General features: G+C 67.3%; 110 protein-coding genes (1 of these 110 only partly in view). 49 read left to right on the top strand and 61 right to left on the bottom strand.

Annotated elements, in window-relative coordinates; genetic code table 11:
• The 5 genes in view from A3ES_RS48585 to A3ES_RS0126695 are tightly spaced (at most 22 nt apart) and all read right to left on the bottom strand, a layout consistent with a single transcriptional unit that may run on beyond the window.
• On the bottom strand, positions 1–397 hold the beginning of the coding sequence (locus A3ES_RS48585) for an ABC transporter ATP-binding protein (RefSeq protein ID WP_020389912.1). It extends 551 nt beyond the left edge of the window; only the first 397 of its 948 coding nucleotides appear in the window; the start codon lies at positions 395–397; the stop codon falls past the left edge of the window.
• Positions 391–1,350, bottom strand: coding sequence for an ABC transporter ATP-binding protein (locus tag A3ES_RS0126710; RefSeq protein WP_020389911.1), 960 nt, complete (start codon positions 1,348–1,350; stop codon positions 391–393). Before A3ES_RS0126710 ends, A3ES_RS48585 begins: the two co-directional genes overlap by 7 nt.
• Positions 1,350–2,228 (bottom strand): ABC transporter permease, encoded by an 879-nt coding sequence (locus A3ES_RS0126705; protein WP_020389910.1) that lies wholly within the window; start codon positions 2,226–2,228, stop codon positions 1,350–1,352. Before A3ES_RS0126705 ends, A3ES_RS0126710 begins: the two co-directional genes overlap by 1 nt.
• Entirely contained in the window at positions 2,225–3,259 is a 1,035-nt protein-coding gene (locus tag A3ES_RS0126700; RefSeq protein WP_020389909.1) for an ABC transporter permease, read from the bottom strand. Before A3ES_RS0126700 ends, A3ES_RS0126705 begins: the two co-directional genes overlap by 4 nt.
• A 22-nt stretch (positions 3,260–3,281) precedes the next feature.
• Positions 3,282–5,087: an ABC transporter substrate-binding protein gene (locus A3ES_RS0126695; RefSeq protein WP_020389908.1), complete on the bottom strand. Its 1,806-nt coding sequence runs from the start codon at positions 5,085–5,087 to the stop codon at positions 3,282–3,284.
• Positions 5,088–5,308: 221 nt separating this feature from the next.
• Between A3ES_RS0126695 and A3ES_RS55125 the strand changes: the two genes are divergently transcribed.
• Complete coding sequence (locus tag A3ES_RS55125) at positions 5,309–5,443, top strand: fibronectin type III domain-containing protein (protein WP_020389907.1); 135 nt, start codon at positions 5,309–5,311, stop codon at positions 5,441–5,443.
• On the opposite strand, the gene A3ES_RS0126685 is transcribed toward A3ES_RS55125, so the two are convergent.
• From A3ES_RS0126685 to A3ES_RS0126670, 4 genes are all read right to left on the bottom strand, one after another.
• Positions 5,440–6,444: a helix-turn-helix transcriptional regulator gene (locus A3ES_RS0126685; protein WP_020389906.1), complete on the bottom strand. Its 1,005-nt coding sequence runs from the start codon at positions 6,442–6,444 to the stop codon at positions 5,440–5,442. The two genes, A3ES_RS55125 and A3ES_RS0126685, sit on opposite strands and share 4 nt — an antisense overlap.
• Before the next feature lie 14 nt (positions 6,445–6,458).
• The gene (locus A3ES_RS48580) at positions 6,459–7,244 is read right to left on the bottom strand and encodes a GNAT family N-acetyltransferase (RefSeq protein ID WP_157630767.1); all 786 of its coding nucleotides are present in this window, start codon (positions 7,242–7,244) and stop codon (positions 6,459–6,461) included.
• A gap of 204 nt (positions 7,245–7,448) precedes the next feature.
• Positions 7,449–8,207, bottom strand: coding sequence for a DUF1206 domain-containing protein (locus A3ES_RS0126675; protein WP_020389904.1), 759 nt, complete (start codon positions 8,205–8,207; stop codon positions 7,449–7,451).
• Positions 8,208–8,239: 32 nt separating this feature from the next.
• A complete protein-coding gene (locus tag A3ES_RS0126670; protein WP_020389903.1) occupies positions 8,240–9,238 on the bottom strand; it encodes a stage II sporulation protein M in 999 nt (332 codons plus the stop codon).
• Between the two features lie 82 nt (positions 9,239–9,320).
• Between A3ES_RS0126670 and A3ES_RS0126665 the strand changes: the two genes are divergently transcribed.
• Both A3ES_RS0126665 and A3ES_RS0126660 read left to right on the top strand, forming a co-directional pair.
• Complete coding sequence (locus A3ES_RS0126665) at positions 9,321–10,361, top strand: RDD family protein (RefSeq protein ID WP_026163223.1); 1,041 nt, start codon at positions 9,321–9,323, stop codon at positions 10,359–10,361.
• 32 nt (positions 10,362–10,393) lie between these two features.
• Entirely contained in the window at positions 10,394–11,164 is a 771-nt protein-coding gene (locus tag A3ES_RS0126660) for a helix-turn-helix domain-containing protein (RefSeq protein WP_020389901.1), read from the top strand.
• A 73-nt stretch (positions 11,165–11,237) separates the two neighbouring features.
• On the opposite strand, the gene A3ES_RS0126655 is transcribed toward A3ES_RS0126660, so the two are convergent.
• Positions 11,238–11,660, bottom strand: coding sequence for a hypothetical protein (locus A3ES_RS0126655; protein WP_020389900.1), 423 nt, complete (start codon positions 11,658–11,660; stop codon positions 11,238–11,240).
• Positions 11,661–11,761: 101 nt separating this feature from the next.
• Here A3ES_RS0126655 and A3ES_RS0126650 point away from each other — a divergent pair, with 101 nt between their 5' ends.
• Positions 11,762–12,517, top strand: a complete 756-nt coding sequence (locus A3ES_RS0126650; RefSeq protein WP_020389899.1) for a class I SAM-dependent methyltransferase — start codon at positions 11,762–11,764, stop codon at positions 12,515–12,517.
• 70 nt (positions 12,518–12,587) lie between these two features.
• Here A3ES_RS0126650 and ahcY read toward each other — a convergent pair whose 3' ends face one another.
• Positions 12,588–14,021: an adenosylhomocysteinase gene (gene ahcY, locus A3ES_RS0126645; RefSeq protein WP_020389898.1), complete on the bottom strand. Its 1,434-nt coding sequence runs from the start codon at positions 14,019–14,021 to the stop codon at positions 12,588–12,590.
• Positions 14,022–14,139: 118 nt separating this feature from the next.
• Here ahcY and A3ES_RS48575 point away from each other — a divergent pair, with 118 nt between their 5' ends.
• From A3ES_RS48575 to A3ES_RS0126625, 4 genes are all read left to right on the top strand, one after another.
• On the top strand, positions 14,140–14,508 hold the full coding sequence (locus A3ES_RS48575) for a MerR family transcriptional regulator (RefSeq protein ID WP_020389897.1): 369 nt from the start codon (positions 14,140–14,142) through the stop codon (positions 14,506–14,508).
• 236 nt (positions 14,509–14,744) lie between these two features.
• Positions 14,745–15,074 carry a lactococcin 972 family bacteriocin gene (locus A3ES_RS48570; RefSeq protein ID WP_020389896.1) on the top strand — a complete coding sequence of 110 codons (330 nt, stop codon included), beginning with the start codon at positions 14,745–14,747 and terminating at the stop codon, positions 15,072–15,074.
• Positions 15,075–15,197: 123 nt separating this feature from the next.
• The gene (locus A3ES_RS0126630; RefSeq protein ID WP_026163220.1) at positions 15,198–17,156 is read left to right on the top strand and encodes a hypothetical protein; all 1,959 of its coding nucleotides are present in this window, start codon (positions 15,198–15,200) and stop codon (positions 17,154–17,156) included.
• Between the two features lie 17 nt (positions 17,157–17,173).
• Positions 17,174–17,863, top strand: coding sequence for an ABC transporter ATP-binding protein (locus tag A3ES_RS0126625; RefSeq protein WP_020389894.1), 690 nt, complete (start codon positions 17,174–17,176; stop codon positions 17,861–17,863).
• Between the two features lie 31 nt (positions 17,864–17,894).
• Here A3ES_RS0126625 and A3ES_RS0126620 read toward each other — a convergent pair whose 3' ends face one another.
• Both A3ES_RS0126620 and A3ES_RS48565 read right to left on the bottom strand, forming a co-directional pair.
• Positions 17,895–18,266, bottom strand: a complete 372-nt coding sequence (locus tag A3ES_RS0126620; protein WP_202806595.1) for a hypothetical protein — start codon at positions 18,264–18,266, stop codon at positions 17,895–17,897.
• A gap of 165 nt (positions 18,267–18,431) precedes the next feature.
• On the bottom strand, positions 18,432–19,091 hold the full coding sequence (locus A3ES_RS48565; protein WP_157630766.1) for an ImmA/IrrE family metallo-endopeptidase: 660 nt from the start codon (positions 19,089–19,091) through the stop codon (positions 18,432–18,434).
• Between the two features lie 503 nt (positions 19,092–19,594).
• Between A3ES_RS48565 and A3ES_RS55570 the strand changes: the two genes are divergently transcribed.
• On the top strand, positions 19,595–19,801 hold the full coding sequence (locus A3ES_RS55570; RefSeq protein ID WP_202806594.1) for a DEAD/DEAH box helicase family protein: 207 nt from the start codon (positions 19,595–19,597) through the stop codon (positions 19,799–19,801).
• Here the strand turns inward: A3ES_RS55570 and A3ES_RS0126605 are convergent.
• The 10 genes from A3ES_RS0126605 to A3ES_RS0126560 all read right to left on the bottom strand — a co-directional run bounded on the left by A3ES_RS0126605 (position 19,792) and on the right by A3ES_RS0126560 (position 30,648).
• Positions 19,792–21,846 (bottom strand): hypothetical protein, encoded by a 2,055-nt coding sequence (locus A3ES_RS0126605; protein ID WP_020389890.1) that lies wholly within the window; start codon positions 21,844–21,846, stop codon positions 19,792–19,794. The two genes, A3ES_RS55570 and A3ES_RS0126605, sit on opposite strands and share 10 nt — an antisense overlap.
• Before the next feature lie 42 nt (positions 21,847–21,888).
• Positions 21,889–22,848 carry a cation diffusion facilitator family transporter gene (locus A3ES_RS0126600; protein ID WP_020389889.1) on the bottom strand — a complete coding sequence of 320 codons (960 nt, stop codon included), beginning with the start codon at positions 22,846–22,848 and terminating at the stop codon, positions 21,889–21,891.
• Between the two features lie 55 nt (positions 22,849–22,903).
• Complete coding sequence (manA, locus tag A3ES_RS0126595) at positions 22,904–24,070, bottom strand: mannose-6-phosphate isomerase, class I (protein ID WP_020389888.1); 1,167 nt, start codon at positions 24,068–24,070, stop codon at positions 22,904–22,906.
• On the bottom strand, positions 24,064–25,143 hold the full coding sequence (locus tag A3ES_RS48560) for an SIS domain-containing protein (RefSeq protein WP_020389887.1): 1,080 nt from the start codon (positions 25,141–25,143) through the stop codon (positions 24,064–24,066). The genes manA and A3ES_RS48560 overlap by 7 nt, the downstream gene beginning before the upstream one ends.
• The gene (locus A3ES_RS0126585) at positions 25,143–25,355 is read right to left on the bottom strand and encodes a Trm112 family protein (protein ID WP_026163218.1); all 213 of its coding nucleotides are present in this window, start codon (positions 25,353–25,355) and stop codon (positions 25,143–25,145) included. The genes A3ES_RS48560 and A3ES_RS0126585 overlap by 1 nt, the downstream gene beginning before the upstream one ends.
• Entirely contained in the window at positions 25,352–26,746 is a 1,395-nt protein-coding gene (locus tag A3ES_RS0126580; protein WP_020389885.1) for a phosphomannomutase/phosphoglucomutase, read from the bottom strand. Before A3ES_RS0126580 ends, A3ES_RS0126585 begins: the two co-directional genes overlap by 4 nt.
• Before the next feature lie 37 nt (positions 26,747–26,783).
• Entirely contained in the window at positions 26,784–27,524 is a 741-nt protein-coding gene (locus A3ES_RS0126575) for a ThuA domain-containing protein (protein WP_020389884.1), read from the bottom strand.
• Entirely contained in the window at positions 27,517–28,605 is a 1,089-nt protein-coding gene (locus A3ES_RS0126570; RefSeq protein WP_026163217.1) for a Gfo/Idh/MocA family protein, read from the bottom strand. The genes A3ES_RS0126575 and A3ES_RS0126570 overlap by 8 nt, the downstream gene beginning before the upstream one ends.
• A 117-nt stretch (positions 28,606–28,722) precedes the next feature.
• Positions 28,723–29,349: a hypothetical protein gene (locus A3ES_RS0126565; RefSeq protein ID WP_020389882.1), complete on the bottom strand. Its 627-nt coding sequence runs from the start codon at positions 29,347–29,349 to the stop codon at positions 28,723–28,725.
• Between the two features lie 906 nt (positions 29,350–30,255).
• Positions 30,256–30,648, bottom strand: coding sequence for a DUF3499 domain-containing protein (locus tag A3ES_RS0126560; protein ID WP_026163216.1), 393 nt, complete (start codon positions 30,646–30,648; stop codon positions 30,256–30,258).
• Between the two features lie 31 nt (positions 30,649–30,679).
• Between A3ES_RS0126560 and A3ES_RS0126555 the strand changes: the two genes are divergently transcribed.
• Positions 30,680–31,126: a metallopeptidase family protein gene (locus tag A3ES_RS0126555; protein WP_026163215.1), complete on the top strand. Its 447-nt coding sequence runs from the start codon at positions 30,680–30,682 to the stop codon at positions 31,124–31,126.
• 113 nt (positions 31,127–31,239) lie between these two features.
• On the opposite strand, the gene A3ES_RS0126550 is transcribed toward A3ES_RS0126555, so the two are convergent.
• The 4 genes from A3ES_RS0126550 to A3ES_RS0126530 all read right to left on the bottom strand — a co-directional run bounded on the left by A3ES_RS0126550 (position 31,240) and on the right by A3ES_RS0126530 (position 37,761).
• The gene (locus tag A3ES_RS0126550) at positions 31,240–32,718 is read right to left on the bottom strand and encodes a DUF5719 family protein (RefSeq protein ID WP_020389879.1); all 1,479 of its coding nucleotides are present in this window, start codon (positions 32,716–32,718) and stop codon (positions 31,240–31,242) included.
• Positions 32,715–35,627, bottom strand: coding sequence for a glycosyltransferase family 2 protein (locus A3ES_RS0126545; RefSeq protein WP_020389878.1), 2,913 nt, complete (start codon positions 35,625–35,627; stop codon positions 32,715–32,717). The genes A3ES_RS0126550 and A3ES_RS0126545 overlap by 4 nt, the downstream gene beginning before the upstream one ends.
• Positions 35,628–35,901: 274 nt before the next feature.
• Complete coding sequence (locus tag A3ES_RS0126540) at positions 35,902–36,153, bottom strand: WhiB family transcriptional regulator (RefSeq protein WP_020389877.1); 252 nt, start codon at positions 36,151–36,153, stop codon at positions 35,902–35,904.
• Between the two features lie 318 nt (positions 36,154–36,471).
• Positions 36,472–37,761 (bottom strand): cation:proton antiporter, encoded by a 1,290-nt coding sequence (locus A3ES_RS0126530; RefSeq protein ID WP_020389876.1) that lies wholly within the window; start codon positions 37,759–37,761, stop codon positions 36,472–36,474.
• Between the two features lie 113 nt (positions 37,762–37,874).
• Here A3ES_RS0126530 and cofD point away from each other — a divergent pair, with 113 nt between their 5' ends.
• From cofD to A3ES_RS0126515, 3 genes are all read left to right on the top strand, one after another.
• Entirely contained in the window at positions 37,875–38,852 is a 978-nt protein-coding gene (gene cofD / locus A3ES_RS0126525; protein WP_020389875.1) for a 2-phospho-L-lactate transferase, read from the top strand.
• Entirely contained in the window at positions 38,849–39,895 is a 1,047-nt protein-coding gene (locus A3ES_RS0126520) for a coenzyme F420-0:L-glutamate ligase (protein WP_020389874.1), read from the top strand. The genes cofD and A3ES_RS0126520 overlap by 4 nt, the downstream gene beginning before the upstream one ends.
• Positions 39,896–39,982: 87 nt before the next feature.
• Entirely contained in the window at positions 39,983–40,699 is a 717-nt protein-coding gene (locus A3ES_RS0126515; protein WP_020389873.1) for a DUF3105 domain-containing protein, read from the top strand.
• A 59-nt stretch (positions 40,700–40,758) separates the two neighbouring features.
• Here the strand turns inward: A3ES_RS0126515 and A3ES_RS48555 are convergent, their stop codons facing one another.
• From A3ES_RS48555 to A3ES_RS48545, 6 genes are all read right to left on the bottom strand, one after another.
• Positions 40,759–41,358: an NUDIX hydrolase gene (locus A3ES_RS48555; RefSeq protein WP_020389872.1), complete on the bottom strand. Its 600-nt coding sequence runs from the start codon at positions 41,356–41,358 to the stop codon at positions 40,759–40,761.
• Positions 41,345–42,193 carry a hypothetical protein gene (locus tag A3ES_RS0126505; protein ID WP_157630765.1) on the bottom strand — a complete coding sequence of 283 codons (849 nt, stop codon included), beginning with the start codon at positions 42,191–42,193 and terminating at the stop codon, positions 41,345–41,347. Before A3ES_RS0126505 ends, A3ES_RS48555 begins: the two co-directional genes overlap by 14 nt.
• Before the next feature lie 39 nt (positions 42,194–42,232).
• Complete coding sequence (locus A3ES_RS48550) at positions 42,233–43,321, bottom strand: 3-dehydroquinate synthase (protein WP_020389870.1); 1,089 nt, start codon at positions 43,319–43,321, stop codon at positions 42,233–42,235.
• Positions 43,306–44,349 carry a GHMP family kinase ATP-binding protein gene (locus tag A3ES_RS0126495; protein WP_157630764.1) on the bottom strand — a complete coding sequence of 348 codons (1,044 nt, stop codon included), beginning with the start codon at positions 44,347–44,349 and terminating at the stop codon, positions 43,306–43,308. Before A3ES_RS0126495 ends, A3ES_RS48550 begins: the two co-directional genes overlap by 16 nt.
• Positions 44,350–44,466: 117 nt before the next feature.
• On the bottom strand, positions 44,467–45,591 hold the full coding sequence (locus A3ES_RS0126490) for a mannose-1-phosphate guanylyltransferase (RefSeq protein ID WP_020389868.1): 1,125 nt from the start codon (positions 45,589–45,591) through the stop codon (positions 44,467–44,469).
• A gap of 85 nt (positions 45,592–45,676) precedes the next feature.
• Positions 45,677–46,792: an NAD(+)/NADH kinase gene (locus A3ES_RS48545; protein WP_020389867.1), complete on the bottom strand. Its 1,116-nt coding sequence runs from the start codon at positions 46,790–46,792 to the stop codon at positions 45,677–45,679.
• 126 nt (positions 46,793–46,918) lie between these two features.
• Between A3ES_RS48545 and A3ES_RS52865 the strand changes: the two genes are divergently transcribed.
• Both A3ES_RS52865 and A3ES_RS51580 read left to right on the top strand, forming a co-directional pair.
• Positions 46,919–48,865 (top strand): response regulator, encoded by a 1,947-nt coding sequence (locus A3ES_RS52865; protein WP_020389866.1) that lies wholly within the window; start codon positions 46,919–46,921, stop codon positions 48,863–48,865.
• Complete coding sequence (locus A3ES_RS51580; protein WP_020389865.1) at positions 48,835–49,323, top strand: sensor histidine kinase; 489 nt, start codon at positions 48,835–48,837, stop codon at positions 49,321–49,323. Before A3ES_RS52865 ends, A3ES_RS51580 begins: the two co-directional genes overlap by 31 nt.
• Here the strand turns inward: A3ES_RS51580 and A3ES_RS0126450 are convergent.
• The 3 genes from A3ES_RS0126450 to A3ES_RS0126440 are packed head-to-tail and all read right to left on the bottom strand — an operon-like array spanning position 49,287 to position 53,502.
• Complete coding sequence (locus tag A3ES_RS0126450; protein ID WP_020389864.1) at positions 49,287–49,583, bottom strand: DUF2470 domain-containing protein; 297 nt, start codon at positions 49,581–49,583, stop codon at positions 49,287–49,289. The genes A3ES_RS51580 and A3ES_RS0126450 overlap by 37 nt on opposite strands.
• Positions 49,580–52,792, bottom strand: a complete 3,213-nt coding sequence (locus A3ES_RS51575) for an HtaA domain-containing protein (protein WP_083933714.1) — start codon at positions 52,790–52,792, stop codon at positions 49,580–49,582. Before A3ES_RS51575 ends, A3ES_RS0126450 begins: the two co-directional genes overlap by 4 nt.
• A complete protein-coding gene (locus A3ES_RS0126440) occupies positions 52,789–53,502 on the bottom strand; it encodes a hypothetical protein (protein ID WP_157630763.1) in 714 nt (237 codons plus the stop codon). Before A3ES_RS0126440 ends, A3ES_RS51575 begins: the two co-directional genes overlap by 4 nt.
• A gap of 78 nt (positions 53,503–53,580) precedes the next feature.
• Here A3ES_RS0126440 and A3ES_RS48520 point away from each other — a divergent pair, with 78 nt between their 5' ends.
• From A3ES_RS48520 to A3ES_RS0126420, 4 genes are read left to right on the top strand one after another with little or no spacing between them, the layout of a single operon-like run.
• On the top strand, positions 53,581–54,258 hold the full coding sequence (locus tag A3ES_RS48520) for a biliverdin-producing heme oxygenase (RefSeq protein WP_040455652.1): 678 nt from the start codon (positions 53,581–53,583) through the stop codon (positions 54,256–54,258).
• Positions 54,255–55,361: a heme/hemin ABC transporter substrate-binding protein gene (locus tag A3ES_RS0126430; protein WP_020389860.1), complete on the top strand. Its 1,107-nt coding sequence runs from the start codon at positions 54,255–54,257 to the stop codon at positions 55,359–55,361. Before A3ES_RS48520 ends, A3ES_RS0126430 begins: the two co-directional genes overlap by 4 nt.
• Positions 55,358–56,428: a FecCD family ABC transporter permease gene (locus A3ES_RS0126425; RefSeq protein WP_040455649.1), complete on the top strand. Its 1,071-nt coding sequence runs from the start codon at positions 55,358–55,360 to the stop codon at positions 56,426–56,428. Before A3ES_RS0126430 ends, A3ES_RS0126425 begins: the two co-directional genes overlap by 4 nt.
• Complete coding sequence (locus A3ES_RS0126420) at positions 56,425–57,249, top strand: heme ABC transporter ATP-binding protein (protein ID WP_020389858.1); 825 nt, start codon at positions 56,425–56,427, stop codon at positions 57,247–57,249. The genes A3ES_RS0126425 and A3ES_RS0126420 overlap by 4 nt, the downstream gene beginning before the upstream one ends.
• Here A3ES_RS0126420 and A3ES_RS0126415 read toward each other — a convergent pair.
• Both A3ES_RS0126415 and A3ES_RS0126410 read right to left on the bottom strand, forming a co-directional pair.
• The gene (locus A3ES_RS0126415) at positions 57,209–58,288 is read right to left on the bottom strand and encodes a hemolysin family protein (protein WP_020389857.1); all 1,080 of its coding nucleotides are present in this window, start codon (positions 58,286–58,288) and stop codon (positions 57,209–57,211) included. The genes A3ES_RS0126420 and A3ES_RS0126415 overlap by 41 nt on opposite strands.
• Positions 58,285–59,622 (bottom strand): hemolysin family protein, encoded by a 1,338-nt coding sequence (locus A3ES_RS0126410; protein WP_020389856.1) that lies wholly within the window; start codon positions 59,620–59,622, stop codon positions 58,285–58,287. The genes A3ES_RS0126415 and A3ES_RS0126410 overlap by 4 nt, the downstream gene beginning before the upstream one ends.
• A 100-nt stretch (positions 59,623–59,722) precedes the next feature.
• On the opposite strand from A3ES_RS0126410, the gene A3ES_RS0126405 reads away from it, so the two are divergent.
• From A3ES_RS0126405 to A3ES_RS0126395, 3 genes are read left to right on the top strand one after another with little or no spacing between them, the layout of a single operon-like run.
• Positions 59,723–60,400, top strand: coding sequence for a TIGR03089 family protein (locus A3ES_RS0126405; RefSeq protein WP_020389855.1), 678 nt, complete (start codon positions 59,723–59,725; stop codon positions 60,398–60,400).
• Positions 60,401–61,189: an SDR family NAD(P)-dependent oxidoreductase gene (locus A3ES_RS0126400; RefSeq protein WP_020389854.1), complete on the top strand. Its 789-nt coding sequence runs from the start codon at positions 60,401–60,403 to the stop codon at positions 61,187–61,189.
• Entirely contained in the window at positions 61,186–61,938 is a 753-nt protein-coding gene (locus A3ES_RS0126395) for a class I SAM-dependent methyltransferase (RefSeq protein WP_020389853.1), read from the top strand. Before A3ES_RS0126400 ends, A3ES_RS0126395 begins: the two co-directional genes overlap by 4 nt.
• Before the next feature lie 13 nt (positions 61,939–61,951).
• On the opposite strand, the gene galE is transcribed toward A3ES_RS0126395, so the two are convergent.
• A complete protein-coding gene (gene galE / locus A3ES_RS0126390) occupies positions 61,952–62,905 on the bottom strand; it encodes a UDP-glucose 4-epimerase GalE (protein WP_020389852.1) in 954 nt (317 codons plus the stop codon).
• A 158-nt stretch (positions 62,906–63,063) separates the two neighbouring features.
• Between galE and A3ES_RS0126385 the strand changes: the two genes are divergently transcribed.
• From A3ES_RS0126385 to A3ES_RS0126365, 5 genes are all read left to right on the top strand, one after another.
• Positions 63,064–63,801 (top strand): phosphocholine cytidylyltransferase family protein, encoded by a 738-nt coding sequence (locus A3ES_RS0126385; protein ID WP_020389851.1) that lies wholly within the window; start codon positions 63,064–63,066, stop codon positions 63,799–63,801.
• A gap of 78 nt (positions 63,802–63,879) precedes the next feature.
• Positions 63,880–64,992, top strand: coding sequence for an iron-containing alcohol dehydrogenase family protein (locus A3ES_RS0126380; RefSeq protein ID WP_026163210.1), 1,113 nt, complete (start codon positions 63,880–63,882; stop codon positions 64,990–64,992).
• A 14-nt stretch (positions 64,993–65,006) separates the two neighbouring features.
• Positions 65,007–65,717, top strand: coding sequence for a tyrosine-protein phosphatase (locus tag A3ES_RS0126375; RefSeq protein WP_020389849.1), 711 nt, complete (start codon positions 65,007–65,009; stop codon positions 65,715–65,717).
• A 232-nt stretch (positions 65,718–65,949) separates the two neighbouring features.
• Positions 65,950–66,219 carry a BrnT family toxin gene (locus A3ES_RS0126370; RefSeq protein WP_020389848.1) on the top strand — a complete coding sequence of 90 codons (270 nt, stop codon included), beginning with the start codon at positions 65,950–65,952 and terminating at the stop codon, positions 66,217–66,219.
• 1 nt (position 66,220) lies between these two features.
• Positions 66,221–66,544: a hypothetical protein gene (locus A3ES_RS0126365; protein ID WP_020389847.1), complete on the top strand. Its 324-nt coding sequence runs from the start codon at positions 66,221–66,223 to the stop codon at positions 66,542–66,544.
• 406 nt (positions 66,545–66,950) lie between these two features.
• Here A3ES_RS0126365 and smpB read toward each other — a convergent pair whose 3' ends face one another.
• Entirely contained in the window at positions 66,951–67,430 is a 480-nt protein-coding gene (smpB, locus tag A3ES_RS0126360) for an SsrA-binding protein SmpB (RefSeq protein ID WP_020389846.1), read from the bottom strand.
• Between the two features lie 221 nt (positions 67,431–67,651).
• Positions 67,652–67,954, bottom strand: a complete 303-nt coding sequence (locus tag A3ES_RS0126355) for a hypothetical protein (protein WP_020389845.1) — start codon at positions 67,952–67,954, stop codon at positions 67,652–67,654.
• Between the two features lie 258 nt (positions 67,955–68,212).
• On the opposite strand from A3ES_RS0126355, the gene A3ES_RS0126350 reads away from it, so the two are divergent.
• Positions 68,213–71,002 carry a helix-turn-helix transcriptional regulator gene (locus tag A3ES_RS0126350; RefSeq protein ID WP_020389844.1) on the top strand — a complete coding sequence of 930 codons (2,790 nt, stop codon included), beginning with the start codon at positions 68,213–68,215 and terminating at the stop codon, positions 71,000–71,002.
• Between the two features lie 471 nt (positions 71,003–71,473).
• Here the strand turns inward: A3ES_RS0126350 and A3ES_RS48515 are convergent, their stop codons facing one another.
• Entirely contained in the window at positions 71,474–73,183 is a 1,710-nt protein-coding gene (locus A3ES_RS48515) for a metallophosphoesterase family protein (protein ID WP_040455646.1), read from the bottom strand.
• Positions 73,184–73,304: 121 nt separating this feature from the next.
• Here A3ES_RS48515 and A3ES_RS0126340 point away from each other — a divergent pair, with 121 nt between their 5' ends.
• Entirely contained in the window at positions 73,305–74,195 is an 891-nt protein-coding gene (locus A3ES_RS0126340; RefSeq protein ID WP_020389842.1) for an ABC transporter permease, read from the top strand.
• A complete protein-coding gene (locus A3ES_RS0126335) occupies positions 74,188–74,949 on the top strand; it encodes an ABC transporter ATP-binding protein (RefSeq protein ID WP_020389841.1) in 762 nt (253 codons plus the stop codon). Before A3ES_RS0126340 ends, A3ES_RS0126335 begins: the two co-directional genes overlap by 8 nt.
• A 393-nt stretch (positions 74,950–75,342) precedes the next feature.
• Here A3ES_RS0126335 and A3ES_RS0126330 read toward each other — a convergent pair whose 3' ends face one another.
• The 3 genes from A3ES_RS0126330 to A3ES_RS48505 form a co-directional block, all read right to left on the bottom strand.
• On the bottom strand, positions 75,343–76,008 hold the full coding sequence (locus A3ES_RS0126330) for a hypothetical protein (RefSeq protein WP_020389840.1): 666 nt from the start codon (positions 76,006–76,008) through the stop codon (positions 75,343–75,345).
• Between the two features lie 220 nt (positions 76,009–76,228).
• Positions 76,229–77,263 carry a glycosyltransferase family 2 protein gene (locus A3ES_RS48510; RefSeq protein WP_040455643.1) on the bottom strand — a complete coding sequence of 345 codons (1,035 nt, stop codon included), beginning with the start codon at positions 77,261–77,263 and terminating at the stop codon, positions 76,229–76,231.
• A gap of 7 nt (positions 77,264–77,270) precedes the next feature.
• Positions 77,271–78,749 (bottom strand): LCP family protein, encoded by a 1,479-nt coding sequence (locus A3ES_RS48505; RefSeq protein ID WP_020389838.1) that lies wholly within the window; start codon positions 78,747–78,749, stop codon positions 77,271–77,273.
• Positions 78,750–79,110: 361 nt separating this feature from the next.
• Between A3ES_RS48505 and A3ES_RS0126315 the strand changes: the two genes are divergently transcribed.
• Together A3ES_RS0126315 and A3ES_RS0126310 are read left to right on the top strand one after the other, a co-directional pair.
• Positions 79,111–79,983, top strand: coding sequence for a S1 family peptidase (locus tag A3ES_RS0126315; RefSeq protein ID WP_020389837.1), 873 nt, complete (start codon positions 79,111–79,113; stop codon positions 79,981–79,983).
• A gap of 195 nt (positions 79,984–80,178) precedes the next feature.
• Positions 80,179–82,191, top strand: coding sequence for a spermine/spermidine synthase domain-containing protein (locus A3ES_RS0126310; protein ID WP_237745057.1), 2,013 nt, complete (start codon positions 80,179–80,181; stop codon positions 82,189–82,191).
• Positions 82,192–82,675: 484 nt separating this feature from the next.
• Here A3ES_RS0126310 and A3ES_RS0126300 read toward each other — a convergent pair whose 3' ends face one another.
• The 4 genes from A3ES_RS0126300 to A3ES_RS0126285 all read right to left on the bottom strand — a co-directional run bounded on the left by A3ES_RS0126300 (position 82,676) and on the right by A3ES_RS0126285 (position 85,636).
• A complete protein-coding gene (locus tag A3ES_RS0126300) occupies positions 82,676–83,872 on the bottom strand; it encodes a serine hydrolase domain-containing protein (RefSeq protein ID WP_026163207.1) in 1,197 nt (398 codons plus the stop codon).
• 114 nt (positions 83,873–83,986) lie between these two features.
• Positions 83,987–84,601, bottom strand: a complete 615-nt coding sequence (locus A3ES_RS0126295; protein WP_157630761.1) for a hypothetical protein — start codon at positions 84,599–84,601, stop codon at positions 83,987–83,989.
• 25 nt (positions 84,602–84,626) lie between these two features.
• The gene (locus A3ES_RS0126290) at positions 84,627–84,947 is read right to left on the bottom strand and encodes an AzlD domain-containing protein (protein WP_020389833.1); all 321 of its coding nucleotides are present in this window, start codon (positions 84,945–84,947) and stop codon (positions 84,627–84,629) included.
• Positions 84,944–85,636 carry an AzlC family ABC transporter permease gene (locus A3ES_RS0126285; protein ID WP_026163206.1) on the bottom strand — a complete coding sequence of 231 codons (693 nt, stop codon included), beginning with the start codon at positions 85,634–85,636 and terminating at the stop codon, positions 84,944–84,946. Before A3ES_RS0126285 ends, A3ES_RS0126290 begins: the two co-directional genes overlap by 4 nt.
• Before the next feature lie 69 nt (positions 85,637–85,705).
• Here A3ES_RS0126285 and A3ES_RS0126280 point away from each other — a divergent pair, with 69 nt between their 5' ends.
• A complete protein-coding gene (locus A3ES_RS0126280; RefSeq protein ID WP_020389831.1) occupies positions 85,706–86,260 on the top strand; it encodes a helix-turn-helix domain-containing protein in 555 nt (184 codons plus the stop codon).
• On the opposite strand, the gene A3ES_RS0126275 is transcribed toward A3ES_RS0126280, so the two are convergent.
• The gene (locus A3ES_RS0126275) at positions 86,257–87,087 is read right to left on the bottom strand and encodes an SAM-dependent methyltransferase (RefSeq protein ID WP_020389830.1); all 831 of its coding nucleotides are present in this window, start codon (positions 87,085–87,087) and stop codon (positions 86,257–86,259) included. The two genes, A3ES_RS0126280 and A3ES_RS0126275, sit on opposite strands and share 4 nt — an antisense overlap.
• Before the next feature lie 158 nt (positions 87,088–87,245).
• On the opposite strand from A3ES_RS0126275, the gene A3ES_RS0126270 reads away from it, so the two are divergent.
• Both A3ES_RS0126270 and A3ES_RS0126265 read left to right on the top strand, forming a co-directional pair.
• On the top strand, positions 87,246–88,121 hold the full coding sequence (locus A3ES_RS0126270) for a helix-turn-helix domain-containing protein (protein WP_020389829.1): 876 nt from the start codon (positions 87,246–87,248) through the stop codon (positions 88,119–88,121).
• A 266-nt stretch (positions 88,122–88,387) separates the two neighbouring features.
• Positions 88,388–89,830 (top strand): LCP family protein, encoded by a 1,443-nt coding sequence (locus A3ES_RS0126265; RefSeq protein WP_237745056.1) that lies wholly within the window; start codon positions 88,388–88,390, stop codon positions 89,828–89,830.
• 60 nt (positions 89,831–89,890) lie between these two features.
• Here the strand turns inward: A3ES_RS0126265 and A3ES_RS0126260 are convergent, their stop codons facing one another.
• Together A3ES_RS0126260 and A3ES_RS0126255 are read right to left on the bottom strand one after the other, a co-directional pair.
• Positions 89,891–91,180, bottom strand: a complete 1,290-nt coding sequence (locus A3ES_RS0126260) for an ArsB/NhaD family transporter (RefSeq protein WP_020389827.1) — start codon at positions 91,178–91,180, stop codon at positions 89,891–89,893.
• Between the two features lie 34 nt (positions 91,181–91,214).
• Positions 91,215–91,646, bottom strand: coding sequence for a CBS domain-containing protein (locus tag A3ES_RS0126255; RefSeq protein ID WP_020389826.1), 432 nt, complete (start codon positions 91,644–91,646; stop codon positions 91,215–91,217).
• Between the two features lie 302 nt (positions 91,647–91,948).
• Between A3ES_RS0126255 and A3ES_RS0126250 the strand changes: the two genes are divergently transcribed.
• Both A3ES_RS0126250 and A3ES_RS0126245 read left to right on the top strand, forming a co-directional pair.
• Positions 91,949–93,283: a TrkH family potassium uptake protein gene (locus A3ES_RS0126250; protein WP_020389825.1), complete on the top strand. Its 1,335-nt coding sequence runs from the start codon at positions 91,949–91,951 to the stop codon at positions 93,281–93,283.
• On the top strand, positions 93,276–93,950 hold the full coding sequence (locus A3ES_RS0126245; protein ID WP_020389824.1) for a potassium channel family protein: 675 nt from the start codon (positions 93,276–93,278) through the stop codon (positions 93,948–93,950). Before A3ES_RS0126250 ends, A3ES_RS0126245 begins: the two co-directional genes overlap by 8 nt.
• Before the next feature lie 42 nt (positions 93,951–93,992).
• Here the strand turns inward: A3ES_RS0126245 and A3ES_RS0126240 are convergent, their stop codons facing one another.
• The 3 genes from A3ES_RS0126240 to A3ES_RS0126230 all read right to left on the bottom strand — a co-directional run bounded on the left by A3ES_RS0126240 (position 93,993) and on the right by A3ES_RS0126230 (position 97,244).
• Complete coding sequence (locus tag A3ES_RS0126240; protein ID WP_020389823.1) at positions 93,993–95,597, bottom strand: ABC transporter permease; 1,605 nt, start codon at positions 95,595–95,597, stop codon at positions 93,993–93,995.
• Positions 95,594–96,502 carry an ABC transporter ATP-binding protein gene (locus tag A3ES_RS0126235; RefSeq protein WP_020389822.1) on the bottom strand — a complete coding sequence of 303 codons (909 nt, stop codon included), beginning with the start codon at positions 96,500–96,502 and terminating at the stop codon, positions 95,594–95,596. Before A3ES_RS0126235 ends, A3ES_RS0126240 begins: the two co-directional genes overlap by 4 nt.
• Before the next feature lie 88 nt (positions 96,503–96,590).
• Positions 96,591–97,244 carry a TetR/AcrR family transcriptional regulator gene (locus tag A3ES_RS0126230; RefSeq protein ID WP_020389821.1) on the bottom strand — a complete coding sequence of 218 codons (654 nt, stop codon included), beginning with the start codon at positions 97,242–97,244 and terminating at the stop codon, positions 96,591–96,593.
• A gap of 133 nt (positions 97,245–97,377) precedes the next feature.
• Between A3ES_RS0126230 and A3ES_RS0126225 the strand changes: the two genes are divergently transcribed.
• From A3ES_RS0126225 to A3ES_RS0126215, 3 genes are read left to right on the top strand one after another with little or no spacing between them, the layout of a single operon-like run.
• On the top strand, positions 97,378–97,890 hold the full coding sequence (locus A3ES_RS0126225; RefSeq protein ID WP_237745055.1) for a TetR/AcrR family transcriptional regulator: 513 nt from the start codon (positions 97,378–97,380) through the stop codon (positions 97,888–97,890).
• A complete protein-coding gene (locus A3ES_RS0126220; RefSeq protein WP_020389819.1) occupies positions 97,883–98,599 on the top strand; it encodes an ABC transporter ATP-binding protein in 717 nt (238 codons plus the stop codon). Before A3ES_RS0126225 ends, A3ES_RS0126220 begins: the two co-directional genes overlap by 8 nt.
• On the top strand, positions 98,596–99,342 hold the full coding sequence (locus A3ES_RS0126215) for an ABC transporter permease (protein ID WP_020389818.1): 747 nt from the start codon (positions 98,596–98,598) through the stop codon (positions 99,340–99,342). The genes A3ES_RS0126220 and A3ES_RS0126215 overlap by 4 nt, the downstream gene beginning before the upstream one ends.
• A gap of 285 nt (positions 99,343–99,627) precedes the next feature.
• On the opposite strand, the gene A3ES_RS48500 is transcribed toward A3ES_RS0126215, so the two are convergent.
• Positions 99,628–100,566, bottom strand: a complete 939-nt coding sequence (locus tag A3ES_RS48500; RefSeq protein ID WP_020389817.1) for a DMT family transporter — start codon at positions 100,564–100,566, stop codon at positions 99,628–99,630.
• A 76-nt stretch (positions 100,567–100,642) separates the two neighbouring features.
• Between A3ES_RS48500 and A3ES_RS0126205 the strand changes: the two genes are divergently transcribed.
• Complete coding sequence (locus A3ES_RS0126205; protein ID WP_020389816.1) at positions 100,643–101,563, top strand: LysR family transcriptional regulator; 921 nt, start codon at positions 100,643–100,645, stop codon at positions 101,561–101,563.
• Positions 101,564–101,755: 192 nt separating this feature from the next.
• On the top strand, positions 101,756–102,235 hold the full coding sequence (locus tag A3ES_RS0126200; RefSeq protein ID WP_157630760.1) for an SRPBCC family protein: 480 nt from the start codon (positions 101,756–101,758) through the stop codon (positions 102,233–102,235).
• A gap of 7 nt (positions 102,236–102,242) precedes the next feature.
• Here A3ES_RS0126200 and A3ES_RS0126195 read toward each other — a convergent pair whose 3' ends face one another.
• The 4 genes from A3ES_RS0126195 to A3ES_RS0126180 form a co-directional block, all read right to left on the bottom strand.
• A complete protein-coding gene (locus A3ES_RS0126195; protein ID WP_020389814.1) occupies positions 102,243–102,983 on the bottom strand; it encodes a methyltransferase domain-containing protein in 741 nt (246 codons plus the stop codon).
• Positions 102,984–103,054: 71 nt separating this feature from the next.
• Complete coding sequence (locus tag A3ES_RS0126190) at positions 103,055–104,005, bottom strand: ABC transporter permease (protein WP_020389813.1); 951 nt, start codon at positions 104,003–104,005, stop codon at positions 103,055–103,057.
• A gap of 10 nt (positions 104,006–104,015) precedes the next feature.
• The gene (locus tag A3ES_RS0126185) at positions 104,016–104,888 is read right to left on the bottom strand and encodes an ABC transporter ATP-binding protein (RefSeq protein WP_026163203.1); all 873 of its coding nucleotides are present in this window, start codon (positions 104,886–104,888) and stop codon (positions 104,016–104,018) included.
• The gene (locus A3ES_RS0126180) at positions 104,885–105,286 is read right to left on the bottom strand and encodes a GntR family transcriptional regulator (RefSeq protein WP_020389811.1); all 402 of its coding nucleotides are present in this window, start codon (positions 105,284–105,286) and stop codon (positions 104,885–104,887) included. Before A3ES_RS0126180 ends, A3ES_RS0126185 begins: the two co-directional genes overlap by 4 nt.
• Before the next feature lie 207 nt (positions 105,287–105,493).
• On the opposite strand from A3ES_RS0126180, the gene A3ES_RS0126175 reads away from it, so the two are divergent.
• From A3ES_RS0126175 to A3ES_RS54315, 7 genes are all read left to right on the top strand, one after another.
• Positions 105,494–106,498 (top strand): FecCD family ABC transporter permease, encoded by a 1,005-nt coding sequence (locus A3ES_RS0126175; RefSeq protein ID WP_237745054.1) that lies wholly within the window; start codon positions 105,494–105,496, stop codon positions 106,496–106,498.
• The gene (locus A3ES_RS0126170) at positions 106,495–107,286 is read left to right on the top strand and encodes an ABC transporter ATP-binding protein (protein ID WP_020389809.1); all 792 of its coding nucleotides are present in this window, start codon (positions 106,495–106,497) and stop codon (positions 107,284–107,286) included. Before A3ES_RS0126175 ends, A3ES_RS0126170 begins: the two co-directional genes overlap by 4 nt.
• The gene (locus A3ES_RS0126165; protein WP_020389808.1) at positions 107,283–108,290 is read left to right on the top strand and encodes an ABC transporter substrate-binding protein; all 1,008 of its coding nucleotides are present in this window, start codon (positions 107,283–107,285) and stop codon (positions 108,288–108,290) included. Before A3ES_RS0126170 ends, A3ES_RS0126165 begins: the two co-directional genes overlap by 4 nt.
• 4 nt (positions 108,291–108,294) lie before the next feature.
• Positions 108,295–109,551: an MFS transporter gene (locus A3ES_RS0126160; protein ID WP_020389807.1), complete on the top strand. Its 1,257-nt coding sequence runs from the start codon at positions 108,295–108,297 to the stop codon at positions 109,549–109,551.
• 721 nt (positions 109,552–110,272) lie between these two features.
• On the top strand, positions 110,273–111,502 hold the full coding sequence (locus A3ES_RS52850) for a helix-turn-helix domain-containing protein (RefSeq protein WP_169501807.1): 1,230 nt from the start codon (positions 110,273–110,275) through the stop codon (positions 111,500–111,502).
• A complete protein-coding gene (locus A3ES_RS0126145) occupies positions 111,499–112,227 on the top strand; it encodes a PIN domain-containing protein (RefSeq protein ID WP_020389804.1) in 729 nt (242 codons plus the stop codon). Before A3ES_RS52850 ends, A3ES_RS0126145 begins: the two co-directional genes overlap by 4 nt.
• A 484-nt stretch (positions 112,228–112,711) precedes the next feature.
• Positions 112,712–112,858 (top strand): hypothetical protein, encoded by a 147-nt coding sequence (locus tag A3ES_RS54315; RefSeq protein WP_020389803.1) that lies wholly within the window; start codon positions 112,712–112,714, stop codon positions 112,856–112,858.
• Positions 112,859–113,439: 581 nt separating this feature from the next.
• On the opposite strand, the gene A3ES_RS48495 is transcribed toward A3ES_RS54315, so the two are convergent.
• A partial coding sequence (locus A3ES_RS48495; RefSeq protein WP_020388797.1) for an integrase core domain-containing protein occupies positions 113,440–113,688 on the bottom strand: 249 nt, incomplete at its 5' end.

The following is a 113,688-nucleotide window of genomic DNA, read 5'->3' as shown; positions in this document are numbered from 1 at the left end:
CCGGTGGTCGCAGTCCCGCCCGGGACAGGGCTTCGGCGACGACCTTCTCCTCGTCGGGCAGGCCGTGGATCCGGGGGCCTTCGGCAACGGCTTCGTAGACCGTCTGGCGTGGGTTGAGCGAACCCATCGGATCCTGCAGGACCAGTTGCACCTGGCGGCGGTACGCCTGGAGGGCCTTGCCGCGATACGAGAGCGGCGATCCGTCGTACGAGACCGTGCCCGAGGTTGGTCGCTCGAGGCCGAGCAGGGTGCGGGCCAGCGTCGTCTTGCCGCAGCCGGATTCGCCCACCAGAGCAACGATCTCACCGGCCCCGACGGACAGGTTGACGCCGTCGACGGCTCGTGCGCGCCGGCCGCGCGAGGCGAACTCGACCGCGAGATCAGTTGCCGTTAGCAAGATTCCTCCAAGACCAGCACACAGGCCGCCGTACGCCGGTCGCCGGCCGGCCGCAGCTCGACGTCGACCGTCGAGCACGTGTCGAGCGCCACCGGGCACCGCGGATGGAACACACAGCCGGACGGGAGCCGCTGCGGATCCGGCGGGTCACCCCCGAGACCGCGAGGTGCCAGCCTGGACGCGGGATCACCGACCGTCGGGAAGGCAGCCGCCAGCGCTTGGCTGTACGGATGCTGGAACGAACCACCAGCAGGACCGGTCTCGACCACCCGCCCGGCGTACATGACTGCCAGCCGGTCGCAGGTGTCGGCGAGCACGGACAGGTCGTGCGAGATCATCAGCAACGAGATCCCGTGCGACGCGATCAGCTCCTTGATCAGTGTCAGCACCTGCGCCTGCACCATCAGGTCGAGCGCGGTGGTCGGCTCGTCGGCGATGATCAACTGCGGCTCGCAGGCGAGCGCCATCGCGATCATCACTCGTTGCCGTTGGCCACCAGACAGCTCATGCGGGTAACTCCGCGCCCGCCAGGCCGGCAATCCCACTTGAGCCAGCAGCGAGGCGACTCGCGACCGCGCCTTCTCCGGTGTGGCGATCTTGTGTACCAGCAGGGGTTCCGCGACCTGATCGCCGATCCGTTGCACCGGGTTCAACCCGTGCTGAGCCCCTTGGAACACGATCGACGCCTCGGCCCAGCGGACCGCCCGCAACCGGCCCCACTTCATCTGCAGGATGTCCTCGCCGCCAAGCATGATCCGGCCTGAGGTCCGGGCGTCCTTCGGCAGCAACCGCAGCAAGGCCATCGCGAGCGTCGACTTCCCCGAGCCCGACTCACCCACGACACCGAGTGCTTCCCCGGCCTCCAGCGACAACGACACACCCCGTACTGCGGGCACCTCACCCGACGCGATCCGATACGTGACGGACAGGTCGTCCAACTCGAGCAAGCTCATCAGACGGCCTTTCGCAGCCGGGGGTTCAGCACGTTCTCCAGCGCCCGGCCGCAGAGCGTGAACGCCATCACGACGATGACGATGCACAGGCCCGGGACGAGGATGTACCACCACGCGCCAGAGGTCGCCGCACCCCAGTCGTACGAGCCACGCAGCATCGTTCCCCAGGAGGTCTTGTTCGCGCTGACGCCGAGGAAGGCCAGGGTCGACTCGGTGACGATCGCGCTCGCCACCTCCAGCGTCGTACTTGCCAACAGCAACGGTGCGACGTTCGGCAGGACGTGCCGGGTGGTGATGTGCCAGTGCCCGCCGCCCAGGGCCTGCGAGCGTTCGATGTAGGGCCGGGCCTCGACCGCCAGAGTCTGCGCGCGGATCAGCCGGGCCGTCGACGGCCACGAGGTGACACCGATCGCGGCGATGATCGTCACCGTGCTGCCGCCCAGAATCGCCGCCAGCACCAGCGCGGTCACCAGCGACGGCAGGACCAGGAACCAGTCGGTGATCCGCATGACGATCGCGCCGATCCAGCCGCGGAAGTGCCCGGCCGCGATCCCGAGCACGGTCCCGATCACCATGCTGAGCAGCGCGGCGAGGAAGCCGATCAGCAACGACGTCCGCGATCCCCACCAGATCATCAGCAGGACGGACCGGCCGGACTCGTCCGTGCCCAGCGGGTCGTCCCAGCTCGGCGGCGACAGCTTCTCACCGGTCCCGCTGACGACATTCGTCACACCCGCGTCGATGAACAGTGGCGCGATCACCGCGAGCAGTACGGCGAGCAGCAGGATCGCCAGCCCGATGACTCCCGCGCGCTGCGTCCGGAAGGAAGCCCAGAAGCGCCCGAAAGCGAGACGCCGCCGAGTCCAGGTGATGCTCATGCCGACCTCACCCTCGGGTCGAGCACGTGGTAGATGACGTCGGCAAGTGTGTTCATCAAGATCACCGACACCGTGATGAGCAGGAACGTGCCCTGCATCAAGGTGAAGTCGGGCACCCGGATCGCCTCGTAGAACAGCTGCCCGAGCCCCGGCCAGCTGAAGATCGCCTCGACCGTCACCGCGCCGCCGACGACGAACCCGATCCGCATGAACACCAGCGTCACGGTCGGCAGCAACGCGTTGGGTACTGCGTGCCGCCGCCGGATCTCGTCATCCTTGAGCCCCTTCGCGCGGGCGGTGGTGACGTAGTCCTGCCCGACCTCGTCGAGCACCGACGACCGCATCACCAGCAGGTACTGCGCGTAGACGACCGCCACCATCGTCAAGCACGGCAACACCATGTGCTTCGCGACATCCAGTACGTACCCGAACCCGTCCGGCGCATCGACACTCTCGATCCCCCTGGTCGGGAAGATTCCCGGGATCGGACCGATGCCGGCGGCAAACACCATCAGCAGCAGGAGTCCGAGCCAGAACGTCGGTACCGACCAGAGCACCAGCGACACCCCGGTGGAGAACTTGTCGAACCGGCTGCCCGGCTTCCACCCGGCGCGCGCTCCTTGCCAGATGCCCAGGCTGACGGCCATCACCAGCGCAGTACCGGTGAGCAGGAGGGTCGCGCCGATACGTTCACCGATCAGGTCGAGGACCGGTCTCTTGTACTCGTACGACGTACCGAGGTCGAAATGCACCGTCTGGTTGACGAACTGCACGAACTGCTCGAGCAACGACTTGTCCAGCCCGAGCCGGCGCCGTTCCAGGTCGAGCTGCTCGGGCGTCATGTTCCGGCCCTGCGCCAGCGCCCGGACCGGATCGCCCGGCAGCAACCGGAACGCGAAGAACGTCGCGACGATCACCATCGCGATACTGAGCAGCGCGCCGCCGACCTTCGCTACGGCGTACCGGAGGAGCCCCCGGCGCGCGGGCTCCTCCGCGATCGCATCCGCCGCAGGTGGCGTCGAGATGGTCATCGCGCCACCCAAGGCGCGGGGCTCATTCGCGGTCGTCCGCGACGGTCTTGCGGCGGCGGGTGAGGAAGTAGCCGGCTCCGATCAGGATCAGTACGCCGGCCACGATGCCGACGATCACGCCGGTGTTCGAGCCGTCGTCCTCAGCGGCGGCACCGTCCTTGGAGACCGCTTCGAGCGTGTAGAACGGCCAGTAGCCGCTACCGCCGTACAGCATGCCCTTGTCTTCGGGGATCGAAGTGACCTTGGCGATCCGGTCCTTGCGGTAGCCCTCGAGGTTGTTCGGGTAGTAGAGGGCGATCACCGGCGCGTCCGTGTAGAGACGCTCCTCCATCTTCTTGATGATGTCGGCCCGCTTCGGCCGGTCCAGCTCCTTCAACTGCTGCTGGTAGAGCGCCTCGTACTGCGGGTCGCAGTAGAACGACTCGGTGCCGCCACCCTCACCGGACGCGGTCGGGCGCCGGCTGCACAGGTGCGTCGCCAGCACCTCTTCCGGATCCGGGTTCACCGACCAGCCGCTGATCGCGATGTCGAACAGCGCCGTCGTCCCGGTCTCCTCGGTGAACTTGCTGGAGTCCAGCCGCTTGGTGGTCAGCGTGATCCCGAGCTCCTTGAACCAGCCGGTCAGGTACTCCGCCAGCTTCTCCTCGATCGGCGCGTCGGTGTGGATGCTGAACCGGAACTGCAGCTTGCGCGATCCGTCCGGCATCGTCCGGATGCCGTCGGCACCCTTCTTGTACCCGGCGTCGTCGAGGATTTTGTTGGCCTTGGCAACATCGAAGCTGACCTTCTTCTCACCCTCGGCCTGCCAGAAGAAGTCCTTGTACATCGGCGGCACGATCGACCCGTCGGCCGGCTTGGCCAGCCCGTTCTGTACCTGGTCGACGAGCTTCTGCTTGTCGATCGCGTAGTGCAGCGCCTGCCGGACCTTCGGGTCCTTCAGCGCGGGATGCCCGTCGCCGATCGGCTTGTTGTCGCTGGTGGTCGCGCCGTGGTTGACCTGCAGGTACGTCGCCCGCCGTCCCTCGGTGTTCCACTGGACGATGTTCTCGTCGCCCTTGAGCGCCTCGAAGTCCGGCGGCGCGAGCCGGCCGATCAGGTCGATGTCGCCCTTCTTCAGCCCGACGATCGCGGCCGCCGGGTTGTCGTAGAAGATCACCTGCAGCTCGTCGATCTTGGGCGCGCCCCGCCAGTAGTCCGGGTTCGCCTTGAGCTTCACGTACTGGTCCTTCTTGTGCTCCACCGCGATGTACGGCCCGCTCGTGACGGCCGGGTACTCGTTCGCCTCGTACCTCGCGATGTCGCCGACCTTCTCCCAGGCGTGCTTGGGCATGATCGGGACCGGGTTGTCGAGCATCGACGCCTGCGGGGTCTTCAGCTTGACGGTGAGGTCCTGGCCGTTCGCGGTGACACTGGCGAAGTTCTCCACGGCCGGGCCGTTCGCGGTCTTCGCGCCGTCGTCAGTGATCATCTTGTTGAACGTCCAGGCCGCGTCCGCGGCGGTGATCGGCTGGCCGTCCGACCACTTCGCCGACCGGATCTTGAACGTCCAGGTGAGCCCGTCCGGCGAGGTCGTCCACGACTCCGCGAGGTCGGGGCTCGGCTGCAGCGTCTTCGAGTCCGGTACGGCCAGGTAGCCGTACATCCAGCGATGGATCGACGACGAGACCAGCCGGACGGCCAGGAACGGGTTCATCGAGTCCATCGCCTGGGTCGCGCCGACCCTGATCACCTTCGGTGCCGACGGCTCCGCCGCCTGGGCTGCTGGGCCCGCCAGCCCGCCCAGCGCCAGCATCCCCATCGCCGCTGTCGCGCCGATCCATTTCCGCATCCGCCCCACGCACCTTCCGCCCTGGTGGTTTAGGGAGAAAACCACACCACCAACCCATCTCCCGTCAACGATTTACGGCCGTTTGTCACAAGTTCGTTGCCTGGCCGGCATGGAACCAAGTTCCACAAAATCCCACCGAGGAGCCTGTCGGGTGGCAAACGCTTGCCCTATGGTGAGCGAGCGTACGCGGACAGTTAGCGCCTTCGCAGAGGTCGAGCCCGGTGGCTGGACCGGATGCTCCCACCGAGGTCGCCGCCAAGCCGGTCGGCAAGGACGGGGTCCGAGTCACCTGGAAGGACAACGCCTCAGACGAGGACGGCTACCTCCTGGAGATCAGGCCCACCGGCGCAGATTAGAGCCAGCCGCGGCGGCCCGCCTGGATGCCTGCCTGGAAACGGGTTGCGGCGCCCAGTTCGGTCATCAGTTCGGCGACCCGCCGGCTGACCGTTCGCTGGGTCACGCCCAGCGTGCGCCCGATCGCGCTGTCCTTCATGCCGGACGACATCAGCGACAGCAACCGCCGGTCCTGCTCCGACAACGCTTCCTGACCCCGGCCCGAGCGCTTCCGCTTGGTACCGGCCTGTTGCCCGTCCGGTACTACGGCCACCGGCGTGGCCTGCTCCCACATCGACTCGAAACAACGCACCAGCGCCTCGAGCAGCGGCGATGCGTGGACCAGAAGCCGCACCCCTGTCTCGGCGGGATCCAGCGACAGCGGGAGGATCGCGATCCGGCGATCCACGATCTGCATCTTCATCGCCGTCACCGGCAGCGTCCGGGCCTCCTCACCCGCTTGGACGTAGCTGACCAATTGCTCGAAATGCCCGGGCAGTTCGAGCGCCGGACCGTCGTACACGCATCGGTAGGACACACCTCGCCGAAGCGCTTGCAGCTCTTCGAGGTTCGGTACCGGACGACCATGGATGTACGGCGGGGAGTCGACCATCAGCACCTCTTCGCGCGCACCCAACTGGAGCTGCGCCATCTGCTGCTGGATCGCCTCGCTGCCCTCCAAGACCTCCAGCAAGTCGGCAGAACTCCGTCCGGGCGCCTGCCGGACCTTCGATGCCAGCTCACGCGCGTCGGCGCGCAGCCGCTCGAGTTGCTCCTGCCTGCGGACGACCAACGCGTCGATCGCGACATCCGGCGGCGCGGGGACGTAGCGCGGCGGCCGCGCGACAAGCTTCGTCACCAGCCCGGCCGCCACCAGATGCGTCAGCGCCCGCCGTACCGCGGACAGCGAGACGCCCAGTTGGTCGGCCAGCTCGGCCGGCGTGGTCCGCGGTGTGTCGGCGATCGCGAGAAAGACCCGATTGTCCGTCTCCGACAGCCCTACCGGCTCTAGCAGGAAGCCCATTCGCTGACCATAGATCACCCGACTTTGGTGTAGGTGGCCAGTTGTGCGCCGGTGACGAAGCCTGCACGGGTGAAGATCATGTGCGCGCCGATCCGGCCGTGGCCGTCGTCGGCGGTGAGGTTGTGGTCGTCGAGCAAGCCGGTGACGTGCCGCACGCCGAGGCGGTGGAGGTAGCGCAGGCAGGCGTTCAGAAGCTGTGTACCGAGACCGGCGCCACGGTGCCCGGAATCCACCTCGATCCACCGCAGTACTCCGTGCTCCGGGGCCAGAACCGAGACCGTCGCCTCGGCAAGCAGGCCGCCAACGGGTCCCGGGACGGTCAGCTTGCGGTGACCACCACGAGCTGTCACCTGGATCCGGGGCTGCCCAGGAAGAGACGCCGGAGCCAGCGGCATCGACCGGTACAGATAGCGCCCAGCGGGCATCGCGGCGAACCCCCGAGTCACCAGCGCTTCCCGCGTCGTACTGCGAACCTCCGGCAACCCGGCGGCGACCGCGCCAACTCCTCCACCGGTGAACGCCTCGACGACGTCGCAGCCGTCCAGCCGGGTCAGCGCATGGTCCAGCAACCCGGCGACCACCCCAGGCTCTTCCCGGCCGTGCAGCCACCTGACCACGCCGGCAGCTCCATCCCGGCTTCGCCCCACTCCGGCGGCACCGAGGATCCGGTCCCCGATCGCCACGAACGCGCCACCCGATGTGGTTGCCCGCAGCAACGAGCTGGCACTGCACGATGCTTGCCCGGGCAGTACGTCCGCGTTGATCACGTCCAGCACGCCGGCCAGATGACTGCGGGTCATCGAACGGATCACGATCGTTTGCTGCAAGGAACCCACGGCTGTCGCTTCCTCCCGGTTAGAGACTGCTGCGGCATCCACCGACGACCCGATACAGCTCCCCTCGTCCGCCGGCCCTTCAGCCGCAGCAGCCCGCCCACCCTAGCCACGAACCCCTTCCAGAAGACGCCAATGTCTCCTAGTAGACAGAAGATCCGCAGTCGGCCTTCAGTGTTTGGCGTTGCGGGACCAGGCGAAGCAGTAGGTGCCGTAGCAGGCGATGCCTAGGGCCAGGGCGGTGAGGAGGGCTGTGCCGGCGGGTTGGTTTTTCAGGGTGCGTAGGGCGGTGTCGAGGCCGCCGGCCTTCTCGGGATCGTAGGCGAGCGCGGCCCAGGCGAAGAGGCCGCCGACGATCATGAAGGCGACTCCCTTGGCCGCGTAGCCGAGGCGGCCGAGGAGGATGGTCGAGTCTGAGACTCCGCCAGTCAGGTCTTCCAGGAACTTCTTCGTGACCGACTTGTAGATCTGGCGGATGCCGATACCGACGACGACCAGGCCGGCGAGCACGATCAGCGCGCGGCCGGCGCCGCTCTTCATCAGGTTCGCGGTGAGACTGCTGCCCTGGCTGCCGCTCGAGCCGATCGCCATCTTGGCGGCGCTGATGGACATCGTGAGATAGACGGCGCCGCGGCCGATCGACGAGAGTTTCTTCTCCGTGTCGAGGTGACCGTAGGCGAGTTCCAGCGCCTTCCAGATCACCAATGCGAACAGACCGATGGCAACGACCCAGAGCAGTACGCCGCCGAAGGGCTTGCTCGCCAGTTCCTCGAGAGCGCCATGGTGGGACGCCTCCTCCGACGTCTTTCCCCAGGCGAGTTGCAGCGCGATCCACGCGATCAGCAGGTGCACCACGCCGTACGCGATCAAACCGACGGTGATCGCCAGATGGTACGGGCGGCTTTGCTGGGCTTCCTGAGCGGCTCTCATGGAGAACCCGTACCCCGGCGAAAACGGGCGGCTCAGGCCGAGACGGGTACGCTCGCCTCGCGGTCGGCCTCTTCGACATCGCCGTACTCGCCCGACTTCACAGCGTTGCGGCCGAGCGTCCAGACGTAGACGAAGAAGCCGACCTCAGCCAGTACTCCGATGCCCACCCGTACTGCGGTCGGCAGCGGCGACGGCGTGACGAAGGCCTCGATCAGGCCGGTGATCAGCAGGATCACGCCGAGGCCGATCGCCATCCCGACGGTGGCCCGGCCGGTCTGCGCGAGGGCCTGCATCCGGGTTCGCGGGCCGGGCGCGATCCACGACCAGCCGAGTCGCAGACCGGCCGCCGACGCGACGAACACCGCGGTCAGCTCGAGCAGCCCGTGCGGCGTGATCAGGCCGAAGAAGACATCCGCGCGGTCGTGGCTGATCATGATCCCGGCCATCACCCCGAGGTTCATCGAGTTGTCCCACAGCACGAACATCGTCGGGACCAGCAGCACACCGATCGCCAGTACTGCGGCCGAGATGGTCGCGTTGTTGATCCAGACGCGCAGGGCGAAGTCCTGGGCCGGGTTCTCGGAGTAGTAGTTGGCGAAGTCCTTGTCGACCAACTCCTGGATCTGTGCCGGAGTGGTGACCGAGTCGAGTACCTCCGGGTGCGCGATGATCCGCCAGGCCATCCAGGCCGCCACCAGGTAGAACAGCAGGCCGATGGTGAGCCACCACCGGCGTGACGTGTACAGAGCGGCAGGGAAGCTCACCAGGAAGTAGCGGGAGATGTCCCGCCAGACAGGAGCCTGCGCACCGGTCACTGCGCCTCTCGCATCGGCGATGAGCCCCGAGAGCCGCCCGATGGTGACAGGGTCGGCTCCACTCGCCCGCAGCGCCGACAGATGCGTCCCCACCCGCTGGTAGAGCGAGACCAGCTCGTCAGCCTCCGCACCGGTCAACCGACGCTGCCGCCGGGTCAGCGCGGCCAGTCGATCCCACTGCGGCTGATGCACAGACACGAACGCCTCTACGTCCATCAGCCCTCCCGTAGGTCTCCTGGCTCTGCCCTGGGGCAGACTAGCGGTCCGGGGTGTCTGAAACTGCTTGGGAGGGGGCGCTGTGTCTCAGCTGGTTACGGGGGAAGCGGTCGTCCTCCAGGTGCGGATCGCGCGGATGCCTACCCGGGCGCTGGCCTGTGCGATCGACTTCATCATCCAGATGATCGTGCTGGGCGCTTTGCTCGGCGTACTGCTCCAGTTCCTGATCGTCGAGGCGAGTCCGGCACTCGGCATCGCGCTGGTCTTCATCACCGTGCTGCTGGTGCTGATCGGCTACAAGGTCGTGATGGAGACGCTCACCCGGGGCAAGACGCTCGGCAAGCTGATGCTCGGGCTCAAGGTGGTCCGCGACGACGGCAGCTCGATCCGGTTCCGGCATGCGCTCGTCCGCAGCCTGCTGTGGTTGTTCGTGGACTTCGCGCCGTGGTTCGCGGCCAGCCCGGGGATCGTCGCGAGCCTGATGAACAAGCAGGGCAAGCGGATCGGTGACATGGTCGCCGGCACGGTGGTGATCCGCGAACGGCACCAGCCGATGGCGTCGCCGCCGCTGTTCGTGCCCGGGCACCTGGTCCAGTGGGCGCAGTCGCTGGAGCTGTCGCGGCTGTCCGACGAGCTGGCGAACACCTCCCGGGAGTACCTGGCCCGCTACACCGAGCTCGAACCGACCGCCCGGATCGCTCTGGGCGAGGCGCTGGCCATGCGAGTCGGCCAGGTCACGGCTCCCGCTCCGCCGGTGCCGATCGTGTCGCCGGCGTTCCTGTCCGCAGTACTGGCCGAACGCCGCCGCCGCGAACTGGCCCGCCTCGCCACCACCCGAGCCGTCTACGCCGCCAACACCGGCCCCTTCGGCCCACCCAACCCATACGCCGCGCCGCCGAGCCCGTACGCCGGTCCGCCTGGCCCGGCCAACCCCTACGCCGTACCGGCTGGCCCGTTCGCTCCGCCCAGCCCGTATGGCGCGCAGCCCGCGCAGTACAGCCCGCCCCCGTCACCCCAGGGCCTGCCGTATCCCGGCCCGCCCCCGGCGCCCGCGCAGGACACGACGAAGGTCAACGCCGAGGGCTGGCACGCACCCGGCAGCGAGCCAGACCAGTGGACCTGAAACTGTCTGACCACCCCGGCAGACTTAGCTAGGTGAACTTCCCCGAGACCCTGCGAACCACGCGCCACAGCCGGCATCTCAGCCAGCTCGAGCTCGCCCTTCGCGCCGGCACCACCCAACGCCACCTCAGCTTCATCGAGTCCGGCCGCTCACACCCCGGCCGCACGCTCGTCGTCCGGCTCGGTGAGTCGATGGAGCTCTCCCTGCGCGAGCGCAACGACCTGCTGCTCGCCGCCGGCTTCGCCCCGGTGTACCCGCAGACCGGCCTCGACGACCCCGCCCTGCAGCACGTCCGCTCCGCGCTCGGCCACATCCTCACCGGCCACCTGCCCTACCCGGCGATCGTCGTCGACGCCAACCACGACCTGGTCCTGGCGAACGAAGCCTTCAGCCTCTTCACCGACGGCGTCGCCGACAAGCTCCTCGAACCACCGATCAACGTACTGCGCCTGTCGCTACACCCCGACGGTGTTGCGTCGCGGATCGTCAACCTCTCGCAGTGGGCGCAACACATCCTCGACCGGCTGCCACCAGGCGACTTCCGCGACGAACTAGCCGCCTACGTCCCGTACGTCGAGCCCGGGCCCGAGCACGTCGGCTTCGCGGCCCCCATGCAGCTCCGCTCCCCCAGAGGCGACCTGCACCTGACCACTACCATCACCACGTTCGCCACCGCCCTCGACGTCACCGTCGCCGAGCTGAAGCTGGAAGCCTTCCTCCCAGCCGACGAGGCAACCGCCGCCCTGTTGCCAGTTGTGACAAGCCCACATCTGGTGGGCATGAACACCAAACGGCGACCTTGAACAGGGTCTACCCTGTTCAAGCCCACCACTGAGTGTTCAAGCCCATCAGATGTGGGCTTGTGAGGCAGGTGGCTCAGGGATTGGGGAACTGATAGTCGGCGACGATCCGGTTGTCGGCACTCACCAGCAGGACCTCGAGTCCCTCGCCGACGACCTCGCCGTTGGCGGTGGCAACCATCTCCCAGCTGAACTTCACCAGGTCCTTCAGCCGGACCGCGTTGTCCTTCGGCCGGAAAATATAGTCGCCACCGGCAACGAATTCCTCGTAGCTGCGCGCGACACGAGCCTCGAGCTCGTCGTATCCGGTCGCCTCCAGCGTGCTCGCCTCGAAGCCCAAGCCGGCCGCCGCGGTCCGGATCTCCTCCGGCGGGTGCAGGACGTGGGTCCCGCCCTCGACCCAGAGCGTCTCGATCGCCTTGCGACGCTGCCCGGAGTCGGCCTCGCCCCACACTCCGACGTAGCGGGCGACCAGATCACGAGTAGTGCTGTCGGTCATCGGTTTCTCCTTGTATCACGGGCTTTTCTCGTCACCACCGATCCTCCTGCGCCCAACCCGCGACCTCAATTCCCGCCAGGGAATGAGCTACTGTTGCGACCATGTCGCATCAAGTGAATTGGTCCGGATGGCTGCAACGGTGGGACGACCAGCAAGCGGGGTACCTGCCTGACCGGGAGGAGCAGTTCCGGGTGATGCTGGAGATCGTCGAGCGACTCGCGGGCAAACCGCAGCGCTTCGTGGATCTCGCCTGTGGCCCGGGTTCCATCTCGGCCCGTGCCGCCGCCCGATTCCCGCAGGCCGAGATCATCGGTCTCGACCTCGATCCGTTCCTGCTGGAGATCGCCCGCCAGGCGGTCGCCTCCGACCACATCAGCTTCGCCGAGGCGAATCTGCGCACGCCGGGCTGGGACGCAGTACTGGGTGAGGATCAGGTCGATGCGGTGTGCTCAGCGACCGCTCTGCACTGGCTTGATCCGGCCGATCTCGACGCTGTCGCCCAGACGCTCGGCCGCCGGATCCGTCCGGGTGGCGTGTTCCTCAACGCCGACACCCTGCGCCTCGGCCCCGACGAGGTTCCGCGCCTGGACGCGCTCGCTGTGGAGCTCCGCGACGAGATCTGGGCCGACTCTCACGCGCACGGGATCGAGGACTGGCAGACCTGGTGGGACGCGGCCGCCGCGGAACCGGCCTTCGCCGACCTGCTCGCCGAGCGCGAGACGCGCTTCGCGGACCGCTGGAAGGGTCGCGACATCACCTTGACCGACACGATCCAGTCGTTCCGCAAGGCGGGTTTCACCGAGGTCGCGGTACTGGGTCAGGTCGCGGACAAGCACCTCTTCGCAGCGATCCGCTGAACGGCGAAGGGCGCCGGACCACTGTACCTAGATCGATACAGCGGTACGGCGCCCTTTCGCGAAGCGAATCTCAGTAGCGGTAGGCGTCCGACTTGTACGGACCCTCGACCGGGATGCCGAGGTACTCCGCCTGCTCCTTCGACAGCTCCGTCAGCTTGACGCCGAGCGAGTCGAGGTGCAGCCGGGCGACCATCTCGTCGAGGTGCTTGGGCAGCACGTAGACGTCGGTCGGGTACTCCGCGGTCTTCGCGAACAGCTCGATCTGCGCCAGCACCTGGTTGGTGAACGAGTTCGACATCACGAACGACGGGTGCCCGGTCGCGTTGCCCAGGTTCAGCAGCCGGCCCTCGGACAACACGATGATGGTGTGACCGTCGGCGAACCGGAACTCGTCGACCTGCGGCTTGATGTTGATCCGCTCGATCCCGGCCGTCTTGTACAGCCCGGCCATGTCGATCTCGTTGTCGAAGTGGCCGATGTTGCCGACGATCGCCTGGTGCTTCATCTGCGCCATGTGGTCGGCGGTGATGACGTCCTTGTTGCCGGTGGTGGTGACGAAGATGTCGGCGATCCCGACGATGTCCTCGAGCGTGGTGACCTGGTAGCCGTCCATCGCCGCCTGCAGCGCGCAGATCGGGTCGATCTCGGTGACGATCACCCGGGCGCCCTGGCCGCGCAGCGACTCCGCACACCCCTTGCCGACGTCGCCGTACCCGCAGACGACCGCGACCTTGCCGCCGATCAGTACGTCGGTGGCGCGGTTGATGCCGTCGATCAGCGAGTGCCGGCAGCCGTACTTGTTGTCGAACTTCGACTTGGTGACCGAGTCGTTGACGTTGATCGCCGGGAACAGCAGCGTGCCGGCCTTGTGCATCTCGTACAGCCGGTGCACGCCGGTGGTGGTCTCCTCGGTGACACCCAGGATGCCCTGGCCGATGGTGGTCCAGCGCTGCGGGTCCTCCTGCAGGGACCGGGTCAGCACGGACAGGACGACGCCGTACTCCTCCGACTCCGCGGTGGACGGGTCCGGTACGGCGCCGGCCTTCTCGAACTCGGTGCCCTTGTGGACGAGCATGGTGGCGTCGCCGCCGTCGTCCAGGATCATGTTCGGGCCTGCGCCAGGCCAGTTCAGCGCCTGCTCGGTGCACCACCAGTACTCCTCCAGCGTCTCGCCCTTCCAGGCGAACACCGGGACACCCTGGGGCGCGTCGGCAGTACCGTTCGGGCCGACGACGACCGCTGCGGCCGCGTGGTCCTGGGTGGAGAAGATGTTGCAGGAGACCCAGCGCACCTCGGCGCCGAGCGCCGTCAGCGTCTCGATCAGCACAGCGGTCTGGATGGTCATGTGCAGCGAGCCCATGATCCTGGCGCCGGCCAGCGGCTTGCTGTCGCCGTACTGCGCGCGCATCGCCATCAGACCCGGCATCTCGTGCTCGGCCAGCCGGATCTCCTTGCGCCCGAACTCGGCCAGGCCGAGGTCTGCCACCTTGTAGTCGAACGTCATACCGTTGCCGCTCCCCTGGGATGTGGTTGCTTGCTGCCGAGACGAGCCTAGAGGTCGGGGCACTGGTGGTGAACCGCTGGGTCGGCATTTCTGACACTGAAATGTCAGGATTAACCCCATGCGCATCACGGAGGCAGCCAAGAGTCTCGGCACCACCCCGCGAATGCTTCGCTACCGCGAGGCGCTCGGGCTGCTGCCGCGGTCCCGCGCCGCCCGCAACACCCAGCGCCAGTACGACGACCGCGACCTCGCCGCCGTCCGGCTCGCGCTCGAACTGGAACGCCGGTACGACGTGACGCCGGCCGCGCTCGCCTTCGCGCTGAAGGCGCTGGCCGAACCTTCGGTCGCCGCCGATCTGCGCAATCTCGGCTACCGGACCGGCCGGCTGAGCGCGCCGCCGAGCGCGGCCGAGATCGACCGCGAGCGGGCCCTGCGCTGGCTCGGCCGCAGTGGCATGCTGCCGCCGCCACACAACCGGCCCCGCTGAATCAGCCGCTGAATTCAGCCATTCCAGCCCTCGGTCAACCGGCAACAATTGCATTCTTCGAAACATTTGTCATATTCATTGCAGGTTCCTGCAATTTAAACACACGTTATGCTTTCGTTACCTACTTTGGGATTGCTTTCGATTGTGTAGGTCTCGTATCTTTTGGATCACGGACGGGGGATTTCCAGTTCCTGTAATTCCCTTTTCCGCCTATTATGATACGAAAGGGAAAACGCATGAACAAGGCACGAAAAGGACTGGCCGTCGCCATGATGGCGTCGCTGGGATTCGCCGGCATCGGCATCGCCGCACCGAGCGCGAACGCCTGGCTGAGCCCGGGCAAGACGACCCAGAAGCCGTCGGACGGTGGCACCTGGGAGTACGGATTCTGGAACGCCAAGGTCCGCTCGTACTACACCGTGAACAAGTGCCACGGTTCGTCGGTGAAGCTCAACGGCGACCTGTCCCGCAGCGCCAACACCGCGTCGGGCGTCAAGTCGATTGCCACGAAGTGGGCGATCAACACGCCGGGCGCGGACGACTCGTACTACTACCGCACCTGCTGATTCCCAGCAGATGATCCAGCCCGGCCGGCCCCGACCGGCCGGGCTGGTGGTCGTCGCGCAGAGTCGCGCCGAATTCGCTCTGCGTGCGAAGATGAACACCCCACGAGCCATGGAGACAATCCGTTGCACAGGAAAATCGCCGTCGTGGTGTCGGCCTTGCTGTTCGCACTGCTGGCCGTGGCGGTCACCCTGGTCGCCACCATGCACGACCGGTCCTACCCCCAGCAGCTCTCGACGAAGGCGATCGTCAACCTCGACTTCAGCAGCGCCGAGCTGGACGACGCCCAGGCGATCCGCGAGCTCGGTGAGCTGAGCGACCGGCTGGATGCCGGGCTGGTCAAGGTCGCCCCCAACCTCGGCGGCGACCAGACCGGTCAGGTCTTCGTGAAGGTCGGCACCGAAGGCGCCTTCCCGGAGCGGATCCAGCGGTTCGGGAACGACCAGGACGCCCAGGTCCGCGGCAAGGAGTCGCTCGAGCACTCCTACGCGAGCGGGGAGTACCTGGTCACCGGCTCGACCAGCGGGCTGCCGGCGTTCAAGGACTGGCTGACCTCGCACCGGGTGATCACCGAGTGGAGCGACAACAACCTCGGCGGAACACTGAAACTTGTCCTGAAACAAGGAAGTTTCGTCACCAGTCTGCTGGCCGCGACGGCGCTGATGGTGTCGCTGGTCCTCTACTGGTTGTCGGTCAAGGCCCGAGGACGGGCGCTGCGCGCGCTCGCCGGTGTCTCGACCTGGCGGATCCAGTACGAGGATCTGGCCGGGTTCCTGGTCGCCGTACTGACCGGCGCTCTCGCCGTCGACCTGCTCGCCGTGGTGTGGACCGGCTTCACCCAGGGCTGGACCTTCGCGCCGAAGTACCTCTCGATCCTGCTCACCTTCGACGTGATCGTGATCCTCGCGACGATGGGCTTCGCGGTGGCGATGTCGGCCGCGTCCTGGCCGGGCCCGGCGATGCTGGCCAGGCGTGAGCCGGCGGTCAAGTCGCTGCGCAAGGTCTCGGTCGCCCTCAAGGTGCTGACCTTCGTGCTGGTCCTGGCGGCGGTGGCACCCGCGGTCACGGCGTACTCGAATGCTCGCGGGTCCGCCGAGCAGCAGGCGCGCTGGAAGTCGCTGGCCGACCAGGTGGTGGTGTCGATCCCCGCCGCCTTGGGCGAGGACGGGTTCCAGCAGATCATGGGCCAGGTCGGTGCCGCGGTCGGCGACGCGGAGAAGAAGGACGCGGTCGCGCTGTCGTACAGCTGGCAGGACGAGGCTCTTGAAGGCGTCGACCTGGGGAAGTACGAGACGATGGCGCTGGTCAGCCCCAGCTGGCTGCGGCTGATGAACAAGGACGCCCCGGGTGACCTGCCAGGGTTGACCGCACTGCCGCCGGATCAGCTCCCGGCCGGCGCCAAGGAGTTCGCCGGTGCGAACCTGGATCTGTGGACCCGGGACAAGTCGACCGGGGCCGCGGCTCTGAGCAAGGTCTCCTTCTACCACCTCTCGCAGCCGGGCAAGCTGCCGCTGGCCGGCGGTGGCAGCGGCGACCTGGTGTTCCCGAAGGACGCGATCGTGATGGTCGCGCCACACCTGCACAGCACCTTCAACGACGACTTCCTCGCCTCCGTCGCCACCACCAGGAACCTTGTCTTCAAAGGGCTGGGCGAGACACAGGCACTGCTGACCAAGCACGGGCTGCAGTACAAGACGACCGTGAAGTACGCGGCCGAGGAAGGCGTGCTGCTCGCCCAGTTCACGGCGTACTTCGCCTGGCTGCAAGGCGTTTCGCTGATCGCCCTCGTCATCGCGCTGGTGGTGTCCTCGCTGATCGCCGCCTTCATCACCGCCGTACTGCGCTCCAAGCACGACTTCCCGTTGCGCCTGGCCGGTCAGCAGTGGCGGGAGATCCTGGCTGCCCGGGTGATCACCGAGTGGATCGTCGGGGCCGGGCTGGCCGTGATGATCATCCTGCTCCGCCGTGGCGACGGGGCTCTGCTGGTCGCGGCAGCCGCAGTACTGGGGTTGCTCGCGGCACCGGTCACGCACCTCCTGGCCACCCGCTGGACTTTCGCGAACGTCAGCCGACGCAGACTGTAGACGGGAAGAACTCGATCATGACCATAGAAGCCGAAGCCGTCTCCGTCGTCATCGACGGGCGGCCGATCGTCCACCAGGCGTCGCTCGTCTGCGAGCCGGGGACGATGACCGCGCTCGTCGGACCCAGCGGATGCGGCAAGACGACCTTGCTGCACTGCCTCGGCCTGCTCCAGCAGCCGACCTCAGGGCGAGTGCTGGTAGACGGTGTCGACACCACCAACTGGAAGGCGGGCCAGCGCCGCCGCTTCTGGAAGGACTCCGGTGCCTTCGTCCTGCAGGACTACGGCGTGATGGAGGAGGAGTCCGTCGCCTTCAACGTCGTGATGAAGTCGAGCATCTTCGGCTCCCGCGTGCTCGGCAACCAGACCTCGCTCAACGAGGCGCTGGAGCTGACCGGTCTGTCCGGCCGCGACAACGAACTGTCCGCCCACCTCAGCGGTGGCGAAAAGCAGCGCCTCTCGATCGCCCGCGCGATCTACAAGAACGCCGAGGCCGTCTTCGTCGACGAGCCCACCGCCTCCCTCGACGAGGCGAACCGCACCCGGGTGATCGAGCTGTTCCGCAACCTGGCCAGCCGTGGCTGCGTGGTCATTGTCGCCACCCACGACGACGAAATGATGGCCGCTTGCGACACCCGGCACTCGCTGACCCGTCCCGCGGAACAGCCTCTACCCGCGACGGCGGGAGTCGTCCACGGCGCTCTCTGATGCGGGCATCAGGCCGTATCCCAGTGGCTGGTCAATACTGGAGCTCGCGAGCGGATCCAGGCATCCTCAAGGATCGCCCATTGGCGACCATCTGACGCATGAGATCGATTCCATCAGACGCGGAAATGTCGCCGTTGGAAACGGCGATGGCCACCAGATCAACAGTCTCGCGAGTGGTGATCCCCTGATGACGGGCGTAGCGCAGTGCATCCTTGTCGTCGGAGACCCACCAGGAACCAGCGAGCTCGGGCCGGCGAAGGATCAGGAAGCACGTCTGCGCCTCCCCCAGATGCTGTGGGGGCCGGTCCTCAGTACCACCGAAGACAGCGCGGCGGATTCGTTCGATGTCGTTGATGTCGCTCTCGTCGTTCACCTCGATCGGCAGGCCGAGCCAGCCGTCCACCGCGACTTGTGCGAGCTCAGGAAGGAACCTCGACGAGAGCTCCGCCTCGTAGGCAACCGCTTCGGTCCACCGCCCTCGACCTGCGAGCACAGCCTGAAGCAGGTCGACCCTGCAGACGGAAGCGAAGTTTGCACAGGACGGTGTTGTCGGGGAACAAGTACTCGCTCACGGCGCCTCACTCACCCCAGCCTCTGATTCGAAGGCCCGCCGCAGCTCATCCACGGACTTGCCCAGCAGTTGGGCATACGGTCTCACGGTCGCGGCACCGGACTCGTACGCGGCATAAGTGTCCTGGACCAGCAATCCTGGCAGGCGTGGACAATTCGCCTCAGCGACTCGCTGAGCGAACTCCGCCCCACGGCCGGCCAGGCCGGCTGCCTTCTCGGCCGTGACGGCACGGAACCGATCACGGGTACCGGCATCGATCAAGCGCAGGTCGGACAACCGAATGGCAAGCGCGGTCGGCGTCACCAGAAGATCGCAGGCCAGGACCGCGAAGGTCTCCAGGGTGAGGCCGGACGGCTCAGCCGCCTGACGAAGGTCTTGCTCGGGCATCAGGAAGGCAGCAGCGAAGGCATTGGCCCGCTGTTCACTGGGATCCTTCAGCTGACCTCGATCGAACACATCCTGATCGAGATGGATCTCCTGATCGTCGCCCGCGAGGAGATGTCCCAGCTCGTGAGCAAGCGTGAACCGCTGCCGGGTCGGCAGACTTGACGTCGCCGCGATGATCAGCTTGACCTCAGCGGACGAAGCCGCCAGCCCGTCGAAGGCGTCACCGAGCTCGGCAACCGCGACGTCGATACCGAAGACCTGCTCGATCACCGCAACCAGACCATGCTCACGCCAGGAGAAGCTGGAGGTTTCGACCTGACTCAGGGCATCGCGAGCCAGTTGACGGCCTTGATGACGCCAGCCACCCTCGTCGCGACCGCCCGGGAGAGGCTGCCAGGGCTGGCTGTATCCAAGGGTAGACAGGTCGGTACGCAGGCCGCTGTACCGCCGGGCCAACTGCAGCGCGGTCCCCGCCGTACCGCCGGTCGTCCTGGCAGCCGTCGCGAGCGGCTTCTCCTCGCCCGTGACCAGCCAATCGACCGTGACCTGATCAACGACCTGAAGGAGTGGCGCGAACGTCGAGGCCTACCAGTTCGAGCCATTGCGGCGCGCACTGCAGGCCTCACGGACCAACCTGCTGCTCGCCGGCGACGTGGGGCTCGGCAAAGACCATCGAGGCCGGCCTGGTCGTCCAGGAGTTGCTCCTTCGGCACCGCGCCAGGTCGGTCATCATCGTCTGCCCGCCCAGCCTCGCGCTGAAATGACAGGACGAGATGCGGGAGAAGTTCGGCCTCGACTTCGTCATCGTGAACAGTGAACTGATGGCCCGGGTCCGGCGCAGCCACGGGCTGAACGCCGATCCCTTCCGGCTGGTCCCCCGAGTCATCGTCAGCATGTCCTGGCTGCCCTCGGTGCGGGCCCACCAGGCACTATGTCTGTCGGTCGGGACATACATCCCCCGACCACCCCTTCAGCGCTGATGGCGGCGTTTGGACTTGGAATTCTCGCGGCCCTGGCGCTGGGAGCCGCCCACTGAATGCAGCCGGCGAGGGCCCTTGTGCATCAGCGGTTCGATGACCTGGGTGCGGAGTCTCTGGAGCCCGTTGGTGTCCGGGTGTCCGGAATGCTCCAGCGCGTAAGCCAACTCGGTCAGGTCGGGCACCTCAGCCAGCGACTCCCTCGCTCCCTCGGCGCCACCCAACTCGAGAAGCTGGAGGAACTGCTCCGTCATGCCGAGGAGTCCGTCTGAAGGAGACAGCTCTTCGATCTCCAACTGCCCGTCGCTGATCAGAAGCTGGAGCACGGTCGGTGCCAGCACCGGGTCTGTACGTAGCCGGTTCAAAAAGCCGTGCCGATCTGGCTGGGCATCGGCGAGCGTGTCGAGCAGTGCGACTGCACGGGTCCGGAACGGGCAGCCGCGGACAGCGTCCAGCAACCTGTCGTGCCCGTCGGACGGATGCGCGGCAAGCCAGTAGCCGATTTCTTCCCGGCCGGTGTCCGGGGTGTAGTGCTCAGCGATCATGCCGAGGAGCTGACCGGCCGAGGCCCCGGACAACTCGCCGACAAGCGGCGCGAAGCGGCCATCGGCAAGCAGTCGTGAGCGCACTGCTGAGGTACCCAACGCAGTGAGCGCGACCAGCTCCGTATCGCCCTCCAACGCGGTCCGGATCCGTTGCGCCACCTCCGGGGCGAAGGATGGCAGTACGAGGTCATCCGGGTAGTCGGGATCGTCCGGGTAGTCGGAACCGGATGTATCGAGGTCGGTGGAGTACATCGGATCGGCACGCCCGGTGCTCAGTTCCGCGGCGCCGAGCTCGGTCAGCAGTCGCAGGACTCGGTGGAGGTCGCGCGCAACGGCCTGGCGCCAGTAGTCCAGCCGCTCCTCGTCTACGGCTTCGATGGCGAACGTCGCGCCGCAGGCCTCCCACACGCTTTCCTCCAGGCGAACCACCGGGATGGGCACCGGCAACCCATAGATCGCGTTGAGAACATCGGGCAGCACCTCGTCGAACACATCGCCGAGCATTCTCACGTGCCAGCCATGCCGGGGGAAAAGCACGTCGCCGAGCTCACCAACCGCCTCGAAGGCTGCGGTCCACAAGGCAAGGTCATCGCCCAGCAGGCGCTTCGCCTTGGCCACCACCACCAGCCGGTTCTTGACCACCCGGACGACCCGAACCTTCTTGGCCCACTCGACTATGACAGCGAGGCCAGTCAGTTCGGCGCTACTCGTCGTGCGGAACGTCTGCCCGCCGAATACCGGATCGATGACATCGCCCGTGCTCAGCAACTCGACCAGCTCTCGGGCGTCCGCGAGCTTGATGTTACCCGTCGTGGTGAGCTGACGACCGGTCCCGGTCCACGCGACCAGCGCGCGCACCTGAGCGAGGACCGGGCTCTGACCTGCGCTGGCTGCGAGTTCGGCTGCCGAGGGCAGCGCCACCGGCAGCACAGGAAGACCGCGCTCGCTCGAAGCAGCTGAGAACTGCCGGGTCGCGATCTCCGCCAGGACTTCCCGGTCATGGGCGATCTCGCCGGCGCGGACGCGTCCGGTGAAGTGCTCCAGACCTGCCTGGTCAGTGGGATCGACCCCAGCTGCCATCGCCTTCATCATCCAGAACTTGGCGAGCCCGAAGTTCCGCTCGTCCGACATGGCCTGCCGGAAGCTGGCGGTGGCCTCTGCAATCGCGTCCTCGAGCACCGGCATGGGATCCCCAGTTGGATCATCCAGATCGGTCTCACGCAGGAACCTCAGCAGGACGCCCAGGGTCTCCGGCGCGTCCGCCACGTCGTCGGCGGCCACCGACAGCCTCCGTGGCATCCACTCGAGCAGGAATTGACGGACCAGGCCGGCCGTCCAAAAGCCAAGCCGCCCGTCCGTACTGTCGTGCCGGAAGTCGAGCGCCGCTGACAAGATGAACGGATCCCCGTGGGCCGGCAGACCTCGCGCCCATTCGTCGCAGCGATCGATCAAAAGGTCCTTGGCAGCCTCGAAGGACTCGAACTCGTCGGGCTCGAAGAACATACGCACCGGATTCTGGCCCTTCGGGAGGGTGGTGACAGACAATCAGTGTGAGGGAGCCTCGGGGATGGCCGGGCGTTCTGCCCGGGTGTAGTTCTCCGCGTAGATGTCCGGTTCGATGTAGACGTGCTGTGACATCGGCTCCGCCTCGCGGATCGCGTGTTCGGCCTCGTTGATGATCTGGGCGATGCTCGCGGCGTCGGACCCGTCCTCGACCGCCACCTTCGCGGCGACCAGGACCTCCTCCGGGCCGAGGTGCAGGGTGCGGATGTGGATCAGCCGCTGCACACCGACCGTGTTCTCGATCGCAGCCACGATCTTCGCCTGCCCCTCGCGGGTCGCGGACTCGCCGAGCAGCAGCGACTTCATCTCGATCGCCAGGAAGATCGCGACGCAGACCAGCAGCGCGCCGATCGCCATCGAGCCGAGGCCGTCGAAGATTCCGTTGCCGGTGGCAAGGGTCAGGACGACGCCGATCAGTGCCAGCACCAGACCGGTGAGCGCGGCGAAGTCCTCCAGGAGGATCACCGGCAACTCCGGGGACCGGGCGTTGCGAATGAACCGGCTCCAGCTGACGTGTCCGCGGACCTTGTTCGCCTCGACGATCGCGGTCCGGAACGAGAACGACTCCATGATGATCGCGGCTACCAGCACCACGACCGGGACCCACTTCCAGTTCTCGATCGCGTGCGGTTCGTGCACCTTGTGGTAGCCCTCGTACAGCGCGAACAGGCCACCGACGCTGAACAGCACGATCGCGACGATGAACGAGTAGACGTAGCGCTCCCGGCCGAACCCGAACTGGTGCAGTTCGTTGGCCTCCCGCTTGGCCCGCTTCACCCCGATCAGCAGCAGCACCTGGTTGCCGGCGTCGGCCAGGGAGTGGATCGACTCGGCCAGCATCGACGCCGACTGGGTCAGCAACCAGGCGCCGAACTTCGTGATCGCGATACCGGTGTTCGCCAGCAGTGCCGCGACGACGGCTTTGTTACCGCCACCAGCCATTTCCGTTGTCCTCCGTGCCAGTTCAGGGGATCAGTTCAGGAATCAGTTCAGGGGATCAGCGAGCAGACACGACGAACGCCGTGCCGGAACCACGCAGCGTACAGGGTCCTTCGGGTCCCTGAAGGAACGCTGACCGGCCGGCGGACAGCGCCACGGTGTCTTCGGTGCCAACGACAACGACCTCAGCCGTTCCGTCCACACAAGCGACGATCCGCGGTCCGGTCGCGTCGACCTCGACCGGCTCCCCGGCCAGTTCCACCCGCCGTACCGCGAAGTACTCACAGCCTGTCTCGTACGCCGTGACGCCCGGTGCGACCGCAGTACCCTCCAGCACCGGCGACTCCAGCGGCTCGAAGTCGACGACCGAGACCAGCTCCGGTACGTCGATGTGCTTGCGCGTCAGCCCGCCTCGCAACACGTTGTCCGAGTTCGCCATCACCTCGAACCCAGTGCCGTGCAGATAGGCGTGCACATTCCCGGCCGGCAGGTAGACCGCCTGGAATCGCTCGAGCCGCACCCGGTTCAGCAACAGCGCGGCAAGTACTCCCGGGTCATCGGGGAAGTCCTCGCACAGCCGCGACAACGTCTCGGCCTCCACTGCGAACTCGGCGCCCTCGTACCCACGGCAGGCCTCTCCGAGACCAGCGACCAGCGGACGGATCGCGTCCCGGTCGGTGCTCATGAACGAGGTGAAGGCGTCTTCCAGCTTCCCGTCGAGCAACAAGTGCCGCAACTCGTCGAGCACACCCAGTGCCTCGAGCAACGCGATCGAGGCGGCCAGCGGCCGGAAGCCGACGAGCGCGTCGAAGGGACCGAGCGCGATCAGGATCTCCGGCTTCGGCCAGGCGTCCTTGTAGTTGCGGTCGTTCGCATCGCGCGGAATCCCAGCGGCCTCGTCCCGCGCATACCCATCGATCGCCTGCGACCGCGAGGGATGCGCCTGGATCGACAACGGCTGCTCGGCCGCCAGGATCTTCGCCAGGAACGGGAACCGGCCCTCGAACCGCGCGGCCGTCTCCTCCCCCAGTACGCCGGACGCATCCGCGGACACCAGGTCGAACAACGACTCGCCTGACGGCAGTACGGAGGGTGCCGACTCGTGCGCGCCCATCCACAACTCGGCCTGCGGCTTGCCGTCCGGCACCATCCCGGTCAGCTCGGGGATCGCGGTCCGCGAGCCCCAGGCGTAGTCCCGGATGCTGTTCTGGAGCGGAACTACCACGCCGGATCCTCCGCGGGGTTGCCCGGCGCGCTCGGTGCGTCCTCGGCCGGCGTGCCGTAGCGGCCGAGTCCGATCCCCAGGTACGCCGCGGCGTAGCGGCCGTGTTGCGTCAGAGCGGCGTACCGGGCCACGTCGGTCCCGTTCGCCTGCGTCACCACGTGCACGCGGACGTCGTGGCGCTCTGCCTTGTCCTCGAGCTTGCGGCGGTGCTCGGCCACGCTTTCATCCTCGACACCGTCGTCCAGGATGACCAGACCGGGCCGAAGCTCCTCCGGCTTGTCGAAGGGGTCAGCGAAGACGTCACGCGGCGGCTGGTTCGCCAGTACGGGCAGCAGGTGGCCACAGTCGGCCGCAAGGGCCGGGCGGCCACTAGCGAGCCGCACGGCCTCGACGACACGACGTGCAGCACGGGCAGCCAGCACAGAGCCGCCCCAGACCAGCGGCAGCGCGTCGCCGAGCATGAGAGCCAGGTCCTTGGCCGGGTTCGACGCTACGTCCTTGTTAGGCGAGCACTCGATGGCGACCTCGTCGAGCATCTCCGCGACGGCCTTGGCGTCCACAGCGGGCCCAAGCTCCAGCTGGTGAAGCCCCTGCAGTACTGCGACCGCAGCCGCCAGCTGGTCGTCCGACTGCGACGGCAGCCGGATGGCGTGCCGTGAGCCGGCCGAGGCCTGCGCCACCGGCGAGTCGGCCGGGGAGGCGACCATCAGCCCAGAGCCACGGCGTACCGCCTCGGAGGCGGCCGAGACCGCTTCCGTGTCGGCATCATCGCCACCGAGCACGACGACCAGGTCGAGCGGACCGGTCCAGCCCGGCAGGCCGGGACCGGGCCAGGCCACGAACGGCACCGGGCAGACCGGCTCCAGCACCGCACGGACCAGGCGCGCGTCCCGTCCGGCGGCCACGATCGCGCGCGGACGGAAGCCGTCGGTGGCCAGCTGGGACAGTGCTTCCTCGGAGGCGTCGAGCTCAGCCCGCACCCGCGCTCCCGCACCGGCCAGCCGGCGCAGCAGGTGGTCCGAAGCCTCGAGGGCGGCCGGGTCGTCCAGCCGCGAATCGTCGAAGAGGCTCATCAGTTCTCTTCTGCCCCAGCATCCAGGGTCGAGCGCGCCTCGTCGATCAGCAGCACGGGGATGTCGTCGCGGACCGGGTAGGCGAGCGCGCAGGTGGCGTTGGTGCAGATCAGTTCGCTGGCCTCGTCGTCCACGCGGAACTCCGACCGGCACTTCGGACAGACCAGGATGCTCAACAGGTCCGGGTCCAGGTTCATGTTTGGGGGAGTCATCTAGTTCCTTTGCTAACTTCCGGTGCACCGGTGATCAGGGCCAGTACTTCGTCGCGGACACGCTCCATGGTGGCGGCGTCCCCGGCCTCGACATTCAGCCGCAGCAGCGGCTCGGTGTTCGACGCGCGCACGTTGAACCACCACTGTCCAGCGTCTACGGTCAGACCGTCCAGATGGTCAACGGTAATGCCCTCGCGGTCGCCATAGGTGTCTTCGATCGCGGCAACCGTCGCGGCGGCGTCCTCGACCCGGCTGTTGATCTCGCCGGAGGCCACGTACCGCTCGTAGACCGAGAACAGCTCCGAAGCCGGCTTGTCCTGCTCACCGAGCGCCGCGAGCACGTGCAGCGCCGCGAGCATGCCGGTGTCGGCCCGCCAGAAGTCCCGGAAGTAGTAGTGCGCGGAGTGCTCGCCGCCGAAGACCGCGTCGGTCTCGGCCATCTGCTGCTTGATGTAGGAGTGGCCCACCCGCGCGCGGATCGGCGTACCGCCGTGTTCGGTGATCAGCTCGGGCACGGCCTTGGAGGTGATCAGGTTGTGGATCACCGCGGACCCCGGGTGCTTGGCCAGCTCCCGGACCGCGACCGCGCCGGTGATCGCGCTCGGCGAGATCGGGTCACCCTTCTCGTCCACCACGAAGCAGCGGTCCGCGTCGCCGTCGAAGGCCAGGCCGAGGTCGGCCCCGGTCTCGCGCACCTTGGCCTGCAGGTCGACAAGGTTCTTCGGGTCGAGCGGGTTGGCCTCGTGGTTCGGGAAGTTGCCGTCCAGCTCGAAGTACAGGGGAAGGATCTCGACCGGGCCGGTGGCGAAGACGGCCGGTACGGTGTGCCCGCCCATCCCGTTGCCGGCGTCGACGACGACCTTCAGCGGCCGGATGCCGCTCAGGTCGACCAGGTCGTTCAGGTGGTCCGCGTACGCCGTCAGCAGGTCCCGCTGGCGAGCGGTACCCGGCACCGTGACCGGTGAGAGCCCGTCGATCAGCATCTTGGCGACCAGGTCCGCGATGTCCCGCAGCCCCGACTCAGCGCCGACCGGCGAGGCGCCCGCACGGCACATCTTGATCCCGTTGTACTGCGCCGGGTTGTGGCTCGCGGTGAACATCGCACCGGGCAACTGGAGCCGCCCGGAGGCGAAGTACAGCTGGTCGGTGGAGGCCAGCCCGATGTTGATCACGTCGGCCCCGGTGCTGGTCACCCCCTCCGCGAAGGCGGCGGCCAGCCCCGGGCTCGACGGCCGCATGTCATAGCCGATCACCACGGCTCCGGGACCGGCCAGCACGTCCAGGACCTCGACGAACGCGGCGCCGGTCGCCCGGGCCACCGACTCGTCCAGCTCGTCCGGGACGACCCCGCGTACGTCGTACGCCTTGAAGATCGCAGCTACGTCAACCATGCGTGGACCTTATCTGGCCCCGGCCCGAACCTGTGTTTCAGGCTGTTTCGAACCACCCCGGTGTGGCCCGGTGGTGGACGTCCGGGAGCTTGCGCTCGACCACCGGGGCCGCCCAGCGGACCGCGTTGGCGAGGATCTGCTGGACCTCCGGCTGGTGGTAGGTCGGGTACTCCTGGTCGCCCGGGCGGAAGTAGAACACCCGGCCCTGGCCGCGGCGGTAGCAGCAGCCGGAACGGAACACCTCGCCACCGGAGAACGAGCTGACGAAAACGAGCTCATCCGGCTGCGGTACGTCGAACAGCTCGCCGTACATCTCCTCCTGCTCGATCACCAGCGGATGCGGTACGCCGGCCGCGATCGGGTGGCCGGCCGCGACGGTCCACAGCAGCTCCCGGTCGTTGTCCGAGCGCCAGTCGAGCGAACAGGTGGTGCCCATCAGCCGCTTGAAGATCTTCGCGAAGTGCGCCGAGTGCAGGGCGATCAGCCCCATCCCGGACAGCACCGCCTCCTGCACCCGGTCGACCACGGCGTCGTCCACGTCGCCGTGCGCCGCGTGCCCCCACCAGGTGAGCACATCCGTGTCCGCCAGCACCTCGTCGGTCAGGCCGTGCTCGGGTTGCTGCAGCCACGCAGTACGGACCTTGACCTGCTCGCCGAGCTTGGCGCGCAGGCTTGCGGCGATCGTCTCGTGCATCGTGTCGGGATAGATCTTCTGTACAGACGCGTCGCGCTGGTCGTGGACGTTCTCGCCCCAGACGGTCACCCGGATCTCAGTCATTCAGCACTACCTCTCGTCCGGCCTTCGCCGAGGCGTAGGCGGCGTCGATGACCTGGGTGCGCGCCAGCGCCTCCGAGCCGTTGTGGGCGGACCAGTCGCCGCTGAGCACGATCGCGACGAACTCGCTGACCACCGCGCGGTGGCCGAGCCCGGCGCCGGTGGCCGGACGGACCTCGGCCGGCACCCCGCCGACGTCGGTGAAGATCTTCAGGGTGTCGGTGTTCGTGTAGTCCTGGACGTCGATCTTGGCGCCACCCTCGGTACCGAACAGCTCGATCCCGAAGTTGTCACCCGGCGCCCGGTACGTCGCCCAGCTGGTCTCCAACTGCAGCGCTCCGCCGCCTTCCAGCCGCAGGTACGCCGTGGCCAGGTCCTCCACCTCGAACTTGGCGCCGAGCGTGTCGACGGTCGGCCGGATCACGCTGCTCACGCTGCCGCGGCCGCGCGGGCCGAGCTCGGCGAAGGTGTTCGCGCTGACCGTGGTCACCTTGGGCTCGTTCATCAGGTGCAGGGCGAGATCGAGGATGTGCACGCCGAGGTCGATCAGCGGGCCGCCGCCGGACAGCTCGCGGTTGGTGAACCAGCCACCCATACCGGGGATGCCGTTGCGACGCATCCAGTGCGCCTTGGCGTAGTAGATCCGGCCGAGCAGCCCTTCGTCGATCTGGTGCTTCAGGGTGGCGACGTCACCGCGCTCGCGGTGGTTGAACACCACCTTGAGCACCCGGCCGGCCTTCTTCGACGCCTCCACCATCGCGGTACCCTCGGCAACCGTCCTGGCCAGTGGCTTCTCGCAGAGCACATGCAACCCGCGCTCCAGAGCCGCCAGCGCGATCGGCGAGTGCAGCTGCGTCGGCGTACCGATGCTGACGGCGTCCAGGCCGTCGACGGCGAGTAGGTCCTCCCATTTCTCGAAGAGCTGCGGCACCTGGTGCTTGGCACCGAGACTCTTCAGCGTGTCCGTCTCGAGCCCCGCCAGCGCCACCACTTCGACGTCGGGCAGCTCCGAGAACGCTTCCAGCGCGGTCCGCCCGGCAAAGCCGAGACCGACCACTCCGACCCGTAGTTTTTGATCGTTCACAAGTCAGGAGTCTTGTCAGCCATGACAACGTGGTCAACCTCATCCCACGCTGTGAAACACGTTCGAACATGCGAAACCGGCGGTGGGTCGCCCCACCGCCGGTTCTGTTGTCACTGACTATCCGGGCAGCTTGGCCGCAGCCGCAACCGCCAGCTTGTCGAAGTTGGCTGCCTTCATGCCAGTCCCGTCCTGGCTGAACGCGAGCACCGAGACGACCGTGCCCTTGAGGGTCACGGCGTACGGGAAGGCGCCATTCTCGCTGCCCGGGTCACTCGGCAACGCGTAGTCCCACCAGCGCAGGATCGTGGTGGCGTCGCCTGCCTTGATGGTCCGGTTCTCAGTGATCCGGCGCGCGTGAGTCGGCGAGGGCTTCGAGTACTTGCAGGTTTTCAGCGTGGCGAGGATGGAGGTGTAGGCCGCTTTGGCCGCCGCCTTGCTCTGGTACCGGCTGAGGTACTGCGTGCCGTACGACATCATCTCGTCGGTGTGACCGCGAGCCAGTCGCTGGGCGACAGCCTTGCCTTCGGTCGAGGCAGGGCCGCAGTAGGCGGCTGGGAGCCGGCCGCGGTCGACCTGGGTGATCCACTTAGTTGCCGGGTCGGCCTTCTGCACCTGCTGGAGCGTGAGGAGCTTGCCCCGATCCAGACCAATCGTCCCCGCCTGCGCCCCCGTCGCGGTCGCTCCGGCCAGTACCCCCAGCGCCGAGATCCCCGCCGCAGCCGCGATTCCAAATGCCTTCTTCATGTCCCCAAATCCCCCTTGTAGTGGTGTTTTCTGCCAGGTGAGACACCAACTGCGGGAGAAAAGTTGGGCCGATCGGAAAGAATTTCGGCCCTGACCGAAATTGGGCTTGGGTGGGCTGCTGGGGACGCCTCGAGACGGCGTACGACGCCAGCGACCCGGGCTGCGTGCGACGCCAGCGGCCCGGGCTCGTACGGCGCGAGGGGCCGAGCTGCGTTCGCGAGCGGTCCCAGGTGGCCAACGGAGGGGACAACCCCTCGAATGGGGGTTCGCCCACTGGTCTGCCAGGGGGCGAACCCCAACGGAGAGGGTTGAGCCCACGCTTCCCAGCGATCCCCCGCCCTCGGTGGCGACGCAGGAGCGAACCAGGCATCCCGCGACACCAGCCGCAAACGCCGCGACCACCCCGCCGTCTGGCGACGCAGGAGCCCGCGCAGCCGGGCGGCAGCCAACCGCGAAGGCCGGCCTCCATCCTGCCGATCGGCGTCTACCCGTCCGCACCGCTAGCGCCTTATCGGGCCACTGGCCTGCTACAGCGCGCTAGCGTCCCCATAAGGCGCTAGTGGACCCGACCACCCCCGCTCCACCGGCGAGACAGCACCGTCCCTGACGCATGCACCTGTCGCGCCAAGACGGGACGGGGTTTCCGGACTGCCATGCACGCACCACCCGTCCCGGGCGCGCCGACACGCCGAGGTAACCGCTTGCCCGTCCGACTTGGGTATGCATGCAGCTTCGTTGCCCCCAGCAACCACTCCGGGCCGCGCGCATCTCGTCCCGGACCGACTCACGCGACTCGGGCCGGGTACGACGCGACCGCCCCGCGCTCAGCGGCGACGCAGGAGCCGGCAGTAGATAGGCGACGAAGGAGCCGAGCGGAGTGGCCAGCGTGGGAAACGCCGTACAGATTCAGGCTTGCTCAGTGTTATCCGCAGCCGTAGACCCCGGATCCTGCAGCATCCGCAAATGCCCCCGGCGCGCAATCTCCACCGGCGCCCCAGGTACAGGCTCACGACTCGCCGGCGGCAACGGACGGGCCGCATCCCGTACTGCGTTCGCCAGCGCCTCAAGATCGTCGTCCGACGGACCAGCGGCGGCCGGATCCGGAGCGAGCCGGATCACTTCCCAGCCGTTCGGCGCGGTCAGCCGGTCGGCGTGGTCGGCGCAGAGGTCGTAGCAGTGCGGCTCGGCGTACGTCGCGAGCGGACCCAGTACACACGTGGAGTCGGCATAGACGTAGGTGAGCGTCGACACGGCCGGCCGATGGCAGGCGGCGCGCGAACAGATCCTGGCGATGCTCACGACCAGACGCTACCCCCACTAGGCTGATCGCGTGACCGAGGCTCGCCGTCATCGTAGGCACATCGACCGCCATGGGCGCGGCATGCTCGGACCGATCAGCCGGCCGAGCAGCTTCGCACCACGCGGATTGCCCTTGCAGCGGTCCGCCGCGGCTCAGTTCGACGAGGTCGTCGCGATCGAGGTGACCCGGCTGGAGAAACGGTTGCCGCAGGTCGTCACCCGGGTCGAGTTCGCGATCGAGGACGTGCCGAACCTGGACATGCACGCGGGCGAGATCCCGCTCACGCACTCCACCGGCGGTACTTCGCACGAGCCCTACCGGATCGTCGTCTTCCGCCGCCCGATCGAACTGCGCGCCGAACGCTCCGCCACCAGCCTGGCCTGGCTGGTCCGCTCCGCGCTCGTCCTCGAACTGGCCGACGTCCTCGCCCTGTCCCCCGAACAGATCGACCCCGACTTCGAGACCGACGACGACTGACAAACCTCACCTGATCATTCGCCCCTTTTCATCCTCGCCACCGAACCGCCAGCGCCGGGCAGCACGCGAAGAGGGTGAAAAGGGGGCGAATGATCAGGTGGTGGGCGGCGGTTCTACTTCAGGGCGGCCCGTACGTCGGGTTGCGCGCCGAGCTGGGCGCGGAAGACCAGCGAGGTCGACAACGGCCAGGCCGCGACCAGCGGTACCGCGTCCTCACCGAGCTTGGCCGGCGGCATCAACGTCACGGCCGCCACCACCGAACCCTTGACCTGCTCCACCATCAGGTACGTCGGCTGGGACTGCGCCTTGAAGCTGACCACACTCGTCGCGCCGTTCACCACGTCGAGCGCGCGGGTCGCGATGATCTTGCCGCTCAGGTCGCGCAGCTCGAACCGCATGCTGGCCGTCTTGCTCGGCGCGGTCACCTGCAACTGCGCGGGCTGCGCGTGCGCCGGCAGCACCAGGTACGCCGGTCCGGTCAGCGCCTCGGCCGATCCGATCACCGCGAATTCGTCGCCGCTCGCGCTCACGGTCCGCGTGGATGCCGTCAACGGCTGATCCGAGCTGATCGTGATCGCGCTCGGGTCGCCACGCAGTATGGAGTCGAGCCGGACCGACTTCACCGTGCCGGCCGGGATCTGCACGGTCGACAGGTTCGCCGGCTTGAAGGGCCCGTTGGGGCCATTCACGGTCAGCGTCGCCGTCGCCTGCAGATCGCTGGGGTTGGCCAGCGTGAGCATCCTGGCACCCGCACCAGGCGCGATCCCGGGGACCACCAGCGAGGTGGTCGGTGGGATCGACGGGTTGATCCAGTCGACGCCACCAGGCTTCTTGCCGTTGGTGGCGTTGTCCCGCAGCGCCGGCGACACCCGGCCGCCAGTGGACTCGACATGCAGGGCAAGGTCACGTGCCTTCGGCGCCAGCAGGTTCAGGTACAGCTCGGAGGTCCCCCGCGCCGGTACGACGATGCCGCGCGCGTTGGGCAGATCGAGAGCCCCATTGGCCGAGTAGACGGTGATATTCACCTCGGCGTTGATGCTGTCGAGGTTGGTCAGCACCAGGACGTCACGCCGGCCGGTGGCGGCACTCGCGCCTACGAACCAGAAGTCCGAACCGGGCAGCAGGCAGGGCACGCTCGCCATGCCGCGATTAACACCCTCGGTCGAGATCGACGTACTCGTGCCGACGGTCCCGGCAGCGAGCGGGCCGATGCCCTGAATCGACAGCGGCACCGGCTTCGTGGCCTTCGGCGTCGAGGCGATCTTGCCGCGGACCAGGACCGAACCGAGAGGGTCGGACGTGGTCGGCAGCGGCGCGATCGACAGCGGCGTCGCGTTGCCTGGCGCGGTCGGAGTGTCCTTGGGCAGCAACGGTGAGACCGCGTCGACTGAACTCTGCACCTTGCCGCCGACGCCCGGCACCGGACAGCTCAACGCAGTACGGTTCACGATCGTCCGAGTCGGTCCGTCGGCGCCCTCAGGGCGCGTGACAGCTGTCTTGGGGTGCGTGACGACGCCCAGCCCGCCCGCGACCGCCATGGCGAGCACGCAGACCCCGAGCCGCACTCGCAGGTTCGAAAGTAGGCCGCTCACGACACCCTCCTAGCGTGCGTCCCGCGCGGAACTGCGACCGTGCGTCGCGCCGTCGGCAGGCAGGAGATCAGGGCGATGATCCAGGCGATGATGCCGAGCACCCGCCAGATGCCGCGGACTTCGTCCTGTACCGGTGTCTTGCCCTCGATCTTGGTCCGGTCGACCAGCCAGGAGGCATCGTCCGCCTCGGCGCTGGCCCTGGTCAGGCCGGGCAGCGAGTCGAGCGTGGCCATCAGCGTCGGATCGACCGGCGACGGCAGATAGACGTAGTCGATCGCGAGCGAGGCCAGCTGGCGGCCTTCCTCACCGGTGCCGCCACCGCCGAGCGCAGACAGGATGTCCGTGATCGGTTTGCTCTGTTCGGCCTTCGGCGCGGCCTCCAGCGAACCCATCCGCGGTCCGCCGTCGCGCACCAGCGCAAAGCGCATCACACTCGCGCCGTCCTTGCGCACCACCAGGATCGACGCGTTCTGCGGCGGCCCTTGCGAGGACATCAGGTACGCCGGGAGGTCCTGCGCGGGCCCACGTCGTAGCGGCCCGTCGTCACCGCGCACCAGCCAGAAGCCGGCCGTGATGAGCGTCGCGACCAGGGCAAGACCGAGGACGGCCTGCACGAGGATCTCGCGTGACTTCCCGACCGAGTCCCACGCGACGGTGATGGCCATGATCCAGCCGGCCGTCATCAGGAACATCAGCGGACCGCTGCCACCACCGAGCCGGCTGGCGACCAACGTGCCCGCAAGGCCGGCCAGCGCCGCGAACCAGCCGATCAGCTCGTACCGCTGCCGCGACTCCCGCAGCAGGCTCAGCAGGGCAACCAAGATCAGCGGTACCACGAACCACCACGGCACCGGAGCACCGATCGGCGTACCGGTCAGCAAATGCGGGAGGCTGTTGCCTGGACCGACCGCCGCGGTCGGCGGGCCGCCGGCCTCTTGCCCGAGCCTGGACGGGTTCAGCACCAGCTCGATCGTCCACGGCAGCACGAGCATCAAGCCGAGGAAGACCGAGAAGACCAGTTGCCGGCCCTGCCGACGCCAGCCGAGACCGAGCAGAGCGCCGATCACCAAGGTGATTCCGACCAGCAGCCCCAAAGCCGGGGCGAAGGCAAACAGGATGGCCTGGCAGATCCCGGCGAACCAGGCCGCCCGCCAGCTCCCCTGGATGACCACCCGTCGGCGCCGAGCGACCGTATGCACGGCAGCACCAAGCAGCGGCAGCACGATCGCGGCCACCACCGTCCCGATCCGCCCCTGCGTGATCGCGCCGTTGGCGAAAACCGCCAGCCCGTACGCCGCTGCGCCCCACGCTCGCGCGACCCGGTCGACGACGAAGGCGCGCAGCAGAGCCCAAGCGGCCAGCGCAGCAAGGGGAATCGCCCCGAGCAGCACGATGTTGGTCGCGCCGGACGGCCCGAAGGTCACGGTCGAGAGCGCCCAGAACTGGGCCAGCCAGGCCGGCGGAGTCACCCCGGCCGGAGCGGCCGCGGCCGCATGCCACAGCGATCCGAGGCTCTCGTGCGGTGGCAGCAACAGGGTGGAACGCAGTACGCCGCCGCCGATCAGACTGCGAGCGGCCACGAACGCACCGATCGCAAGGAAAACCCACGTCACCAGGAACGGCCGGCGGATCAGCTGCCGGCGCCAGCGCGGCTGGTCCTGCGCGACGCGAGCGGTGCTCTTGGCCCGGCGAGCGGTCGTGACGACCTGCTCCTCGGGCTCGTCGGCCCAGGCCTCGCGGAGGCGCTCGGTGATCGTGCTACCGGTCTCCTCGAGGTTGTGCCGCAGCGCGTTCACCGAGCGCGAGAAGAGCGGTTTGATCGACTCGTACGGAACCTGGTCGATCCGGCGACGATCCTTGCGCGCCTGGGTCCAGCCACCGGCCAGCAAGGTACCGAGCAGAGCGGTCCACTCGTCGACCGCGCCGGACGGCGTCTTGCCCAGCAGGAACCAGACCGAGCGAACGAAGGTCCCGAGCAGGAACCTGAGGATCAGCAGCGGAAGCAGTTTGCCAGGCGCGTTCGCCAGGACGGTGTAGTACGCATGCGCGCGGTCGAGCTGGTAGGCGTGCCGGCGGGTGCCGGCCAGCGCGCGCTCGCCGGTCGCGGCAGCCTGCGCGTGGTACACGACGGCATCCGGCGCGACGCCGACCTTGAACCCGGCCCGGCTGGCCCGCCAGCCGAAGTCGATGTCGTCGCGGAACATCGGCAGCCGCGGATCGAACCCGTGCAGGGATTCCCAGACGTCGCGACGAACCAGCATGCCGGCCGAACTGACCGCGAGAACGTTGCGCGGCTGGTCGTGCTGGCCCTGGTCGAGCTCGCCGTTCTCGATGCCGGTGTCGCGGCGGCCGCCGAGCGACGTGCTGACGCCGACCTCGAGCAGTTCGCGATCGCGCGGCCACATCCTGAGCTTCGGACCCCAGACGCCGGTATCCGGCGACATCGTCGCCTGCAGCAGCAACTGCTCCAGCGCCTTCGGGGCGGGGGCACAGTCGTCGTGCAGCAACCAGAGCCACTCGACCACCGGCATGTGCCCGTCGTCGCCGTACGGGCCGACAGCGGACGGTACAGGCGCGAAGCCGACCGTCTCCAGGCCGCGGGCGACCGCAGTACCGAAGCCGGTGCGGGCCGAGAGGCTGACCACGGGCTCGACGGCGGGCATCGTGGCGAGCAGTTCGGCGGTCTCGTCGGTGGAGCCGGTGTCGACGGCGATCAGCCGCTCGGGACGGCGGCCGAGGGCCCACAGCGCCTCGGTCAGGCGGGGCAGCCAGGCGGCTCCCTCGTGGCCGACCACGACCGCGGTGACGACGTGCCGGATCGGCGCGCGACCCAGCGGATCGTTGGTGAGGTCGGTCGGGAAGTCGACTGAGTCGAAGAACTCCCAGCCGGCCGGAGCTTCTGATTCCATGCGGAGCAGTGACACCTCAGGGGAAAGTGACGGCCTCGCCACACCGTCATCGCAGGCGTGGCGAGGACTCACCTTACGCGACGCGGGAAGGGGCCTGCTCCAGACCTTGCCAGCCTGGTCCGGACAGCAGCGGGCCCCGGTGGACGAAGTCCGGCCGGGGCCTCACGCAGAAGTTTGTGTTGACTTTTCTGTGCTGTGGATTCACACGGTGAATCTTTGGCGCGTCGACGACGGCGGGGCGGCAGGGCACCACCACCCGTCGATCAGCCAGGCGTCAGACGGCCTTCTTCTTCAGCTTGCGGCGCTCCCGCTCCGACAGCCCGCCCCAGATTCCGAAGCGTTCGTCGTTCTGCAGCGCGTACTCGAGGCACTCGCCCCGGACGTCGCAGCCGAGGCAGACTTTCTTCGCCTCGCGCGTGGAACCACCCTTCTCCGGGAAGAAAGCCTCTGGGTCGGTCTGGGCACACAGCGCCCGTTCCTGCCAGTTCGGCTCCTCCTCGATCGCCTCACCGTCGACAATCGCCATCAGCGTTTCTGTCACGGTACGACCTCCTCGACCCTGTTCGTTCCCCTGTACATGTGGGTTTGCGGTCCCACATGCCTGACCTCGTCCGTCCTGCGCTCTGCAACGGTCCCCGATACCGAGTGTCCAACGAACGACACGGTTGAAATTACATTCCTGCAATCCACGAAAGTCAAGCCGTGGTCTGCTATTGGCATCATCCGCAACATGGCTGCAAAAGAACGAGAGGCCTGCATCCACAGGCCTCTCGGTCCTTCTCGACACCCCGTCAGGGCGATCTAAATCGGCTGACGAGGCGGTTGCTTCCCACTTGCTTCCCAGTCAGGAAGGCTGTGACCACCAGCCCTGCTGACCGGGCTGACCCTGCTGCGGCTGTCCCTCTTCGTCCTTGGCGTCCTCGGAAACCCTCGGCTCCACACGGGTTTCGTCCGGTACCTCGGGCGCCACCTCGGCGGGCTGCTCGGCCGCCGGGGCGTCCTCTGCCTGCCAGGCTTGGCCTTCCTGCTGCCAGCCCTGCTGCGACCAACCCTCGGCCTGCTGGGCGGCCGGCTGAGCTTCGGGCTGAGCGGCTTCCTGTGCAGGCCATTCCTGCTGAGCGGGCTGGGCGTACTGCTGCTCCTGGCCGGGCCACCGCGCACCGGCGTCGGCGCCACCCCACTGCTGCTGACCCTCTTGCGGCCACTGCTGGCCCTGCTCTTGGCCGGCCCACTGCTGCTGGCCTTCCGGGCTCCACTGCTGCGTCGGCTCGGCTGCCTGGCCCTCAGCGGACCATGCCTGCTCGGCCGGCTGACCTGCCAGTGCGTCGCTCTGCGGCACTGCGGCCTCTGCCTCAGTCGCCGACCAGGCCTGCTGCTGCTCGCCCTGGTTCCAGCTCTGCTCCTGCGGCCACTGCTGCTCGCCGCCCTGGGCTGCGGCGTAGCCACCGGCTGCACCAGCAGCCGCTCCGGCCGCGCCGGCGCCGTACGCGCCGAACTGGCCGCCCTGCTCGGTCTGGCCGTACTGACCCTGCTGGGCGCCCTGCTGGCCGCCGTACTGACCGTACTGGCCCTGGGCGCCCTGCTGGCCGTACTGGCCGCCTTGCTGACCGTACTGACCGCCCTGGGCACCCGGAGCGCCGTACTGGCCCTGGCCGGCGAACTGGCCGTGCGGGCCGGCCTTCGGCGCGCGAACCGGAGCCGGCAGGCTCTGGAAGGTCTTGAGGATGTAGAGACCGGCGGCGCCGTACACGGCGAGACCGGCCAGCGCGAACAGGAAGCTGGTGATCTTGAGACCGGCCGTGCTGGTCTCGTTGAAGCCCGCGAAGGCGCCGATCAGGACGATCAGGGCCAGCAGACCGGTGATCGACAGCGCGGCCAGGGTCACGATCCGCGCGTTGGGGGTGCGCTCTCCTGCTTCGTTCACCAGCCAGACCGACGCGACCAGCGTCACCAGCAGCACCACCGCATCCAGCCCGGGTGGGGTAAGGCTGCCTTGCACTAGGGCAGCGGCGTTGGTGAAACCTGCGCTGCCGACGAACAGCCGGATCAGCGAAGCCAGGGCCACAAGGCCGGCAAAGGCGAGCAAGATGTACGCGACCGGCTCTCTGAGCTTCTTGGTTGCGTCGGTGACCACGAGGGCTCCTCGGGATGTTGGGGGCCGTTCAACTGACGTTGACACACATCGGACCCTCGGCAGCATAGTCGTGCGGTGGTTCGCTGCTTTGACGACTCGTGGAAACTGTTCCCATGCGATTGACAGTGCTAGCCGGTGGCATCGGCGGTTCCACCTTCCTGCGCGGCCTGCTGAAGGCCCGTCCGGACGCCGAGATCACCGTGGTGGGGAACACCGCGGACGACATCACGCTGTTCGGGCTGCGGGTCTGCCCCGACCTCGACACGGTGATGTACACGCTCGGCAACGGCATCTCGAAGGAGCGTGGCTGGGGCCGTGAGGACGAGACCTGGGTGATCAAGGAGGAGCTCGCGGCGTACGGCGTGGAGCCGACCTGGTTCGGCCTCGGCGACCGCGACGTGGCCACCCACCTGGTCCGGACCCAGATGCTCGACGCCGGCTACGGCCTGGCCGCGGTCACCGAGGCGCTCTGCACCCGGTGGAACCTGCCGGTCCGGTTGCTGCCGATGAGCGACGACCGGGTCGAGACCCATGTGGTGGTGGACGACCCGGACAAGCCCGGCACCAAGAAGGCGATCCACTTCCAGGAGTACTGGGTCCGGTTGCACGCCGAGGTGACCGCCCACCAGATCGTTGCCGTGGGCTCGGAGAAGGCGAAGCCGGCACCCGGAGTACTGGACGCGATCGCCGAGTGCGACGCGCTGCTGCTGCCGCCGTCGAACCCTGTGGTCTCGATCGGCACGATCCTGGGCGTCCCGGGCATCCGCGAGGCCGTCCGCGAGACGTCCGCGCCGGTGATCGGGGTCTCCCCCATCATCGGTACCGGCCCGGTCCGCGGGATGGCCGACAAGGTGCTGGCGGCGATCGGAGTGGAGTCCACGGCGAGCGCGGTGGCCAGGCACTACGGCTCGCGCGCGGCGGACGGCGTACTGGATGGCTGGCTGATCGACACGTCGGACGCGGCTCAGCTGGAGTCGATCGCGACGGCCGGCATCCACGCCCAGGCCGTGCCGCTGTGGATGACCGACGAGGACACCACCGCCGCCTTGGCATCGGCCGCACTCACGCTTGCCGAGGCGGTCCGACGGTGAGGAAGCACCTGGAGATCTTCCCCGTCACCGGTCTGCCGGAGGTCGCCGCCGGGGACGACCTGGCCGCGCTGATCGGCGAAGCGGCCGACTTGCGCGACGGCGACGTGCTTTCGGTCACCTCGAAGATCGTCAGCAAGGCCGAGGACCGGCTGACCACTGGCACCAGGGACGAGGCGATCGACGCCGAACTCGTCCGCGTCGTGGCTCAGCGCGGCGACACCCGGATCGTCCAGACCCGGCACGGCCTGGTGATGGCCGCTGCGGGCACCGACACCTCCAACACACGCCCTGGCACCGTGCTGCTGCTCCCTGTCGACCCAGACCTGTCCGCACGCTCGTTGCGGGCGGCTCTGAAGGATCGGTACGACGTGAACGTGGGCGTAGTCGTCACGGACACCCTCGGGCGCCCCTGGCGCAACGGACAGGTCGACCTGGCCATCGGAGCCGCTGGCGTCCAGGTGATCGAGGACCTACGCGGTACCACCGACAGCCACGGCAACGTACTGGCCGTCACGGAGCCGGCACTGGCCGACGAGATCGCTTCGGCCAGCGAACTGGTGAAGGGCAAGGCCGACGGAGTACCGGTCGCAGTACTGCGTGGGCTGGCCGACATCGTGCTGCCGGCTGGGGAGCACGGGACCGGGGCACGGGCGCTGGTGCGGGATGCCGAGATGGACCTGTTCAGCCTGGGCACTCGGGAGGCGGCGCGGGCCGCAGTACTGGCCCGGAAGGCGCCTACTGGGCCTCGTGAGGTGGACCCGGCGCTCTGGGCCGGGCTGCTGGCCGACGACGAGGACGTGCACGTCGAACTGCTCGACAGCGCGGTCGGGGTGTTCGGGGACGACCCGGTGGCGGTGGGGATCATCGCCGAGCGGCTGGCCGTCCTGCTGCATGCGGAGGGCTACGGGGTGAGCGTCCGGACGGGTCCGGCCCGACCGGGGCGGTGGGGTGGGGGTCGGCATCAACCCCGACCGGGGCGGTGGGGTGGGGGTCGGCATCAACACAGTGAGGCGACGGTCACGTTCGGCTCACGGTCTCAGTAGTTTTCTAGGCAACCTCTCAGGCAGCTTGCGTACACTGCATCCGCACGGCGGCTCCGAGACCGCCCCTGATCCGGGAAGACCATCACTGTGGGTAAGTCTCAGAAGCAGTCACGCCGCGAGCTCGTCGAAAAGATGCAGCGCGATCAGGCCCGTGCCGACAAAGTCCGGACCCGGCTGATCGTGGCCGGATGCATGGTCATCGGTCTCGCGATCATCGCCTACCCGGCGATCAAACTGATCCAGGACTCGCGGACCAGGAACCAGTCGATCACCGACCTCGGTGTCGCCGCCTCGGCCGCTTCCTGTGACGCACCGACGAACGACGCGGCCTCCGGCACCCAGGACCACAAGCCGGACGGCACCGTGATCCCGTACCCGGTGTCCCCGCCGTCCTCCGGCCCGCACTACGCCACCTGGGCCCCGCTGACGAAGAAGTTCTACGCCGACGACCGCCCGCCGGTGCCGAACCTGGTGCACAACCTCGAGCACGGCTACACGATCCTCTGGTACAACGAGGCGACCGCCAAGGACAGGGACCAGGTCGACCTGATCGAGAAGATCTCGAAGGCCAAGCTGCCCGACAGCACCAACGGCAAGTTCATCGCCGCCCCCTTCAAAGCCTCCGACGGCGCCGCCTGGCCGGCCGGCAAGAACATCGCCTTCTCCCACTGGAGCGGCAACGCCCAAGGCCAAACCACCGCCTTCGGCCACCGCCAGTTCTGCGCCTCGGTCTCCGGCGAAGCCCTCAAACAATTCATGGACAAATACCCGTCCCTAGACGCCCAAGAACCCAACGGCGGCTGACCCAAAGCAAACAGCGCCCCGGACCTGGCAGGACCAGGCTCGGGGCGCTGCGCGTTTCGTCACCAACCATGGCGGTGACGCGCCTCGCGGCAGCAGAGCAGCGCCGCGACCGAGGACTGCTCGCAGAACGATCCATCCAGCACCAGGTCAAGCGCCGCGTCCCACGCCACCAATCCCACACTCGGTCGATCGGGTTCGTCGGCCTTCGGCCGATCCGGCCGGTCCAGCAGCCGCCCCCGGCCGAAGAACACGTGCACCTTGGCCGACGAACTGGCCGCGTCCTTGTCCAGAACGGCGACCTCGCTCAGGCTGAAGGCCTCGAAACCGGTTTCCTCCAGCAGTTCACGCCGTGCTGCGACGGCCGGCTCCTCGGCAAGGTCGATGGCGCCCCCTGGCAGCTCCCAATCGGCGCGACCGATACCCGGCCGGAACTGGCGAACCACCACAAGCTCATCCGCGTCAGTCACCGCGCAGATCACAGCGACCGTAGGCCGGTCGATCAGGTAGTACTCGTCGATCGTGCGGCCCGCTGGATCAGCCAATTGTGTGCGTCTGACCGTCAGCCACGGAGAGGCCACAACGGACGTCTCTTCCGCCGGCACCCACGGAACGGCCGGATACTCCGCGACCATCCGGATGGATCCCTCACCGAGTGACATCGCGACTGACGCTCCAGAGCTGGTCATAATGCCTGACGAAGAAGTCGAAGAGATTGTCGGCATCTACGGTCACCGCTTGCCGCTTGAGCAGCATGCCAGGCCGAAGGTTGGCCGACGCGCGATAAGGCAGGAACTCGACCTGAACCTGGCCGGCCGGGGAGGCCGGATCGACGATGATGACATTTGCTGTGGGCACGATGTCATAGGCGCGCACTTCGAAGTCGCCGCCATGCTGACGGGCCTCAGCCGCCAACGTGACCATCGCCTCCTGGCTGCGTTTCAGCTCGCGATGAAAGGACTCCTCCTCACCGAACAGGCGACCGGTGGCGAAATGCACATGCCGCATAGCCGCCGAGCTGTCCAGCAACAAGATCCGGACCGAACAGCTGCGACTCTTCTCCAGCAGGAGCTCGCGATGGTGCTCCGCGAAATGGATCAATGTCGTCCCCATGATCAGGACCGAACTGGTCGCGGGTGCGAGGAGCGGTAGCAAAGGCACTTCGCGACGGGTACTCCGCACCACCGCCGCCACCTCGGACGGCACCCTGGACACATCGTCCAAGCGGCTGTTGAGCACGGTCACACCGTCGTCCAGATCCCGCTTGAGGAATTCCAGGTCCGATCGGATGCCCTCCAGCAGCGTCATGCGTTCCAGTACCGCCGAGGCGAAAAAGAAGGCAAGCCCCAGCAGGGTGATCTGCGGAATCCGCTGTGCCAGCCAGGAGAATCTGTCCAGACCGACCGTGAGATCGATGGCTGAGACGGCCACGCCGGTGATCAGCAAGACGAGGACAGTGGCGTCCGAACCGCGCCGGGCAATGCGCTGCCAGCGCAACTCGGCCGGCGTCTGGGACTGCGAGTTCGTCAACTCCGTCTAGCTCCCTCGGATACTCGTCGTCAGATCCTCGATGGTGACCGCGGGCGCGATCACCCCATGCCCGATGCCGGTCGGCAAAACTACCCGTAGATGGCCAGCACGCACCAACATGACCTGCCGCAGGGCGTCGACAAAGCGCTGTTCGGCCGATTTCCTCAGGTCGATCGAGACCGGCAGCGAGAGGCGTTCGAGCACTGCGAGAACGCGACATCCTTCCGGTTCGCCGAGCAGAGCGCGCTTGACCGAGATCCTGGTCGCCGCGGCGATTCCGATCGCGACCGCCGGGCCGTGCCGAATCGCATGGCCGAGAGCTTTCTCCAAGGCATGCGCGGTCTCGTGGCCGAAGTTCAGCAGCCGATCGAGTTCGGTCTCGAACGGGTCCTTCGTCAACAGTGCGAGTTTGGCCATCACAGCCCGGCGGACCAACTCGTCCAGGACCTGCTCGGTCGGCACTTGATCGGCCGCTAGATCCTCTAGTTTCTCGAACAACGGTCCGTCTGAGATCGTTGCCACCTTGACGATCTCGGCCAATCCGTCCCGGAAGGGAATCTCCAGGTGGGCGGGCAACAAAGCGGGATCGATGATCACGTGGCTGGGGTGATAGAACGCTCCGACCGCGTTCTTCGCGGCCGTGGTGTTCACCGCAACCTTGCCTCCGACGGCAGCATCGACCTGGCCCGTCAAAGTCGTCGGAACGCAGATGTAGGGAATTCCCCGAAGGTAGGCAGAGGCGGCGAAACCCACCGAATCTGTCGTACTGCCCCCACCAACCGCAACGATCGTCGTCAATCGATCGGCGTTCAGTCTCTCCAGCTCGCCCAGCAGGAAGGCGAATCCGGCCAGTGTCTTACCTTGCTCCCCGGGTTCGATCGTGATGACGTCCACGCTGCCGAATGCTCGACGCAGGGCGGCGTCGACCAGGTTCCCCACCGCGGCCTGGACGGTCTGATCCGCGACCCAGATCGCGCGTCGCACCGTCGTGCCAGCAAGGATCTCGGCAAGGTTCTGCAGCGCGCCGCGCGCCAGCACGATGGTGCAGGCGGCCGGCCGGCCGACGTTCAGGGTCAGGTTCAGCCCGGCATGCATTCGATCACCAGCCCCTGGCCATCGACTTCCGGTCTGACCAGTTCACCGTCTGCACTCGCTGCATCTGTGGTCCACGCATTCGCGAAGTCTTCTCGCCGTCCCGGCTCGATCAAGGCCCACAGCGCACCGCCGTCGCCACCACCGCAGAATCGAGCAGCGCCACCACTGCCAAGTACAGCGCTCCGGAACACGGACGCGGACCCCGTCATGACCTGCGGCCACTCTCGCGCGCGTAGCTCGCACTCTTCGTTGAGTGCGGCGAGGGCAGCCGGCCAGCGCCCGGCGCGGATCGCTCGGGCGAAGATCCGGGTGGCGCCCGCCGTGCGAACCCAAGTCTCCAGCTCGCCGTTCCGAACAGACTCAGCCCAGGCGAGGCTGAGGCCGCCATCCCTATGCGGCTCCCGAAGCAGGCAGACCAGCAGTCGATCGTTCAGTCCACGCACCGTCTCCGCTCCGTCGAGCCGGACGTGCCTGAACGGTGGCGTTCTGTCCCGGGCCTCCCACTCCCACAGCGAAACCCCACCGAACGCGGCGGCCAGATGATCCTGGATGCCGACGGGGGCGGGCGTGATCGCCATCTCCAGGCTCTGGGCGAGCATTGCCATCGCCGACAGCCGCGCGGCCGACATCGGGATCTGCTCGGGAAAGCGCAGATAGGCCTGGCAGGCAGCCACCAGTCCCAGCGCCACCGCGCCCGATCCACCGAGCCCGCTGCCACGCAGTACAGGCGATCGGATCGTGACCCTGATGCCCTCGAGCTGGAAGTGATGCAGGATCACCGCCGTCAGCCGGGTCGGCCCCTTGAACGAGATCTCCGTCAACGATCCGAACTTCGTGACGCCCACTTCGTCGTCGATGACGATTCCGGCGCCATCCTGGTGCTCGATGGTCACCTGGACCCGGAGGTTCACGGCGATGTTCACGGTGCAGGGGCGATACGGCTGCATGACCGCCGCGATCTCCATCAGGTCCAGCGCGTTGCCGCAGTCCACCCTCAACGGAGCGGAGACCCGAACGGCGACGGGCAACTCGGAGCCGGGCAGATTAGTCTCCTCACGCTGGTACGACCGGTCGTACCCCTGGGAGACTTCCCCGAGTCACTCGCCGAAAACAACGCGCGACGCCGATGACCTGCCCGGGCAACCTCAGAGCAGGTCGTGCAAGCCCTCGTCGCGGATCCTGTCGACGACCTTCTTGACTTCCTGCGCACGCTTGCGGTCGCAGATGAGCAGCGCGTCCGGGCTGTCCACGATGGCGAGATCCCGAACGCCGACCGCCGCGATCAGGCGTCCGGACTGCGGCACGATGACCAACCCGTGGCTGTCCTCCAGGACCAGGGTCGGCTTGCCGTCGCCCCACGCGTTGCCGACACCGGTACCGTCCACGACGATGTTCTCGTCCGGGTCGTCAGAACTCGATCTGAGCGCCTCGCCGAGGGCATGGAAGTCGCCGACATCCGTCCAACCGAAGTCGGACGGCACCGCAGCGACCAGCCCTGCCTCCGCCGCACCCTCCATCACCGCGTAGTCAAGGGAGATCTTGGGCAAGGTCGGCCAGACCTCGGCCAGCACCGTCTCCTGGTCTCGCGTTCCCCAGGCGGCTGCGATCCGCTGAAGGCCTTCGAAGAGCTCAGGCTGCTGGCGCTCCAGCTCGGCGAGGAACACGTCGACCCGCCAGACGAACATCGACGCGTTCCAGTAGAACTCGCCCGAGTTCACGTACTCGGTGGCGACCTCGAGGGTCGGCTTCTCCTTGAACCGGCTGACCTTGCGCACCGGCCCGTCACCGATGACCTCACCGCACTCGATGTAGCCGTATCCGGTCTCCGGATAGGTCGGAGTGATACCGAAGACGACCAGACGTCCTTGTTCGGCTCCCTCGATGGCAGACCGGACGCACTCGAGGAACCGCTGCTGATTCTGGACGATGTGATCGGCGGAGAAGGCCCCCATCAGCGCCTGGGGATCCTTCCGGGCGATCAGGACCGCCGCCAGACCGATGGCACCGCAGGAGTCCTTGGGAGACGGCTCGACCAGGACGTTCTCATCCGGAAGCTCCGGCAGCTGTCGCGCGACTGCCACCGCGTGCGCCGTCCCCGTGACCACGTAGGTGTGTTCGGGCGTCGTCACCGGGATCACCCGGTTCACCGTCGCCTGCAGCAAGGTGGCGGGGGTGCCGCTGAGCGCGTGCAGGAACTTCGGATTCGACTTCCGCGACAACGGCCACAGACGCGTGCCGCTGCCGCCTGCGGGGATGACAATGTTGAGCATGGAGAGGGAGCCTACCGGGCTGGGGGTGACGGGCTTCCTCGGACGTACCAGTTGACAGGTGGTACGGCGTCAGCCGGCGGCCGGATCACTCCGCTGGCTCGGTGGCGGGGTCTACCTCGCAGGCGGGGTTTTCTTGGGGTGGTGGGGTGGGGATTGGGGGGAGGCGTAGGTGGGCTAGGTCGGGTGGGATGGGGGTGGTGGGGCGGAAGAAGGGGGCGGGGTCGCCGTCTATTCCGGTGGCTGGGGCGTCGGTTAGGCGGAAGCGGTCTCTTAAGCGGCCGTAGAAGTCGGTGGGGCGGAGGCGGACTAGGCGTAGGCGGCGTAGGGAGCCGTAGACGCCTATCCAGTCGCCTGGGTCTAGGACGCCGCGTAGTTGGCCGTCGATGCTTACTGCGGCTTGGCCGGAGTGGGGTAGGACTCGGAGGCCTACTGGTTCGTCGGGGGCTGCTACGACCGTGCGGTTGAAGGTCATGTGGGGAGCGACGGGAGTGAAGACGACGGCTTCCATGTTCGGCGACAGGATCGGGCCGCCGGCCGCGAAGCTGTACGCCGTACTGCCGGTCGGGGTGGCGACGATGAGGGCGTCGGCGGAGTACGACGCGAGGAGGCGGCCGGACAGGTAGACGCCGACGCTCACCTGGTGGTCGCGGGCGAGCTTCTCGAGTACTACGTCGTTGAGGGCCGTCACGTCGAGCGCGACGCCCCAGCCGTCGGATTCGGGGCTCTCCTGGCGGACAGCGGGTGGCGGGAGCGCCGGGCCGTGTCCGTAGCGCAGTAGGGCCTCGATGCCGGCCGGGATCTCCAGTGGCCGGGAGGCGCGCATCGTGAGCGTCATCCGCTCCTCGATCGTCGCCTGGTCGTGGTGGACGGCTTCCAGGGCCTCCTCGACGTCGCTGCAGGCCACCTCGGTCAGGAAGCCGACCTTGCCGAGGTCCACACCCAGTACCGCGGCACCGTTCTTGGCCGCGATCCGGGCACCCCGCAGGAAGGTGCCGTCGCCACCTAGCGTGACCACCAGGTCGGGGTTGCCCGCGTGCTGCATCTCCGCCATCCCGCCGCGGCGGTGCCCGTGGTCCTTCCACACGTCGATGTCGGTGCAGCCGATGTCGTTCCTGCTGCACCAGTCGCGGACCACACCCGCGGCCTGGACGGCGAGCGGACGGGCCTGGTGGACGACGAGGCCGAGACGGCTGACGGGCACTGTTGACTCCTCCTGGCTGGCTTGGCAACACCGTACGACAAGGAGACACGCCCTAATTGTCAGGAACTGGTCCGGGTACCTTCAGGTTCGCCGTGAGGGGCGATGGTGCGACCTATAGTCGAAGCCATGTGTGCCCAGGTCGTGCTTGCCGAGGACGACGAGAAGCAGGCCGAGCTGGTACGCCGTTATCTGGAGCGCGAGAACCACTCGGTGATCGTCGTCCACGACTGGCGATCGGCGCTGGAGGAGGTTCGCCGGCGCCAACCCGAGCTGCTGGTACTGGACGTCATACTGCCCGGTGTCGATGGGCTCGACGTGTGCCGGATCCTGCGGCAGGAGTCCGACATCCCGGTGCTGATGCTGACCGCCCGCACCGAGGAGGACGACATGCTGCTCGGCCTCGATCTCGGCGCGGACGACTACATGACCAAACCGTTCAGCCCGCGTGAGCTCGCCGCTCGAGTCCGCACGCTGCTCCGGCGTACCAGGGTGTCCGCGGTCGCCGAGCCCGACACGTTGCTGCGCGTCGGCGGCGTCTCGGTCGACACCGGGCGCCATGACTTGTTTGCTGACGGCAACAAGATCACCTGTACGCCGGGCGAGTTCCGGCTGATCGCCACGATGGCGGCGCGACCGCATCGAGTCTTCACCCGGGCCCAGTTGCTCGAACAGCTGCACGGCATCGACCAGTACATCACCACCCGCACGATCGACACGCATGTGCTGAACCTGCGCAAGAAGATCGAGCCCGACCCGCGCAAGCCGGTCCGGCTCGCGGCTCGCAGTACGACGGTCGCGATCCAGGAGCAGCAGGGGCAGGCGCTGGCCGATGACGCCAAGATCTACAACACCCTGATCGGGTACGCCGCCACGCACCGCGGCTGGTCGGGGATCGGCAAGGAGATCTCCCGGTTGAGCTTGGACATCGGCCGGCAGATCACCCTCACCAGCCGCAAGCGCGAGCTGATCTCGGGCGAGCCCGTGCAGCCCAGCCAGAACCAGTCCGCGATCGTCGACCCGCTCGACCTCAGCGCGGGCCCGCTAGCCGGGACCGGAGGCGACCAGATCGACCCGCGCGTCGTCGGCCCGTTCCGGCTGGCCGCCGCACAGCGGGTCAGGTACGACGGCATGGCCAAGCGGGTCCTCAGCTGCGTCCTGGAACAGACCGGCCAGGGCAAGATCGTCACCGCACCGACCGGGCGGCCGCAGGTCACCGGCGCGCCGCAGTACTACCTGGATCTCTGCGATGCCGCCGCGCTGGACGAGATCGAGCCACCACAGCTAACCGCGTACGAGCATCTGCAGAAGCTGGTCAACAGCTGCCTGGCAGCAGGCGGTCCGATCGTGCCGATCCAGCTCCAAGCCAACCTCAGCTGGTCTGTCGGCCGCGGCGCGACGCCCACCCAGGTCACCACGCCCGGCCCTTCCGAGCCCAAAGCAGGTCCGACCAGGCAGCTACCCGACCCCGCAGCTGTCGAGCGCTGTCTCGCCTCGTCGCGCCGTACTCAGCTAGGCCCGTACGTCGCTCCGCCGGCGCTCCTGTTCGTCAGTACTCACAGCAAAGCGTCGGCCGAGCTGGACCTGTCGCCTGCCAACCAGAAGCGGATCGCCGGGGTCGCCGCCGCGATCCTCGGCATCACCGTGTTGATCGCGGCGGTCGGCGGGATCCGCCTGGTGCAACCGCTGCGGGCGCTGACCAAGGCGTCCCGGCAGATGACGGGTGGCGACGAGAACGTCCGGGTGAAGGTCCGCGGTACCGACGAGATCGGCCAACTGTCGCTGGCATTCAACGACCTCGCCGACAGCCGGGCCCGGACCGAATCGTTGCGCAGGGCAATGGTCAGCGACATCGCGCACGAACTGCGGACGCCGCTGAGCAACATCCGCGGCTGGCTCGAGGCCGTCGAGGACGGGGTGGCGCAGCCCGACCAGGCGTTCATCGCCTCACTCAGCGAGGAAGCCGCGCTGTTGCAGCACATCATCGATGACCTCCGCGACCTGGCCACGGCCGACGCCGGCAACTGCGGATCCATCCCGAACGGGTGTACCTCGGATTGCTGCTCGACCAGGTGACCGGAACCTATCGCAGCCAGGCCGAGCACGCCGACATCATGTTGTCATCGGCAACCATTGGCGACATCGAGCAGGAAGCGGACCCCGTCCGGCTTCGGCAAGCCGTCGGCAACCTGGTCGCCAACGCGCTTCGCTTCACCCCGGCCGGTGGCAGCGTGCGGATCGACGGTCGCCGCGACGGTGACGAGATCGTCATCGACGTGATCGACACCGGCGCGGGCATCGCCGCCGAGGACCTGCCGAAGGTCTTCGACCGGTTCTGGCGCGCCGAGCAGTCCCGCAACCGTCATACCGGCGGCAGCGGCCTCGGTCTCCCGATCGTCCGCAGCCTCGTCGAGGCCCACGGCGGCACCGTCAGCGCGACCAGCACCCTCGACGAGGGGTCCACCTTCACGCTCCGGCTGCCGCTCTGTCCGCCGCTTTATCCGCCGGAGGCAGCGCGGGTGACCGCCTCCTGATACCAGCGCGCGAACTCGCCGCGGAACTGCGGCCGGTCGGTGATCGTGCCGGACCAGGCCAGGATGACGTCGATCGAGTCGCCGGTGGGCAGCATCGCTTTGTAGGTGGCGCCATCGGGGTCGATCGAGGTGAGCACCACCGCGGTTGCCGTCGGCTGGCCGCCGAGCGTCCGGACGATCAGCAGTGAGTCGTGCGCGTGGTCCTCGTTCATGTGCCGGAGTACGGCGAGCACGATCTCGGGGTCGAAGGGATCACTCATGCCTTGGCCTTCCGTCGACGGGTCGCCAGGGTGATGGCGACTCCGGTGATCAGCAACAACGCTCCGAGGAGCGGCAACCAGAGAGTCGCACCGCCGGTACTGGCGAGAGCGCCGGTCGGCTTGGTCGGTACGTCGGTTACAGGGGGCTCGGTCGTCGATGGTGGAGCGGACGTCGGCGGGGCGCTCGTCGGCGTCGAGGTCGGCGGCGGCGTTGGCGTTGGGGTTGGCGTCGAGCTTGCGGTCACCGTGAAGTCTGCCGAGGCGGTCGCCTTCTCGCCGGCCGACAACGTCACCGTGTGCTTGCCGGTGGCAAGCTCCGCGGGCACCTTCCAGCTGAAGGAGATGTTGCCGGCGGCATCAGCCGTCTGCTCTCCCAGCACGGTCCCCTGATCAGCCTCGGCCGACGCGACGAACTGCAACGGCACCCGTACGTCGAACTGCCGGTTACCCGTCGACCGGTGGTCGGTCCGCAGATACAGCACGCATCCGTTCGGCGCCTTCGTGCAATCGGTGTGCTCGTCGGCCGACGAGACCTTCACCGACGCCTTCGCGACCAGATCGGCCCCGATCGGTACGACGAGGTGCTCCGAGCCGGCGTACGGGAAGTTCGTGATCCACTGGGATTCGCCCGAGGAGCCGGTCATGTCGGCGCCGCCGATCGCTGGTGACGCCTGCTTGCCCGGGCCGTTGTCGACCGCTGTCAGGACGTAGAACCCGCTCGGAGCTGCCGTGGTGTTCGCCTTGCTGTTGTGCAGCCCGCTTGCACGAACGTTGACCTTGGCACCATTCGCCAGCAACAGCTTGCCGCTGACAACCTTTAATTGCTTGCCATCGGCAGCGCTGACGACGACGCTCTGGCCGCTGGCGTTGCGGAAGGTGTACTCCGCAGGCTTGCCGGCGTCGATGACCGCCCTCACCTTCTGGCTGCCTGGGAATCCGGTGCCGGTGACAACGATCTCCTCGCCAGGCTTGACGTTGCTTGGCGCAATCTTCACCGACGGCTGGGTGACCGTCAGAGCGGCTGCGGTGGAGGTCGCCGAACCGGCCTCGTTGCTGAACACCGCTCGAAAATGCGCGTTCGCGACGGCGGTCAGGCTCAGCGTGCCGGTCACCGCGGAAGGCGAGGAGATCGGCGTCCAGGTCTTGCCGGCGTCGTCGCTGCGCTCCCATTGCACCGACGGCGCCGGAGTACCGGTGGCTCGTACCGTGAAGGACACGTTGCTGCCAGCAATTGTTGTGACAGGCAACGGCTGGAGGGTGATCGCCGGCAGGACGGGCTGCGGTCCGGCGGGCTTGAACTTGATCGGCCGGAAGACGTCCTGGCTGCGATCACCGCGGTGATCGACCTCGACGTTGTCGGAGGCAAGCGGTGAGTTGAAGCTCGCGAGGTAGCAAGGCACAGCGAGGCAATCGACATCGACACCCTCGTTCCGGAACGTCACCGTCGTCTCGACCGACGTCTCGAACGTGCCGGTCGCCGACGTCACCACGCGTTGCGCGCCGGAGAACGGCGACGGGTTCGACTCGCCTGACTTGCCCTGCGGGGCTTGGGCGACATAGAGAGCACGGTTGGCCGCGAACCCACTGCCCTTCACGGTGACCGCCTGCTTGTCGGTGAGGTCGGTGCTCGGCTCGACCGTCAGTACCGGAGTACTGGGGTTCGTGAAGGTGAGTGGCTTGAGGAGTTCCTGAACCGCGTTCGGTGTTGCACCACCGGCGGCGTACGTCGCGATGCCGTAAGTGCCCTTGGCTGTGTCGGCGGGCTTGACGGTGACTGTGGTCTCGAAGGTGCCGTCGGGTTTGAGCGTCACGTACGCCGGGTTGGCGCCGCCCGGTCGGGACGAGTCGGGCAGGGCCCACTTCTGGTCGAGGACTCGGCGGGATTCGGGAGGGGCGTTCTCCGACGGGCGCCAGGTCGCGTCGAAGCTGCCGAAGACGACGTACACGCCTGCGGGCAGGCCAGGCGTCACGGGCGGGCGGGTCGAGAGGTTGGCGGCGGGGTCGAAGCCCGATCCGCGGACGGTCACGGTGAGACCGGCTGCCGGAATGGTGGTGACCGGCTGGCCGTCGGGGCCTCGAAGCTCCAGCTTCGGTTCCCAAACGGGGGTGGGTGCGAGCTTGATAGAGAAGCTGACCGGGTCGAGCGCAGTACCGGCGGTGTAGAAGTTGGCGAACGCGGGGACACCGGCTTCGGTGAGTTTCGCCGGTACGCCGATGGCGGTCGCGACGCCGTCCTTGATGGCGACGGGGTGAGCCGCGAAGTCGAGGTCGGCCAGCGCCAGATCGTCGTACGTCGTCAGCTGGCCGTTCTCCAGGCTCTTGCTGATCACGTCGGCGATCACGGAACCCGTTGTGCCGTTGAGTTTCACTCGGAGGTCGGAGACGGTGACTTCGAGCAGCGGGTTGCCCGGTTGGCTCTCGTGGCCCTTGAAGTAGGCGCCGCCGGTGCCGACCGGGAAGCGGAACGTGCCGTCGGCGTTGCGGGTGGCCGGCGGGCGCAGGGTGATCGAGCCGTGCGCGATGTTGCCCTCGATGTAGGTGCGGAACGAGAGCTTCAATCCCCAGTCGATCGTGTCGACGGGCGGGGTGCCTGGGCTGGGATCGCCGCCGCCGGTGGTGAAGGCTACTGGTACTGCGAGTTCGTGGTCGGCGTTGGTCGCGCCGCCACCGGGGTAGGTGTAGACGCCGTAGTTGCGGGGGTTCTCAGGTGCCTTCTTGGCTTTGAGCTTGAGCTCGAAGGTGCCGTCGGGGTTCAGCTTGACGAGCCGCGGTAGCTGGTTGGGGAAGTCGCGGCCCACCTGCTCAAAAGATGCCTGCGGCAACGGCCATTTGGTGTCGAGCAAGGTTCGAGTGGTCGCATCGGCTCCGGTCGAAGGCTTCCAGGTCTCCGCGAACGACCCGAACACCACATAAACCCCAGCAGGTTCCCCCGGTGTCACGGGCACCCGCAGGGACTTGTTGGCCGCAGGATCAAACCCAGTTCCCTTGACCGTGAGCTCCTCCCCTTCAGCCACCTCGCTCGTCTTGGAAACCACGATCTTCGGTTCCCACACCTGCTGTTCCGCGGTAGGTGTAGGAGCTGCTGAAACCTCGCCGGCGGGCGGGGTCGGGGCAGCGGAGGTGGGTGTGGCGACGGCCGTGGTGAGTAGAAGAACCAGAGCCAGTCCCGCGAACCCGCGTCGGACGGCAGCGCCTGGGCGGCGGGTCATGGGGTGGGCTCCTTGGGGTTCTTGCGGCGGCGGGCGGTGATGAGGAGAGCGGCACCCGCGGCCAGCAGGACCAGGGCGGCGATCAGGAAGGCTGTGGGGAGGCCGCCAGTGCTGGCGAGCTTCCCGGAGGGCTTCTGCTCGGTGCCTGGGGTGGCGCCGGGGGTGGGCTGGGTGGTGGGAGCCTTCGTGGTCGGCGTGGTGGTAGCGCCGGCGCCGGTGAAGGTGACTGGGATGAGAACGTCGGCGCTGCGGTCCGCGGTACGGGTGTGGTCGGCTCGGGTGCCGACGACGCAGCCGAGTGGGGCTGCCTTCTTGTCCAGGCAGTTGGTGAACTGGTCCTTCGCCTTGATCGTCAACTGCACCTCGAAGGAGCCCTTGCCATCCACCTTCGTGAACGGTTTGGCCAAGCCCTCGCCGTACGACGGCGGGTTCGACGAGATCCACGCCGACGACCCCGACGCCCCCTGCATGTCGACGCCGCCGAGGCACGGGGACGGCATCTGGCCGGCGCCCTTGTTCACGCAGAACACCACGTAGATCCCCTTGTTCAGGTCGAATCCACGCCCGCGCACCGTCACCGGCGTACCGGCCGGGTTCAGCCCTTCGCTCCGGCTGACCGTCACCTCCTGCCCCGACGGTCCGGTCGCCGCGTGAGCGACTCCGGCGGGAACCACCGTGAGCAGAAGTACCAGTCCCGCAAACCTTCTCAAGATCCGTCCCCTCCCCAGCTGCCTCACCCGCGCCGCCACCTGACGACACGAGACTGAGGTTAGGCTAACCTAACTCTCGTGACCCCACAATCGGGCCCGACGGCCACCGCTCAGCCGCCGTTCTCGCAGCGCCTCCGGGAACGGAGCCTGCGCATGCATCGCGACGCCGAAGGGAGCACGTACCTCGCCGCACTGACCGCCGGCCAGCTAGACCTGACCGCCTACGCGGCCCTGGTCAGCCAGCACGCAGTCATCTACCAAGCGCTGGAAGGCCTCACCGACGCCTTCACCGACGACCCGATCGCCGGCCAGTTCGCCTTCCCCGAGCTCGCCCGCCGCCCACACCTAGAAGCCGACCTCGCCTTCCTCGCAGCACAAGGCATCCCGGCCGCAGCACCCACCGCCGCCACCACCCGGTACGCCGAACGCCTGGCGCAGCTCGCCACCTGGCCGGGCGGCTTCGTGGCTCACCACTACGTCCGCTACCTCGGCGATCTCTCCGGCGGGCAGGCGATCGGGCGGCTCATCGCCACGGCGTACGGGCTGGTTCCGGGCGGCGATGGGGTGCGATTCTACTCGTTCGACAACGTCTCGCCCAAGCCGTTCAAGGACAACTACCGGACCCTGCTCGACAACGCGCCGTTCGACGAACGCGAGCAGGAGGAGGTGCTCGACGAGGTCCTGCTGGCCTACAAGTTCAACGTCGACGTACTGACCTCGCTCGCCGAGGAGCTACTCCCGCAGGCGGCCTCGTGACGCGACTCGCAGCTCTGCTACTGCTCACCCTCACCGCCTGCGCCGGCCCATCGGACGCAGCATCACCCGGTACTACGACAGTCGACGCCTGCCGCCCGGCGGTGAAGGGATTCGCCGTCACCGCCGACGCCGACGGCAAGCCGTTGCCCACGGCAACACCCACCGAACACCAGAAGGCCCCGCATACCATCACCGGCCCGTCGACGGCGACGCTGACCGACCACGGCATCCACCCGGTCGAGTCCACGCAAGAGCCGAAGCTCCCGGTCGAGGTCAAGTCGTGCGATGGCAAGCAGGTGCAGGTGAAGGACGTCAGCCGGATCATCCCGGTCGATCTCTACGGCACGCTGTCCGAGATCGTCTTCAGCCTCGGCCTCGGCGACAAGGTCGTCGGCCGGGACACCTCGACCGGTTTCCCCGAGGCGGCCAAGCTGCCCAAGGTCACGCCGTCCGCGCACGACCTGAACGCCGAGGCGATCCTCGCGCTCGACCCGACCGTCGTACTGACCGACAAGAGCATCGGGCCGCCCGAGGTCCTCGAACAGCTCCGCGCGTCCGGCGTCGCGGTGGTCTTCTTCGACGACGCCCGCACGATGGACGGCCTGCCGAGTCAGGTCCGCGCGGTCGCGGCAGCGCTCGGCGTACCGGAGCGAGGCGAAGAGCTGGTACGCCGTACGCAGGGTGAGATCGTCAAGGCGCTGACACTCGCCCCGCGTGGCGGGACACCACTGCGGATGACGTTCCTGTACATCCGGGGCACGGCCGGCGTCTACCTGATGAGCGGTCCTGGATCGGGTGCGGACGCGATGATCAAGTCGATCGGCGGCGTCGACACCGGAACGGACATCGGCCTGACCAAACCGTTCGTCCCGCTGACGAGCGAGGCGCTGATCCGCTCGCAGCCCGACGTCATCATCGTGATGACCGAGGGCCTCAAGTCGATCAAAGGCGTCGAGGGTCTGGTCAAACTCCCCGGCATCGCCCAAACCCCAGCCGGCCGCAACCGCCGCGTCATCGACATGTTCGACTCCGACCTCCTGGGCTTCGGCCCTCGAACCGGCCGCACAGTAGAAGCCTTGGCCAAGGCGGTCTACCTTCCTTGAGGCTCAGGAAGGCCGGTCTGGTCGGCGGTCTCGTCGTCGTGCTGCTGGTGATGGCTGTGGTTGCTGCCGGGGTTGGGCAGTTGCCTATCCCGGCCAGCGAAATCCTCGGGTCGGTGATGCATCGGCTTGATCGAGGGCTGGAAGGGCTGCTGCACGTCAGGTTGCCGCTGGACGTCGGGCCGATGCCTCGGCATCCGCAGGGGGACAATGCCTTGTGGAAGGTGCGGTTTCCGCGGGTGACGCTGGCTGTGCTGGTCGGGGCGTCGCTGGCTGCAGCGGGGGCGTTGATGCAAGGCATCTTCGGGAATCCGCTGGCTGAGCCGTCTGTGGTGGGAGTGTCGTCAGGGGCGGCGGTCGGGGCCAGTCTGGTGATCGTTACCGGTGCCACGTTCCTCGGCAACTGGACGATCGCCGCGGCTGCCTTCGTCACCGGACTGATCACCACGCTGCTCGTCCACGCGCTCTCGCGAGCCGGCGGCAAAACCGAAGTCGTCACGCTGGTACTGACCGGGATCGCGGTCAACGCCCTTACCTTCACGCTGATCTCGTTCGCCACCTTCATCGCGAACACCAGCGCCCGTGAGCAACTCGTCTTCTGGCAGCTCGGCAGCCTCAACGGCGCCACCTGGCAGGCCGTCGCCGCGGTGCTGCCGTTCACGATCGTCGGCCTGGCCGCAGCGTTCGCACTGTCTCACAAGCTCGACCTGCTCTCCCTCGGCGACCGGTCGGCCGCACACCTCGGCGTCGACGTGGAACGCCTGCGCCTGTTCGCGATCGTCGTGGTCGCGCTGCTGGTCGGGGCGAGCGTCGCCTTCTCCGGCATCATCGGTTTCGTCGGTCTGGTCGTCCCGCACCTGATCCGGATGATCGCCGGCCCCGGCCACCGGTTGTTGCTCCCGGCAAGCGCTCTGGGCGGCGCCGTCCTGGTCATCACCGCCGACCTGATCGCCCGCACCCTGATCCGCAACGCCGACCTGCCGATCGGCATGATCACCTCACTCGTCGGCGCCCCGTTCTTCTTCTGGCTCCTCCGCCGAACCAGAACCCGGCAGGGAGGATGGGGATGAGGCGCCGCCTGCCCGCCCGCCTCGACCCCGGTACGACGATCGCCGCCGTCCGCGAACTGCACATCCGCCTCGGCGGCACCAAGATCCTCGACGGTGTCACCCTCGACGTCACCGCCGGTCAAGTGCTCGCCCTGGTCGGCCCGAACGGCGCCGGAAAGTCGACCCTGCTCAGTGCCCTCTGCGGCGATCTCCCGATCGACAGCGGCCAGGCCCTTCTCTACCAGGAGCCACTGGCCCATTGGTCCGCGGTCGAGATGGCCATGCGCCGCGCCGTGATGTTGCAGCAGGCAACGATCTCGTTTCCGTTCACCGTCGCCCAGATCGTCGAGATGGGCCGAGCGCCCTGGTCCGGCACCGGCCGCGCTGACGCCGACGAACAAGCGATCCGTACTGCGATGACCCTGGCCGACGTGATCCCTTTCAGCGAAAGGGTTTTCAGCTCCCTCTCCGGTGGCGAACGAGCACGTGTCTCGCTAGCCAGAGCACTGGCCCAACAGTCCCAACTACTCCTGCTCGACGAACCAACGGCCGCACTCGACCTGCATCACCAAGAGGACGTCCTCCAGCTCGCCCGCCGCCAGGCAGCCACCGGAGATGCCGTCGTCATCGTCCTCCACGACCTCAACCTCGCCGCGGGGTACGCGGACCAAGTGGCCATCCTCTCCAACGGACAGCTAGCCGCCTGCGGCCCGCCGGCCGAAGTACTGACGGCTGAGTTGCTGAGTGACGTCTATCAGCACAAGGTCGAGGTCTGGCCGCATCCCGCTACTGGCGAGCCCGTCATCCTCCCGCAGCGCCAGGGCGCCGGGCCGCGGCGCTGATGATCGGATCTGTCTCGTCATCGAACTCCCCGATGACCTCCTCCAACAGATCCTCGAGCGCAACGACACCCAGCGGCTCGTCCCCCTCCTGTACTACGGCCAGCTGCGACCGTCGTTCCCGCATCAACCGGATCGCCGCGGCCACTGGCGTGTTCGCCGGCAGCCGGACCGGCTCGGTCATCAGGTCGGAGGCCCTGAACGTAGTGCCACCACGAGTAGTCGCGCGGGCCGCATCGCTGACGTGCACGATGCCGCACACCGCCGTAGTACCAGGCGTCACCACGGCCAATCGCGAGTGCCCCTCGCGCCGGCTGGTCAGCTCGACCTCGCGGGCAGCCGCCGACGCGGGCACGGTGGACAGCTGGGACATCGGCGTCATCACCTGAGCGACCGTGGTGTTCTGGAGTGCGAGCATCGCCGTCAGCAGGTCGTGTTCCGGAGCCTCAAGGGTGCCGTGCTCGCGGGACGACTCGATCAGCAACCGCAGCTCGTCCGGCCCGTGCGCGTTGGCGAGCTCGTCCTGCGGAGTCACCTTCAGGATGCGCAGGCAGACGTTGGCCAAGCTGTTCAACACGATCAGCAGCGGCCGCACGGCATAGGTGAAGCCGCGGAACGGCAAGGCGAGCAGCAAGGCCGAGCGCTCGGGATCGCTGATCGCCCACGACTTCGGCGCCATCTCCCCCAACAGCACGTGCAGCAAGCCGATTCCACCAACCGCGATGATCAAAGCGATCACGTGCCCGACGTCTTCCGGCAGCCCGATCAGCTCGAACAACGGATGCAGCAGATGGGCCACCGCAGGCTCCGACAACGAGCCGAGGCCGAGCGTGCAAAGGGTGATCCCGAGCTGTGCGCCGGCCAGCATCAGCGACAGCTCGCTGACGTCGGCGATCGCGGCGCGCGCCGACCTGCTTCCCGCCGCGGCCGCCTGTTCGAGCCGGTGCCGCTTGGACGCGACCAGCGCGAATTCCGCCGCAACAAAGAAGCCATTGACGATGAGCAACAGCAATGAGATGAGCAGCGCGACCGTAGTACTCACGAGAGGCGCTCCAGGACGACGATGCCGGGCACATGCCGCAGTACGGTCTGGACCCGGAGGTGGACTAGCTCGACAGGGACCGCGCGGCCGTCATGGTCGAACCGCCGCGGCAGCTCCACCACCAGCTCGTCGTGGACGACGGGGACCCGGCCGAGCCGGGCCATGATGAGGCCGGAAACGGTGTCGTAGTCCTCGTCCTCCGGCAGCTGGATCGCCGTCGCCTCGGCCACCTGGTCGATCCGCCAGCGGGCCGGCAACGTCCACGAGCCGTCCGGATTCTCGATCAGCTCGGCCTCGGGCAGGTCGTCCTCGTCTCGGATCTCGCCGACCAGCTCCTCGGCGATGTCCTCCAGCGTCAGCACCCCCGCGAACCCGCCGAACTCGTCGACGACGATGGCCAGCTGGCGATGCGCAGTACGGAGCTGTTGCAGTACTGCGGGCAGCGGCAACGTGAACGGTACGACGACCGGCGGCGACGCGAGCGAACCGGCGTTGACGCCGGCCCGGTCGGCGGGCTCCAGCTCGACCACATCGCCGATCGCGATCACGCCGACCACCTCGTCGACCGAGTCGCCGATCACCGGGAACCGGCTGTGCCCGGTGTCGAGCAACTCCACCACCCGGGTCAGCGGGGCGTCGCGATGCACAGTGATCACGTCCACCCGCGGCGTCATCACCTCATCGGCGTTCCGGTGCCGGAAGTCCAGCCCGCGATCCAGCAGCCGCATCGTGTCCTGGTCCAGCAGGCCCCGCTCGTACGACGTAGCGATGATCCGGTCCAGGTCCTGCGCGGTGGCACCCTGCGGGAGCTCCTCGACCGGATCGATGCCGACCCGGCGCAGGATCCGGTTCGAGGTGGCGTCGAAGACGTGGATCAGCGGACCGGCGACGGCCAGGTAGATCAGGGTCGAGCGGGACAGCCGCAACGCGATCGCCTCGGCCCGCGCGATCGCCAGGTTCTTCGGTGCCAGCTCGCCGAACACCATTTGGATGATCGTTGCCAACAGCAACGCTAGGACAACCGAGATCGACAGGCTGACGCCCGTCGGCAGGCCGGCCGCGCCGAGCAGGCCCTCGAGACCCTTGCCCAGGTAGGGCTGTGCGACGTAGCCGGCCAGCAGTGCGGTGACCGTGATGCCGACCTGCGCGCCGGACAGTACGAAGGACAACCGCGACGTGACCTTCAGCGCCCGGGCAGCGGCGGCGTCACCACCGTCGGCCAAACCCTGCAGCCGGTTGCGGTCCACCGCGACGTAGGAGAACTCCTGCGCCACGAAGTAGCCGGTGGCAACGGTCAACGCCAGGATCAGCACCAGGCCGATCACGATCAACATGCAGTGACCTTACGAGAACTCCAGGTAGCGCAGGTCCGCGGGGTCGATGCGGCTCAGGCCCCCGGCACGGATACTTCGGGGGCAAACGTAGGGTTGAGGAGTGACTCTTCCTGAGCTGTTCGGCGCTGCGGTACGGCGGGATGGCGCCAACCCGTTCCTTACCTACTACGACGACGTCACCGGCGAGCGGATCGAGCTCAGCGCGGTCACCACCGCGAACTGGGTGGCCAAGACCGCCAACCTGCTGGTCGACGAGTACGATCTGGAAGCCGGCGAGACCGTCGCGCTCGGGTTGCCACCGCACTGGCTGGGCGTCGTCTGGGCACTATCGACCTGGTCGGCCGGCGCGAGCGTCACAACCGGCGAGGGCACGCTCGCCATCACCGGCCCCGACTTCCGCATCCGCGGCTCGCGGGAGACGATCGCGTCCGCGCTGCTCCCCCTCGGCGGGCGGTTCCGGGAACCGGTGCCCGAAGGCATCCACGACTACGGCGCCGAGGTGTACAACCATCCCGACCTGTTCGTCCCGTTCGACCCTCCGGAGCCCACCAGCCCGGCGTACGACGAGAAGTCGCATGCCGACCTGATCGAGGCCGCCGAGCCGATCGCCGATCGCGTGCTCACCACGACCGACCTCGTCTCGCCGGCCGGGATCGGCACGCTGATCGGGGTGATCGCGGGCGGCGGTTCGATCGTGCTGTGCCGCAATCTCGACGCCGCGAAACTCAACCGGCGGATCTCGGACGAGAAGGTCGATCGAGTACTGGAGGAGCAGTAAATGCTGCGGTTTGAGGGCAAGGTCGCGCTGGTCACTGCGGGGGCGCAAGGAATCGGCGCGGCGGTGGCCCGGCGGATCGCCGCTGAGGGCGGCTCGGTGGTGGTCACCGACCTGCAGGAGGACAAGATCGGTGAGCTCGCCGAGCAGCTCGGGAACGCGCTGGCGGTCAGGATGGACGTCACCTCCCGCGAGGACGTCGATGCCGCGGTCGCGGCGGCGGTCGAGCGGTTCGGCCGGCTGGACGTGCTCGTCAACAACGCGGGCGGCTGCATCGTCACCTCGGTCCCCGAGGACACCACGGACGAGGACTGGCACCGCCAGCTCGACCTCACCCTGGTCGGCGCCGCGCGCTGCATCCAGGCGTCGCTGCCACACCTGGTGAAGACCCAGGGCAACGTGGTCACGATCAGCTCGGTCAACGGGATCGCTGCCTTCGGCAACATCGAGTACGCCGCGGCGAAAGCCGGCCAGATCGCCCTGACCCAGAACTTCGCCGCCCGCTACGGCAACCTCGGCGTCCGCTTCAACGTCGTTGCCCCCGGCACCATCCGTACGCCGAACTGGGACTCCCAACCGGACATCCTCGAGCGGTTCGAGAAGATGTACCCGCTCGGCCGGGTCGGCGAACCCGAGGACATCGCCGCCGCGGTCGCCTTCCTGGCCTCCGCCGACGCCGCCTGGATCACCGGCCACACCCTCCCGGTCGAAGGCGGAGTCCTCACCGGCCCCGGCCAGCTAGACCTGTCCACCACCGGCCACTTCCGCAAGGACTACCCCAGCGCACCATGAGCGAGGTTGCGGACAACTACGACGAGCTATCGCTGTGGTCGGCGCCGTTCGGCCAGTTGATTCTGGAGCGAGTTCCACTGCGACGAGGTCAGACGATCGTCGACATCGGCGCCGGGACGGGGTTCCTGACCATCGAGCTGGCCCAGCGCAGCGCGGCGGCCCGGGTGATCGCTGTCGACCCGTGGGCCGAAGCGATGGAGGTACTGCGCCGCAAGGTCGCCTACCTGGGCCTCACCAACGTCGAACTGCTCGTCTCGGACGCGGCCGTGCTCGACCTTCCGAGCGGCTCGGTGGACGTCGTCGTCTCCAATCTCGGCATCAACAACTTCGACAACGCGGAGACAGTCCTCACCGAGTGCCATCGCGTACTACGGCCAGGTGGCCGGCTGTTGCTGAGCACTAACCTGGTCGGCCATATGTCCGAGTTCTACGACGTACTGCGCGAAGTACTCGACGACCACGAGCAACTGGATGCCCACGTCAGCCATCGGGCCACTCGCGACGGGACACTCGCCCTGCTGACCGGCGCTGGATTCTCGGCGTCGGTCAGCGGGACGGGTTCCTTCACGATGCGCTTCGCCGATGGCACCGCGCTCTTCGACCACTACTTCATCAAGCTCGGCTTCCTCGACGGCTGGCGAACCATCGCGACCGCCGAAGAACTCACTGCGGTAGAAGAGGAATTCAACCGCCACGGCGAGATCTCACTGACCATCCCGATGGCTTGCTTTGAAGGAGTCAGGGGTTGACCGCACTGACAGGTCAGGGCTTTGGCCAGGCTTCCCAGGCGGTGGCGAACATCTGGTCGACGGTGTAGCTGTTCTTCCACTCGAGGTCGCGGGCGGCCAGTTCGCCGGACGCGACGACGCGGGACGGGTCGCCTGGGCGGCGAGGACCTTCGGTGGGGGTGAAGTCGATGCCGGTGACGCGGCGGGCGGCGTCCATGATCTCGCGGACCGACGTACCGGCACCGCTGCCGAGGTTGTAGACGGGCTCGAGCGTCTTGCCCTCATTGAGAGTCCGGGCGGCGGAGACATGCGCCCGGGCGAGGTCGGCGACGTGCACGTAGTCCTTGACCGAGGTGCCGTCCGGGGTCGGGTGGTCGGTGCCGTAGATCTGCGGGACCTTGCCCTGGGTCAGCAGGTTGCAGACGATCGGGAACAGGTTGTACGGGCTCGCGTCGTACACCGACGGGTCGCCGGAGCCAACCACATTGAAGTAGCGCAAGGAGGTGTGGTTCAGGTTCTGCGCCTTGGCCTGGTCTTTCAGCAGCCACTCGCCGATCAGCTTCGATTCGCCGTACGGGCTCTGCGGATCCGGGGCGGTCTCCTCGGTCACCACCTCGTCCTTCGGCGTACCGTAGACGCCCGCGCTGGACGAGAAGACGATGTTGCCCACGCCCTGCTCGGCCATCGCCTCCAGCAGCGTGACCATGGCGGTGACGTTCTGCGTGTAGGTGTGCAGCGGGCGCTCGACCGAGACGCCGGCGTACTTGAAACCGCCCAGGTGCACGACCCCGGTCGCCCCTTCGAGGGCGCGGCGGGTCGCGTCGCCGTCCAGCAGGTTCGCCTGCGTGAACAGCACCCCCTCGACGAGGAACTCGGCCTTGCCGCTGGACAGGTCGTCGATCACCGCCACGTCGATGCCGTCCGCACGGAAAGCCCGCACCACGTGCGCCCCGATGTACCCAGCTCCGCCGGTCACCAGCCATGTCATGTCCAGATGCTCCCATCAGCCGTGGTCCTCAGTCTCATCTAACCACACAAACGATCAGATTTAAACATAATCACTCATGGTCTTGGCTCGCGATTCCTGCCCATGTGTCCTGAGTCGGATGTGCAGGCACATCCGACTCAGGACACTAGGATGCGCGCATGATCGGACTCGTCCTTGCCGCCGGTACCGGCCGCCGCCTGCGCCCGTACACGGACACGCTGCCCAAGGCACTCGTCCCGATCGATCCGGAGACGACGGTGCTCGATCTGACGCTGGCCAACTACGCCGAGGTCGGCATCACGGACGTCGCGATCGTGGTCGGGTACGCCGCCGCGGCGATCGAGTCTCGGGTGGCGGGTTTCGAGGAGCGGTACGGCGTACGGATCGAACTAGTGCACAACGACAAGGCCGAGACGTGGAACAACGCGTACTCGCTGTGGTGTGCCCGTGACCTGCTGCACCAGGGCGCGATGCTGGCCAACGGCGACACCGTGCACCCGGCCTCGGTCCAGCGCGCGCTGCTCGAGGCCCGCGGTGACGACCGGTCCATCATCCTCGCGCTGGACACGGAGAAGTCACTCGCCGACGAGGAGATGAAGGTGATCTGGTCTTCTGCGCGAGGCGTTGAGCGGATCACCAAACTGATGGACCCGGCGACCGCGACGGGTGAGTACATCGGCGTCACGCTGCTCGAGCCATCGGCGGCTCCTTTGCTCGCGGATGCGCTTCAGCGGACCTGGGAACGCGATCCCAACCTGTACTACGAGGACGGCTACCAACTCCTCGTCGACGAGGGCATCCGGATCGACGTCGCCGGCATCGGCAAGGTCGACTGGGTCGAGATCGACAACCACGCCGACCTCGCCCGGGCCCGCGAGATCGTCTGCCCGCGCTAGTGCATCGCGCCTACGGAACTGCTGACAGCGCACTAGTGTCCTGCGTTCGACGTTGGTTGACTGAAGGACACTGACGGTATGCCCCTGCTAGCGCGGATGATCCCGGCTCCGCTGGTCGTCGACGTACGGCGGGGAGCACTCGCGGAGCTCGGCGCGATCCTGGCCGACCAGCGGATCTCGACGTCAGGACGAGTCGCGATCGCCGTCGGTTCGACGTACGGGCCGATCGTGCAGGCGACCTTCCGGGACGGGCTGGCCGGGGCCGACTGGTTCACCGTCGACGGCGGCACGATCAACACCGCGATCAAACTCGTCGAGCAGATCCGCCCGCAGCGCTACGACGCCATCGTCGGGATCGGCGGCGGCACCGTGCTGGACGTGACCAAGTTCGCCGCCGCGCGCCTCGGCCTGCCGATGGTTGCCGTCGCCACCAATCTCGCGCACGACGGGATCGCCTCGCCGATCAGCACCCTGGACAACGACGCCGGCCGCGGCTCGTACGGCGTACCGGCGCCGCTGGCCGTCCTCGTCGACCTGGACCTGATCGCCCAGGCACCACCGCGCTCGATCCGCTCCGGCATCGGCGAAATCATCTCGAACCTGTCCGCGATCGCCGACTGGGAAACCGCGCACGCCTTGCGTGGTGAGGAAATCGACGGCCTCGCTGTGTCGTTGGCGCGGACCGCGGCGCACGCGGTGATGAACCATCCGGGCTCGATCGCCGACGACGCGTTCTTGGCTTGCCTGGCCGAGGGGCTCGTATTGTCCGGCATCTCGATGGTCGTCGCGGGCACCTCGCGGCCGTCGTCGGGCGCTTGCCACGAGATCTCCCATGCCATCGACCTGCTGCATCCTTCGCGACGCGCTTTTCACGGCGAACAGGTGGGGGTGGGCGCGGCCTTTTCTTGGTTCTTGCGTGGGGATCTCGGGATGTTCGAGGCTACGGTCGACTGCCTGCATCGGCACGGGTTGCCGGTACTCGCAGCTGATCTCGGCTTCACGCTGGAGGAGTTCGAGGCGATCATCGACTACGCACCGCAGACCCGGCCGGGCCGCTTCACCGTGCTCGAAGAATCAGCGTTGACTCCGGCCCGGATCGCAGCGAAGGTAAGCGCGTTCAACGACCACGCCTACGCCCGAATCACCGCACCGCGCATCACGCCCGAAGGCGTCAATCTGGAAGACCAATAGGTCTAGGAGGCTTGGTGAGCGTTGATCGTCATCTCGACTGGCCGGACTGCCGCAACGCCCGGGATCTTGGTGGTCTCCCGACGGCCGACGGCGGAGTGATCCGGACCGCGGCTCTGATCCGCTCGGACTGCCTTCAGTTCCTATCGCCGGAGGGCGTCGAGACAGTACGGCGTACCGGCGTGAGCCGCATCATCGACCTGCGCTCTCACGGCGAGGTCTCCACCTTCCCCACGCCCTTCACCGCTGACCCGATCGCCCTGCACATCTCCGTCGAAGACCCGTCCGACCCACAGGACCACACCACCATCGTCGGCGCCTGCATCACGATGCTCGACCTCCACCCAGACCGCATCGCAGCCGCCCTCCGCGCCATCGCCGAAGCCCCCGAAGGCCCAGTCATCGTCCACTGCTTCGGCGGCAAAGACCGCACCGGCGTCGTCGTCGCCCTAGCCCTGACAGTGGCCGGCGTACCGGAGTACGAGATCGTCGCCGACTACGCCCTGACCCAAGCCCGCCTAGCACCCCTCCTAGCCGACCAACTCGCCGCCGAACCCGACGAGTCGCTCCACCCCGAAATGATCGAGTACCGCGACACCCGAGCCTCCTCCCTCACCGAAATCCTCCGCCACTTGGACACGAAGTACGGCGGCCCTCTGCCCTACCTCCAGCGGGCCGGCCTAACCCCCACGGACCTCAACGCCCTACGCACCCGCCTCACCACCTGAAGACCCCACGCAGCCTCCGCTGCGATCGCTCCTGCGTCGCACTCTCGTTACCGCTCTCACCCACACCGAACGCGGGCTCCTACGTTGCCCGCTTGGGTGACAGGACCCGCCTCGCACCTAGCCCATCGCCGGTCCTGAAGCTATCGACCAGGCTGGACCGGTCGGTCACGCCGACCACGGCGCCCCGCCGCCCGCCCTTGGCAACGCAATGCAAACGCATTACATTTGATCTGTGTTCTTGGAAGTCAAAGACAGCGAGTGGTCCGAAGAGCACATCGCCAGGCACGACGTCACGATGGCCGAGGTTCGCGAAGCCATCCTCGAGCGGCCGTACTACCAGGTGCAGGGAAGAGGCAGCTCACTGCTCTGTTATGGCCAGACATACGCGGGACGGCACCTGCTTGTCGTCGCTGTCGAGGATGCTCCAGGAACAGCTTTCATAGTCACCGCCCGGGACATGACACGAGCCGAGAAGAAGTCCTTCCAGAGGGAGGCACGCTGAGATGAAGAAGAAGAGCGAGAGGTTGCCGCGGTCGAAGACCGAACTAGAGGCGTTGGCCGAGCACTACGGCACGCACGACACCGGTTCGGAGATGGCCGGTGGCGAATGGGTCGAACCGCCGATGGTCACTACCTCACTACGGCTACCCAAGCCATTGGTGGACGCCCTCAAGGCAGAGGCCGGCCAGCAGCACATCCGTCACACCGCACTAATGCGTAGAGTCCTGGCCGCCCACGTCGCCGGGGAGGCGGTCGAGCAGACCGAGATCCTCGACCGGCTGGACCGGATCGAGCGACTGCTGAACGAAGAGCGCCAAGCCGGTTGATAATTCGCTACAGCCCCAGGATTCGGACCTGCGACGCACGGTTCAGGAAACCGAGCGCTGCCGTAGACACCTGCTTCCCTGAGCGCGCTCCAGGCGTCAGCGACACATCAGCAGACTCCCCGCATTGTGCTCTGTGAGCCTGCGAGATCACTTGTGTGTTCCCACGGCTGTTCCCACACGCATCTACGAACGCGAGTTGGGGTCGTGATCCGCTCGGTGTTCTAGAAGCGGACCTAGATGTCCGTCTTCTGACATCGCGGGGTCGAAGGGATGTGCTTGCGGGCGGCGTTGTTGGGAGTGCCCTGGACTGTGGTAATCGTGCCATTCTTGCCGAGCTGTCCCAGGGCGCCGGTCACCAGGACCGGCTTGCTTCCGTCGTAAATGGGCAGCCCTACGCACCGCTGAATCAGTCCGGGCGACCCTTCCGCCGGCGGCTGACTGCACGCTCGACCTCCCGGGTCGCCTCCCGCTCGGCGAGCGCGTGCCGCTTGTCCCAGGTCTTCTTGCCGCGGGCCAGGGCGATCTCCACCTTCGCGCGACCGTCCTTGAAATAGAGGGTCAACGGGACGATCGTCAGGCCGCCCTCGTTGACCTTGCGCTCGATCTTGTCGATCTGGGCACGATGCAGCAGCAGCTTCCGCTTGCGACGCGAGCCATCGTTGAACCAGCGCGCCTGGGGGTACTGCGGGATGTGCACGCCGTGCAGCCAGATCTCCCGGTCCTCGACAATGGCAAAGCCGCCGACCAGCGACGCCCGCCCGGCACGGAGCGCCTTCACCGCCACACCCTGCAGCACGATCCCTGCCTCCCAGGACTCGCCCAGCTGGTAGTCATGGGCAGCCTTACGGTTGCGCGCGACCACGGGGTTGGTCTCGGGTTTCTTCACACGCTGATTCTGCCCGAAAGCCCGACAGCCCGATCTGCGAGCCAACTGAGGCCGAGCAGGCTGCCCTGGCCGAGCAACTGCGAGAAGCTGTCGAGTGCCGTGCGGGCATCTACCGTCACACCACGCCGTGTGGTCAGGAACGAAACGCTTTGAGGCAGCCGGTGGTCGGCGAGGCGATCCGACCACCGGCGTCACGGTCAAGGCTGGTGTGGGCTCCACTCTCAGCGCGCGGTCAGAGTCTTCACACTGGTCGAGTTACTGAGTGGCTTGTGGCGGCGCAGTCGAGCAGCTGCGGCGAACCCGGCTCCGGTCAGGGCGATCCCGCCGAGTGTTCCGGCGCCGAGCTGCACCAGGTCCAGATTGCCGTCGCTGTCTACTGGAGGGGGCACTGGTTCTGGCTGGGCGTTCCCACCGGGTTCGGGTTTGTTGATGGCGCTGGCGGGCGCGCTGATGGTCAGCGGGAGGCCGGCGATGCCGATAGTTGCGGCGATGGCGGCGATTCTGGTGATGGTCTTGGTGACCATTGGAATCCACTCCTTCGTTGGTTGGACATGCCAATGACTGTCCGGGATAAGGAGTGCCGTCGACATCGGGTACTCGCGCTCAGATTGGCCGCCGTTCGCCTTACATCGCGGCTACTTGGATCAGGCGTGCCTTAGTTGCGGTTAGGTGTGCCAAGCCGGGCCAGCACGGCCACCTCGCGACTGGGGGATACGCCGCGGTGAGATGGCGGGGTAGGCACTCTCTGGCCGTACTCCGATCGGGGGCGCATGATCGGGGATATGGCCGGCTTGGTGGTCGGACGCGGGGTCGAGGCTGCGGTACTGCGAGGATTGATCGCGGATCTGCCGGAGCGGTCCGCAGCCGTCGTGGTTCGGGGTGAGGCGGGCATCGGCAAGACGCTGCTCGTCCGGTCGGTTCTCGACGAGCATTCCGGTAGCGGAGTACGGATCCTTCGCGGCGCCTGTGCGCCGATGTCCGGTGCGGCTGCCTACAGCGGCCTCGGCTCCACGGTGACGGCTGCGCTGAGCCAATCCACAGCATCCGGCCAGTTCCCGTCAGCTGCGGCGGCCCGAGCATGGTCAATGCAGACCCTCGCCGACGTGCTCGACAGCGACGCGGCGCAGGGCACGATCCTGCTGGTCGAGGACGTTCACTGGGCCGACTGGTCCACGCTGGATTTTCTCGCTCATGAGACGCGCAGCCTGCCCGAGCGAGGGTTGCTCGTGCTGCTGACCTGGCGCGACGAGACTGCCGATCACGAATACCTGACCTGGCTCGGGGAATTGCTTCGCACCCCGGCCGTCGTCGATCTGCCGTTGCGTCGGCTGACCGAGCAGGAGACGTCGCACCAATTGCTTGATCTCCAGTTGGACTGTACGGCGGAGACGGTCGCTGCCGTCTATCGGCGCAGCGCAGGCAACCCGTATCTGAATGTCGAACTGGTTCGCGGTGACCTGACGGTGCCGGCTTCGTTGCGCCAACTCCTGCTCGCGCGCCTGCAGGCACTCTCGCCGACGGCCCGCGTAGTCGTCGCGGCCACCGGCACGTTGGCTCGCACTCTCGATGACGATGACCTGCTGGCGGCGGCAGACCGTGCCGCCGACGCCGTACGAGAGGCCTGTGACTCCGGTCTGGTGATCCGGGACCCGGCGGTCGGCTGCTCTGCGCGGCACCCGGTGATCGCCGAGGTCGCTTACGACCAGTTGCTGTCTTCGGAACGCCGCGACCTGCATGCGCGACTCGCGAAACATTTGGCGGGCTGCGTTGCCAACGCTAGCAACGCAGCGCAGCTCGCAGAGGTCGCTGAGCAGTATCGCCGCGCGAGCGACCGGGATGCGGCCTTCCGTTGGGCTCTCCTGGCCGCCCGTGCCGCCGAGAAGGAATGCGCGTTTGCGGAGGCAGGCCACTGGTTCTCTGTTGCATCGTCGCTGTGGCGGCCGTCTGACCTGGCAGATGACCGGGTGCCGCAGCGCCTCATGCTCGCCGAGCGGGCGGCCTCGCTGCTGGGCGGCGCCGGCCGGCATGCCGAGGCTCTCGCCTTGCTCGAGGCGGCGGTGGATGAATCCGACGCCGAGGTGGGCACGCTTGAGGCCTTGCTGATGCGGGGCAGGCTGCGCGCACTGGTCGATGACATCACCGGCGCGATGGCGGACGTTGAACGAGCACGGCGTCTGGTGCCGGCCGGTGACGACCGAGCGCTCGGCCAGGTCTGCATCTCGCACGCAGTGATGATGAGGCCCTACGGCCGCTCGGCGGAGATTGCCGAGGCAGCTCAGGCGGCGCTGCAGCACGCGACCCGAGCTGGCGACACCCGGATGATCGGCCAGGCTCGGGCGGAGCTGGGAGCGGTCGCCGCAAACGAGGGCCGGATCGACAAGGCGCTGGAAGAGACGCTGGCTGCGCTCAAGATCGCTCGCGACCTCGCTGAACCTGAGGACTTGGCCATGGCGGCAATGACGCTGACCTATGTGCACGGGTTGCGCGGCGACACCGACCAGGTGGTGGCCGTCGCGAACACAACCCAGTCCGAGCTCCGGCGCCTGATGGTCAACGAGCACTGGCTCGAGGGCCTCATCGAGTCCAACGCCGTCTACAACCTCTACGCGGCCGGCCGATGGGATGAGGCTTTGAGCCGCGAGGACAGAGGCCGGCCACCGTCCGGACCGGCATTCAAGGACACCGAGCTCGCGCTGATCCACATGGCACGCGGGAATTTACAGACCGCCGTCGAGCTGCAGCGAGGACAGGAGCTGTTCGCGGTTGACGACCAGCCCCAGGACAAGCGCGGCTACGCAGAGATCGAGGGCCAGCTGCGCCTACTCCAGCAACGCCCGCATGAGGCCCTGGCCCTTGCACTCGACGCCGCCGAACTGAGCCACGACACCGAAGACGAACTGGTGTGCGGCGGGCTGCTACGTATCGGTCTCGAAGCAGCGGTCGCGTCGCACTCACCCGACGGCTTCGATCGACTCGTGACGCTCCTCCGGCGCGCCGTATTCGGGGTCGAGGCCGCAGCGCTGGCTGCGATTGTCGACGGTGAACGATCCCGGATCCGCGGCACGCCCGACCCGACCCCGTGGCTCACCGCCGCACAGGAATGGGCGTCACTCGGCCGGCCGTACTGGGAGGCGCAAGCCCGACTGAGGGCAGCCGAAGCGCTGGTGGCCCATCGCGGGCAACCTGGCGCCCGCGGCCGGGCGACCGGCGAGCTGGAAGCGGCGCGACGGATCGCCGAGCGGCTCGGCGCGGCACCGCTGCTCGGCCAGATTCAGGGGCTGGCGAAAATCGCCCGAATCCATCTCGACGACTCCGTGACCGAGCACCACGAGCAAGGCACGGCCACCACAGACCTACACCCACCGTTGACCGAGCGTGAGCGTCAGGTTCTTGCCCTGGTCGCGGACGGGCGGACAAATCGCGAGATCGGCGCGATGCTCTACATGAGCCCCAAGACTGCCAGCGTGCACGTCACGCACATCTTCGAGAAGCTCGGCGTACGGACCCGCGTCCAGGCCGCCGCCGAAGCGATCCGGCTCGGCCTCGCGGGCAACCCCGCACCACCCACCTGATCACCGACCGGTCAACGCCCGGGCCGTGCACAGAGTCGCGCCCGGTGTGGCTTGGCCATGCGATGGCGGTGTGTTCGCGCCTTGGGCACCCGTCGGGCACCAATACACCGGACCTATGCCTGACCGGTGCTCAAGGTGGCATACCGCTGCTGACGGAGAGCACCGTGCAGGCTGATGCTGTCTACCCATACGCTTCTCGGCACGCGTCTTGGGCTCCGCAACGCTGTAGAGGACGCGACGGAGAGCCGCGCCTGCACTCGGGTGGCGGCGGAGCATTCCGCGCAGCACGCACGTCAACGCAGGAGCACACGCCGCGCAGCACGGCGCGACGCAGGAGCCGCGTGGACAAAGGCGACGGAGGAGCAGAAACCAGGGTGGGTGGGAGCTAGCGAACGAGGGTGCGACGCAGGAGCGACCGTCGGAGAAGGCGCGGGGAGTACCAATGGAGCAGGCGTGGGGAGTACTCGCTCGCTAGAGGACCGCGGCAGTCTCGGCGGATTTGACGCGGCGGGGTACTTCGATTGGTGGTTCGATCAGGGCGACCCGTAGTGAGCCCTTGGCTGGGATCAGCCAAGGGGTTTGCGGGTCTGCTGTGGGTGCGGCCTTCCAGGAATGGCAGACCTTGGGGACCTTGATTGGGTAGATCGTCAGTTCGCCGGTCGGGCTGATATGCATGCGGAGGAAGCCCTTGTAGTCCTCGATGCTCTGGCCGGCGAACAGCTCGTTCATGTTGAAGCCGAACTTACCCGCGATCAGCAGGTACGCCGCTACGAGCTCCGCGTCGACGAAGCCGACCACGATCGGTGTCACCACGAGTGCCGCTACCACCGTGACCCAATCGGCCGCGTCCTGCTCGAGCCGGAACAGTACGGCGGCCCAAGCCACCGCAAGTATCAAGTGCACAAGGGAATGCAGAAACCCAGCAACCCCGGCGGCAAACGAACTTCGCACCAACCCAAACCGGGCAAACAGCACCCCGGCAACCACAGTGCCGACAACACCAAACGCAGCAGGTGTCCACGCAGCGAGCACACCAAAGATCCCATGAGGCTCAGCAGCCAACCCAAACTGGATCAGCAACGCAAGCACCGTCTGCAAGACAGCAGTCAGCCCCCAGAAACCCGGATTGCGCACCGGCAGCCGGTAGATGCCCTTGGACAGCCGCTTCGACACCTTGGCTTCGGGGTACGTCTGCACCTGCTCGTACGTCGTGACCTCGTTGACGTCGGCGACGCGGGACACCTTCGGAGGCAGGGTGATTTCCTTCGGTAGCAGGTGGGTCGCGCTGACGTAGGCGCCGCCACCACCGCTGGTGATCCGCTGACCGCTGCCGTCGCGTTCGGCGTACCGGGCGTAGTGGTGCTTGTCGCCCGACAGCATCACTCGCGTGACCCCACCCGCCGGCCGGATGATCGCGCGGTCGAAGAAGCGGATCGTGTCGTACTCGTGCGTGTCGCCACCCGAGCCGGCGTCCATCCACGCGGGTGTCGGCGTACAGAGGATGACCGCGTCGCCGTCCTCCATCCCGGCGAGCGCAGTACGGAAGTACTCGAGTTGCGGGGCGTCGATGTAGCCGCTGAATTGGGTGTCGATGGCAACGAGCCACCACCGCTGCGGCAGGTTGATCGCGAAGTAGCTGCGGCCCTGCTCGGTCTCCCAGCCGCCGACCTTCCGCTGCTGGGCGAAGACGCGCAGGAACGCCGTCAGGCCGTCGTACCAGTCGTGGTTGCCCGGCAGCGCGAACAGAGTCGGTGGATCCGCGGGCTCCGGCAGCGCGGCGCGGTACGGGCCTTTCGTGCGATCCTCGTACGCCGTCGACGAGGCGGCCGGGTAGACCTGATCGCCGCCCATCACGAGCAGCTCGGCTCGCGGGAGGCGCAAACCCTCGACGGGCTGGAGTTCTGGGGCGGCGAGCAGGGAGGCGACCGTGTACGTCGCGTCGAACCCGTCACCCAGGTCGGCGACGAAGTCGAACCACAACTCGTCGGTGCCGTGCTGATAGCCGTCCGCGGGCAACGAGCTCTGCAGTTCCCGCTTGTCGGCGTACGCACCGAAAATGCCTGACAGGACAGCTTTTACGCCGATACTGGCGAGCACTGACGGCAGCAGCCAGCGCACTGGTCCTCGAATGCGGAATCCGAGCTCTTCCTCGGACAGATCAGAAGGGCGGCTCTGTTTCACCCCGACACGCTACGACCCTTCGGGGCTCATCGCGACCGGACCCGTGGCGTCGACAGTCCGTACACCGATGTCCGTGGCGCCGATGTGAAGGCGCCGGGCCGGGGCCGCTAGATTGGCCCGCATGTCTAACGCGGCCGGGCCGGCCGAGACCGTCGACCTGGCGGCACTGGCAGAGCGGCATGGCCTGTCCAGGAGTTCCGCGCGGCCGCCGCTCGGCGGTTACCTGCGAGAGCTGTGGGGACGCCGGCAGTTCATCCTCAGCTATGCCCGCGCCCGCACCTACGCCATGTACGCCGGTGCGCGGCTTGGCTCGGTCTGGCAGGTGCTGACCCCGCTGATGAACGCGGGCGTGTACTACCTGGCGTTCGGCGTTCTGCTGGGCACGAAGAACGGCATCCACAACTACGCCGCCTTCCTGATCTGCGGCATGTTCGTCTTCACCTACACGCAGCGCTCGATGACCGAGGGGTCGCGCGCACTCGCCCTGAACCTGTCGCTGATCCGCACGCTGCACTTCCCGCGCGCGACACTGCCACTGGCCTATGTGGTGAACGAGCTGAACCAAATGGCCGTCTCGATGGGCATCCTCTTCGTCCTCGTCGGCGTGACGGACGGATTCGCCTGGCGCTGGCTGCTCGTCGTACCGGCGCTGGTTCTGCAGACGATGTTCAACCTCGGGATGACCTTGATCTTCGCCCGGATCGGCACCTTCGTGTCCGACATCAGCCAGTTGCTGCCGTTCGTGACCCGGACCTGGTTGTACGCCTCGGGCATCTTCTTCTCCATCCCCGACAAGCTCGCCGACCTGGACGCGCCGGGCTGGGTGATCCACCTGCTGTCGCTCAACCCGATCTCGGCGTACATCGACCTCGTACGGCGCGCGCTGCTCGACGACCACTCGCGTCATGCCTTGCCGAATGCGTGGCCGATCGCGGCGGGGTGGGCGGTCGTAGTACTGGCTGGCGGGTTCGTCTTCTTCTGGCGGGCGGAAGATCGGTACGGCCGTGGCTGAGCCCGTGCCGACCGTCATCGCGGACGACGTCAACATCATCTACAAGGTGATCGCCGGACAGGGCGGCAAAGGTACTGCGGCGACCGCGTTCCGGCGGATCCTGAAGCGTCAGGACCGGCCGACGATCCGCGAGGTGCACGCGGTCAAGAACGTCACCTTCACGGCGTACAAGGGCGACGCGATCGGCGTGATCGGGCGGAACGGATCGGGCAAGTCGACGCTGCTGCGCGCGATCGCGGGGTTGCTGCCGCCGGCGTCGGGCGCGATCTACACCGGCGGGCAGCCGTCGCTGCTCGGGGTGAACGCGGCGATGATGAACGACCTCACCGGGGACCGGAACGTCGTCCTCGGCTGCCTGGCGATGGGGATGTCCTCGGCCGAGATCGCGTCGCGGTACGACGAGATCGTGGAGTTCTCCGGCATCGGCGACTTCATCGACCTGCCGATGTCGACGTACTCGTCGGGCATGGCGGCGCGGCTGAAGTTCGCCATCGCATCGGCCAAGACCCACGACATCCTCCTGGTCGACGAGGCCCTGGCAACCGGCGACGCCGAGTTCCGCGTCCGGTCCGAACAGAAGATCAAAGACCTCCGCGCCGAAGCCGGCACAGTCTTCCTGGTCAGCCACAGCCTCGACGTAGTACTGGACACCTGCAACCGAGCCATCTGGCTGGACAAAGGCGTACTGCGAATGGACGGCGACGCCCGAGAGGTTGTCCAGGCCTACACCCACGAAACAACAGCCAACAGATAACAAGCCGCCCGGACGCTTAGGCTCCTGCGTCGCCCATGCTCACCCACCCATGTTTCCGCTCCTGCCTCGCGGCAAGGCGGTGGTGGCCGCAGGCGCGTCGGCGCAAGTACCCGGGGCCGGGGCAGGGCGCCGCGTCAGCGCATCAGCGCGAGGTCGTACCGGCGGCAACCCGAGTACTACCCGGTGACCGCCTCGAGCCTCGCAGTGGCCCTGCTCACCGTTTGGACGAATTCGGTTCGCCTGGCCCGAGTGTTACGTCCGGCCCGGACCGCCAGCACTCATGAACCCGTCTGACGTGTGGGTTCAGGAGCGGTCGTGAGCGTGAGCACCCCTTCACCGGCCGAGTTTGTGAGTGTTGGAGGTCCGACACTCTGTCGCGCCGGGTCCTCCGGATTACTTCCTGGCTGCTTCCAGTCGTGCGGTCGCCTTGCGTGCCGTTCGGGCCACGTCGGCCTCGGTGAGCTTGTCGCCGTTCAGGTGGAGGTGGAGCACGCTGCCGCCTCGTACGACGTACACCAGGTACATGACGAACCCGCCGCCGTCACCGGTGATCTGAGCTCGCAGTCCAACGCCATCGGCTAGGCCGGCGAGCGGCACCTGCCTGACTTTGAAGGAGGTCTTGATATCGGCCGGGTCCGTCACCGTGAAGGTGGCGCAGCGAGGCAAGGCATCGGTGACCTTCTGCACAAGCGCCGCTTGCTGCGCGGGCCAGGACTGAACCGTCTCGAAGATCCGCTGGTCCCCCTCAGCATCGAAGGTGGCCTGTGCTGCCGTCGATGGCCTGCCCAGCTCGTACTCCGGGTGGAAGAGCTCCAAACACTCGGCCGGAGCGTAGGTGCGTCGTGGCCGCACATCTTCTGGTGTGACCCCAATGGGCTCACCCCCAGTCCACCCCGCCGGAAGATCGCGCAGGGTGAGTAGCGCCGTCTTGGCCTTCGCGACGGACATCGGCGGCTTCGATGGAGTGGACGACACGGGATGGTCATCGACAGTTCCGGTCTGGGAACTGCAGCTGGCCAAGGTCAGCGCGAGCACAGTGGCAGGCACCAGCGGGCGCATGAGATCTCCTTGACGACTGCCACGGCGAGGGACGGCGCAGGTCACATCGGTCTGTCTGGGCCGGGTGTTACGTGGCCCCGGATCGCCACCACACACCAACTCGTCTGGCGAGCCTGTTTCGGGGTGGCCGTGAGCGTGGGCAGCCCGCGACTTACCGGGTTGGTGTGTGGTGCAGGTGCAGGTTCCGCCGGCCTGTTGCTCCTCCGGCGGGTGTTGCGCGCTAGGCCGAGGCGGGTGCGCCAGGGGCTGTCGCGGGGGGTGCGGGGCGTTCCTGGAGGCCTATCAGGAAGCCCAGCCCCCAGGAGATGTGCATGGTGGCGCAGATCAGGGGGAGCCAGAAGAGGGCTTTCCAGGGGAGGTAGCGGCCTTCCATGGCTGAGCCGACCAGGAGCAGGAGGGCGTAGCCGAGAGGGGCCAGGAAGCCGATGTCGAGGATGCTTACGCCGGTGGCCAGGCCGATGATGCCGAGGATCGTGCCGACCGCCAGGAGGATCACGGCGACCGGTGGGGCCAGGTAGCGCTTGTTGGCTGTTTCGGGGTGGCGGCGGATGACCTCGCGGCGCCACTGGCCGGTGTGGAAGAACTGCTTGGCGACGTCCTTGAGGGACGAGCGCGGGCGGTAGGTGACCGACAGGTCGGGGCTGAACCAGATCAGGCCGCCGGTCTTGCGGATGCGGTAGTTGAGCTCCCAGTCCTGAGCCCGGTGCATCGACTCGTCGAAGCCACCGACCCGCTCCAGAGCCGCGCGGCGGAAGACGCCGAGGTACACCGTGTCCGCCGGGCCCGCCTTGCCGCCCTGGTGGAACGTCGACGCCCCAAGCCCGAGCCGCGACCGGTACGCGCAGGCGACGGCCATCTCGATCGGCGTACGACCCTCAGCCGCCATCACGCCACCCACGTTGTCGGCGCCGCTCTCGTGCAGCACCTCGACCGCCCGGGTGATGTAGCCCTGGGTCAGTACGCCGTGCCCGTCGACCCGTACGACGATGTCGTGGCGGGCGTGGGCGATCCCGGTGTTGAGGCCGGACGGGGTTTTGCCCGACGGGTTCGCGACGATCGTGATCCGTTTGTCGGCCTCGGCCAGCCGGTTGGCGATCAGCTGGGTCTTGTCCTTGCTGGGACCGATCGCGAGCACCACCTCCAGCTCGCCGGGGTACTCCTGGTCGAGGACGCGGCCGACTGCCTCTTCGAGGTGGCGTTCCTCGTTCAGCACCGGCATCACGACGGAGACGGGGGGCCAGGAAGACAAGGACATGTTCAGGTCAGGCCTTACAGATCGAAGCGACGTCATCGACGTCGTTACCGGGTTTGGACGGGGTGGTGCTGGTCTTGCCGGGCTTGGCCGACGTGGTCGGCTTCTTGGTGGTGCTGGTGCTGCTACTCGGGGTGTTCGTTGTCTTACCGTCTCCGTCTTTGGACGCCTTGTCCAGCGCTTCCGACTTGCTGATCGCCTCGGCGACCTTGGTCCGGATCAGTTCGAAGTCCGGGTTACCCGTCTTGATCAGCGGCGGGACCGCGGAGAAGCTTGACACCGGCAGCTTCTTCGAGTCCAGCGCGAGATCGGTGAAGGTGCCCAGATCACCGGCCGGAATGTCGGTATTGACCACCTTCTTGCTCGCCTTCGCGATGCCCTGGAACTTGGTCAGTACCGTCTGCGGCGACAGTTGGTTCAGCATCGCCGTCATCACGCACTTCTGCCGGGTCATCCGCTCGTAGTCTGTCGCACCGGCCCGCGACCGCGCGAACCAGAGGGCGTGGTACCCGTCCAGATGCTGGTTCTTGCCGGGCTCGATGTACCCCTTGATCGGCGAACCGATGCCGCCGATCGGGACCCGCTTGCCGACGTCCAGGGTGATTCCGCCGACCGCGTTCAGCAGGTCGCGGAAGCCGGCCAGGTCGATCAGTACGTGGTAGTTGACCTTCAGCCCGGTGACACCCTCGACCGCCTGCTTGGTCGCCGTGACGCCAGGGTTCGGGTCGCCGGGGAACAGTGCCGGGTGACCGGCCCCGTAGGTGTAGACGCCGTTCAGCAGGCAGTTCTCGGCACAGTCCTTCCACCGGAACCCGTCCGGGAACTGCTTGTTCATCGCGGTCCCGGCCGGGAAGGGGACGCGCGCCATGTTCCGTGGCAGGCCGATCAGCACGGCCCGGCCGGTGTTGGCGTCGATGCTGGCCAGCGTGATGCTGTCCGGCCGGGTGCCGACCCGGTCCGCGCCCGAGTCGCCGCCGAGCAGCAGCACGTTGTACCGGCCCTTGTCGGCCTCTGACTTCTTGCCGTTGCCGAACACCGAGGCGACGAAGTCGCGCTGGGTCGACACGATCGTGCTGCCCCAGATCAGCGCGCCGACGACCAGCACGATCAGCGCGCCGTCGAGAATGCTCGTGGTCAGCCGGTGCTTGCGCTCCAGCGTCAGCGGCCGGCCGAGCCGGTAGGCATCGACGAACAGCGCCGCCCAGCCGATCGCGAGCACGATCAGCAGGATCTGGACCAGCCGCAGCGTGGTCGGCGAGACCATCAGGTTGATCGCGCCGGCCCGCCAGATCAGCGACAGCACGATCAGGAAGACGACGATCGCGACGATGCCGCCGATCACCCGCCAGGCCCAGCGGCCGGCCCGCTTGCTGCCCGCCGCGATCTGCGCGGATCCGGGCAGGATCAAGGTCATCAGCAGCAACGTCAGAGCTCGCTTGAACCGCACCGGCTCGCTGAGATTGCGCAGGTCTGGCTTGTCCTGCGGCATGAAGTCCTTCCGTTCTCCCGTGGCATTGACGACTCCACCTTCTCAGGCGCGCCGCGATGCCTTCTGTTCCCATCCCTCACCGGGTACGACGTACCGGGTGTGGTCCTGGTTCGAGCCGGGCGGATCCGGAGACGAAGGGTAACAGCCCACTCACCCACCGAAGGCGCCGACTGGCGTGGATAACCGCGGGTGACGAGCCGGTTGCCGCAGGTTTACCCGTGTACTACGGCCTGCGGCGAAGTTTTCTTCGCGTTGTGATGGCACGGTGAGGGGTTGATCGGATACGAAGAGTCCTGGGCCGGCTACGGCCTGCTTGCACCGCCCCGATCGCAAGCACTCCAGTGAGGACAGGAAACCGCCCATGAGACTGTTCCGTACCTTTGCCGCGACTACCGTCGCGCTCAGCGCCGCGCTGCTCGGCAGCAGCCAGGCACTCGCCGTCGAGGCCACACCACAGGCCTCCGCCCCCACCGCCGTCGCCGCACCCGGTGCCGACTTCACCGGCATCGCCGCGCTCAGCAACTGCTCCGGCTCACTCGTCCGGTACGCCGAATCGCTGTCCACCGACAGCGCTCTGATCCTCACCAACGGCCACTGCTACGAAGGCGGCATGCCCAGCCCCGGCCAGGTGCTCGTGAACCGGTCCTCCAGCCGCTCGTTCACGCTGCTGCGGCCGAGCTCGAGCAATGCCGGCACTGTCCGGGCCAACCGGCTGCTCTACGCGACGATGACCAAGACCGACGTGTCGCTGTACCGGCTCACCGAGACCTACGCCGCGATCCAGTCCCGGCTGAACGTCACCCCGCTGACGCTGGCCAAGCAGTCCCCGGCCCCCGGCGCCGGCATGGCCGTCGTGTCCGGTTACTGGAAGCGGATCTACACCTGCTCGGTGCAGTCCATCATCCCCGAGCTGCGCGAAGCAGGCTGGGTGATGAAGAGCTCGATCAAGTACCGCCAGCCCGGTTGCGAGACGATCGGCGGTACGTCGGGTTCACCGATCGTGAGCACCTCCACCGGTGAGGTGATCGGCGTGAACAACACCGGCAACGAGGACGGCGGCCGCTGCACGCTGAACAACCCGTGCGAGGTAGACGCCAACGGCAACATCACCGTCGACCAGGGCGCGGCGTACGGCCAGCAGACCTGGTGGCTCTACACCTGCCTGACGGCGACCCGCACGCTCGACCTGAACAAGGCCGGCTGCCAGCTGGCCAAGCCTGCCCGCAACCGCTGACAGCCTCCGGCGACCACCTCGCGCAGGGCACTTCCGCCCGCGCAGGTGGTCGCCGGACTGTTCGACAGTATTTGTCCAAGAAGGGGTGTACGGGTGATATAGACCACTGCTGATCCGGTATGGTCGCCGCCCATGGCAGTCGACTCCTCCACACCTGATCAGATCAGTGTTCCCCGGTGGCACAGTCCGCTGGCGGTGAGACCGCGCCTGATCGCCTCCAGCGCGCTGATGTTGTTCCTCGAGCTGGCGCTGATCCGCTGGACCGGGTCCAACGTGGTCCACCTCAGCTATTTCTCGAACTTCGTGCTGCTGGGCTCGTTCCTCGGCATCGGGATCGGCATCCTGCGATCCTCCCGGGCGAGGCGGCTGCCCTACTACTCCCCCATCATGCTCGGCCTGCTGGTCGCGGTGATCGCGTGGAAGCCGGTCACGGTCAACCGGGGCAGCGATTCCAGCGTCATCTACTTCACCAGCCTGAACACCACCGGCCCGCCGACCTGGGTGATCCTGCCGATCGTCTTCGTCGCCGCCGCGGTGATCCTGGCCGGCCCGGCCGAGCTGGTCGGCCGGTGCTTCGCCGAGCTGCCGCGACTGACGGCGTACCGGTATGACCTGATCGGCAGCCTGCTCGGCATCGTCTGCTTCACGGGGCTGTCGTTCCTCGGCGCGCCGCCGATCTGGTGGGGTGCGATCGTCACGATCACGTTCCTGGTGCTGATGGTCCCGCAGCAGAAGGCGACCGCGACCGCGCTGAGTGCCGCGCTGGTGGCCGCGCCGCTGCTGGTGATGGTCGGTGTGCTGTTCCACGAGTCCACCCGGCCGGAGAACAGCTGGTCGCCGTACTACAAGGTGCAGACCTCGGGATTCGAGTGGCAAGGCGTTCCGCTGCTGACGATCACGGTGAACGGCGTACCGCATCAGCAGGCGATCCCGGCCGACGCGCGGCTGCAGTGGGAACCGCAGTACGGGCTGCCGTACGAGCGGGCCAACGCTGGCAAGGCGCCGAAGAACGTGCTGATCATCGGTGCCGGCTCGGGCTCCGACGTCGCGATCGCCTTGAAGAAGGGCGCGGAGCACGTCGACGCGGTCGAGATCGACCCGCGGATCCGCGACATCGGCAAGGCCAAGCACCCCGACCACCCGTACCAGGACCCGCGGGTGACGTCGCACATCGACGACGGGCGGGCGTTCCTGTCGCGCACGGACAAGAAGTACGACCTGATCATGCTGGCCCTGCCGGACTCGCTGACGCTGGTCAACGGCGCGAGCTCGCTGCGGCTGGAGAGCTACCTGTTCACCCAGCAGGCGTTCGAGAGCGCGAAGGAACACCTCGCACCGGGTGGCGCGTTCGCGATGTACAACTACTACCGCGAGACCTGGCTGATCGACCGGCTCGCTCTGACGGCGGAGAAGGCCTTCGGGCACAAGCCGTGCGTCGACAAGGTCGGCGACAATCTGCAGCAGGCCGTGGTGACCGTCGGGCTGACCGAGGCTGACCAGACCTGTGGCACCGCGTGGGCGGGCAAGACCGCGGTCACGCCGCCGCCGGCGACGGACAACCGGCCGTTCCTGTACCTGTTCACCGACCGGATCCCATCGCTCTACCTGGTCACGCTCGGGCTCGTCCTGGTCGCCGGCCTGATCGGCGTCGGCATCGCGGGCGGCGGCTCGTCGTACCGGCGGATGCGGCCGTACGCCGATCTGTTCCTGCTCGGCGCCGGCTTCATGCTGCTGGAGACCAAGAGCATCACCGGGTTCGCGCTGCTGTTCGGTACGACGTGGGTGGTGAACGCGATCGTCTTCGCCGGGGTGCTGGTCGCAGTACTGGCTGCTGTCGAAGTGACGCGGAAGTTCAAGACCCCACCGATGAAGGTGATGTACGGCGTACTCGCCGCGGGTCTGCTGCTGAGTTGGGTGTTCCCGGACAGCTGGCTGCTCTCGATGCCGGTCGGGTTGCGCGCGCTGGTCGCGGTGGTGATCGCGTTCATGCCGATCTTCGCCGCGAACGTGATCTTCGCGAAACGGTTCACCGACACGGCAGACGGCACCGCGAGCTTCGGCGCCAACCTGCTCGGCGCGATGCTCGGCGGCTGCCTGGAGTACGCCGCCCTGCTGATCGGCTTCGACGGCCTGCTCATCATCGCCGCCCTGCTGTACGCCGGCGCCTTCCTGCTCAGACCAAAGGGCTCATCAGTCATCACCACCTAACCCGTGCGGCGGGCTGCGGCGGGCTGCGGCGGGCTGCGGCGGCCAAGCCCACCACTGGTGGGCTTGAACAACAAGCGGTGGCCGTGAACAAGGTATTTCTTGTTCACGGCCACCGTTTGTTGTTCAAGGTCACCGTTTCGGTCAGGGCTCGGGGGCGCTAGCGGTCCTGGGCGCCGGGGTTGAGCCGGCACCACCTTCAGCACCCTGTACTCCGCCGCCGGCGGGCGATCCTTCGGGTTTGTGTGCCGACGGACAGGACATAGTCGCTCGAATCGGGTTTGTCAGTGGTTGCTCAGGCGGGCGGCGGCGTATACGTAGATGACTACGTCCTGTCCGTCGGGACGCTGAACGCTGACTAGCTGTCCTGGGGTCGGTGGCCGATGGTGCGAACCACCTTGAGTTGCTGAACATCGATGACGGCGACGGTCAGGTCCAACTTGCTCCCAACGCGACGGAACAGAGATCGACGCCTGGGCGGACAGGGTCAGTGGCAGAGTGCGGCGTCGACGAGGTTCTCGACAGCGGTGGCTGTGGCGAGGGTGGTCGGGAGCGTGGTGACCGCGACGGTCGCCTGGCGTCCATCGGTACGGACGGCGTTGCGGGTCTCGTAGCCCGGTGCGTCGCCACCATGGCCCCAGGCGATGCCTCCGCAGCTCAGCTTGAAGGTCTGGATGCCGAGGCCGTACCGAGAGGCGCCGCGGGGTCCGGCGTCGGGCGCGTCGACGGTGGTGAGCATCTGCTTCAGCTGTGCCGGCTTGAGCAGCTTGCCACCGATCAGCGCGCCGAAGAAGCTGTTGAGGTCGCTCGGGGTGGAGATCAGCGCCCCGGCAGCCCAAGACGCCGACGGTTCCTGCTCGGTCACGTCGACCAGCGGCTTGCCGGGCTCGGTCAGCCAGTAGCCCTTGGGGTGGCGCTCGCGGATCGTCTGGTCCCCGACGGCCGGCCAGTAGGTGTGCCGCAGTCCGATCCGGTTGATCACCCGCTTGGTGATCTCCTCGCCGAGCGGACGCCCGGTCACCCTCTGCACCAGCAGCCCGGCCAGGATGTAGTTGGTGTTGCTGTAGCTCCAGTTCGTACCGGGAGCGGAGACAGCTCCATGAGCCAGCGCCAGATCGAGGAGTTGTCGCGGCTCGAAGTAGGTGTGCTGCAAGGGGAGATAGTCGGTGGCGACATCCTGGTCGTAGTCGGGCAGACCGCTGGTGTGCTGCAGCAACTGGCGGACGGTGATGTGGTGGCCGTCGATGCCCTTGCCGCGGACCAGGCCGGGCAGGTACTTCTCGATCGGTTGGTCGAGCCCGACCTTGCCTTCACCGACCAACTGCAGAACGACGGTGGCGACGAAGGTCTTGGTGTTGCTGGCGATCCTGACCTGGCCGTCGACGGGCACCCTCGCCTTGGTCTTCAGGTCCGCGACACCGGCGGTGTATTTGCGGGTGCGGCCATTGCGATCCCGTACTGAGGCCAGAGCGGCTGGGAACTTGTCGTCCTTGACCAGCCGGTCCAGACCCTGCTGTACGACGCCGGACGGCTTGCTCGCGATGTAGTTGCTGTTGGCAGCGGCCGGTGCGGAGGTGGTCACCGCGCCGGCCGTCAAACTGGTGATCGTGGCTGCCGCCGAGGCGAGCGCCGCGCTTCGGCGACGCCGCGTAGTACGGCCGGAACTATTGCGAGTGAAGGACATGGCGACACTTTCTGCTGGGCTGAGAAGCTGACCTCAACAGCTTGTTCTGTGCCACCGCTTCAAACGATCCAGCAGCCTGCAGGATCACAGGTAGTGCAGGCTGTACCCCCTCACTCAGCGGTCTTGCGGGCGATCGGGGTTCGGGCCGGGGTTGTAGGTGCCAGGCGGCGGGTAGCCGGGGAAGGTATTACCCGACTGCGGGTACTGCGGACCGCCCGGCGGCGGGCTGCCGGGGAAGGTGTAACCCGGCGGGTTCTTACGCTTTCGGCTGGCGTCGACCACTATCAGCACGGTCCCCAGGCCCACAGAGATCAGCACCGAGAACACCAGGCCCAGGATCGACAGCACGAAGGCCACGATCGACACCCTCGGCCCCACGGCGTACGTCGGACCGGCCTCAGTCGCGGGACAAGTCACCACATAGTCGCCCGCGGGTACCTTGTCGACCGACCGCGCGACCAGGTACCAGGTCTTGTCGTCGTTGATCGTGATGCTCTCGGACCCGCCGGTGATCTTCAGCGCCACCACGGAACCGTCCGAGGTCTTGACGTCGCAAGCCGGCTCCGCGCCGGGCACCGAGGCCCACACCTGCAGCCCCTCCTTGCTGAGGTGCACCGACCCACCGCCGACCGGCTGCGGCGTACTCGGCAGATTGCGGATGAGCAGCACCACGAAGACCGCGGCCAGCACGGCCCCGACAGCGAGGCTAGCGATCGCGACTCGTTTCATGCCAGAACGATAGGCCCGACCACGGTCACGGTACGCCGAGCAGCCGCAACCCGGCAGCCGTCACGGCTGCAGCCACCACGACGAGCACGAACGGCGTCTTCCGCCAGGCCAGCACTCCGCCGACCAGCACCCCGGCCGGTCGCGCGATCCCCGCATGGGTCTGTCCGTCGGTCAGCGCCGCAGTCGCCACCAGCGCGGCGAGCAGCACGACCGCCGCCACCGACATCACCTGCTGCGCCCGCTCCGGCAACTCGAATCTTGTCCGTAGCAACGGCCCGGCCAGCCGCAGCGAAAAGGTGCCTATGGCAAGCACCAGGATTCCGCCCAGCAGCACCGTGTTGTTCATCGCGCAGCCTCCAACGCAGCAACAGGCTTGCCGGAGCGGTAGAACACCAACCCCACAAGGGCAAGCAACACCGGCAACCCCGCCGGCAGGAACGGAGTCGCGGCAAGCGCGACGACCGAGCCGATCAGAGCCGCCGTCCGCGTCGACCGGTCGCGCAACGCGGGCAGCACCAACGCCAGCAACACGGCGGGGAACGCGGCATCCAGTCCGAACACATCGGTATCCGCGATCACCGTCCCGGCCGCCGCACCGATCACCACGCCGAGGTTCCAGAAGATGAAGATCCCGATCCCGCAGACCCAGTACGCCGCCCGCTTCTGCCGCAGGTCGTCCTGCCCGATGGCGAAGGCGACGGTCTCATCGGTCATCAGGTGACTGCCCGGCAACCGTCGCCAGCCACCGCCGATCACGTCGCTGACCGCCAGCCCGAACGCGACGTGCCGGGTGTTCACCAGCAACCCGGCGACGGTGGCCGCAACCGGACTACCGCCGGCCGCGACGATCCCGACGAACAGGAACTGTGATGCCCCGGCGAAAACGAGCAGGGAGAGCGCGACCGGCACCCAGAACTGGAGTCCGCCCCCGACGCTGATCGCGCCGTACGAAACCCCGACCACGCCGTCGGCCAGGCAGACCAGCGCGATGTCGCGCAGCACCCCAGGATCTAATGTTCGCCATATCGAACGCATGGGTTTTATAATGAACAGTCAGGCATCCGTTCGTCAAGCCGAACAAGTGGACCGATGGAGCGAACACCGATGGACAGCAAAGCACCACTCGACGTGATCGCGGCATCGCTGCGCCGGGAACGCGGACGGGCCGGCCTGTCCCTGACCGAGGTGGCCAAGCGCGCGGGGATCGCGAAGTCCACCCTGTCCCAACTGGAGTCAGGCGCCGGCAATCCGAGCGTGGAGACGCTCTGGGCGATCAGCGTCGCCCTGGAGATCCAGTTCGCCGATCTGCTCGAACCACCGCGTCCCAAGGTCCAGGTGATCCGCGCGAACGAGGGCCCGGCGATCTACTCGGAGCGCGCCAACTACAGCGCGACCCTGGTCGCCGCCAGCCCGCCACACGCGCGGCGCGACCTCTACCGCATCGTCGTCACACCCGGCCCGGGCCACGAGTCCCGGCCGCACATGCCAGGCACGATCGAACACGTCGTACTGAGCACTGGGCGTGCCCTGATCGGTCCGCTGGACGAGCCGGTCGAGATGTACCCGGGCGACTACATCGCCTATCCCGGCGACGTACCGCACCTCTTCAAGGCACTCGTCGCGAACACCACCGCAGTACTGGTTTCTGAGACCAGCTAGACCTTGCGGGCGACTCCGCCGGCGATGCACTCCTCGATCTGGCTCAGCGGCTTGACGCGAGGGCCATCCGGCCACCACTCGTCGCAGACGACCAGGCCGGGGTCGACCAGTTCCAGGTCGCCGAACATCTCGCGGATCTTGTCGTAGGTGCGGAACAGGCCGCTGCCCATCGGGCTGTGAGTGAACCTCTCCTCCAGCGCCCGGGCCGTCTTGGCGTGCGCCGGCGTCTCCGGGTCGAGGAAGTGCGAGATCACCACGTACGACCCGGGGACCAGCGCGTCGGCGTACCGCTTCATCATCTCGGGCGTGTCATCGCCGAGGTAGTGGTGCAGCGTGCCGTTCTGGATCAGCGCGATCGGCTTGCTGAAGTCGAGGAAGGTCCGGACCTCGGGGTGGTCCAGGATCTCGTCGGGCTTGAAGATGTCGGCGCTGACGAACAGCGTCTTGTCGTTCTCCTCCAGCAGCGCCCGGCCGTGCGCGAGCACCACCGGGTCGTTGTCGATGTAGAGCACCTTGGCGGTCGGCTGAAGCCGCTGCACGACCTGATGTGTGTTCTCCGCCGTCGGCAGGCCCGATCCACAGTCCAGGTACTGCGTGATGGCACCCTGGCCGGCCAGGAAGCGGCAGGCGCGGATCAGGAAGTTCCGGTTCGACCAGGCCAGATCGGTCACCTGCGGGGCCACCGTCGCCACCTGGCGCAGTACCTCGCGATCGATCTCGAAGTTGTCCTTGCCGCCCAGGAACGCGTCGTACACCCGGGCGATACTGGCCCGGGTGGTGTCCACCCCGACCGGAACCGAACTCGGGGCATTGATGGCGTCGGGCATGAGCGACCTCGCAGATGTCGGCTGATCACGGCTGGAAGGTGTGAGCCTACTAACAGTAGGGGAACGATTCCAGGTCCTGGGGGCGCGTCGGCCTGCCCCGGCCTTCCCGTAATCGTGAAATGATCCATCACAGCGTCAGGGACAGGGAGGACGGGGCGGTGACGGAGCGAGGCACGCCGGGCGGGCCAACCGCGCTCCGGATCATGCTCGGCGCCCACCTCCGCCGGATGCGCGAAGAGGCCGGCATCACCCGCGGCGAGGCCGGTTACGCCATCCGCGGCTCCGAGTCGAAGATCAGCCGGCTCGAGCTCGGCCGGGTCGGTTTCAAGGTGCGCGACGTCGAGGACCTGCTCAGCCTGTACAAGCTCACCGACGAAGGCGAGCGCTCCCGGCTGATCACCCTGGCCAAGAACGCGAACAACCCGGGCTGGTGGCAACGCTACGACGACATCACCCCGAACTGGTTCCACTCCTACCTCGGGCTGGAGATGGCCGCCGAGCTGATCCGGACCTACGAGGTCCAGTTCGTGCCCGGCCTGCTGCAGACGCCCGACTACGCCCGCGCGGTGATCCGGCTGGGCCGCGGCGAGCGGCCGTTGCCCTCGGCCGAGATCGACCGGCTGGTCGCCTTACGCAAGACCCGGCAGGAGATCCTGGAGGGATCGCCCCCGGCCCGGCTCTGGGCGATCGTCGACGAGGCCGTACTCCGGCGCCCGATCGGCGGGCGGGCCGTCCTGCGCGCGCAGCTCGAACACCTCGCGGAGGTATCCCGGCTGCCGAACGTGACGCTGCAGATCCTGCCGTTCTCGGCCGGCGGCTACGCGGCCACCGGCGGAGCGTTCACCCTGCTCCGGTTCTCCGACGCGGACCTGCCCGACGTCGTCTACATCGAGCACCTGACCAGCGCGGTCTACGTGGACAAGCTGGAGGACGTGGACGAGTACGTGATCACGATGGACTCGCTGTCGATCGCGGCCAGTACGCCGCGCAAGACCCAGGAACTGCTCACCGAGATCATCAAGAACTTCACCTGATTGCCACCCGCCGCCCTGGGTGATGGGCTGACCACGATCCGTCAGCCAACGTCAGGCCTTGGTAAACCGGCAACCATCTGAACCCGAAGTACGTCATATTGTGTGCGCCCAACTCTCCCTTGGACGGAGTTGTAGACACACCGATGCCGAGCGACCACCACGAACCGGAACATTCGCGGCGCGGGGCCCGGCGGGCCGCCCCTCGGAGGCGAGCCGACCGACCGCGCGGTGCAGGCGCCGTCCTCGGGCTGACGCTGCTCGGAGCCGTGATCCCCGGCACCGGCTACCTGCTGGCGGGCCGCAAGAAGCTCGGCGCGGTGGTGCTCACGATCTCGCTGGGCCTGCTGGCGATGGCGGGCTATCTCGGACTCACGCAACGGGACCGGATCCTCGAACTGGCCGTGGCGCCACAGCAACTTCAGTACGTCACGATCGGGCTCTGCCTGCTCGGCACGCTCTGGATCGTCGTCATCGTCACCTCCCACCGGGCGCTGCGGCCGGGAGTCGCGACCAAGGGCTCGCGGTTCGGCGGCGCGGTACTGGTCGGCATGCTCAGCTTCGCGGTCGCAGTACCGACTGCCATGGGCGTGCAGACGGCCAGGACGCAGAAGGACCTGGTGCAGACCGTCTTCGCCGCCGGCGACAGCAAGAGCGCGACCCGGCCGATCGTCAAGAACAAGAAGGACCCGTGGGCCGGCAAGCCGCGGCTCAACGTGTTGCTGCTCGGCGCGGACGACGCCCAAGGACGCAAAGGCGTCCGGACCGACACCGTGATCGTCGCGAGCGTCGACACGGTCAGCGGCAACGTCTCGCTGATCTCGCTGCCCCGCAAGCTGATGTTCATGCCGTTCCCGAAGGGCACCAAGCTGCACGAGGCCTACCCGGATGGCTTCGGCAAGGACGGCATCACGAAGGAAGAGCGGCTGGAGTGGATGCTCGACGCGATCTACAAGAACGTGCCTGAGCAGCGCCCAGGCATCGTCGGGCCGTCCGACAACGAGGGCGCCGACATCCTCAAGCTCAGTGTCGGCGAGGCGACCGGGCTGACGATGGACTACTACGTCCAGATCAACCTGGCCGGCTTCACCCAGCTCGTCAACGCACTCGGCGGGATCAGGGTCAACATCAACTACCCGATCCCGGTCGGCGGCAGCGACGACGACAAACGGCCACCGAACTACTACCTCCAACCCGCGCAGAACAAGCACCTCTGGGGCGCGGAAGCACTCTGGTACGCCCGCGGTCGCTACGGCATCGCGAACCCCGATGACGCCCGCAGCGCCCGTCAGCGCTGCGCCATCAACGCGATCGCCGAGGCGGCGACACCGCCGAACCTGCTGAAGAGCTACCGCAGCCTCGCCGCGGTCGGCAAGAACATGCTCCGCACCGACATCCCGCAGGACCTGCTGCCGGCCTTCCTCGAGCTCGCCCTGAGGATCAAGTCGGCCAAGGTCTCCGAGGTACCGCTGGACGGCCGCAAGCTCAAGTTCGCCTACCCGCACCCCGACTACGACGGCCTCCGCACCACCGTCGCGACAGCACTGTCCACCAAGCCCACCACGCCGGCCGCCACCCCGAAACCCCGCCCCAGCCAGACCACGCCCAAGCCGACCACCAAGCCAACCGGCAAGCCGTCCACGCCGGCCACGACCGAGCCCACCGCAGACCTGGCCAACGCCTGCGAATACCACCCGCAGGAAGCTCCGTAAGCCTCAGTTGAGGTGGATCAGGCTCCGGGCGAGGCGGCCGGACTAGAACACACCTCAGCGTCAGGACAAGACGAAATACCGGAGCCAGAGGTACGGCACGGCGACGGTGATGGTGATGGCGGTCATCACGATGCCTTTGCGGGTGAACTCCCAGAACGAGATCGGGGAGCCGGCTCGTAGGGCCAGGCCGATGACGACCACGTTGGCGCTCGCACCGACGGCGGTCGCGTTGCCGCCGAAGTCGGCGCCAATGGCCAGCGCCCACCACAGCGCTTCCGCCTGGACCGGATCGGGGATGCTCTTGGTGAGTTCCAGCACCACCGGGCTCATGGTGGCGACGTACGGGATGTTGTCGACGACACCCGACAGGATCGCGGAGACGAAGAGAATCAGCATCACTGCCAGCAGCGGCTTTCCCTCGGTGACATCGCCGACCTGCTCGGCCAGGCTGCCGATCACGCCGGTTTTGACCAGCGCGCCGACCATGATGAACAGCCCCGCGAAGAACAGCAGCGTCTGCCACTCGACGCTGCTCATGTAGTCCCGGGTCTTCACCCCTGAGATGAGCACCAGCAGGCCGGCTCCGAGCAAGGCCACCACGGAAGGGTCGATGTGGAAGGCGGAGTGGCCGACGAAGCCGACGAATACGGCGAGCAGCACCGCGCCGCACTTGATCAGCAGGCGCGGATCCTCGATCGCCTCGCGCTCGTTCAGCCTCATCACGTTCTCCACCCGGGCCGGGTCAACCGAGAACGACCCCTTGAACAGCCAGGGAACGACGAGCGTGAACACGATCAACTCGATCACCACCAGCGGCGCCATGTGGACCAGGAAGTCGTTGAAGGTCAGGCCGGAACGGCTGGCGATGATGATGTTCGGCGGGTCGCCGATCAGGGTCGCCGCGCCACCGATGTTCGAGGCGAGGACCTCGGCGATCAGGAACGGCACCGGGTTGATGTTGAGCCGGTCGCAGACGAGCAGGGTGACCGGGGCGATCAGCAGCACGGTGGTGACATTGTCCAGGAACGCCGATGCGACCGCGGTGATCAGCGTCAGCAGGATCATCACCCGCAATGGGGAACCCTTGGCCCGTTTGGCGGCCCAGATCGCGATGTACTCGAAGACACCGGTCCGGCGCAGTACGCCGACTATCACCATCATCCCGAACAACAAGAAGATGACGTCCCAGTCGACGCCCGTCTCATGGGAGTAGAAGGCATGCTCGGAATCCGTCACCCCGAGCAGCAGGAGGACCGCGGCGCCACCGAGGGCCGCCATCAACTTGTGAGTCCACTCGGTGGCGATCAGGACATAGGCCACCACGAACACGGCGACAGCGATCACCGCCATCAGGCGACACTCTCGATGTCGCGCCGGAACCCGATCAGTGCGCTGCCATCACCAGTTCGAGCAGCCGCGACGCCGTGATGGCGCCCAGAATCTTCTCGTCCTTGAGCACCACCACCAAAGGGCAGTGCAGCCGCGCCATGATCGCCGCGATCTCCAGGGCGGTGTCGTCGTGATTCACCACCGGCAGTTCGTCCGGCCGCGACGAGAGCAGTCTGCGCACCTTGACGCCAGCCAGCCTGTCGGCGATCTGGTCCGCCAGCGACTCGTCGATCACCCGAGCCAGCGACGGGTCGTCCTGGACGTAGCTCGGGACGAGGAACCGGACTACCTGTGAGGCCGGGAGCACGGTGTACGGACTGCCGTCCGCGTTCGTCACGATCAAACCGGGCAACCGGCGGGACGCCAGCAACTCGACTGCCTTGCGTGCGTCGTCGTCCAGGCCGATCACCGGAAAGTCCTCGGCCATCTGTTGTCCATGCACATGCACAGCCTACGCGCCAACGGTCGACCGGCGGCAGAACTCCGACCTCACAAGCATGACGAGCGCTCACCAGCACACGACCTTCCGGGCATCGACAACCGGCCCGAGCCCAACTGGGCCAAGGCATTGCCGACCAGACTTCCCGGCGCTCCGGCGCCAACCATTCCTCATTCCGTGGCCAGGAGCAAATACTTCCGGAACCCAAGCGACGACCGGGACCTCGCCGGACAGAGGGCACTATGCTGCTCGGACTACGACCTGGCCAGCTTTGATCGACGGAGGACCGGATGAAATGGCGGCACCCCGGCCGGGTGGTGGTCGCCGGCTTCGCCGTCGTCACGCTGGTCGGCACTGTCCTGCTGATGCTGCCGATCTCCTCGACGGGCGCCGAGCGGACCGGTTTCGTGACCGCCCTGTTCACCGCGGTATCGGCTCTCTGCGTCACCGGTCTGGTAATCGTCGACACCCCGACGTACTGGTCGGGTTTCGGCGAGGGCGTGATCCTCGGGCTGATCCAGATCGGCGGCCTGGGCGTGATGACGCTGGCCTCGGTGCTCGCGCTCCTGCTCGCCAAACGGCTCGGCACGCGGATGCAACTGTTCGCCCAGGCCGAGACGAAGGCGCTCGGTCTCGGTGACGTCCGGCGCGTGGTCGGTGGCGTGATCCGGCTCAGCCTGGCGGTTGAGGCCGTGGTGGCGATCGTGCTCGCGTCGCGGTTCGCGTTCCGGTACGACGAACCGTTCTGGCAGGCCGCCTACCTGGGCGTGTTCCACGCGGTGTCGGCCTACAACAATGCCGGCTTCGCCCTGTACAGCGACAACCTGATCAGCTTCGCCACCGACCCGTTTATCTGCGTGCCCATCATGGCGGCCGTAGTGATCGGCGGCCTCGGCTTCCCCGTGATCAACGAGGTACTGCGCCGCCGGCATCAGGAGAACCGCGGCCGGAGGTGGAGCCTGCACACCCGGATCACCGTCTACACGTACGGCGTACTGCTGGTGGTCGGCACGATCGGGGTCACGCTCACTGAATGGGCGAACCCGCGCACCCTGGGCCCGATGGGTGTCGCGGACAAGTTGCTGGTCGGCCTGTTCCACGGCGTCATGCCGCGGACCGCTGGGTTCAACAGCCTCGACCTCGCCCATTTCCAGCCGACCACCTTGCTGCTGAACGACGTACTGATGTTCATCGGCGGAGGGAGTGCCGGGACCGCCGGAGGGATCAAGGTGACCACCTTCGCGCTGCTCGGGTTCGTCATCCTGGCCGAGATCCGCGGCGAGCCGACCGTCCACGTCCTGAACCGCAGGCTCCCCAGCCAGGTTCAGCGACAGGCGCTGACGGTGGCCCTGCTCGGCGTCGGCGCGGTCATGGCCGGAACCCTCAGCCTGCTGGCGATGACCTCGTTCCGGCTGGACGACATCCTGTTCGAGACGGTATCGGCCTTTGGCACAGTAGGACTCTCCACCGGGATCACCGCGAAGATTCCGGCCGCCGGCCAACTGGTCCTCGTGGCACTGATGTTCATCGGCCGGCTCGGACCCATCACCATGGCCTCGGCACTCGCACTGCGCGAGCGCCCCCGCCGCTACGAACTACCCGAGGAGCGACCCGTCGTTGGCTGACACCAAGCGCCCGACCCGCAGTGCCCGGATCGTCGTCATCGGTCTGGGCCGGTTCGGCAGTTCCCTGGCCCGTGAGCTGGCCCGCGGCGGTTATGAGGTCCTCGGCATCGACGCGGATCCACGCCGGGTCCAGTCCCTGGCCGACGACCTGAGTCACGCCGCCGTCGCCGACTCGACCGACGAAGAGGCCCTGCGGCAACTCGACATACCCGACTACGACCGCGCGGTCGTTGCCATCGGCAGCAACCTCGAGGCAAGCATCCTGACGACATCACTCCTGGTCGACCTCGGGTCGCCCGTGATCTGGGCGAAGGCGCTCAACCAGCAGCAGGGCCGGATCCTCCAGCGGATCGGCGCCCACCACGTCGTACTGCCGGAGCACGACATGGGCGAACGTGTCGCCCACCTGGTCACTGGCAGGCTGCTCGACTTCATCCAGTTCGAGGACGACTACGCGATCGCCAAGACCATCGCCCCACGGGAGGCCGGCGGGCTGCCACTCGGGCAGAGTCGGCTGCGCAGCAAGTACGGCGTGACCGTGGTCGGGATCAAGCGCCCCGGCGAGGGCTTCACCTATGCCACCGCCGAGACGGTTGTCCAACCCGGTGACGTACTGATCCTGGCCGGCCGTACCACCGCAGTCGAGCGGGTCGCCGACCTCGACTGACCCGGCCAGCACCGGCGTACGGTCCTGGCCGGTCCGCTGACCTCAGGGAGCGTCGAGGTCGCGGTGCTGGAACAGGGCTCTGCCGACGCTGATCAGACCGGCAGCGATGACGGCGAGGGCGATCAGCGGTACGGCGTCGAGTTGGTCCAGCGGCATGACCGTGAGGTGGCTGAACGGGGAGATGTCGGCGATGAGGTCCGGCAGGTCGAGGAGCGCGCCGAACATGCCGAAGAAGAAGGCGTAGCCGACCAGGAACCACACCCACACCGACCATCCCGGCCGGATCCCGAACAGTGCGGCAGCGACACCGATGACGACCAGTACGGCGGGCAGGAAGGCCATCGTGGCAAGGGTCACCTCGCCGATGACGGTTGCGCCGGCGGCACCGCTGACCGCGCCGAGCCCGATGCCGAACCCGCTCACCGCCAACAGGAAGGCGGACGCCAGGACGGTGAAGGCCAGCCAGGCCGAGATCCACCGGCTCCGGCTGACCGCCGTCGCGAGAACCGCTTCCGTGTGGCCGCTGCGCTCCTCCGACCTCAGCCGCAGTACTGAAGTCACGGCGAAGGCCGCGATCAGCAAGCCGAAGAACAACGCCATGGTGGCGTAGAACCCATCGGTGGGGTTTTGTCCGGCGAAGACCTCGGCCATGTCGGGATTCTCGGCGACCGCTTCGGTGACCGAGTCGCTCAGGGAACCGCTGGCTACGGCGAAGATGAACAGCCCTGTCCCCCAGCCGATGACCGAGGCGCGCTGCTGACGGAAAGCCAGACCGAACGGCGTCGACAACGACGCCGACGCCTCCGCCTTGCCAAGCCGTGCAGGCAGCAGCCCGGCACCGACGTCGCGCCGGCCCGACAACGCGTAGGCGACGGCAACGGTTCCGAGGACTACCGCACCCGCCAGAAGCAGCGGCCACCAACGCAGGTCCACGAAGGGACGCATCTGCTGGCCCCAGGCCAGTGGAGACAGCCACGACACCAGATTTCCGCCGGGTTCGGCGGCATCACCGATTGCGCGCAGGAGGAACGCAGTACCGACCACGGCCATCGCCAGGCTCGATGCTGAGCGAGCATGCTCTGTCAGTTGAGCCGTCACGGTCGCGACTCCGGCGAAGACAAGCCCGGTCATTCCAAGACCTACGCCGACCGCAACCGAGTCCCCTACCGCGAGGTCTCCGCTCATCATCGCCAGTGCGGTCAGTACTGCGACGCCTGCGTTCGCGATCAGCGCGACGATCAGCGCGGCCACCGGTGCGGCATGACGGCCGACGACCGCCGAACGGACGAGCTCGGCGCGACCTGTCTCTTCCTCCGCGCGGGTGTGGCGAATGACCAGGAAGATGCTCATCATGGCGGCCGGGACGGCGAGCCACAGCACCATCTCGTTGGTGATCATGGCGCCGAGCGAGTAGTTGTCGAGACCGTAGCCAGGGCCCGACATCATCGTCGCGGCAGGCGAATCCATCAGGTCGGCCCGCACCTGCCGTTCCTCCGGCGTCGCGTAGACAGTGGGCAGCGCGGATACGGCGTACAGCATGCCCAGGCCGATGCCGCCGACCCAGATGGGCAGCTTGATCCGGTCCCTGCGGAGCGCGAACCGGACAAGGTCCCGGGTAGCGGTGAGACTTTCCCGGTGGGTCGTCATGCGGACACCTCCTGCGCGACCAGGTCGTCGCCGTACTGGCGCAGGAACAGTTGCTCGAGTGATGGCGGCGCGCTGTTCAGCGTCCGTACTCCGAGGGCTCCGAGCGCCTGGACGGCAGTAGCCATTCGGTCGTGGTCGACATCGAACGTCACGACCCCCTTGTCGGCCACGAAGTCATGAACGCCCGGCAACTCGGCGAGGCGCTCGGGCGAGCCGTCGATCGAGGCGATGATGGTGGTGCGGGTCAGCTGCCTCAGCTCGGCGAGCGTGCCCGACTGGACCGCCCGGCCGGAACGAATGATCGTCACGCTGTCGCAGAGCTTCTCCACCTCGGCCAGGATGTGGCTGGACAGCAGCACGGACCGCCCGGCCGTCTTCGCCTCGGCGATGCAGTCCTGGAAGACCGTCTCCATCAGCGGATCAAGGCCGGAAGTGGGCTCGTCGAGGACGAGCAACTCGACGTTCGCGGCCAAGGCCGCGACCAGGGCGACCTTCTGCCGGTTGCCCTTGCTGTACGTCCGGCCCTTCTTGGTCGGATCCAGCTCGAAACGGTCCAGCAGCTCGGCTTTGCGGGACTTGTCCGCGCCACCGCGGAGGCGGCAGAGCAGGTCGATCGCTTCCCCACCGGTCAGGTTCGGCCACAGGCTGACATCGCCGGGCACGTACGCCAGGCGGCGGTGCAGCTCGACCGCGTCATCCCAGGGATGCCTGCCGAGCACCTCGACCGAGCCAGAGTCGGGCCGCAACAGGCCCAGCAGGACCCGGATCGCGGTCGATTTGCCGGCCCCGTTGGGACCGAGGAAACCGGCCACCTGACCGGTCTGCACGGACAGGTCGAGCCCGTCGAGGGCCTTCACCTGGCCGAAGGACTTGTGGAGTTGCTGGATCTTCAGGGCAGCGCTCATCGCTGTTCCTCATTCCGCTGATTCCGGGAGCTCCCGGCGTGATGTCGTCTGATCGGGCGCTCCCCCGGTGAAGGCGAGCGCGTTTCCGCTACGGAACGGCTGGGCCGCCGGGCGGATCGGGGACGTACATCAGATAGCTGTCCAGCATCGTGCGATCGACGAACAGACCTTCGGTGAACAGTTCCAGAGCCGGCAAGGTGATCTGGTCGGAGATCTCCCGCAACGCGGACCGGAAGTCGTCGACCGAAACCATCTCGGGGTGCATCGAGATCCACAGCATCAGCGAGCCCATGCCCTGGAACGTGAGGTACCGCGCGCGGCCGGCCGGGTCGCGACTCGGCCGGATCGTGCCCGCCTCCACTCCGGCGGCCAGGTACTCCTCGGCGTCGCTGACCATGTGCTCGATGAAGGCGGTCGCGAGCTCGCCGCCGGCCTGCATGCTGCGTACGGCGTACAGGGCCAGCGGGCCGAACTGCTCGATCTCAGCCAGCTGTGCGAGCATCCCCGCCGCGCTGCCGGAAGTGGTCGCCCGCATCTTCTCGGACCGGATCACGCCCAGCACATACGCGTCACACGCTTGGCGAAGGCCGTCCTTGGAACCGAAGTGATGGACCACCAGGCCGGCCGTCACGCCGGCATCCGCGGCGATCGTGCGCAGCCCGGCGGAGAACCCGTCACGACCGAAGCGCGCAACGGCAGCATCCCGGATCCGCTCCGTCGTGGACGACGCCGTTGAACGCATGTTCAAAGATTAAACACCTGTTCAATGCGAGCGCAAGTGCTGGACCGGCCGGACCCTTGCAGGTGAAAATGTTAGTGGGTAACATTCTGCTGTGACCTCGAAAACTGAAAGGACACGGCACCGGTTGCTCACGGTGGCGCTGGAGCTGTTTGCCGAGCACGGGTACGACGGCACCAGCGTCGGCCAGATTGCCGCGCGGGCCGGGGTTACGGAGATGACGTTCTTCCGGCACTTTCCGACGAAGGCGAGTTTGCTGGTCGGTGATCCGTACGATCCGCTGATCGGTGCGGCGGTCCGCCGGGAATCGGCGGACTTGGATCCGATCAGCCGGGCGGCGCGTGGGATCCGGTCGGCGTGGCAGCAGCTTCCGCCGCCGGCCAGCATCGAAGTACGGATGCGGCTTCGGATTGTCGCCCAGACGCCAGCGCTGCGTGCCGCCATGACCGGCGGTACGGCGGCGACCGAAGCGGTGATCGTCGAGGCGCTCATCGACGGCGGAACGGGACAACGCGAGGCGGCCATTGCTGCGAGCGCGGTGATGGCGGCGCTCAACACCGCCTTGCTCGAGTGGAGCCTGGCCGACGATGAAGAGTTGGGTCAGGCAATCAATGCTGCCCTTGACGTGTTGGTGGATCGCCATGGGTGAGTACGCGGTCGAGGCATGCGGGCTGGTCCGCACCTTCGACGACGGCACCGGCGTACGGGGTGCGGATCTCCTCGTTGCTCCTGGTGAAATCCATGCCCTGGTTGGGCTGAACGGGGCCGGCAAGTCCACGCTGATGCGCCTGTTGCTGGGGATGCTGAAACCGCTCGACGGCACGGTCACGATCGCCGGAAGGCCGCTGAATCACGCCGACTGGGCGACGGTCGGGCACTTGATCGAGTACCCGTTGGCGTATCGAGAACTCACCTGCCGGCAGAACCTCGCCCTCAACGCGCGGCTGCACCGCATCCCCGCTGCTCGAATCGGCGAGATGGTCGAGTCGATCATCAGCGAGCTCCGGCTGGCGCAGTACGGCGATCGCAGGGCGGGAAAGCTCTCGCTGGGCAACAGGCAGCGGCTCGGACTCGCCGCAGCGCTGCAGCACGAATCCCAGCTGATCGTCCTCGACGAGCCGACCAACTCCCTCGACCCGTCGGGCGTGATCCTGCTCCGCGAGGCGATCGTACGGCGGGCCGCGGCCGGCGCCGGCGTACTGGTCAGCAGCCATCATCTCGACGAGGTCGCGCGGATCGCCGATCGCATCTCCGTCCTGAACGCCGGCCGAATCATCGGCTCACTCGATCCGCACGGCGTCGACATCGAGCGATCCTTCTTCGCCCTCGTCCGGGCCGACGAGGAGCTCGCCTCGTGACGCCCGCGCTGGTGACGGAGTTGATCAAGCTCGCCCGGGGGACGGTGCCGCGGGCAACGACCGCCATCCTGGTGCTCGGCGTCAGCCTGATCTGCTCATCGATGCTGTTGGCAACCAATACCGGTGATCCGCAGATCGCCGCGAAGCTCGGTGCGCTGATCGACCCGGGCGGATGGGCCGGCTACCTGACCATCGCCGCGCAGGTGACCGCGGCGGCCGGGCTGCTTGGCTGCGGGGTGGTGCTGAGCTGGATGTTCGGGCGCGAGTTCGGCGACGGGACCATCACTGGGCTGTTCGCGATCCCGGTGTCTCGCCCGACGATTGCCGCGGCCAAGCTGCTGGTTTACCTTGCCTGGTTGCTGTTCTGCAGCGCGGCCTTGCTTGCGGCGTTGCTCGTGTTCGGGCTGGCTTTCGGGCTCGGCCCGATTCCTGCGGACGTGTTACCCGCCCTGGGTCGTCAGTTCGTCCTCGCCGTCCTCACCGGCGTCATTGCCATGCCGGTCGCCTGGGCTGCCACCATCGGCAGATCGATTCTGGCCGGAATCGCGGTTGCTGTCGGCATCCTCGTGCTCTCCCAGATCGCCGCAATAGCCGGAGCAGGTCAGTGGTTTCCGTTCTCGGTCCCGGCGCTCTGGGCGATCAGCACCGACGTCCCGAGCACCCATCTCACCCTCGTCATCCCCGTCGTCCTCGCCAGCGCGGGCCTCGCGATGCTCTCCTGGCGCCGCCTACAGCTGAACTAGTCCGAATGAGATTGGCTACCGGCAGCACGACCACGCCATTTGGGCGGTTAACCTCCCAAATGGCCAGCTAGCTCAGCGGTTCGGGGAGGTACTTCGCCGAGGCCGCCCCCCACCCGGCATCGTGCCTACGGGTCTCGTCGCCGGCCTTTCGGCCGCGAGCCCACCAGTGGTGGGCTTGGACCCCTAACGGTGACCTTGAACAAGGTCCACCCTGTTCAAGGTCACCAGAAGGTGTTCAAGCCCACCACTGGTGGGCTCGGTCACCTGACCGGGCTGCCGATGTGCTTAGGCCGCCAGGGTGGGATGGGCGCGGCCAGCTGAATTCCTTCGTGGGGCGGGTGCAGCTGGCTCTGGCGCGGGTGGTTGCCGTCGGCTGGTGGGCCATTGGATTACTAGGACGGCGCTGAGCACCAGGAGGCCGCCGAGGGTCTGGATCGGGTTCAGGGACTCGCTGAATGCCGCGGCTGCGAGGGCGACCGTGATGACGGGCTCGAAGGTCGAGAGGATCGAGGCTGCCGAAGGGCCGACCCGTGCCATTCCCGCGAAGAAGGTCAGGATGGCCGCGACCGTGCTGATCATCGCGATCGCGATCAGCCAAAGCCAACCACTAGGAGCGAATCCCAGCCGAGGTCCGCCTTGTACGGCGGATGCCAGGGCGAAGGTGCAGGTGGCGCCGGTGCAGACGAGTGCGGAGAGGGCGATCGGCGGCGTGGTCGCACCTACTCGGTCACCGGCAAGGATGTAGATGCTGTAGGCAACTGCAGCGCCAAGGCCCATCGCAGCCCCCAGCGGATCCAGGCCGCCCGAGGCCGCGCCACCCAGGACCAGGGCCGTGCCACTGGAGGCGATCAGGAGCGCGGCGATCCGGCGAGTCGACGCCCTCTCGCGGCCCAGCGCGATCGCGCCGAGCATCACCAAAGCCGGGTAGACGTAGAGGATCAACGCGAGCAACGACGCGTCCATCCGTTCCAGCGCCCCGAAGAAGAGACCGGACTGCGCGGCATACCCGATCCCGCCCATGGCCAGGCCTGCCGCCATCGACCGACGCGACAGCCCACGGAAGGCTCCGGTCGCGCGGGCGATCGCCAACAGCGCCGCGGCCGCGAACGCGAAGCGAAGGAGCAGCAGGTCTCCAAGGTCGACCCCCGCCTCGTACGCGAGCTTGCCGAAGATCGCCATGGCGCCGAAACAGACGGCTGAGAGGAGGCAGAGGAGAGGACCCATCTGACGATGCTGACAGCGCCAAACTGTTCACGTCCATCTCATGTTTTCGCACAAAACTGGGTAGCATTACTGAACGATGCTCGATCTCCACCGCCTTCGCCTTCTTCGCGAGCTGAGTGCCCGCGGAACGGTCCACAGCGCCGCCCGGTCGCTCGGCTACTCGCCGAGCGCCATCTCGCAACAGCTCGCCGTCCTCGAACGCGAGGCGGGCGCGAAGCTGCTCGAGCGCACCGGCCGGAATGTGCGGCTCACCGACGCCGGCCAGGCTCTGGTACGCCATGCGGCCGTGCTGCTCGACGGCATGGAGGCCGCTGAGGCTGAGGTTGCCGCGATCGCCGCCGGCCGCCCAACCGGCGTCGTACGGGTGTCGGCCTTCCAATCGGCCTTTCTGCGCATCGTCGCTCCGGCGGTCGCGGCGCTGGCACAGAGCCATCCCGACATCCGGCTCGAAGTCACCGAGGCGGAGGTCGAGGCATCGATACCCGCGCTGCGACTGCGGCAGCTCGACGCAGTGGTCGGCGACGAGTACTCCGACCAGCCGCGGCCGGTCCACGCCGACCTGGCCCGCGAGTCGCTGGTGCGCGAGCAGGTACGCCTGGTGCTGCCCGAGACACATCCGCTCGCAAGCAACCCGCGCGTGCAGATGGCGCAACTCGCCGAGGCACAGTGGGCCGCTTGCCAGCCCGGTACCGGCCATCGCGACATGCAGATCCGTGCCTGCCGGGCCCTCGGCGGCTTCGAACCGGATCTGCGCTACGCCTCGGACGATTTCCTCATCCTCGTCGAGATGGTCCGATCGGCCGGCGCTTGCGCGCTGCTCCCCGACCTCGTCCTCGGGTACGGCGTACCAGGCGTCGCCGTACGAACGCTGGCCGAAGGCACGATCGACCGCGAGGTCTTCCTGCTCACCCGCGCCGCCAGAACCCCCGCGATCGAGGTCGTCGCCGCCGCCCTCCACGCGGCAGTGTTACCAGTTGACGAGAGTGCTGAGGAGTGACAGGGCTTCGGCGCTGCGGGTAGCCGGTTCTGCGTGGTACACGACGAGCTCCTGCCCAGGCGCGGACTCCGCTCTCGGCTGCGCGGTGCACACGACGCTGACCACAACCTGCATGATCCTCTGACAGCTCTCTGCATTCCGTGACAGCAGCCTGGGTACCTGAAGGCGATGGCTCAGCGGAAGGCGGCCCAGATGGCACACCATGAAGCGTCGACGACTGTGGACGTCGCGGCGAACATCGTCTTCGAGTACCTGTCCGACCTCCAGCACCTCCCGCAGTTCCTGCCCCGGATGACAGACGTACATCCGACTGAGGCGCTACCGGCCGACGCGCAAGGCATCGAAGCCCGGCGACCTCAGCAGCCCGTCCACCACGAGCTCGAGGTGACGGCCGACGACCCATCGGGCCAACCCGTCCACCGCGAGGCCTGGATCGACGTCGTCGAGGAGAACCGCACGCTGCGCTGGGGCTCACCCGGCAACCCCGGCTACCACGGCGAACTAGAGGTCGATTTCGTTGCCGACGGCACCTCCCACGTCACCGTCCGGCTGGACACCAGCCACCCCGCCTCCGCAGCCATCGACAACGAACTCGCCAACACCCTCACCACCCTCAAAACCACCCTCGAACACACTCCCCCAACCGACGCCTCCCACACTCCGACGGCGTAGTTCGTCACTAAGTTCGGTTGGCGGCTCGTCCCCACGCAGCAAGGGTGAACTGCGGGATGTCCAGGAAAGAAGGGTCGTCCAGCGCATCGTGAAAGTGGTCGGCGTCCTGCTGGGTCACGGATCCCCTAGCGATCAGCTCCGGCATGACCGGATCGAGCAGCGCCCGCCAGCGGTCTCGTTCGCCGCCACCGAGGCAGCCGAGGAATCCGGCATGCCCGAGCTCTGTCAGGCCGAGCGATGCGAGGGTCGAAGGTAACCGTCGCGACCACGTGAGATCTGTGCCGAGGGCCGCGTATCGATCCTCGTAGGCGGCCATGATCCGACGGATCACAGGAAAGGGCGAGGTCGCCGCGGGCAGTTGGTAGGGATCGGCGACGACGAGCCAGCCACCCGGTGCCAGCCACCGCACGGCTGCTGCGAGCAGTTCGTCGCGGGAGGGCAGGTGACAGAGCAAGAAACGAGCATGGATCAGCTCGAAGCTTCCGGGCTCCATCCGCAACTCGTTGACGTCGGCCTGGACCAGTCGCAGGTTCGCTGGATGCCTCGCCTTGAACAACGCAATGTCCTTGTCCACGGCAACGACCTGGCCGTCCGGAAAGCGTTCTGCCAGCCAGCTGCTGATCGAGCCGGCACCGGCTCCCAGTTCCAGACAGCGGGCGTCCGCCGGCAGGTTCAGCCCGTCCACGACGGATCGACTGAAGGTATCGACGCTCTGCTGGATCGCCGTCAGGCGTTCGGCCTCACTCATAGTCCGCCTCGATTTGAGATGGTGCCCGCGAGCCGGTCAGTTTGCCAGAAGCCGGGTCCCCGCCGTGGTGTTCACGACCAGTGGCGGATCCGCCAGATCACCAGGAGCGCGAAGGTGAGGGCCAGCCCTCCGAAGATGGCGGTCTCGATGATCTGGAAGTCCCAGTAGCGGGAGGCTGGGTGATAGGTCACGGCTTCCCTGAGTCCGTGCTGGGCGAGGGTCGCCTCATCGACAGTGCCTCCCCCGAGGAGCTGGAACTCGTCGCCGTCGCTGAGCCGTTGGCCCGACGGACCGACAAGGTAGTTGTCCAGCACCCAGTTGTCGCCCTGCGAGATCTGTTGGGTGACAGCTCCGCTGCCCGGTACAGGGTCAACGGCCGTCACCGGCGTCATGTACCTGGGTCGCAGCCAGAACTCGACGGCGAGCCGGAGCGGGAGGAACACGGCGAGGGTCGCGACCATCGCCGGAAGGGAACGTTTGAGCAACGCGCCGGCAAGGATGCCTGTTGCGACAGCCAGTACGAAGTACCCCCAGAGAACCGGCGCGGCATAGTTGAACCTCTCCACACTGAAGGCAGACGGGAACAGCGGCCGCAGCCACCACCGGAGTACGAGGCTGAGAACGATCGCCGCTGCGGTCACGGCCGCCAGGACGATGGCGAGTTTGACAACCACCCAGCGAGTTCGGGGAACTGCTTGCGTCCAGGCCAGCTGCCAGGTTCCCTGCTCGTACTCTCGGGCGAGCAGGGGCGCCCCGACCAGGACTCCAACGACCAGGGGCAGCAGGTTCAGCTGTCCTGCCGCCTGCGCGGGCAGTCCGGCGAACTTGTCTCGGAAGGAGTCGAGCAGCTGCCTGCAGGACTCGGTTACCCCATTGGCTTGCTGGCAGGCGGCGATGCCGTCGCCGTCGTACGCGCTGTGCATCGGAAGGCCGCTGATGAGCGCGATGCCGCCGAGCACCGCCAGCATCGCGGCGAGACCGACTGCTTCTCCTCTGTGCTGACGCCAAGTGAACCAGATCATGTCGGTGCTCCTACCGTGTGCTTGGGATAGGAGGCGTTCGGTGGAGGTAGGCCAGCACGAGTTCCTCGAGACCGATCGGCCGGGACTCCCATCCGGCGAGAACGGGACCTCCGTCGGTCCGCACGATCGCGTTGGCCTGCCGGTCGCCTCTGCTCACATGGATCACGCCGGGCGCGCTGGCCATCGTCGGCTCGGACGGTCCGATCAGCAACCGGTGCGCGGACAGCAACTCGTCGATCTCGCCGGCCAGCTGAACTCGTCCACCGGTCAGCACGATGAGGTAGTCGCAGACCCGCTCCAGCTCGGGAAGGATGTGGGACGACAGCAGAACGGTCAACTCCTCTTCCGCGACAGCGCCCATCAAGGCCTGCAGGAACGTGAGTCGCGCCAGCGGATCGAGCCCGGCGACCGGCTCGTCGAGGACGAGTAGCTTCGGCCGCTTGGCCAGCGCCAGGGTCAGCGCGACCTGGGCGTGCTGGCCGCCGGACAGGGTGCCGACCCGTTGATCGAGGGGAATCTCGAGGGCCTCGAGTCGATTCTCCGCGAGCGCCTGATCCCAGCGGAGGTTGAGCGCAGCTCCGGTCCGTAACAGATCCCGTACCAGGAAACGCTTGTAGAGCGGATGGTCCTGGGCGACGAAGCCGATGTCGGCGAGAGAGTCGGCCGACTCCCGTCCGGCCGGCGACCCGAGAACCGTGATCTCCCCCTCGGTCGGCCGAAGCAGCCCCACGGTCAGACGGAGGAAGGTGGTCTTGCCGGCGCCGTTCGGGCCGACCAGCGCGATCACCCGCCCGGCAGGCAAGGCCAGGTCACAGTCCCGAAGCGCCCACACCGACCGGTACCGTCTGCCGAGGCCCGAGGTCTCAAGCACCGGGGCACTCATGCCACGCCCTCGCTGCCCTCGCCGACCTCGCGATTGGCCGTGGCGAAGAGCGCCACGATCGCTTCCTCGTCCAGCCCCGCGGCGTAGGCGCCTCGCAACCACTTGTCCAAGCCCCGGCGCAACGTCGTATAGGTGGCAGGAACCATCGTCACCGCAGGTGCACCGGTGATGAAGGTGCCAACCCCGGGCTTGGCGCTCACCAGGCCCTCCTGCTCCAGCTGCCGATACGCCTTGGAGACGGTGTTGGGATTGATCGCCAACTGCTCGACCGCCTCCCGGATCAGCGGGAGCCGATCTCCCTGGAGCAGGTAGCCCAGCAAAAGCGCCTGCCTGACCTGGTGCACCAGCTGTAGGTACGGCGGCACTCCAGACCGGCTGTCCAGACGGAACGCGAACATCGCCCCTCCCAGTCCTATTTCCCTATGAAGGTAGTAGAACTCCCGCGCAAGAATCCGTCAAGCACCCGGCGAGCGTGGGGGTGCTTGAACAAACGGGAATGACAACGGTTATCGTTTGCTGTTGTGTCAGCCAATCCGCCCTCAGTCCGGCCTGCCCTCATCCGCGAACACGCTCCGCCCAGGCCAGCTTCCGTACGGCCACGGCTGGTGCTGGGTGGGCTGGTGGTCGCGTTGCTCGTCATCATCGTGGTCAGTGCCGGGATCGGGCCGGTGCCGGTCCCGGTCGGTACGACGGCCAGGATCCTGTGGGCTCACCTCGCACCTGGTGAGCACGTCGCGACCTGGAGCCTCGCGCAGGATCAGATCGTCTGGCAGTTCCGGCTGCCCCGAACGTTGCTCGCGGCCCTTGTCGGGGCTGCCCTGGCCGTCGCCGGCACCGTGCTCCAGGCAGTGATCAGAAATCCGCTGGCAGACCCCTTCGTCTTGGGTGCCTCATCGGGTGCATCGCTCGGTGCTGTCGCCGCGCTCGCCGGAGGCGCCGCAGTACCTGGCTTGCTCGTCTCGGGCGCGGCATTCTCGGGTGCCGCGGTGGCGGCGCTGCTCGTCTTCGTACTGGCTCAGAGCGGCGGCCGGGTCGAGTCGCTCCGGCTGGTCCTGGCCGGTGTCGCGTTGTCGTACCTGTTCAGCGCAGCGACCAGCTGGATCACCGTGACAGCAGAGCACGGCAAGCTTCCCGGACTGGTGTTCTTCCTCCTCGGCAGCGTGTCGACGGCGACATGGGAAATGCTCGCGATCCCGGCGGTCGTCGTACTGGCCTGCGTCATCCATGCGAGAGTCCGGGTCGGGCCGTTGAACGCGGTGATGACCGGTGACGAGACCGCGACCTCCTTGGGCGTCGATGTCTCGCGGTTCCGGATCGAGATGCTCGTCGCCACCTCGTTGCTCACCGGCGCTGTCGTCGCGGTCAGCGGCGGCATCGGGTTCGTGGGCATGGTCGTCCCGCACGTGTGCCGACTTGTGGTCGGCGCCGACCATCGGCGGCTGATCCCGGTGGCAACGCTAGGCGGGGCGATCTTCCTCGTACTGGTCGACATCGTCGCCCGGACCGCCGCCGCACCTCAGGAGCTGCCGATCGGCATCGTCACCGCCGCTGTCGGCGCACCGTTCTTCCTCTGGTTGCTCCGGCGCCGGCCCGTCGGAGGTGTGCGATGAAGGTTGAGGCGCGAGAGGTTGTCGTCAGCCTGTCCGGCCGTCCGGTGCTCACCGGCGTCGATCTGGAGGTGCGCTCGGGCGAGGTGCTCGGTCTGCTGGGCCCGAACGGATCCGGCAAGTCGACTCTGCTTCGTACCGTCTACCGAGCCATCCGTCCGCACGGCGGGGCAGTCGAGGTGGGTGGCCTCGACGTGTGGAGCTCGACAACCCGTGAGGTGGCCCGGCGGTGCGCCGTTCTGACTCAGGACCATGCCACCGAGGTGGAATTGAGCGTGCTCGACCTGGTCCTGCTCGGCCGGATCCCCCATCGCACCCTCATCCGGCGCAGCGATCGGGATGACGAGGCGCTGGCCCGCGACTGTCTCGACCGCGTCGACGCTGCCCACCTCACGGACCGGATGCTGCCCACCCTGTCCGGCGGAGAACGCCAGCGAGTCCTGCTCGCGCGGGCGCTGGCCCAGCAGCCCAAGGTTCTACTGCTCGACGAGCCCACCAACCACCTGGACATCTCGCACCAGCTGGAACTTCTGAGCCTGGTACGCCGGCTGGGCGTCACGGCCGTGATCGCACTCCACGACCTCACCCTCGCAGCCGCGTACTGCGACCGCCTCGCACTGCTCGATCTCGGTCAGCTGGTCGCAGTCGGACCACCCGACGAAGTGCTCACCCCAGAGCGCGTGCGCGATGTCTACGGCGTTGCCTGCGACGTACTCGTCCATCCCCGGACCGGCCGACTGCTGCTGGCACTGGACCTGGCCATCACCCCCACAAAGGAACCCACCGCATGACTCTCCGTCCTTACGCAACCGCCCTGGCACTCACCGCCCTGACCACACTGGCCGGCTGCGGCACCGTCTCGGCCGGCTCGGACACAGCCTCTGCCGAGGCGACGACGCAGTCGCAGTACCCGATGACCATCACGAACTGCGGCCGGCAGTACACGATCGCGAAGGAGCCGCAGCGGATCGTCAGCCTCTACCCGGGCCAGACCGAGATCCTGCTGCGGCTGGGCCTGAAGGACCGGATCGTCGCCCAGGCTCAAGAAGGCAGGTCGAAGCCGGACCCGGAGCTGGCCAAGGACTTCACGTCGATCCGCTCGCTCGGGGCCAAAACCCCACCCAGCAAGGAGATCCTGGTCGCTCAGCAGCCGGACTTCGTCTACAGCGGCTCGGAGTACGAGTTCAACACCGAGCAGGGCTTCGCCGGCAAGGACGAACTGGTCAAGGCCGGAGCGACGCCGTACGTCGCGACCGCCGGCTGCCGGGAACGACGCTCGGCCGGCACGGTCGAGGACGCGTTCACCGACCTGCGCACTCTCGGGAAGGTGCTGGGCCACGCGACTCAGGCGGCCGAACTGGAGAAGCAGGCACGCGCTGACCTGTCCGCGGCGACCGAGCGGATCGCCGGACGGCCGCCGGTCAAGGCAGCCCAGGTGTTCTTCGAAGGCGGGAAGCTCTACGCCATCGGCGCCGCTATCGAGGTGGACATGCTGCGACTCGGTGGCGGCCAGAACGTCTTCGCCGCCACCGAACAACGGTTCGCCGACTTCTACGCAGCCGAGGTGAACGCCGAGGTCGTGCTCGAGCGCAACCCGGAGGCCTTCGTGTTCGCGGTCCAGGACGACGCCCACCAGCAGCAGACCGTTGACTATCTGACCCGGACCTTTGCCAGTACGCCGGCCGTCCGCGACCGCCGGCTCGTCGGGGTCCGCAACACCACGTTCGCGCCCGGCACGCTCGCGTCGATCGAGGGTGTCGCCGCGATCGCCGACGGCCTGCACCCCAAGGGCTGATCAGATGACGCAGACCGCCGACGTCTCGCTGCCGCTCTTGCGGGACAGAGCCTTCATGCTCTTCCTCCTCGCCCGCACTGTCGCGGTCGCCGGGTCGGCGATCACGTCTGTCGCCATGCCACTTCTGGTCTTCCAGGTGACGTCCTCTGCCCTGGTGACGTCCCTGGTCACGGCGGTCCAGGTCGTTCCGTACCTACTGTTCGGGCTGATCGCCGGCGCGATGGCCGATCGGCTCCCCCGCCGCCCGCTCATGCTCGGCTGCCAGGCGGTGTCGGCCGCTGCGCTCCTCAGCGTTCCCATCGCTTCCTGGCTCGGCGAACTCACGGCACCGCATGCCGTCGCCGTGTCCGCCGTGGTCGCCACCAGCTTCGTCTGGTTCGATGCCGGTTCCTTCGGGGCCCTGCCGGCGCTGGTCGGCAGGGCGCGGGTCGTACCCGCGAACAGCATGGTCTGGATCGTGACAACCTTGGCCGGCCTCGGCGGACCGGTCGTCGGAGGTGTCCTGGTAGCTACGGTCGGTGCCGCGCAGGCGTTGTCGTTCGATGCCGCGTCGTACGTCGTCGCCGGCGCGCTGCTGGCCCTGATCGGCAGGTCCTTCGACGCCCGTGAGCCTCGCACTGATCGGCCGGGCGGTCTCGGCAGCGGGATCCGGGAGGGCCTGGAGTTCGTGTGGCGACAACCGGTGGTCCGCTCACTGACTCTGCTGGGCGTCGGCAACTCGATCACCGGTGGCGCGGTCGCTGCCCTTCTGGTCGTCTTCGCAGTTCGCGACCTCGGACTGTCCGAGGAGGGCAGCGGAATCGGATTCTTGGTGGCGGTGGTCGCAGCAGGCGCCTTCCTCGCCGCCCTGGCACTGCCCAAACTGACCGCCCGCGTCCCGATCGGCTGGATCACCATCGCCACCCTGACGACCAATCCGATCGCCCTGCTCCTGACCGCCGCCGCCCCAACGTTGCCGTGGGCAACCGCCCCCTTGCTCCTCTGGAGTTTCACCAGCACCCTCACAATCATCAACGGCATAACCGCCCGCCAGATCGTCACCCCGCTGGACCTACAGGCACGCGTAAACACCACAGCCCGAATGGTCGCCTGGGGCGGCACACCACTAGGAGCCCTACTCGGCGGCGTACTGGCCGAAACAACCGGCACAAGACCCGCCTACGCCCTGATGTCCTCCGCCGTCCTGCTCAGTGCAATCCTCGCCTGGCGCTCCCCCCTCCGAAACCGCAACTTCGGCGCTACCGAGGCCCAACCGGCCTGACTCAGCGCAAGACCGGCATGCACGCTCTTCGCCACCACTACGCCAGCGTGACGCTGCACGACGGGGTCAACGTCAAGGAACTCGCGGAGTATCTGGGACACCACGACCCTGGTTTTACCCTCCGCCTCTCTACGCATCTCTTGCCGTCGTCGCACGAAAGAGCGCGTCAGGCCGTCGACCGTCGGTTGGCGCGACTCCGCCTGCGGCTGACGGAGCAAGCACGGTTCGGCAGCCGCATGAGAATGCTGCTGACTGATGGGGGCCAAGGGCCTCAAGCACACCCTGGTTGGGTGGCCGGGGGCATTTCAGCCCCCGGCTCCCACAGATCCCGGCGTGAACCTCTCGGTTCACCGGGCTCTTGTCATCCTGGTCACCAGACGCGCGGGACCGAAGGAACCCATCTCCAGTGCGCGAACATGCGGGGATACCTTCAACCAGCCTGCGTGTCGGCTTTTCAGTCGTGTTCGCATCCCTGTCGATGGAAAGCTTCTTCACCCCGCAACAGACAACTTCATCGACCGACGCAACTGGAGCACTCGCGAGGAACTCGGGCTCGCGATCGCGGTCTGGATCGAACGGATCTACCACCGCCGCAGACGCTAGGTCACCATCGGTCGGTTGATCCCCATGGATAGACCCGACGCGGTGAGCTCCAGCAACATGGAGGTTGAGCCGCGTGAATAGAAGAGGTATGCTCTTATTCACGCGAGAGGAGAGTGACATGTTCTGGGATGAGGAAGCGACCCGTCAGGGAGTCACAGAGGTGAGCGTCGAGCGTGCAGCGGAGTTCGACGCCGCTGGGTTCGGCGGACGCCTTCGCGATGCACGTATAGGTGCGAACCTCTCACAAAACGACATGGCGAACCTCTTGGACCTATCTCAGGCCACCTACTCACGGATAGAGAACGGTCGAATCGAACCAAGCAGGGTCACATCGACCCTTCTTGAGCGCGCATCACAAGCCGTGAGCCGGTCGATGGCCTGGCTCCTGCTGGGGTCTCCGGTTCGCGCGCGCGTTCGGCTGGCGGCGCGTCGGACAGACGAACAGGATGTTCGGGATCGGGCCGAGCGGGCCTTGGGCTTGCTGGAACTCGACGCGGAACTCGAGAATGTCGCCGAGTTCGCAAATCTGGGACCGAGCGTCGCAAATGGCGCAGTCTGGAAGGAATTCGTGAAGCCGATGGCTCACGCGTCGCGCCGGCAAGGGAAGGAACGAGCTGAAGACCTTCGAGAGACGCTCGGACTTGGAACAGACCCGCTGGAAGACGTACCCACGGTATTGGAACGCGAGCTGGGGGTTGATGCTGCGGTCCTGTCCTTTCCCGATGGCCTGTCGGCTGTTGCAGCCTTCGACGACGAACGAGAGTTGGCATTCCTTGCAGTTTGCGCGGCGGACCCCTGGGTTCGTCAGCGATTCAGCTTTGCACACGAACTCGCGCACGTATTGTTCGCCGATGGTCACGCATACGAGCATGACCATCGACGCTCTCCGACTGAGATGCGTGCGGAGAAGTTCGCGCAGAACTTCCTCATCCCCGAAGGCGGCGTCCGTGCCTGGATGGCCGACCACCAATACAGCCCAGACGAACGTCTCAGTCGTGACGATGCCTGCCGCCTCGCCGACCTGTACGGCGTCTCCCCCAAGACGGCATGGATCGCATTGGCAGATCTCGACGCCGCTCCGAGAGAGCAACCGCCCACCAGCGCAAGCGCGGCCATCGTTGCCGGGACGCTGGCGCGGCATGAGATGCGTGAGCGGAGCTGTCATGCCGAACGTGTGCCGACCCGTATGGAAGTTCGAATCCTCGAGGCGTTCCGCAACGGATTCCTGTCAGCCGCTACCACGGCGAACGCACTCGGCCAAGATCAGGACATCCTCGCCGAGGCAGCAGCAACCATCAACGACGAGCCGCGGGTCCGAGAAGCCTCCGCCGTATCTACGCCTTCGTGAACAAGGAAGGCGCCGAGCCTACTTCCGCCGAGGCTGCGGCGGATCCTGCACCGCAGCCGCTGAATATCCTCGATGCGGTCTGCGTGCTGTACTTCACGGCGTCCGGACAGCTGAGCCTACTGGTCGAGATACTCGCAGCAGCCAACTATAAGATCCTCCTGCCGACCGAGGTTCTGAAGGAAGTTCGCGACAAAGCTAAGCGTCAACGCTGGAACATTGGCGCGCTGGATCGCTACCTTCACCAGGGCGCCGACGTGCGCATCATCGAGATTCCGGAGATCAGCGCAGCACAGACGGAGGCCGCGATACTGCTCGCCCAAGTCAGATCCCGCCATCCCAATGTCGTCGACGGCCGCACTGCCGCCAGTAGCAGCGCGGACCTCGGGGAATGCGTCGTTGTGACCCATGGCATCCTCGCCCACCGACGAGGCCTGGCCGCGGTTGTGGCCATCGACGACCTGAAGGGACAGACGCTCGCGAGGCGTCATCAGGTCACCTGCTTCACCATCGAAGACGCGTTCTCGCTTGCGCTAGAACATGGCCTTCTCGACACTCTCAGCGCACGCAAGGCGTACGAGAAACTGCGGCGTTATGGTGACTCCCTGCCCACGTGGGAAGCCGAGCTCAAATCACGCCTGAAGCGCGAGCGGGCGGCTCGCAAACGCGCCGCGAGCGCCACCAACGCACCTACAGGTGGCGATGCGTCCGAGTCCTCGGACCGCTAGCTTGGCCTCCGCTTCTGGCCAACCTTATCCGTCCCGCAACCTCGGCGACCAGGGCCTAGCGGTCGCCGTCGCCCAGTCGGCGGCGTCCGAGTTGCAACACTCAGTAGCTGACGAAAAATCGCTGGTCGTCACCCGCTCGACGCACGAGCACGTCAGCTCATCTCACGAAAAGGGGCGCAGCCCGATCGGCAGCCAGGACGCGATAGGGAGGCGCGGGCGAGCCGACTCATGACGACCCTTGCCTGAGGCGTAGGAACGGTTTGGGTCCGCGGCGAGCGGTGGGTTCGAGAGCGCCGCCAAGCGTGCCCTCCCGAACGGTGTCGAGCCCGGGTCTCGATCAGTGGGACAGGCTTCCGGTGCTGATCCCTGTGAGGAAACGATGCGGGACCTCAATCGTGGGGGAATAATGCTTCCTGCCGACGCCGTGGGCGACACAGGACGCTAGGACTCGGAGGGCGACTCGGGTGCCCCCTGGCTGACCACGATGGGTGCAAACGACGCCTACCCCGGCGACGTAGTGGCCCACGGTCAGCATCGCGGCATCAGCACAACGACCGGATACCAGGGATGTGTCTGGGTACCGGTCACCTACATCAGCAGCAAGGTGCAGGCCTCGCTTCTCTTGCCCTAAGCAAGACTTAGAGCGGCGACGCCGATCATCAAGTGCCCGGACGTTCGTCGGCCGCGGACGCCGCTCGCTTCTCGAGGTTGCTAGCAAGCTCGGTGATCGGCCGCTCAGAGACAGCTCTGGAAATGATCCGATGAACCGCGATTCGAAGCAGAACCACGATGCTGCGATGCCTGGTCTGACTGTTCAACGTGAAGCCCCTACTGTGGCGTTACAGGCTCAGTTGATCGGAACCCTCGAGATCGACACTTCAACAAACTGCCTAGTAGTCCGCACCCCAATGGGCACTGCTGCTGGCACCGACAGCCTCTTCGATATCGACGTGGCCTGGCCTCCAGGCTGGAGTATCGCACTCCGTGACGGCTCACCCGCCCTGATTGATGCAACTGGACAGCTGGCCTGCCGGCCAGGCGACGAGATAGCCGTCGGTGGAGGCTTCGAAGACACAGCCGTAATCGACGTCGTCTCATGCACAGGCCAGGAGCGGATATTCGAGGCGTACAGGCTCACACGCGTTTGAGCGTTGCTTGTCGAAGCCTGACCAGGATGGGGCCTTACCCCCGGTTCATGGACACGGTGGTGGATTACGCCGCCGACGGGAGCGTAGCGGGGTAGAGGGTTTCGTAGGTGTTCGGGGAGTGGTAGCGGCACCAGGAGTGCCGCCTGCGGGTGTTGTAGCGGGTGACCCAGCGGAACACTTCGCGGCGGCAGGTGGCCTCGTCGGGCCAGGAGTTGTGGTCTTGGAGGATCTCTCGCTTGAGGGTCGCGTTGAACGACTCGGCGAGTGCGTTGTCGGCGCTCGTGCCGACCGCACCCATGGACTGGGTCACGCC

It is taken from the genome of Kribbella catacumbae DSM 19601 (genome assembly GCF_000372465.1).
GTDB classification, from domain to species: Bacteria; Actinomycetota; Actinomycetes; order Propionibacteriales; family Kribbellaceae; genus Kribbella; species Kribbella catacumbae.
The sequence above is the reverse complement of the archived record's forward strand: the minus strand, read 5'-3'. Positions and strand labels throughout refer to the sequence as shown.

Bases quoted from the DNA above. Each gene is read 5' to 3' on its own strand.
- A3ES_RS48580 (WP_157630767.1), bottom strand. From the start codon at position 7,244: ATGACCCGCAGTCATCTGGCCGGCGTGCTGGACGTGATCAACGCGGAC.
- A3ES_RS0126410 (WP_020389856.1), bottom strand. From the start codon at position 59,622: ATGTTGATCGTGATCGGCCTGGTGCTGATCCTGGCGTTGACCGTTGCC.
- A3ES_RS0126280 (WP_020389831.1), top strand. From the start codon at position 85,706: ATGGACAGCAAAGCACCACTCGACGTGATCGCGGCATCGCTGCGCCGG.
- A3ES_RS48575 (WP_020389897.1), top strand. From the start codon at position 14,140: ATGCGCATCACGGAGGCAGCCAAGAGTCTCGGCACCACCCCGCGAATG.
- A3ES_RS52850 (WP_169501807.1), top strand. From the start codon at position 110,273: ATGTTCTGGGATGAGGAAGCGACCCGTCAGGGAGTCACAGAGGTGAGC.
- A3ES_RS0126350 (WP_020389844.1), top strand. From the start codon at position 68,213: ATGGCCGGCTTGGTGGTCGGACGCGGGGTCGAGGCTGCGGTACTGCGA.
- A3ES_RS0126205 (WP_020389816.1), top strand. From the start codon at position 100,643: ATGCTCGATCTCCACCGCCTTCGCCTTCTTCGCGAGCTGAGTGCCCGC.
- A3ES_RS0126545 (WP_020389878.1), bottom strand. From the start codon at position 35,627: ATGGAATCAGAAGCTCCGGCCGGCTGGGAGTTCTTCGACTCAGTCGAC.
- A3ES_RS51575 (WP_083933714.1), bottom strand. From the start codon at position 52,792: ATGACCCGCCGCCCAGGCGCTGCCGTCCGACGCGGGTTCGCGGGACTG.
- A3ES_RS0126220 (WP_020389819.1), top strand. From the start codon at position 97,883: ATGGGTGAGTACGCGGTCGAGGCATGCGGGCTGGTCCGCACCTTCGAC.
- ahcY (WP_020389898.1), bottom strand. From the start codon at position 14,021: ATGACGTTCGACTACAAGGTGGCAGACCTCGGCCTGGCCGAGTTCGGG.
- A3ES_RS0126650 (WP_020389899.1), top strand. From the start codon at position 11,762: ATGTCGCATCAAGTGAATTGGTCCGGATGGCTGCAACGGTGGGACGAC.
- cofD (WP_020389875.1), top strand. From the start codon at position 37,875: ATGCGATTGACAGTGCTAGCCGGTGGCATCGGCGGTTCCACCTTCCTG.
- A3ES_RS0126710 (WP_020389911.1), bottom strand. From the start codon at position 1,350: ATGAGCTTGCTCGAGTTGGACGACCTGTCCGTCACGTATCGGATCGCG.
- A3ES_RS0126655 (WP_020389900.1), bottom strand. From the start codon at position 11,660: ATGACCGACAGCACTACTCGTGATCTGGTCGCCCGCTACGTCGGAGTG.
- A3ES_RS0126695 (WP_020389908.1), bottom strand. From the start codon at position 5,087: ATGCGGAAATGGATCGGCGCGACAGCGGCGATGGGGATGCTGGCGCTG.
- A3ES_RS0126295 (WP_157630761.1), bottom strand. From the start codon at position 84,601: ATGAAACGAGTCGCGATCGCTAGCCTCGCTGTCGGGGCCGTGCTGGCC.
- A3ES_RS0126240 (WP_020389823.1), bottom strand. From the start codon at position 95,597: ATGACGACCCACCGGGAAAGTCTCACCGCTACCCGGGACCTTGTCCGG.
- A3ES_RS0126330 (WP_020389840.1), bottom strand. From the start codon at position 76,008: ATGCGCCCGCTGGTGCCTGCCACTGTGCTCGCGCTGACCTTGGCCAGC.
- A3ES_RS0126625 (WP_020389894.1), top strand. From the start codon at position 17,174: ATGACCATAGAAGCCGAAGCCGTCTCCGTCGTCATCGACGGGCGGCCG.
- A3ES_RS0126340 (WP_020389842.1), top strand. From the start codon at position 73,305: ATGTCTAACGCGGCCGGGCCGGCCGAGACCGTCGACCTGGCGGCACTG.
- A3ES_RS0126285 (WP_026163206.1), bottom strand. From the start codon at position 85,636: ATGCGTTCGATATGGCGAACATTAGATCCTGGGGTGCTGCGCGACATC.
- A3ES_RS0126450 (WP_020389864.1), bottom strand. From the start codon at position 49,583: ATGAGTGATCCCTTCGACCCCGAGATCGTGCTCGCCGTACTCCGGCAC.
- A3ES_RS0126290 (WP_020389833.1), bottom strand. From the start codon at position 84,947: ATGAACAACACGGTGCTGCTGGGCGGAATCCTGGTGCTTGCCATAGGC.
- A3ES_RS48505 (WP_020389838.1), bottom strand. From the start codon at position 78,749: ATGCCGCAGGACAAGCCAGACCTGCGCAATCTCAGCGAGCCGGTGCGG.
- A3ES_RS55570 (WP_202806594.1), top strand. From the start codon at position 19,595: ATGCGGGAGAAGTTCGGCCTCGACTTCGTCATCGTGAACAGTGAACTG.
- A3ES_RS52865 (WP_020389866.1), top strand. From the start codon at position 46,919: ATGTGTGCCCAGGTCGTGCTTGCCGAGGACGACGAGAAGCAGGCCGAG.
- A3ES_RS48570 (WP_020389896.1), top strand. From the start codon at position 14,745: ATGAACAAGGCACGAAAAGGACTGGCCGTCGCCATGATGGCGTCGCTG.
- A3ES_RS0126195 (WP_020389814.1), bottom strand. From the start codon at position 102,983: ATGAGTGAGGCCGAACGCCTGACGGCGATCCAGCAGAGCGTCGATACC.
- A3ES_RS48560 (WP_020389887.1), bottom strand. From the start codon at position 25,143: ATGAGCCTCTTCGACGATTCGCGGCTGGACGACCCGGCCGCCCTCGAG.
- A3ES_RS0126700 (WP_020389909.1), bottom strand. From the start codon at position 3,259: ATGACCATCTCGACGCCACCTGCGGCGGATGCGATCGCGGAGGAGCCC.
- A3ES_RS0126160 (WP_020389807.1), top strand. From the start codon at position 108,295: ATGACGCAGACCGCCGACGTCTCGCTGCCGCTCTTGCGGGACAGAGCC.
- A3ES_RS0126385 (WP_020389851.1), top strand. From the start codon at position 63,064: ATGATCGGACTCGTCCTTGCCGCCGGTACCGGCCGCCGCCTGCGCCCG.
- A3ES_RS0126185 (WP_026163203.1), bottom strand. From the start codon at position 104,888: ATGAGTGCCCCGGTGCTTGAGACCTCGGGCCTCGGCAGACGGTACCGG.
- A3ES_RS0126605 (WP_020389890.1), bottom strand. From the start codon at position 21,846: ATGTTCTTCGAGCCCGACGAGTTCGAGTCCTTCGAGGCTGCCAAGGAC.
- A3ES_RS0126565 (WP_020389882.1), bottom strand. From the start codon at position 29,349: ATGAAGAAGGCATTTGGAATCGCGGCTGCGGCGGGGATCTCGGCGCTG.
- galE (WP_020389852.1), bottom strand. From the start codon at position 62,905: ATGACATGGCTGGTGACCGGCGGAGCTGGGTACATCGGGGCGCACGTG.
- A3ES_RS54315 (WP_020389803.1), top strand. From the start codon at position 112,712: ATGGGTGCAAACGACGCCTACCCCGGCGACGTAGTGGCCCACGGTCAG.
- A3ES_RS0126705 (WP_020389910.1), bottom strand. From the start codon at position 2,228: ATGAGCATCACCTGGACTCGGCGGCGTCTCGCTTTCGGGCGCTTCTGG.
- A3ES_RS0126365 (WP_020389847.1), top strand. From the start codon at position 66,221: ATGAAGAAGAAGAGCGAGAGGTTGCCGCGGTCGAAGACCGAACTAGAG.
- A3ES_RS0126585 (WP_026163218.1), bottom strand. From the start codon at position 25,355: ATGACTCCCCCAAACATGAACCTGGACCCGGACCTGTTGAGCATCCTG.
- A3ES_RS0126255 (WP_020389826.1), bottom strand. From the start codon at position 91,646: ATGGCCGAGGACTTTCCGGTGATCGGCCTGGACGACGACGCACGCAAG.
- A3ES_RS0126380 (WP_026163210.1), top strand. From the start codon at position 63,880: ATGCCCCTGCTAGCGCGGATGATCCCGGCTCCGCTGGTCGTCGACGTA.
- A3ES_RS0126230 (WP_020389821.1), bottom strand. From the start codon at position 97,244: ATGCGTTCAACGGCGTCGTCCACGACGGAGCGGATCCGGGATGCTGCC.
- A3ES_RS0126600 (WP_020389889.1), bottom strand. From the start codon at position 22,848: ATGGCTGGTGGCGGTAACAAAGCCGTCGTCGCGGCACTGCTGGCGAAC.
- A3ES_RS0126315 (WP_020389837.1), top strand. From the start codon at position 79,111: ATGAGACTGTTCCGTACCTTTGCCGCGACTACCGTCGCGCTCAGCGCC.
- A3ES_RS0126670 (WP_020389903.1), bottom strand. From the start codon at position 9,238: ATGGACGTAGAGGCGTTCGTGTCTGTGCATCAGCCGCAGTGGGATCGA.
- A3ES_RS48510 (WP_040455643.1), bottom strand. From the start codon at position 77,263: ATGTCCTTGTCTTCCTGGCCCCCCGTCTCCGTCGTGATGCCGGTGCTG.
- A3ES_RS48550 (WP_020389870.1), bottom strand. From the start codon at position 43,321: ATGCATGCCGGGCTGAACCTGACCCTGAACGTCGGCCGGCCGGCCGCC.
- A3ES_RS0126260 (WP_020389827.1), bottom strand. From the start codon at position 91,180: ATGGCGGTGATCGCTGTCGCCGTGTTCGTGGTGGCCTATGTCCTGATC.
- A3ES_RS48500 (WP_020389817.1), bottom strand. From the start codon at position 100,566: ATGGGTCCTCTCCTCTGCCTCCTCTCAGCCGTCTGTTTCGGCGCCATG.
- A3ES_RS0126235 (WP_020389822.1), bottom strand. From the start codon at position 96,502: ATGAGCGCTGCCCTGAAGATCCAGCAACTCCACAAGTCCTTCGGCCAG.
- A3ES_RS0126275 (WP_020389830.1), bottom strand. From the start codon at position 87,087: ATGCCCGACGCCATCAATGCCCCGAGTTCGGTTCCGGTCGGGGTGGAC.
- A3ES_RS0126250 (WP_020389825.1), top strand. From the start codon at position 91,949: ATGAAATGGCGGCACCCCGGCCGGGTGGTGGTCGCCGGCTTCGCCGTC.
- A3ES_RS0126395 (WP_020389853.1), top strand. From the start codon at position 61,186: ATGAGCGAGGTTGCGGACAACTACGACGAGCTATCGCTGTGGTCGGCG.
- A3ES_RS48555 (WP_020389872.1), bottom strand. From the start codon at position 41,358: ATGTCACTCGGTGAGGGATCCATCCGGATGGTCGCGGAGTATCCGGCC.
- A3ES_RS0126170 (WP_020389809.1), top strand. From the start codon at position 106,495: ATGAAGGTTGAGGCGCGAGAGGTTGTCGTCAGCCTGTCCGGCCGTCCG.
- A3ES_RS0126575 (WP_020389884.1), bottom strand. From the start codon at position 27,524: ATGACTGAGATCCGGGTGACCGTCTGGGGCGAGAACGTCCACGACCAG.
- A3ES_RS0126420 (WP_020389858.1), top strand. From the start codon at position 56,425: ATGAGGCGCCGCCTGCCCGCCCGCCTCGACCCCGGTACGACGATCGCC.
- A3ES_RS0126675 (WP_020389904.1), bottom strand. From the start codon at position 8,207: ATGAGAGCCGCTCAGGAAGCCCAGCAAAGCCGCCCGTACCATCTGGCG.
- A3ES_RS0126355 (WP_020389845.1), bottom strand. From the start codon at position 67,954: ATGGTCACCAAGACCATCACCAGAATCGCCGCCATCGCCGCAACTATC.
- A3ES_RS0126165 (WP_020389808.1), top strand. From the start codon at position 107,283: ATGACTCTCCGTCCTTACGCAACCGCCCTGGCACTCACCGCCCTGACC.
- A3ES_RS0126300 (WP_026163207.1), bottom strand. From the start codon at position 83,872: ATGTCCTTCACTCGCAATAGTTCCGGCCGTACTACGCGGCGTCGCCGA.
- A3ES_RS0126180 (WP_020389811.1), bottom strand. From the start codon at position 105,286: ATGTTCGCGTTCCGTCTGGACAGCCGGTCTGGAGTGCCGCCGTACCTA.
- A3ES_RS0126400 (WP_020389854.1), top strand. From the start codon at position 60,401: ATGCTGCGGTTTGAGGGCAAGGTCGCGCTGGTCACTGCGGGGGCGCAA.
- A3ES_RS0126580 (WP_020389885.1), bottom strand. From the start codon at position 26,746: ATGGTTGACGTAGCTGCGATCTTCAAGGCGTACGACGTACGCGGGGTC.
- A3ES_RS0126540 (WP_020389877.1), bottom strand. From the start codon at position 36,153: ATGGCGATTGTCGACGGTGAGGCGATCGAGGAGGAGCCGAACTGGCAG.
- A3ES_RS0126490 (WP_020389868.1), bottom strand. From the start codon at position 45,591: ATGCTCAACATTGTCATCCCCGCAGGCGGCAGCGGCACGCGTCTGTGG.
- A3ES_RS0126685 (WP_020389906.1), bottom strand. From the start codon at position 6,444: ATGGGCTTCCTGCTAGAGCCGGTAGGGCTGTCGGAGACGGACAATCGG.
- A3ES_RS0126200 (WP_157630760.1), top strand. From the start codon at position 101,756: ATGGCACACCATGAAGCGTCGACGACTGTGGACGTCGCGGCGAACATC.
- A3ES_RS0126190 (WP_020389813.1), bottom strand. From the start codon at position 104,005: ATGATCTGGTTCACTTGGCGTCAGCACAGAGGAGAAGCAGTCGGTCTC.